Genomic DNA, 111,203 nt, shown 5'->3' with positions numbered 1-111,203 from the left:
CCAACCTTCTTCTGCGCGAACCGGATCTGCCCGCCGGCGGTACGGTCCTTCATCTGCCGCGCCCGAGGTTTGGCGCCCCAGCCAATGCCGCTAACCTCAAGCGTGCCGAAGGCGCCCTCCCATCGGAACGTGCCTGCATGGATGCCGCCTTCGAGCGTGACGATCCGCTCGCCGGCCTTGAGGTCGATGATGGGCGAATAGCCGCAGAACCGGCCTGGCCCGTTCAATTCGCCCGCGATCGCAGGCGCAGCGGCAATCGCCACCAAGCCGATCGCGAGGGGAAGAAGCGCAGGCCGCACCCCCGTCATCCCATGGTCGGGATGACGAAGGCGTTGGCCGCGTCGCCGACGCCGCCGTCGGGCCAGCGCTGGGTGACGGTCTTCACCTTGGTCCAGAAGCGGACGCCTTCCATGCCGTGTTGGTTGATGTCCCCGAACGCCGAGCGCTTCCAGCCGCCGAAGCTGTGGTAGGCGACCGGCACCGGGATCGGCACGTTGATGCCGACCATGCCGACATTCACGCGGGCCGCGAATTCGCGCGCGGCATGGCCGTTGCGGGTGAAGATCGCGACGCCGTTGCCGTACTGGTGCTCGCTCGGCAGGCGCAGCGCGGTCTCGAAATCGGGGGCGCGGACGATCTGGAGGACCGGGCCGAAGATCTCCTCCTGATAGCTCTTCATCGCCGGCGTCACCCGGTCGAACAGCGATGGGCCGATGAAGAAGCCGTTCTCGTGCCCCTGGAGCGAAAAGCCGCGGCCGTCGACCACCAGCTCGGCGCCTTCGTCGACGCCGGTCTGGATCCAGTTCTCGACGCGCCCCTTGTGCGCGGCGTTGACCACCGGGCCGTACTGCGCCTCCGCATCGGTGGAGACGCCGACCCGCAGCGCCTCGATCGCCGGGATCAGCTTTTCGCGGAGCGCATCGGCGGTCTTGTCGCCGACCGGCACTACCACGGGGAGCGCCATGCACCGCTCGCCCGCCGAGCCGAACGCCGCGCCGGAGAGGTCCGCGACGACCTGGTCAAGATCGGCGTCGGGCATGACGATGCCGTGGTTCTTGGCGCCGCCCATCGCCTGGACGCGCTTCCCCGCCTCGACGCCGCGGCGATAGACATAATGGGCGATGTCGGACGAACCGACGAAGCTCACCGCGGAGATCGCGGGATGATCGAGGATCGCGTCGACCATCTCCTTGTCGCCCTGCACCACCTGCAGGATGCCCTCGGGCGCACCGGCGTCCAGCATCAGCTCGGCGAGGCGGACCGGTACCGAGGGGTCGCGCTCGGAGGGCTTCAAAATGAAGGCATTGCCGCAGGCGATCGCCACCCCGAACATCCACATCGGGATCATCGCCGGGAAGTTGAACGGGGTGATCCCCGCGCCGATGCCGAGCGGCATCCGCATCGAATAGACGTCGATGCCGGGGCCGGCGCCCTGGGTATATTCGCCCTTGAGCGCGTGGGGGATGCCGCAGGCGAACTCGATCACCTCGAGCCCGCGCTGGATGTCGCCCTTCGCGTCGGCGATCACCTTGCCGTGCTCGGACGAGAGCAGGTGCGCGAGTGCGTCCATGTTCGCCTCGACCAGCTCCTTGAAGCGGAACATCACGCGGGCGCGGCGCTGCGGGTTGGTCGCGGCCCAGCCGGGCTGCGCAGCCATCGCGGCGGCGACCGCGCGGTCGAGATCGGCAGCGGTGCCGAGCGCCACCTGCGCCTGCACGGCGCCGCTATTGGGGTCGAAAACGTCCGACCGGCGGCCCGCGCCGCCGCCGGAATGGCCGACGATCACATGATCGATAACACGCATCATACTCTCCTGCGGATCGGCTGGACGCCGACTCATGCCTTGTAATTAAGTTGCGCAATGACACAGCGCATCCGGGATGTCACCCCGGGCGATGGGGAGGGCTTTCTCCCATCAACATCGTCATCCCGGCGGAAGCCGGGATCCATTTGCCAGGACGGCGCGGCGCCATCCCCTACGTAGAGGCGAATGGATCCTGGCTTTCGCCGGGATGACGACGGAGAGCGCTTGGCAGCTTCCCCGACCGATGGTCTTTGGTGTACTAGGCGCCTGCAACAGGTGCAGGAGAGACCCATGCCGCCGATCAGCCCCTGGTCGCACACGCGCCGCGAAGGCTATGCCGACGACATCGATTTCGAGATCAAGGGCCAGGAGCTCCAGTTCGTCGAGATCGAGCTCGATCCCGGCGAAAGCGCGGTGGCCGAGGCCGGCGCGATGGTGTGGAAGGATGCCGCCATCACCATGCAGACCGTGTTCGGCGACGGCAGCAACCAGGGCGGCGGCTTCATGGACAAGCTGCTCGGCGCGGGCAAAAGGCTGGTCACCGGCGAGGGGCTGTTCACCACCGTCTTCACCCACCAGGGTAGCGGCAAGGCGCGCGTCTCCTTCGCTTCGCCGGTGCCCGGCGCGATCGTGCCGCTGCGGCTGGCCGATATCGGGGGCACGCTGATCTGCCAGAAGGACGCCTTCCTCGCGGCCGCCAAGGGCGTGCAGATGGGCATCGCCTTCCAGCGCCGGGTGATGACCGGGCTGTTCGGCGGCGAGGGCTTCATCATGCAGCGGCTCGACGGCGACGGCTGGGTGTTCGTCCAGATGGGCGGCGCGATCGTCGAGCGCGAGCTGGCGCCGGGCGAGGAACTCCATGTCGATACCGGTTGTCTTGCCGCGCTGACGCCGTCGGTGGATTTCGATCTCGTCTCGGTCGGGGGCGTGCGCAGCATGGTCTTCGGCGGTGAGGGCGTGTTCTTCGCGCGGCTGCGCGGGCCCGGCAAGGTGTGGATCCAGTCGCTGCCCTTCGCGCGGCTGGCCGGCCGCATGCTCGCGGCGGCCAATGGCGGCGGGCAGAATCGCGGCGAGGGTTCGGTGCTGGGAGGCCTGGGCGACTTCATCGGCGGCAATCGCTGAGATGGCCGACACGCCCGTGCTGACCACCGTGCGGCTGCGCCTGCGGCCGCGGACGGTGGACGATGCCGAGGCGCTGTTCCCCAGCCTCTCCGACCCCGAGCTGATGACCTGGTGGAGCCACGCGCCCCACGAGACCGTCGAGCAGACCCGGGCCAGCCTCTCGCGCGGCGATCCGGCCTGGCGTGTCTGGGCGATCACGCTTGCCGGCGACGATACCGCGATCGGCTATGTCGCGGTGGGCGAGAAGCGGCCCGCGGTCAGCGAGATCGGCTATCTGCTCGCCCGGTCGCATTGGGGGCAGGGGATCGCCGAGGAGGCGATCGGTGCGGTGCTAGACCAGCTATTCCTCGCCGAAGGGCATCGGCGGGTTTTTGCGGACACGGACCCGGACAATGTGTATTCGCGCCGGCTGCTCGAACGGCTGGGCTTCCGGCTGGAAGGGGTGCTGCGCGCCGAATGGGAGACCCATATCGGCGTCCGAGACACCACGCTCTACGGGCTGCTGAAGGAAGACTGGACATGCCGACCCCGCCGAACCTGAACGATCCTGCCGAGCGCGCCGCCTACAAGGCGGAGCTGAAGCAGATCGCGCGGCCGCTGCGGATGGGCGCGGTGTGGCTGGCGGTGCTCGGCGCACTGCTCGCGGCGCTGCGGGCGAAGGTGTGGCCGCTGCCGATCGCGGTGCCCGCGGCGGTGCTGGGGCTGGCCTTCTTTCTGATGGTGCTCGGCGTCACCGTGCGGGTGAAGTATCACCAGCGGCGGATGCGCGGCGACCTATAGATAGCGCATCCACCAGGCGGCGCTCCGACGCTTGCGGTCACCGAAGGCGCGGGTGGCAAACCAGCACGGTAGCGCGACCGCAGCCGCCAACAGCCAGAGCCCGGCGACGTTGGGCACGCTCACCGGCCCCGGCACACCCAGCGCCCAGCCGGCCGTCAGGTTGAGAGCGCGCAGCAGGTATAGGTGGAAGAGGTAGAAGAATAGCGGCGCGGCGCCCAGCACGGCGAGCAGCCGCGCCGCCCGCTCGGGCAGATGCTCGAAGGCCGCCAGCACGATCAGCCCGACTCCCAGCGTTGCCAGCAGAAAATCGGCCGAGGGCGGATATTTGGTGAGGTTGACGAACTGAAGCGCGGTGCCGAGCGCGTCCCTGCCCGCCTGCCACAAATGGAGATCGCCATAGACGTTGGTCGCGCGCAGCAGGACGAACAGCGCCAGCGCGGCGAGGCCCGCCGCCACCAGCTTTCGCTGTCGCGTGCCAGCGTGCACCCCGCGCGCGAACCACGGTCCCAGCGTATAGCCGAGCACGATCACCCCGATCCAAGGCAGCAGCGGATAGCTGATCCGCAGGCGTCCGCCCCACGGCAGGTCGAAGATCGTGCGCTCGTGCAACACCGCCCAGAGCGCGCGACCGGGTTCCGACGTCACGTGCACGCCATCGAGCAGATTGTGCCCCAGCACGATCGCCAGTCCTAGCGCAATCAGCGTAGGGCGGGGCAGGTGGACCAGTGCCGCCAGCGCGAGCATCGACAGCCCGATCACCCAGATCACCTGCAGGTAGAGCATCGGCGGTGTGAGATCGAAACCCCAGGCAAAGTTGACCAGGGTCAGTTCCAGCACGATCAGGAACAGTCCGCGCTTCCACAGAAAGTCGGACGCCGCCGCGGCGCCACCCCGCGACTGCGCATAGAGCCATGCCGCCAGTCCGGTGAGGAAGACGAACACCGGCGCACAGAAATGCGCGGTGAGGCGGGTGAGGAACAGCGCGGTCGGCGTTTCCGGGCCGAGCGGATCAGCGACCGGCACGGTGGAATAGAAGCACTCGCGGGTGTGATCGACCAGCATCAGCAGCATCACCAGCCCGCGCAGCGCGTCGATCGAGCGGATGCGGGGAGGCGCGGATACGGCCAGGGCAACGGTCGACGAAAGCTGGAGCATGCGCAGGACAAATGATACAATGTTACGTCATCGACAACCCTTTTTGTGGGTCGTCCGTCCTTCCCGGCACGGCCGCGCCTGCTCAGCGTGCCGGAGCGGCCAGCTCGGCGGCCTTGCTCACCAGCCCGGCGAAGCGGCTCTGCTCGACATCCTGTGCGGTGTCGTTCCAGCTGGCGGAAAGCACGTACCAGCCGCTGTCCTTGCCCTGCAGCAGCAGGGTCATCGCGACCACCCCCGGCTCGGACCCGCCCTTGTATCCGACGTAATTCCATTTGCCCGCGGCAAGCGGCGGCATGCCGGCGTTCTTCGCCAGCACGGCGCGCGCGTCGGCGCCGTTCGGCCCTTCGGTGTTGCGGCGGATCCAGTCCATCACCCGGACCAGGTCGTTGGGCGTCTCGAACCATTCGAGCCTGTCGATCGACAGCGGCTTGCCGGCGGAGAACAGCGCGCCGTTCACCTGGCTGAGCGGCGTCGCGGCCACCGCGCCCGCGAGCAGCGCGCGGCGCCCGGCTTCGTTTGCGGCAAGGTAGCGGTCGCGCAAGGCCGGGATGGTCTTCAGCTTGAAGACCTCGCCGGTGCCGAGAAACGGCCGGTTGCGCGCCGGATCGGCGATGCCGAGGACCGGCAGCATCGCTTCCACCTTCGCGCGTCCCAGCGTCTTGAGCAGAATGTCGGTCGCGCTGTTGTCGCTGATCGAGATCATCTGCGTCGCGAGTTCGCGCAAGGGCACCTTGGTTCCAGCGGGCTTGGCCGTATACCCGCCGCCGGGCAGTTCGCTGCCGTCGAGCGTGACCAGCTCGTCCCACGTGCGTTCGCCGGCGTTGGTCGCGCGGATCAGCTCGGCGAGGATCACCAGCTTGAATTCGGAGCCGATCGCGAAGACCTGGTTGGCATTGTGCTGGCGGAGCAACTGCGGCGCGCCGTCGCCCAGTCGGGCCAGCACATAGCCGGTGCGGCCGTGCAACCCCTTCAGCGCCGCCTCGACGGCGTCGAGGCTCGTCGCGCGCGCGGACAGACCCTGCACCCTCAGGCCGGTGATGCGGTGGTCGCCTGCCGGATCGACGGAGATCGCCATGGTGGCGATCGCATCGCGATACTCGACCGTCAGCGTGCCGCTCCACGGCGTCTTTGCGTCGAGTTTCTGCAGGGCCGCATAGGGGCCCGCGGCGGCTGCGATCTGCTGAAGGACCGCATCGAACTTGGCCTTGGGCAGCTGCGCGCGGAAGGCGTCCGAGAAGGCGCCCTCATAGTCGCCCTTTCCTTGCAGCAGGTCAGGCAGCTGGTTGACACGGTCGCGAAATTCCTTGGCCGCCTGCACGGGGGCAGCGACGGGAGCAGGGGGTGCGGTCTGTGCCAGGCAGGGCGTGGCGCAGGCAAGCAGCGGCGCGAGAACGGCGATGGCACGCATCGAAATGGTCTCCCCCTGTGTTAGGAGGATGGTACACACAGGCTCGCTGGGCGCAAGCCTGCGAAGATGTTCAGGCGTCGATCACCTCTTCGTCGAGCCGCGCCGCATTTTCCTGGATGAACGCGAAGCGGTGCGCGGGATTGTTGCCCATCAGCCGATCGACCAGATCCTTCACGCCTGCGCGCTCCTCATATTCCTGCGGAAGCGTTACGCGCAGCATGCCCCGCGTCTTGGGATCCATGGTGGTTTCCTTGAGCTGGTTCGGGTTCATCTCGCCGAGCCCCTTGAACCGGCTGACCTCGACCTTCTTGCCCTTGAACGCCGTCTTCTCGATCTCGATGCGGTGCGCGTCGTCGCGGGCGTAGAGGCTCTTGGAGCCCACGGTCAGGCGGTAGAGCGGCGGCTGGGCGAGGTAGAGATGCCCCTTGCGCACCAGGTCCGGCATTTCCTGGAAGAAGAAAGTCATCAAGAGCGTCGCGATGTGCGCGCCGTCGACGTCTGCGTCGGTCATGATGATGATGCGCTCGTAGCGCAGCTGCGTCGCGTCGCAGTCCTTGCGGGTGCCGCAGCCCAGCGCCTGGATCAGGTCGGCGATTTCCTGGTTGGCGAGGATCTTGGCCGAGGTGGCGCTGGCGACGTTGAGGATCTTGCCGCGGATCGGCAGGATCGCCTGGGTCTTGCGGTCGCGCGCCTGCTTGGCCGAGCCGCCGGCCGAATCGCCCTCGACGATGAACAGCTCGGTGCCCTCGGGGCTGTCGGCCGAACAGTCGGTCAGCTTGCCGGGCAGGCGCAGCTTGCGCCCTGACGTGGCCGACTTGCGCTTGACCTCGCGCTCCTGCTTGCGGCGCAGGCGATCGTCCATCCGCTCTAGCACATAGCCGAGCAGCGCCTTGCCGCGATCCATATTGTCGGTGAGATAATGGTCGAAATGGTCGCGCACCGCCTTTTCGACGAGCGCGGTCGCCTCGGGGCTGGTCAGGCGGTCCTTGGTCTGGCTCTGGAACTGCGGCTCGCGGATGAAAACCGAGAGCATCACCTCGGAGCCCGTCACCACGTCGTCCGGATTGAGGTCCTTGGCCTTCTTGTTGCCGACCAGATCGGCGAAGCTGCGGAGACTCCGCACCAGCGCCTGGCGCAGGCCCTGCTCGTGCGTGCCGCCATCGGGCGTCGGGATGGTGTTGCAGTACCAGCTATAGCTGCCGTCGCTCCACAGCGGCCAGGCGACCGCCCATTCGACGCGGCCCTGCGAATCGGGGAATTCCTGGGTGCCCGCGAAGAAGTCGGCGGTGGCGCATTCACGCGTGCCTACCTGCTCCTTCAGGTGATCGGCAAGGCCGCCGGGGAACTGGAACACGGCCTCGGCGGGCGTGTCGTCGGTGATCAGCGACGGATCGCACTTCCAGCGGATCTCGACGCCGGCGAACAGATAGGCCTTGGAGCGGGCGAGCTTGTACAGCCGCGCCGGCTTGAACAGCATCTCGCCGAAGATCTCGGGATCGGGGGTGAAGGCGACACTCGTACCGCGCCGGTTGGGCGTGCCGCCGATCTTCTCCAGCGGGCCCAGCGTCTGGCCCTGGCTGAAGCGCTGGCGATAGAGCTGCTTGTCGCGCGCGACCTCGACGACCGTGTCCACCGACAGCGCGTTGACCACCGAGATGCCGACGCCGTGGAGGCCGCCCGAAGTGGCATAAGCCTTGCCCGAGAATTTGCCGCCCGAGTGGAGCATCGAGAGAATCACCTCGAGCGCCGACTTGTCCGGGAAGCGCGGGTGCGGATCGACCGGCATGCCGCGGCCATTGTCGACGATGGTGATGCGGTTGGGCGCGGCGAGCGTTACCTCGATGCGGTTGGCGTGGCCGGCGACCGCCTCGTCCATCGCATTGTCGAGGATTTCTGCGGCGAGGTGGTGGAGCGCTCGCTCGTCGGTGCCGCCGATATACATGCCCGGCCGGCGCCGTACCGGCTCGAGCCCCTCGAGCACCTCGATCGACGAGGCGTCATAGGTGCCGGCGGGGACGGAGGGCGCAGCGAAGAGGTCTTCGGACATGCGGAACGTATAGGGGGTGCGGGGGTATGGGCGCAAGCGGCGCGCGGCGTGCGTGCTCTGATGGTCGCAATGCCGTCGTCCCGGCTTTCGCCGGGCGCGGCATTGCGATCAGGAGCCTCAGCCCGGCTTGCGGGCAGGGCTGGCAGGACCGGCAACGGCCGGCGCGGCCTGCGCGGATGCCGGCGCCGCGACTGGCTTTGCCGCGCTCTTGCGCGCCAGCGCCATGCTGAGCGACGCCGCGCCCTTGGGCGACATCGCCGCAAGGATCGCCGCGGTGGAAGCCGGGCGCATCCGCTGCGCCACCTTCATCTGCACTTCCATGTCGAGCTGCTCGAACACCGCCGCAGCCTTGGCCGGCTTCATCGCCTGATAGATGCGCGCGAGCTCGTCGAACTGGGCTTCGGCGGGCGAGGGGCTGCCGGGGGCACCCGGCGCACCAGCGGCGTCCTTCTGCTGTGCCTCGACGCTCGCTGCCAGCCGCTGCTCGGCAGCCTTGGCCGCCTGCTCGCGCAGGTCGAGCGCGCGCTGGCGCTTTGCGGCATCCTGATCGCGCGCGCTCAGGTCGCGCTCGATCGAATTGCCCAGCCGGGTTTTGTTGGTGCCGTCCTGATCGCCGGTGGCGATGCTGGCGGCATTGGCCACCGCGGCGATCGCGGAGGCCGCCGCCATCAGCAGCAGCAGGGAAGGACGCGCCATCACGCGGCCTCACGCGTTGCGGGCGTTTCGTCGGCCGGGGCTTCTTCATCCGCTGCCTCGGCCGCGGCTTCCTCCTCGGCCACGCGCAGGGCATTGGCGAGGCTCACCGCGGAGACGATGCGCTCGCAGGCGCTGTCCGCGATGCCGATCATGTCGGAGAGCTCGTCGCGCAGGTCGCGGGCCTGCTCCACCAGCCGCGCATGGCGCGCGCAATCGGTGCCCAGCGTCGCCTTCATGTCCGAAAGCACGGCGCGGGCCTGCACGGTCGCATGGTCCAGGGCCTTCACCACGTCGGTAAGGGCGCCGTCCTTCACGGTGCGCAGGCTGCGCATCATGCGCATGCTCTGCACGAGCACCGCGACGCACAGGATGATCGTCAGCACATTGGCGAAAAGCGCGATACTCATGATACTTTCTTCCTCGTGCGGGAAACGTCGTTGACCAGGCGCACGGCGACGCGGCCGCTGCGCTGGCCGATCTGGGCCTGGGCGAGCTTGATGTCGCCGCACGCCATGTCGAGTGCGTCGTCGGGGCTCTTGTCGAAGGCGATGGTCTGGCCGACCTGCAGCTCCTCCAGGTCGGAAAGCGGCAGCGCCTTTTCGCCGAGCAGCACGTTGACGGTCACGTTGGTCTTGCGGATCTCGGAGGCCATATGCGCCTCCCAGATGCTGTCGCGACCGCTCTTTTCACCCATGAAGCGCTGGAGCAGCTTGTGGCGCACCGGCTCCAGCGTGGCATAAGGGAACACCAGCGTGATGCAGCCGCCGCGACCGTCCATGTCGACGCGGAAGGTCGCGATGGCGCAGATGTTCGAGGTGGCGGCGATCGCGGCGAAGCGCGGGTTGGTCTCGATACGCTCCAGCTTCATGTTCACCGGCTCGATCGGCTCGAACGCGTCGGCGAAATCGCGCAGCGCGGTTTCCAGCACGCGCGAGACCAGCGAGGTCTCGATCGGGGTGAAGCCGCGGCCGTCGATCACCGTCGGCGTGTTGCTGCCGCGGCCGCCGAGCAGCGCGTCCACCACCGAATAGATCAGGCCGGATTCCACCGTGATCAGCCCGTAGCTTTCCCATTCCGCGATCTTGAAAACGCCGACCATCGCGGGCAGCAGCACGCGGTTCATGAACTCGCCGAAGCGCGCCGAGGTCACTTCCTCCAGGCTCACGTCGATCGCGTCCGAGGTCATGTTGCGCATCGAGCTGGCGAAGCTGCGGACCACGCGGTCGCACACCACTTCCAGCATCGGCAGCCGTTCGTGGCTGATGACCTTCGATTCCAGAACGGCGCGCAGGCCCTTCTTCTTCAGAACCGGTTCGCTGCCGCCGAACAGGGCGTCGATGTCCGCCTGGTCGAAGCGGATATCGTCGCCGCCCATTGGCGCGGCGGGGGGATCCGGAAGGTCGAAATCGTCTAGATCGATCATTGCTGGATCAGGTCCTGAATGAGAACTTCCTTGACCATGCCGGGGCCGAGCACGCGGGTGGCGCGGACCATCAGCTCTTCCTTCAGCCGGAACACTGCCGCCGAACCGCCGAGATCCTCGGGACGCAGCTCGCGCAGGAAGGGTTGATAGGCGTCGAGCACGACCGGCAGCTTGTCCTTCAGCGCCTCGGCAGTGGTCTTCGTGCCGGGCACCAGCATCAGGTGCAGCTTCAGGAAGCGCGGCGCACCGTCGGGCGAGCGCAGGTTCACCGAGACGGTGGGCACGTCGACAAACTTGCCCTTGCCTTCGCCTTCCTTGCCGCCTTCGCCTTCCTTGGCATCGCCTTCGCCATGCCCTTCGTCCGCGGCGGCGGCTTCCTCGCCATGCGCCTCGGTCTTGGCCGCGCTCTTGCCGCCCATGAAGAAGGCGGCACCGCCGCCGCCCAGCGTCAGCGCGGCCACGGTGGCGGCGCCGATGATGATCAGCTTCTTCTTCTTGTTGGGCGCCGGGGCCTCCTGCGCGCTTTTATCCTCGACGATCTCGGCCGACATAATAACCCTGGACCTTCCGATTTATCGGCCGCGGCGTCCGCACGTCCGATTTCCCTCTATTATAGAACCGTCACCCGGCAATTTCTGCCTAGTGACCATTTTTCGAAGGACGGTCCGGTGGACATCTCCTCTTATGTGCTCCTCAGCCAGGAGCAGGCGCTGCGGCGCCGGATGGACGTGGTGGCGAACAACATCGCCAACATGAATACGGTGGGGTTCAAGCGCGAGCAGCCGGTGTTCCGCGAATATGTGGAACAGACCGACGGCGCAGTGAAGGCCGCCGAGAAAACCTCGTTCGTGCTCGATTACGGCGCGGTCCACGATGCCTCGAACGGCGCGTTCCAGCCGACCGGCAATCCGCTCGACGTGATGATCGACGGGCCGGGCTATCTGGCGGTGCAGGCCGGCGACGGCACCACCGCCTATACGCGCGCGGGCTATGTGAAGGTGCTGGAGAGCGGCGAGCTCGCCACCTCGGGCGGCCAGGTGATCCTGGGCGAGGGCGGCAAGCCGATCAAGGTGCCGCCGGAGGAAGCCGGCAAGGTCAACGTCCATCCCGACGGCACGGTGATGGGCGAGAACGGCCCGCTCGGCCGCATCGCGGTGACGGTGTTCGACAGCGAGGCGGTGGTCGATCCGCGCGGCAACGACATGTTCACCGCCACCGGCGGCCGCGAACTGCCGGCGGCGCAGACCAAGCTGGTGAGCGGCGGCGTCGAGGGATCGAACGTCAACGCGATCGTCGAGACGACCGACATGATGCAGATCCTGCGCGCCTATCAGACCAGCCAGAGCCTCTCCAACTCGATGTCGGACCTGCGCAAGAGCGCGATCGAAAAGCTCGGCCGCGTCAGCTGAATTTCACGAAGGGATAAACTCCATGCGTACGCTTTCCATCGCCGCGACCGGCATGCTGGCCCAGCAGACCAATGTCGACGTGATCTCGAACAATATCGCCAACATGAACACCACCGCGTTCAAGAAGCAGCGCGCCGAGTTCCAGGACCTGCTCTACCAGCAGGTCTCGCGCCCCGGCTCGTCGACCGGCGGCGACACCAAGGTGCCGGCCGGCATCCAGATCGGCTCGGGCGTGAAGACCGGCGGCGTCTATCGCATCAACCAGCAGGGCTCGCTGCAGCAGACCGACAATCCGTACGACATGGCGGTGACGGGCAAGGGCTATTTCCAGGTGACGATGCCCGACGGCACCACCGCCTATACCCGTGACGGCTCGTTCCAGATCTCGGACCAGGGCGAACTGGTGACGCAGGACGGCTATCCGGTGCAGCCGGGCATCACCGTGCCGCAGGGCGCGCTCGACGTCAGCATCTCGAAGACCGGCCTGGTCGAAGTGACGGTCGCCGGCAACACCCAGCCGCAGCAGCTCGGCCAGCTCCAGCTTGCCACCTTCATGAACGAGAACGGCCTCGAAGCGAAGGGCGGCAACCTGTTCCTCGAGACCGCCGCCTCGGGCCAGCCGACCGTCGGTTCGCCGGGCGATACCGGCATCGGCACGCTGACCCAGGGCTTCATCGAAGGCTCGAACGTCAACCCGGTCTCCGAAATCACCTCGCTGATCACGGCGCAGCGCGCCTATGAAATGAACAGCCGCGTGCTCAAGACGGCCGACGAAATGCTGGCGACGACCAGCCAGCTGCGCTGATGTCCGCGCTGCTGGGCCTGTTGCTGCGCGTGGCGGTGCCTGCCGAGGACGTGCCGGTGGCGGTGGTCCAGCACCCGGTCGCGCGCGGCGAGCGGATCGAGATGGGCGACCTCTCGATCGAAACCCGCCCGGTGGCGAGCGCGCGCGGCGCGCTCCGCCCCGAAGACGCCGTGGGAATGGACGCGTCGCGCGCGCTCGCCCCCGGCACGCTGCTCCGCAGCGGCGACGTGATGAAGCCGCAGCTGGTGAAGCGCGGCGAGCCGGTGACGGCCAAGATCGTCTCCGGCTCCATGGTCATCACCGCCGCCGGCCGCGCGCTGGGCGGCGGCGCCCAAGGCGATCCCGTGCGGATCGTCGTCACTGCCACCAACCGCACGCTCGACGGAATCGTCGACGGTTCGGGCTCGGTGCGGATCTCCACTCCCTGAGGGATAGGTACATGCGTAAGATCATTCTCGCGCTGGCGCTCGGCGCCACGCTCTCGGGCTGCGGTGCAGTCGGCCGGCTGAAGGCGGTGGGCAAGGCGCCCAAGCTCTCGACGATGGATCCGGTAGAGGCGCCCGATGTCGAGCCTTCGCTCGCGTCGCCGCTCGATCGCTCCAACCGGGTGCGGCCCGAGCAGCCGGCAAATGCGCCGACCGCCTCGCTGTTCCGTACCGGCGCCGGCGCCTTCTTCCGCGACCAGCGCGCGGGGCGGGTGGGCGACATTTTGACGATCAAGATCGCGATCGCCGACAAGGCCGATATCGGCAACAATACCTCGCGTACGCGCGGCGGCACCGAGACCAGCGGCATTTCCAGCCTGCTGGGCCTGCAGACGCCGATCAAGAAGCTGACCGGCACCGATCCGTCCAAGCTGGTGGATACCAATTCGGGCTCCAAATATTCGGGCGGCGGCACCACCGTGCGATCGGAGACGATCAACATGACGATGGCCGCCATCGTCACCCAGGTGCTGCCCAACGGCAATCTGATGATCCGCGGCCGGCAGGAAGTGCGGGTGAACTTCGAGATGCGCGAGTTGATCGTCACCGGCATCATCCGGCCGGAGGACATCGCCCGCGACAATTCCATCCAGCACAGCCAGATCGCCGAGGCGCGCGTCATCTATGGCGGCAAGGGCCAGCTGACCGATGCGCAGCAGGCGCGCTGGGGCCAGCAGATCTACGACGCCTTGTTCCCGTTCTGACGCCTGATCCCAGGTCAAGACACAAGAAAGGGCTCGCCGGAAAACCTGGCGGGCCCTTTTCGCATTTACCGAATATTTATCTTAATCTTCCGGTAACCATCAAAATTTTCAGGAGAATTTTGGTCGGTTCGATTTTCTTCCCACAATGGACGTGCAGGGCATTCACGCCCAGTCGAGGGTTGGCGGTTCCGACCCGGGTCGCAGAAGCGGCTCTACTTCCAAGAAGGAAATCACCATGGCATTTTCGGTTAACACGAACGTCGGCGCAATGGCGGCTCTCCAGAGCCTGACCTCGACCCAGAAGGACCTGGCCACCACCCAGAGCCGCATCAACACCGGCCTGTCGGTGTCCTCGACCAAGGACGACTCGGCTTCGTACACGATCGCACAGGGCCTCCGTGGCGACCTGGGCGGCCTGAAGGCGGTTTCGTCGTCGCTCAGCCGCGCGAAGAGCGTGACTGACGTCGCCGTTGCCGGCGCCGAGCAGATCTCCGACATCGTCAACCAGATGCGCTCGAAGGCCACGCAGGCTGCCGACGATGGTATCGACACCGCGTATCGCGACGCCCTGAACAAGGACTTCACCGCGCTGCGTGACCAGATCACCACGATCGTCAACGCGTCGGACTTCAACGGCACGAACCTGCTCAAGACTTCGGGTGGTCAGGTGACCGCGCTGCAGTCGCTGCAGGATTCGAACACCAGCACCACCGCGTGGAACCCCGACTCGCTCACCGTGGCGAACCAGGGTCTCGACCTCGGCGGTTCGGTCGTGACGATTGCTTCGACCGGTCAGATCAACACGCAGGCAGCTGCGCAGTCGATGATCGACACGATCAAGACCACGTCGGACAACCTGAAGACCTCGCTCAGCACGCTCGGCGCCGCTTCGCGCAAGATCGATGCTCAGCAGACCTTCACCAGCAAGCTGTCGGACGTGATCGACGGCGGCATCGGCAACCTCGTCGACGCCGATCTGGCGAAGGAATCGGCTCGCCTGCAGGCTCTGCAGGTCAAGCAGCAGCTCGGTGTTCAGGCTCTGTCGATCGCCAACCAGGCGCCGCAGACGATCACTTCGCTGTTCCGCTAATAGCCCAAGGCCCCAACCCTGGGGGGCCGAAGGCTTGCGGGGGCCGGGATGGTACGCCATCCCGGCCCTCTTTTTTTGCCCGCGTTCATCGCGGGTAATATGGTTTCCGCTTCTATAATGGTTGGAAACTGGGAGATCGGCGTTGTTTCCGAGGATTCGCGAGATTACCGATGCCTTTGGCGGGCGCCTGCGCGTCAGCGTCGAAGAGCATCCCTCGGGCGCGCTGATCGTCGTCGAACGTCCCGATCTGGGCGGGCGGCCGCGCATCCTGCTCGATGGCTACGGCGTGGACGTGCTCGCCGGCTACATCATGTCGGCGCGGCTCTCGGTGCCGCAGGGGCTGCCCGACGAGCATGTCGACGGCATGTTCGCGACGCGCTTCCGGCTGGAGCTCGATCCCAGCGCCGCACTGGTGCTCAGCCAGGAAGGCGCTGCCAGCCTCGAGATCGCCGCGCCCTTCTGGGACCGTCTCTATGCCGAGCTATGCATCGTCGCCGCGCATGCGCGCGAGCTGACCCGCCGCGCCGAGGCGCGCATCCACTGATCCAGCGCCGGTCGCGCGCCCGCTGCGGCGGGCGATCGCAACGTGCCGAACAGCTGTCACCCCCGTGCAGGCGGGGACCCATTGGCGCTGAGAGTGCGGCTTTTCCGCCAAACGTCCAGGTGAATGGATTACCGCCTTCGCGGGAAGGACCGTCGCTCTTGCAGCGCTGCTGGCGTTCCTCTGTTTACGCGCTTGTCTGCGAGCCGCGCGTCGCGCGCACCCGCACCGCGCCCCTGTCATTCCGCGCTCGCAGCGTCAGGGACAAGGACCAGGTCGTCACGGCACAACCAGGGGGCGAGGGCGCTGCGTGCGCCTGCCCGCGCCTGCAGGCCTGCAGCGTCGCAAGCGGTTGGCGTGGTAGGGCGTGCGCGCGGTTCTAGACCGTGGCGGCGCCGGAACCCTGCCTTGGGTCCTGCGGCGAGGCGGACGCGGATGCTGCGGGAGGGGAGGGACGCGATGCCCTCAACATGCGAGCGGCAGGCCAGTTGGGGGGAACTGGCCTGCCGCTATGCCGAGCGGGGGGTGCTCGGCAAATATTGAAGCGCGAGGATCGTGAGGGGATCGGAACGTCCTCGCTGCTTCTGTTTTCGTTATATCGCAGAATCGGACGGGAGAGAAACGAATCCCGCGCTAATCAGCTACAGGATTTGTACTTAAGCTTCTCTCCCTAGGCGATGCTACGGAGAGCAAAGGTTACTTTGCGATCTTCAAGATCATGCTGGTGGGGTATTGGGCGCCATTGATGGATACCACAGGAGATCCATTGAGCATCTGGACGTCATCGACCTTGCCCATGGCAGTTGCGGTGGTGCTGATCTTCGCGCCGGCAGCGGTCGTGCCGGCAAGCGTCAGCTGATACAGGCCGTCGGTATATTTGGTACCGCTCTTGGTGCTGCCGTCCCAGCTGAACTGGCCCGAAGTGCCCTTCACGTCGAGGTCGAAGGTCTCGATCGTCTTGCCCTTGGCATCGGTGATCGTCGCCTTCAGCGTGTCGATCGGATTGGTCGAATCCCACTGCCACTGCGCCGGGGCGGTGGCGCTGAGGCCGGCCTTGTCCGAGCTCAGCTGTACCGGCTGGCCGATCATCGCGGTGCTCGACGTCAGCGAGCTCATGTTGAGGCTCGACAGGATCGAATTCAGCGTCTTGTTCTGGGTGATCGACTGTTCGACCTGCGAATATTGGACCAGCTGCTGGGTGTATTGCGAGCTGTCCATCGGGTTGGTCGGATCCTGGTTCTGCAGCTGCGTGGTCAGCAGCTTGAGGAACAGGTTGTAGTCCGCGGTCAGCTTGGTCGACGATTCGGTGGTGGCCGATTGCCCGGCGGTGGCGGAAGAGACGAGAGTCATGGCGCTACTCCTGAGCGTTAGGCGATGAGGTCGACCTGGCCGTCGCCGCGGATCGGGCGATAGGCCGCGGTCTGGGCGTCGGGTTCGTCGTGGAACTGCTGGTTGCCGCCGCGCGACTGCTGCTGCGAGGCCTGCTGGCCGTTGCCGCCGCCGCCCGTGCCGCCGTCGCGGCTTTCGAAGCGGAAGCTGCTGGCATCGCTGCGGATACCCGCCTGATCGAGCGCGCGGCCGAGATCGGGGGCTTCCTGGCGAAGCAGTTCGAGCGTGTGCTGGCTTTCGGCGCGCATCGTCGCCTGGACGCGGCCCTTGTCGTCGAAGGCGAGGGTGACTTCGACGCGACCGAGTTCGGACGGGTTCATGCGGACGCGCAGCATGTCTTCGCCGGCATCCACCTTGCGGGCGATCTCGACGCCGAGGCTGCGGCCCAGCTCACCCGCGCGCGCGTTGAGCACCGGCTCCGCGGCCGGCGCGGCGGGTGCCGCGCTCGCAGCCGGGGCAACGTGGCCCGAAGCGGTGGGGAAGGGAGCGGCGCCACCATGGCGCGTGTCGGCGGCGGCAAGCTGCTGCCCGAAATTCTGCTGGCCATGATCGCCGGCGCTGCCGCCATCGGTGCCGCCGCCGCCATGCGGACGAGGTCCGACCGCATCGGCGAGGTCGGCCAGCTTGTCGTTGGTGGTCTGCGCAGGCGCGGCGTCGTTGCCCGCCATGGCATCTGCCTTGGCGTAGCGCGGCCCGGTCACGCCGCTGGTCTTGCTCTGCGCTGCCGGCTGCTGGGCAGCGGCAGGCTGGGCGGCGGGCGGCTGCTGCTGCAGCTGCGCGACGGGCACGGCAACGGGCTGAACGACCACCGGGGTGGTCGCTTCCGGCGCGGCCAGCGGGGCGCCCGCGGGATCGAGGCCGTTCTTGTCGCCGCCGGTGCCGCGCGCGGGCTTGGCGACCTTGACTGCCACCATCGGGCGCGCGGGCCCGGCATCTTCGGTGGGCTTGGGTGCGGCCGCGTCCAGCAGCTCGGCGAGCGCATCTGCGGTCTCCGGCTTTGCGTCCGCGGCCGTCGGCTTCGGCTTGGAAGCGGCGATCTCCGACTGTACCGGTTCGCTCGGCGTCGTCACCGTATCATCAGTCTTGCCGCGCGCATCGGCGAGCGCCTTGGCGATGGCATCGGCGAGCGGGTTGCCGCCGGTCGCGACGGGCGGGGTGCTGGCACTCGGCGCGGCGGTGGCGAGCAGCTGGGTCATGCCGACCTGCGGCTTGTCGCCGGGCAGCGCGTTCGCATCGGGGGTACCCGGCAGCAGCGGTGCGCCGGTCTGCGCGCCGAGCAGTCCCGTCGTGCCCGCACCTGCGAAGACCAGGCCCTGGCCCGCCCAGCCGCTCACGCCACCGGTTCCGACTCCGCCCAGCAGGCCGGCAAAGCCGCTGCCGCCGGCCGCATTCGCAGCGCCCTCCTGGCTGACGGGGGCGGCGAAGGGGGAGCCGATGTTCGTGACGTTCATGCAGTCGCCTCTTGCACGGCCGGAAAGAGGCCGTTCCAAACCATTATAGGACGATCGTGGAGACGATCGTTGCGGATCAGCCAATTACGCCGAGCGCACGGATGCGGGCGCGGGCGTGGATCTCGTTCTGCGACAGCACCACCGTTGCGGGCCGCACGCGCTCGATGATCGAGCGGACGAACGGGCGGATCGAAGGGCTGGTGAGCAGGCAGGGAATCTCGCCGTCCTGCGCCAGCCGGTCATAGGTCTCGCGCACCGCGCCGATGAACTGCTGGAGCGCCGACGGGGCCATCGCCAGCTGGCGGTCGTCGCCCGCGCCGAGGATGCTGTCCGCGAACGCCTGGTCCCAATCCGCCGAGAGGGTGACCACCGGGATCGCGTCGCCGCGCGCCTGCGAGGCGCTGATCTGGCGGGCCAGGCGGCTGCGGACATGCTCGGTGATGGTGGTCAGGTTGCTGGTGAGCGGCGCCGATTCCGCGATGCCTTCGAGGATCGTCGGGATGTCGCGGATCGAGATCTGCTCGGCGAGCAGGTTCTGCAGGATGCGCTGGACGCTCGACACCGAGACCTTGGACGGGATGATGTCCGCCACCAGCTTTTCCGATTCCTTGTGGACTTCGGTCAGCAGCTTCTGCGTCTCGGTGTAGGAGAGCAGATCGGCGATGTTTTCCTTCACCAGCTCGGTGAGGTGCGTGGCGATGATCGTGCCGCAATCGACCACGGTGAGGCCGCGGAAGCCGGCTTCGTCGCGCAGCTCGCGATCGATCCACAGCGCGGGCAGACCGAACACGGGTTCCTTGGTGACTTCGCCGGGCAGGCCGACCGAACCGCCGCCCGGATTGATCAGCAGCAGCTTCTCCAGCCGGATGTCGCCGCGGGCCGCCTCGGTCTCCTTGATCGAGATGACATATTCGTTGGGCTTGAGGCCCATATTGTCGATGATCCGGACCGAGGGCAGCACGAAGCCGTACTCGGTCGCCATCTGGCGGCGCAGCGCGCGGACCTGGTCGTCGAGACGCGGTTCGCGGGTATCGTCGTTGATCATCGGCAGCAGGGCATAGCCGATCTCGATGCGCACCGCGTCGATCGCCAGCGTCTCGGAGATCGGCTGCTCGACCGCCTGCGAGTGCGCGACCTCCTGTGCTGCCTGGATGCGCTCGCGCGCGGCCTTGGCGGTGGAGCGGCGCGACATCTCCCAGGCCACCCAGCCCGACAGCGCCGAGAAGGCGGCGAAGGGGATGAAGGGCAGGCCGGGCATCAGCGCCAGCGCACCCATCAGGAACGACACCATGCCGAACGCCTTGGGGTAGCGGCCGAGCTGGTCGCCGAGCGCCGCGCCGGTCTTGCCGGCAACGCCGCCCTTGGAGACGAGCAGGCCCGCCGCGGTCGAGACGATCAGCGCCGGGATCTGGCTGACCAGGCCGTCGCCGGCGGTGAGCACGGTATAGGTGCGGAACGCCTCGCCGATCGGCACGCCGTGCTCGATCACGCCGATTCCGAGACCGACGACGATGTTGATCGCGGTGATCAGCAGGCCCGCGACGGCATCGCCCTTCACGAACTTGGAGGCACCGTCCATCGCGCCGTAGAAGCCGCTTTCGGCCTCCACTTCGGCGCGGCGGGCCTTGGCCTGCTCCTCGTTGATCATGCCGGCCGAGAGATCGGCGTCGATCGCCATCTGCTTGCCGGGCATCGAATCGAGGCTGAAGCGCGCGGCGACTTCGGCGATACGGCCGGCGCCCTTGGTGATGACGACGAAGTTGATCACCACCAGGATCATGAAGATGGTGAGACCGATGATGGTCTCGCCGCCCATCAGGAACTCGCCGAAGGCGCCGATCACGCCGCCGGCGGCATCGGGGCCCTCATGACCATGGCCGAGGATCAGGCGGGTGGAGGCGAGGTTGAGGCCCAGCCGCAGCATCGTCGCGATCAGCAGGATGGTCGGGAAGGCGCTGAGCTCCAGCGGCTTCTCGATGAACAGCGCCGTCATCAGGATCATCACCGAGACGGTGATCGACAGGGCGAGCCCCATGTCGAGCATCCAGCCCGGCATCGGCAGGATCAGCATCGCGATGATCGCGATGACGCCGCCGGCGAGCGCCATGTCGCGGTTGGCGCCGATGCGGTCGAAGAACTTCAGGACGGCGGGAGGCATGGGCTGCTACCGGAAACTGGAGGTCAGGGCGCGGGCGAGACGGCGATGCCGGCGTCGATGAAGCTGCGCAGCTTGTTGCGCATCGTGCGGACCGAGATGCCGAGGATGTTCGAGGCCGAGGTGCGGTTGCCGTGGCAGCGCTCCAGCGTCTGCAGGATCAGCTCGCGCTCCACCTCCTCGACCGTGCGGCCGACCAGGCTGTTGATGTCCAAGGGGTTGGTCTCTGTGTTGAGCTCGGCGAGCGGCGTGCCGTCGGCGCGCACCAGGTCGCCCGGCATGATCGCGGCGCCGCGGCCGAGCAGGATGGCGCGGTGCACCGTCTCGTCCAGCTCGCGGATGTTGCCCGGCCAGACATAGCGCTGGAGCAGCGCCAGCGCCTCGTCGGTGAAGGCGCGCGGCGGCAGGCCATCGACTTCGGCGTGGCGCTTGGCGAAATAGCGGGCGAGGGCGATGATGTCCTCGCCGCGGGCGCGCAGGGGCGGCACCTCGACGCGCACCAGCCCCAGCCGCACCAGCAGGTCGGCGCGGAAGGTGCCGCTTTCGACCAGCGCGTCGAGGTTGAGGCTCGACGTGGCGATCAGTCGGCCGTGAAAGGGAATGGTCTCGTGGCCCGCCAGGCGGCGGAACTGCTGCTTCTGCAGCACGTCGTGCAGCTTGGCCTGCAGTGCGGGCGACAGCATGCCGACCTCGCGGAGCAGCACCGTGCCGTGCCCAGCCTTTTCCAGCCGGCCGATGCGGCGGGCGACGGCGCCCGGGAAGGCGCCCGCCTCGTGGCCGAACAGTTCGGATTCGATCACGTCGGGGGCGACGCCGGCGCATTCGGCGACCAGCATCGGCTGCGGGCGGCCCGAAGCATCGTGCACCGCGCGCGCCATCATCTCCTTGCCGCTGCCCTTCTCGCCGGTGATCAGCACCGGGGCTGCGCTCGGCGCCACACCGGCGGCGAGCGACAGCGCGCGGGCGAGCGCGGGGTGGCCGCCGATCCAGGCCGGGGCCTTGCGCTCGACCACCGAGGCGATGGCGGCGGCGATCAGCTCGCGCTGCGGGGGGAGGGGGACGTAATCGCGCGCACCGGCGCGGATCGCCGCCACCGCGCGCTCGGCCGGGGCGTCGATGCCGCAGGCGAGTACCGCGATGGTGAAGCGCTCGGCGCGGATGCTCGCCATGAAGGCGGTGATGTCCGCCTCGACGTCGATCATCACCAGATCGGCACCGCCCTGGCGCAGCTCGACCAGCCCGTCGCCGGGCGTGTCGGCCATCGCCACTTCGGCGCCGGCGCTGCGGGCGAGCTCGGCGGCGAGACGGAACTCGCTGCCGGGCGCGCCGATCAGGAGCATGCGGATCGGGTTTGCCATCAGCGATCGGGCCGCACGATTTCTGTGAGCGTCACGCCCAGCGCGTTGTCGATCAGGACGACTTCGCCGCGGGCGATCAGCCGGTCATTGACGAAGATGTCGACCGGTTCGCCGACGCGGCGGTCGAGTTCGAGCACGGTGCCCGAGCTGAGCGCGAGCAGATCGCCGATCGGCATCCGCGCGCGGCCGAGCACCGCCTGCACCTTGACCGGCACGTCGTGCACGGCTTCGAGGCCGGCGCTGCCGCCATGGGCCTCGGGCGTGCTGCCCGGCAGTTCGAAATCCTGGAAATCGGGGGCGGGGGCGGGCTGGGGCTCGCTGCCGTCCGACGGGATGATGTCGTGGGGATCGATCGTCATCTGCTAAAATCCTATGCGTTCATCCACTGGCGGATCACCGAGGCGGCCTCGGGCGGGCTGGCCGCGATGGCCGATCCGATCCGCTTGAGGGCGGAGAGCTTGATCCGCCCATCCACCTGGGCGAGGGCGATTTCCTGATCGAGCAGCGCGGTCTCGCTGACCTGCATCTGCTCGAGCTTCTGGAGCGCTTCGGGGTCGCCGTCCGCGGCGAGGGCGGTCAGCGCCCGCATTTCTTCGGACTGCTGCTGTGCCTCCAGCTGGGTCATCTCCGGCTCGATCGGCAGCGGCTCGGGCTTCGGCTTGAGCATGCGCAGGGCGAGCAGGCCGACACCGGCGATCAGCGCGAGCTGCAGGAAGGTCCAGATCCGGTCCATCGGCAGCTTGGAGAAGAGGCTCTCCTTGCCTTCGTCCACCGGCACCGCCGAGAAGGGCATGCTCTCGACGACGACGCTGTCGCCGCGCTGGGTATCGATGCCGACGGCATTCTCGACCAGGCGCTGCAGGCGCTGGATCTGATCGGCGGGCAGCCCCTTCGGACCGCCATCGACCATCACCGCGACGGTGAGGCGGGTGACCTTGCCCGGCGAGCGCAGCGTCACCGTGCGGGTCGAGCTATTGGAATAGGTGGTGTCTTCCGAGGTCTGGTTGCTCGCCGACTGACGCGAGCTGCCCGGCGCACCCGGATTGGCCTTGGCGTCGGGCATCTGGTTGGCGACCGAGGCGGTCTGCGGCCCCGCGTCGCTTTCCTTGTTCTGGTCGCCGGTCTCGACGCTCACCTGGCGGGCGACGACCTGCTTGTCCGGATCATAGACGTTCGATTCCTCGCGCGTCTGGTCGCGGTCGATCTGGGCGGAGACTTCCGCGCGGACCTTGCCTTCGCCGACGATCGGCTGGAGCAGCGCCTCGATCTCGTCGCGCAGCTTGCCCTCGACCGCCTGCTGGCGCTCGTCGGCATCGCCGGCGGCGGCGGTGTCCGGATCGCCCGCACGGGCGAGCAGCGCGCCGGTCTGGTCGACCACCGAGACGGCGTCGGGCGAAAGCTCGGGGACCGAGGAGGAGACGAGGTAGCGGATCGCCGCGACCTGCTCCGAACCGATATGGCCCTTGGTCTTGATGGTGACGGCGGCGGTCGCCTTGCGGCTCTCATTGGCGAACATCGCGCGCTCGGGCATCACGATATGGACGCGCGCGGCGGTGACGCTCTGGATCGTCTGGATCGACTTGGAGAGCTCGCCTTCCACGGCGCGAGTCTCGTTCATCTTGGCGCGGCTGGCGGAAACGCCGAAGGGCTGCTCCTCGTCGAGTACCTCATAGCCGATCTTGCCGCCCAGCTTCTCGCCGGCCATGCTCATGCGCAGTTCGGCGAGCTTGTCCTCGGGCGCCATGATCGCGGTGCCGTCGGCGGAGAGCGTGTACGGCACGTTCTGCGCCTTCAGCTTCTCGGTGATCGTCGAGGCGGCTGCCGGATCCAGGTCCGTGTAGAGATAGCCCATGTTCGACTTGGAGCTGCTCATCGCCACGAAGGTCAGCGCCGCGAGCAGGGCGAAAGCCACGCCCCCCATCATCGCGAGCCGCTTGGTGCCGAGTTGCGCCACCAGATTCTTGATCGCTTCCAAAGCCGCCCCATGCAGTAGCTACGGGGCGCGGAATGCCCCTTGTTAATGGTCTTATAGGAGGCGGGCGGAACGGCAGTTTCTGCCGGGTGGGAATTTTTTGCCTAGCAGTCGCTCGACCTACGCGAAGCTACGGAAGCACGGTTGCGTGCGCCGGCGGCTGCGGCCAAGGGCATCGCCAACGGATGGAGACGACATGCAGGTAAACAGGCGGCACTTCGCGGCAGGGCTGGCGACGCTGGTGCTCGGCGCCCCCCTCGCGCGGGCGGCGGACGACGCGGGCGGGGCGCTGAGCCTGACCTATGACGATGGGCTGCCCTCGCATCTCGACGTGGCGGCGCCCGCGCTGGAGCGGCGGGGCCTGCACGGCACCTTCTACGTCACCTGGGACAATATCGTCGACCGCGTCGCCGACTGGGAGAAGATGCCGGCGCGTGGGCACGAGCTCGGCGCGCATACCATGCACCACCCTTGCAACATCGGTCCGCTCACCGCCGAGGCCTTTGCCGAGAAGGAGTTCCGCCCGCTGGAAGCCTGGCTGGACAAGGTGGCCGGACCCGAGCGGCCGCGCGACTTCGCCTATCCGTGCGATGTCACCGATCTGGGCCCCGGCACCGCCAATGCCGAGCGCGCCCGCTACGAGGCGCTGCTCAAGCGGCTGGGACTCGACAGCGCGCGGAACAGCGAGGGGCCGCCCAACCCGGCGGCCTGGGTGCGGCGCCACCCGTATCGGCTGCAGGCACTGGCGGTCGGCTATGACGCGCAGCCGCTCGACGTGTTCAACTATCTCCAGCTGGCGCGGCACGAGCGGCGCTGGGCGATCCTGGTGTTCCACCAGGTCGGCGCCGGGCCGGAAAGCGACGGGGCGGTGACCGCGGCACAGCAAGAGGCGCTGCTCGACATGGTGCTGGCGAGCGGGCTCGCGGTGCGCACCGTAGGGGAGCAGATGCGGCGTCTCGCTTCGGGCTGACCCGCGCCCGACGCTTGCGCATCCGAAACCAGCGATAGGCGTTTGACGGCCGATGAACGGCCGCTCCAGCGCAGGTTCAGCCTGGAACGGGCAGAAGCTGCGTCAAGGGGGCGGGAAGTGAGGAGCTGTCATGTCCGATCTGTGGAAACGCCCCGCCATGCTGTCGGCGAGCATGCTCGCCATCGCGCTGGCCGCCTGCAGCCCGGGAAATCCGGCACAGCAGGCGGATAGCAACGCGTCGATGGGCAACATGGCCGATGCGCTGCCGGCGCTGCCCGCGGCGGTGCCGCTGCAGGCCGGCGCCGCGACGTCGCTCGCCACCGCCCCGTCGGCCGAGGCGCTGCCCGCGACACGGCGAGTGCGCGTGGCGCAGGTCGCGCGGCGCAGCGACGCTTATGCCTATCTCGATCGCGCCCAGGGTGTTGCCGATGCGATCGGCGATGCGCCGCCCGACTATGCCTATGACGACGGCCGCGTCTCGCCCTGGGTGTGGCAGACCAGCGTCGGCGACCGGCGCTATGCGGAGCCGGTCGATGGCGGCTATCGCTATTATTATTACCAGGCCGGGGCGGACCAGCCCTATCTCGTCCGCGACCCCGACTATAGCTATGCCTATTCGGGCGACGATCTCGTCGCGGTGTACGACGCGGGCGGCGACCTGCTGCCGGCCAACGACTATTACGGCCGCGCCGACACCGCGTCCCGCTATTATGATCGCGCGGAATATCTCTACCGGCTGTCGGCGCAGCGCGAGCATCGCGGGGTGGTCGCAGCCAACTGGGCGGCGCGGCGCGCGGAGATCGCCGCCGCCAACGCGCAATGGGCCGAGGCGCAGGCGCGCCAGGCCGAATGGCAGGCCTATCGCCAGGCACATGCCGCGCAGGAACAGGCCGTCTGGCAGCAGGAGCGCCAGCGCCGCGCCTCTGCCGCCCAGCGCTTCGCCGCGTGGCAGAGCCAGGGCTTCCGCACCCCGGCGCCGCAGCCGGTCGCCTATGTGCCGCCCGCGCCGCCGCCGCAGCGCGGCTGGATGCCCAACTGGTTCGGCGGCGATCGCCAGGCCGAGGCACGGCGCCAGCAGCAGATCCGCGCCCAGCAGATTGCCCAGCAGCAGGCGGCACAACGCCAGGCCCAGCAGATGGCGGCGCAGCGCCAGGCGCAGGCGCAGGCCCAGCAGCGGCTTGCCTTCCAGCAACAGGCGCAGCAGCGCGCGAACCTCCAGGCGCAGCAGCAGCGGCTCGCCGAACAGCAGGCCCGGCAGCGCCAGGTGCAGCAGCAGCTCGCCCAGCAGCAGGCCCGCCAGCGCGTCGCGCAGGCCCAGGCGCAGCAGGCTGCCCAGCAGCGGGTGCGTCAGCAGGCGGCCGAGCAGCAGCGCGTCCGGCAGGCAGCGGCGCAGCGCACGCAACAGCAACAGCTGGCCCAGCAACGCGCGCGTGAAGCGGCGGCGGAGCGCCAGCGTCAGGCCCAGCAAGCTCAGCAGCGCAACCGCGTGCAGATGGCGCAACGTCAACAGGCCCAGCAGCAGGCACAGCAGCGCGCCCGTCAGCAGGCAGCCCAGCGCGAACTGGCGCAGCGACAGGCGCAGACACGTGCCCGCCAGCAGCAGGCAGCACGCGCGCAGGCCGAGCAGCGCCAGCAGGCCCAGGCGCGGCAGCAGGCCCAGGCTCGCGTGCAGATGGCGCAGCAGCAGCGCGCAGAAGCCGCGGCGCGGGCCGAACAGGCGCGGCCGCATCCGCAGCAGCCGCCCCGTCCTGCCCGGCCGGAACGGCCGCGCGATCCGCACCAGAGCTGATCGCGCGCGGGGAGGGGCCGCCGCTTGGCGGCCCCGCGCCGGTCAGGCCTCGACGTTCAGTTCGTCGAGCGCCCGCGGCTCGTGCATCGGGCAGCCGTTGAACCGACCGCGATAGTCGGCGGAAAACTTATAGGGCTCCTTCCGCGCCCGGTTGACGCCGCCGAGCGGCTGGTGCGCGGCGAGGCCGTGCCAGGGCGCGAAGGACAGCCGGTCCTCAATCCGATCGCTTTCGCCATAGATCCAGCCCGTCTGCGGCTCCACGTGCAGCGTCGCGACGGTGCGATAGGGGCTCTCGTCCTCGTCCCAGACGACCGAGGCATCCTCGACCGGCATTTTCTCGAGATCGGTGCACAGCTGCACGCGCAGCTCCCAGGTGCCGCCCTGCTCGACGAGCAATTCGTTCACGGCCTCGCGGATCGCATCGGGGCGGCCGGTGGCGTTGATCGTCTCGTCGGCGAAGTCCTTGATGCCGGATACCGGCACCAGCTGGAACTTGGCGATGTACGCGCCATAGCGGTAGGGCGTCTGGCTGTAATAGGTGGCACCCAGCGGATGCACCGGCTTGGCACCGCCCAGGCTGTTCAGCAGCGCCGACTTGCCGCCGACCGCCTCGATCGCCGCCTCGAAGCTGCGCAGCACCGCCGATAGCAGCTTCTTGGCGCCCTCGGCCTTGTCCGTGGTGCCGGCGAGCAGCTTGAGGTTGCCGAGGAACTTCTTGGCGTCCGGCGCGGCGAAGGCGGGGGCGTTGACCATCACGAAGTCCTGCGTCGTGTCGCCCTCGCTGCCCGGCAGCCGCGCGCCTTCGACGCCGAGCACCTTCAATGCCACGCCGCGGGGTAGGCGGATCGAGTCATCCAGGATGTCGCCGGCATTGGTCGAGAAGCGCAGGATCGCTTCGTGGCGGCCCGGCGTCGCGAACAGGCCCTGGGCGAGTTCGGGCGGCAGATTGTCGGCAATCGTGAAGGTGCCGCGCGCGATGCCATGGCCCTTGGCGTGCACCGAGCGGACCGCGTGCTGATAGTCCTCGGACGTGGTGTCGAGGATCTTCTGGAACTGTTCCTTGAGCCGGGCGACGGTCTCCGCCTCGTCGGGCTGGGGCTGTTCGACGGAGGGCGAATAACGGACGGGCTGCGACATGGCTGGTTTCCTTCGAAGGTTCGAAGGAGCTCAACCGTCATTCCGATTTGCCGTTCCGTCGAGGCCCGCTCAGTGGAGCAGCAGGCTCTCCAGCTCGGCGGTGATCGCCTCGCGGCGCGCTTGCGCGTTGAGTGCGAGGCCGCCTTCGTCCCAATTGATCAGCGCATCGCCCATCGCCAGCGTGGCGTCGGGGGCGACGGTGAGGCTCAGCTTGCGGCGATCCTTGGACTGCCGGTCGGCGATCTTGGCTTCGATATCGTCGACCAGATCGGGGTGGACGCGCACCTGCAGCTCGGTGCCGCGGGCCACCTGGCCCAGCACGCGGCCGATCGCCGCGTCGATCGCGTCGCCGGGGGCGCGCTCGATCGCGCGGGCGGCGATATGGTCGGCGGCGGCGAGCGCGACTTCGGTCGCCTCGCTGGTCACCCGCTCGGTGATTTCGGTGAACTGGGCGTCGATCACCTCGATGCCGGCGTGCAGCGCGTCGACCGCGCTGAGCAGCGCCACTTCGCGCTCGGCGCGCGCCTGGGCGAGTCCGGCCTCGAAACCTTCGGCGCGGGCGCGATCGATCACCGCCTGCTGGTCGGCCTTGAGCAGCGCCAGCTCGGCGCGCAGCGCGGCCAGCTCGATCAGCGCGTCCTCGTCGACCAGCTTCTTGTCCGGCACGGGTGCCGAAAACACGCGGTCGAAGGCGAAACGTTCGACATGGATGCTCATGCTGCCATGCTCCTCAGATAATCATCGCGTCGTCGGACTTGGGATCGACCAGCAGGATCTCGCCGCGATCGGCAAGGTCCTTGGCCAGCCGGACGAGGCTCGACTGGGCCTCTTCGCAATCGCGCGCGCGCACCGGGCCCATACCCGCCATGTCCTCGCGCATCAGCTTGGCGGCGCGCTCGGTCATCGCGTTGAAGAACATCGTCTTCAGCTGCTCCGGCGCACCCTTCAGCGCCAGCGCCATCTCGCGCTTGTCGGCATTGCGGACGATCGACGCGATTGCCGGCGGCAGCAGGTTGGCGAGATCCTCGAAGGTGAACATCAGCGCGCGGATGCGTTCGGCGCTTTCCGGCGCCTTGGCGTCGAGCGCGGTAAGCATCGCTTCCTCGGTCGAGCGGTCGAGCGAGTTGAACAGCTCGGCCATGCTCTCGTGCGGATCGCGCTTCTGCGAGCGGGAGAGGTTGGTCATGAACTCGGTCTTCAGCGTCTGCTCGACCTGGTTGATGACTTCCTTCTGCACCGTGTCCATCCGCAGCATGCGCATGATCACGTCCACCGCGAACTCGCGCGGCAGCTCTGCCAGCACGCGCGCGGCATGATCGGGGCGCAGCTTGGAAAGGATGACGGCGACGGTCTGCGGATATTCCTGCTTGAGCGCGCCGGCCAGCACGGTCTCGGAGACGTTGGACAGCTTGTCCCACATCGTCCGGCCCGAGGGACCACGGATATCCTCCATGATCTCCTTCACTTTGTCGTTCGGCAGGATGCCGGCGAGCAGGCGCTCGGTGGTCTCGTAGCTGCCGTGGAGCGAGGCCATGCTCGCCACTTCGCCGGTGAACTGGACAAGCAGATATTCGACCACGACGCTGGGAATGCGGCCCAGGCTGGAAATGGTCGAGGAAAGCTCCTTGATCTCGTCGGTGGAGAGCTGGTCCCAGATCGGGGCGCCATGTTCCTTGCCGAGCGCGAGCATCAGCGCGGCCGCACGCTGCGGGCCGGTGAATTTCTTCAGTTCGGGCGGTTCACCCACCGTGGCGACAGAAGCCATGCTCATCCCTGCAGAAAATGGTCCGCGCGCACCCGCAAGGCCGCGCTCTCCTCTATTATAGAAGTAAATGGGGAAGGGACGGATCGATTCATGGTTAATTTATCGGCAAATCTCATCGGTCTGAGTTTGCTCACCGGGCAGAACTCGTTCTCGACCAGCGCCATGCCGACCTTCGAAAGCAAGGACGTGCGGACGGCCAAGGCGCTGTTCAACACCACCCCGACCGCCCCGCCCTGGAAAGACAAGGACGGCACGGCGACCTCGTCCCAGCTCACCTCGATCCTGGCGATGCGCACGCTGATCCAGCCGGCGACCAGCGACAGCAACGGCAGCCTTTTGCCGGACGACGTGAAGACCACCTTCACCGCGTTTAAATCCCTCGACAAGCTGCGCGTGCTCGCCGAAGCCGCAGCCGACAAGACAACCTCGGATGCACAGCGCGCGCAATATCAAAAGGCGTTTGCGAAGGGCTTGACCGACCTGCAAAATTATCTGGTCTCTTCGCCTTCGGACAAGGTCAATCTCGCATTCGGCAAGACGACGTCAACGGTGAAGACCGGCGATCTCACCGCTACCAACCCGTACGAAACGTCGGGGAAGGGGCTGGTGAAAAAGGCGTCCGATCCGCTGCCCGGCCTGACCGGCAATGAACAGTTCGTCGTCAGCATCAAGCGCGGCACGCAGTCCCAGAGCTTCACGGTCGACCTGTCGACCGGCCCCCAGCCGCCGACGATCAATTCGGTTGCGCAATCGCTGAATGCGCAGATCAGCTCCGTGCTTCGCTACAAGGACGATGGCACGGTCCTCACCGACGCCAAGGGCGAGCCGGTCAGCAAATGGAATGCCCGTTTTGAACCGGAAATGACGGACGGCATGTGGCACCTCAACCTCGCGACGCCCGATGGCGTCGAGCAGGTGAGCCTAGAGCAGGTGGGCGCCAAGGACTCGCTGGTGGTGACCACCGGTCAGACGCCGCTCGACTCGCCGACAGCGACCCAGGTGTTTCGCCTGAACGATCCCACGGGCGAAAACAGCAAGGTGACGATGGGCACGATCCAGGCGCTGGATCGCCAGGCTACCGAGCAGAATGTCGCGGCGGGCAAAACGACCAATGTTTCCACGGCGGTGGAAGGGCCGGACGGCAAACTCAAGATCGAGACCACCAAGGTCAGCGAAGTCTATGCCAGCACCACGGCGGCGGCGAGCGTCACCGATGCGCAGGGCTTCACCTATGTGGTCGGCACCACCAAGGGCGATCTCGGCGCCAACCTCTCTACCGGTGACGACAATCTGTTTCTCACCAAGATGGACAGCGCCGGCAAGGTGGTGTGGCAGCGCAATCTGGGTGCCAATGGCGCAGCGACGGGCGCCTCGGTCTCGCTGGGGCAGGACGGCAGCGTGGTCGTCGCCGGCACGGTGACCGGCAGCTTCAACGGCGTCACCGCCGACGGCGATATGGCCGTCGCCAAATATGCCGCCAATGGCGACGAGCAGTTCTCCACCTTGGTCGTGTCGAAGGGCGCCGATAGCGCGCGGGCGGTCACCGTCGGCGCCGACGGATCGGTCTTCGTCGCCGGTCGCACCGCAAACAAGGACGGCGGCGACGCCATGGTGGTTCGGATCGATTCCAAGGGCAAGATCGCGGACCGGCGCACCATCGACGGCGGCGGCAGCGACACCATCAACAGCCTGGCGGTCGACAAGGACGGCAATGTGCTGGCGCTGGTATCCAGCCAGGGCGTGGCGAGCGTGATGAAGCTGCAGGCGACGTCGCTGTCGACCACGCTGGCCAGCATCAACCTGGGCGCGGCCGATGCACGCGCCCTGGCGGTGGCGGCGGACGGCAGCGTCGCCGTGGGTGGCGCAACCAGCACCGCGATCGCCGGTAGCCAGTCGAATGCGATCAGCGGCAGCCGCGACGGATTTGTCACGCGCATCGACGCGGGCCTCTCCAGCGCCACCACGACCTATGTCGGCACCGGCGAGGACGACCAGATCGACAGCGTCGCCTTCATGGGTGACAAGATCTATGCCGGCGGCCGCACCACCGGCGACCTGGGCGCGAAACGGCGGGGCCCCGTCGATGGGTTCGTCGCCCAGATCGACACCGCGACCGGCGCCGTCGGCACCACCACCCAGTTCGGCCAGATCCAGACGCGGACCGAGCCGGTGCGCGTGACCGCCGATCTGGGCGGCAGCAACGCGCTGGCGGCAATCGGCTTCAATCGCGGCGTGTTGAACTCCACGGTCTCGGACAAGGTCACGACCCAGACGACGCTGCGTGTCGGCGACTATTTCTCGATCAAGGCGGACAATCTGGCGGTTCGCCGCGTGACGATCGAGAAGGACGACACGCTCAAGACCATCGCAGACCGCATCCAGGGAATGATCGGCGCATCCAAGGGTACGGTGAGCACCAGCAAGGTGGATGGCCAACAGTCCTTGCGCATCACGATGAAGCAGGGCCACGAGATGGAGCTGATCGCCGGCAGCGGGGAGAACGATGCCCTTTCCAAACTCGGCCTGGAGCCGCAGCGGATCGCCAGCCAGGCGGCCGTGGTGGGCACCGCGCCCAAGGTGAAACCCGGCGGCAATTACGGGCTCGAGCTCACCGAATCGCTGACGCTCGCCTCGGTCGACAATGCCAAAGTGGCGCTGGGTAAGATCAAAGACGCGATTTCGATGACGCAGACCGCGTATCGCTCTCTATATTGGGACGACAGCAAGGCCGCGTTCGTCGACGGCAGCAAGACGAGCGGCGGCAGCAAGAAAGGCGCCTCCACCGCGGTCGAGCAGGCCCAGCTGAAAAACTATCAAGCCGCGCTGTCGCGCCTTTCCGCCGGCACCCCCCTGACCCTGGGATTCTGAACCATGTCCGAGATGCCTACCATCTTCTCCGCCATCCAGATGCGGATGCAGAACCTGTCGCAGCGCCAGCAGGTGATCGCGCAGAACCTCGCAAACAGCGAAACGCCAGGCTACAAGTCGCGCGACGTGTCCGAGCCCAATTTCGGTGACCTGCTCCAGGGCGCCGGCGGCATCAGCATCGCCAAGCCACGCGTCGAGCTGACCGGCACGATGAAGAATCTGGGCGCCGTGCAGCCGATGGGCAGCGGGGTGGTGTTCGACAAGGACGTGACCGAGACGAAGCCCGACGGCAACAACGTGACGCTGGAAGACCAGCTGCTCAAGATGGGCAAGGTGCAGGCCGATTTCAGCGCGATGACCAATATCTACCGCAAGCAGATGGTGCTGATGAAGACCGCGCTGGGCAAGGCGGGCGGCTGAGCCCGCCTGCGCCTGGCAGGAACGACAAAAAGGGCCGCGAGCGGGTGCTCGCGGCCCTTTCCGTTTTCAAACGCCGTGGCGTTGCGATCAGGCGATCGCGACGCGCGGGGTACGGCGGCGACGCAGCGCGCCACCCGCCATGCCGAAGCCGGCGATCATCAGGCCCCACGCGGCCGGTTCCGGAACCGCTGCGAAGTCCAGCTGCGCGCTGTAGCCATAGTCCTTGGTCTTCGGGTTCTTCATCACCACCGTCAGCAGCTGCGGCGTGTTCGACGGCGTCACCGCGAAGGTGTAGGTGTCGCCCTTGGTGATGCCGGTCAGCTTGACGCCACCGAACTCGAGGCTGATCAGGTCGAGATAGGTCGACGAGATGGTCACGTTCAGCGTGCCCGGCGCGTTGAGCGTCAGCGCGAACGACTGGGTTGCGGTCGACTTCTTTGCGACCTTGACGTTGTTCCAGCCACCGCCGAAGCCGTCGAAGCTGCAAACGGCTGCAGCCGAATCGACGCAAACGACCGTGGTCGCCTGCGCAGTGCCTGCCATGGTAAGAGCGCCAGCCGCCGTGGCAGCCGCGATCATCAGAGTCTTGAGCTTGTTCATCCACACCTCCCTAAAGCATACACAGCCGCTGGGAGCTGCCCGATCTGTTCAGGCAGGAACCCTCTTCTTCCCATACGCGCTGTCCTTTTCTTTATAAACGAACGCGCGGAATTTGCCACTGTATAGTTAAGGAGAAATACACCATTATAAAAGCGAGATAAATCAGAGGCCTAACGTGCCTTGCTGACGTGTTTCACCGATTTTCCCGCTCGAAATGGCACAGAAACATTCCGCGGCGCAGCGTGGATCCCGAAGCAGGACGAATCAAAAAAATACCTTCACAAACGTGCATTTACAGAAATGGGTGCAGGCGCATCCATGCCATAGAGCCCGCCACAGGCGCTATAGGTCGTGCTGCGGCTGCCGGTAAGACGCTGCGCCTCCGACGCAATCGCTGCCATCATCTCCGCAGACAATTCGATCTGACGCGAAAGTATCCGCGAGTTGACGACCGATGCGTCGCGCAGTGCACGGCTTGCCTCGGACAATTTCTCGCGCGCTTCCGGTTCCAGCGTCTCCAGCCAGTCTTCCGGATTTTCGCGCTTCAGTCGCGCGACTTCCGCTTCGATGCGGCCGGCGAGCCGCAACTTGGCATCGGCGATCTCGCCGAGCTCACGGATATAGGGCGTGCGAGCCAAACGTTCGCTCTCCTCCTCCATCAAAGCGGTGAGGGAGAGCATCGCATCGACGAGCTGCGTGATCATTTCTGTCCTTGCTGAAGCTTGAGGATCTGGTCGAGGACGGCTGGCGCGAGGCCGATTCCGCCGCGGCGCGCCATGGCGGCGCCGAGCTTCTCGGCAAGCATGCCGCGGAAGATCTCTTCGCCGTTACCACCACTAAACTGTTCGTCTTGTTGAACACTTTGCATCATGAGCTGGGTCATCTGGCCCAGAAACACGCTTTCGAACTCTTGCGCCGTCTTGGCGTTCTTCGCGTCCACCTTGGGCAGCGGCTTGGCCGGCGTGGTCGCCCCGGCAAGGGCCGCCGGGGGCAGGGGAGACGTGTCGTTCATCACTGCACCTCGATTTCAGCCTGGAGCGCGCCGGCCGTCTTGATCGCCTGCAGAATGGTGATCAGGTCGCGCGGCGATACGCCGAGCGTGTTGAGCCCGCTCACCAGCGCCTTGAGCGACGACCCGTTGATCACCGCCAGGCTGGCGCCGTTGCCGTCGTTCACCTGCACCTGGGTGCGCGGCACCACCGTGGTCTGCCCCTGCGAGAAGGGACCCGGCTGCGAGACCTGCGGCGTCTCGGTGACCGAGATGGTCAGGCCGCCCTGCGCGATCGCGACCGGCGTGATCCGCACGTCGCTGTTCATCACCACCGTGCCCGAGGCTTCGTTGATCACCACCTTGGCGACCTGGTCGACCTTGACCTCGAGGTCGCCGATCTGGGTGACGAGATCGATCACCGATCCGGCGAACTGGCCGGTCGGGCGCAACTCCACCGTCGCCGGGTCGAGCATCTGCGCAGCGCCGGGGTAGCGACCGTTGATCGCGCGGGCGATGCGGTCGGCGGTGGAGAAATCCGGGTTCTTCAGCGCGAGCTTGAGGCTGTTGGCCGAGCGGAGCTGGTAGGGCACCTCGCGCTCGACGATCGCCCCGCCGGCGATCCGCGCCGAGGTGGTGACGCCGCGGCTGACATTCGCCGCCGCACCCTGCGCCTTGAAGCCGGAAACCGCGACCGGACCCTGGGCCACGGCATAGATCTCGCCGTCGAGCGCGCGCAGCGACGAGGCGATCAGCGTGCCGCCCTGCAGGCTGGTCGCGTCGCCGAGCGCGGAGACCTGTACGTCGATCCGCGAACCGGCGCGCGAGAAGGGGGGCATGGTCGCGGTGATCGAGACGGCGGCGACATTCTGCGTGCGCATCTGCGTGCCGCGGATGTTAACGCCCATCCGCTCGAGCATCGACTGCATCGATTCCTCGGTGAAGGGGGCATTGCGGATGCGGTCGCCGGTGCCGGCGAGGCCGACCACGAGGCCATAGCCAACCAGCTGGTTTTCGCGGACATTCTCGACGTCGACGATGTCCTTGATCCGGGTCTGGGCCATCGCCTGGGGCGCGCCGAAACAGGCCAGCGCGAGCGCCAGGAACGATGCGGAGAGACGATACATAAACCTCTCGGGCCAAGTGGAAAATTAACGCTACTCGTCTTATAGGAAGAGGAGAGCCAAGACGGCTCGCGAGGACCTGATTTCGTGCGTATCGACAGCCTGTCACCGATGATGGCGCGCAACCTGCTGGCGGCGTTGCCCAAGTCTGTGCCCAGCCTGGCGAGCCGCATGGAGGATCAGGTCGCTACGGCGCCGCATCCTCCGCAACCCGTACCGGGTACGGTGGCGGCCACCAGCGTGCAGATGCTGGTCGCGATCGCCGCCAACAATCCCGTCGCCGAACGCCGCCGCAAGCAGGCGCGCGACGTGGAGCGCGGCATCGATGCGCTCGACCGGCTGCACAAGGAACTGGTGGCGGGGACGCCCAACGTCGCGCGCCTGCGCGAAATCGTCCAATGGTCCGAGACGGTGCCGACCCCGGCCGAGCCCCAGCTGGCAGCGCTGATGCGGGAAATCGACGTGCGGGTGCGCGTCGAGCTGGCGAAGCTCGACATCCAGGTCTGAGCCTCCGGGGCTGCGGGTGCCGCGGCGCTTCGTGCTATAGTTGCTGCAGTGCAGTATTGCGCCCCAACCCATTTGCATCACGACCTGTTCGCCGGACGAACTGCTTGGATAAACCGCGATTGTCGGTTAAAGAGTGGTTAACAAAAGAGGGGATCGGTCATGAAGGCTTTTACGCGAATCTTTGCGTTCTTCTCTCTGTGTCTGGCGCCCGTCGCGGCGCATGCCGGGCCTAGCTATTCGGGACTCTACGTCTTCGGGGACAGTCTGGTGGATTCGGGCAACGCCTATCTCGCGACCGGCGGGGCGGTGCCCAGTCCCCGCGATGGCTATGCCGGGGGCCGCTTCTCCAACGGCTTCAACTTCGCCGACTATCTCAGCCTGTCGATCACCGGCCATGGGGCGACGCCGGTCTATGCCGGGGGACTCAACATGGCGTTCGGCGGCGCCACGGCACAGCAGGTGTCGGGCGAGCGCAGCCCCAGTTTCCTTTCCCAGATCGGGTTGTACTGGGACAAGGTGGGCACGCCGATCGACAGCAACGCGCTGGTATTGCTCACCTTCGGCGGGAATGACGTGCGCGACACGCTCGCTGCCGATGGTCCGGTGAGCTTCGGATCGGCACTGAGCGACTTCAGCGACGGCGTGGGCGCGCTCTACGGTCTCGGCGCGCGCCATTTCCTGATCGTCGGTTCGCCGGATATCGGCCTGTTGCCGCGCTCGGTGGCGGACGCGGGCGGCATTCCCGGTCGTCTCGACGCGTTGACCGCGCGCTCGCAGCAGATCAGCCAGGCGTTGCGGGCGACGGCCCAAGGCATCGGCAGCCAGCCCGGCGTCACCGCCGAGTTCTTCGACCTGTTCGCCGTCGAGCACGCCCTGCTCGCGTCGCCGGCCTCGTTCGGCTTGCCGACGACGCTGGATACGACGTCGCCGTGCCAGATCCTCAACGGAGGATCGCCGCAGCGCGCGAATTGCAGCAACGCGCTCTACTTCGACGCAATCCACCCGACCACCCAGGTCCACCTCGCGATCGCCAATGCGATGGCGCGCCAGCTGGGCATCAGCGCGGTGCCCGAAAGCCAGACCTGGATCCTGCTGATCGTGGGAGTCGCCGGTGTGGGTGGCGCGCTTCGGCGCCGGCGGGCGGCGGTCGTCTTGGCGTGAGGGAAGGGGCTGCCGCGCTCAGCGCGGCGGCTGTGCCTCGTTCAGCCAGGCGGAAAGTTCGGCATAGGGAATCATCTCGATGAAGGCCACCCCGGCGGAATCGTCTTCGGCCCACCGTACCGTGCAGCTGCGCGGGCTCAGGCCGGGGACGACCAGCGTCATCACCCGGTCGAGATCGGGCTGGTTCGAAAGCCGCACCCGGGCGCCGCTCTGCGAGATATTCTCCATCGTCACCGTGTGCGACACGCCGTTGCAGACCAGCCGGGCACTGCTGGCAACCGCGAACCGGGGCGCGCGCGGCACGGCGCGGCGCAGGCGCGCGGCCGGCGAGCTGCCCTTGGCAGCGGCGAGCACCTCCTCGACATCGATCGCTTCGTGAAACTGCACCCCGGCACGCCCTGCGCTCACCCACATGATCGTGCCCTCGAGCACGGGGCCGCCGCGCAGTTCGACGACGATGCGGTCGCCTTCGCGCAGGGGGAAGGGGCTTTCCAGCATCATGCCGGTGGCGGAGATGTTGCGGACGCGGCAAAGCTGTTCGCCCGCGCCGGCGCAGATCAGCTTGCCCACCATCAGCGTCGTCACCGTGCGCGGGGCACGCGCGGCCCAGGGGCCGGGCTCGCTGCTGTTGTGATCAAACTGATGTTCGGCTGCGCCCACGGCGTCTTTCTCCCCGTTCGACTGCACATCGGCAGTCCCTATGCATATTATAGGATGAACGGACGTTCAGCTTCGCTTCGGTAGTCGTACGAATGTCGGGGGCGCGTCTCAGGCCGGATTTGCGTTGGTGACCGCGATCTTGCGCACGACCTTGGGACCGAAGGCTTCGGTGGCCGAGGCGTCGACGAGTTTCCGGAAGCCTTCGAGATCGGGCAGCATGCCGTCGGGACCCGCTGCCATCGGCGTGCGATAGGTGCGCATGTTGATGGCGTGAAGCAGCAGCGGCATGCGCTGGGTGACGAACTCGGCCTTGGTTTCGTCCACCTGGAGCTGCACTTCCATCGCGGCATAGCCCGCCAGATGTCCGTCGGCGAAGACCAGCGGCACCAGCACCTTGCCGGTCGGCACGAACTTGGCGGGTTCTTCCTTTTCTTCGGCCTTGGCTTCCTGCTTGGGCGCGCCGATGCCGAGCATCTTCACCATCGCATAGGCGGTGCCCCCGCCGGCGGCGAGGCCGGCGATCAGCGCGACGATGAGGAACAGCAGTTTCTTCACGATGCGCCCTTCAGAACTTGAAGCTGGAGTCGCTCGGCAGCGCCGAGGTCTGGCCCTTGAGGACGATGCTGATGCGGCGGTTCTCGGCGCGGTTGGGCTGGTCCGGATAGACCGGCTGGGTGGCACCCATTGCGACGACTTCAGCGAAGCGATCGGGCGTCACGCCGCCGGCGACGAGCGCCGAGCGGGCGGCAAGCGCGCGTTCGCCGGAGAGCGCCCAGTTGGCGTCGCTCTGCCCGCCGGCGCCATCGGTATGGCCCTCGATCGCGATCTGCGCGCCGACCGTGGCGATCTTCTTCGCCAGCTTGGTCAGCAGCGTGCGCGCATAGGGGTTGAGCTCGGCGGTGTTCGACTTGAACATCGGCTGCTGGTCGGTGTCCATCAGCGTGATGCGCAGGCCCTGCCGGTCCTGCTGGACGTCGACATTCTTCTTGCCCTGCGACTGCGGCGTCGCTTCCAGCGCCACCATCAGTTCGGAGGCCATGACGCGCATCGTCGCGGGTACGTCGGCGGTGCCGCCGCGCGCCGAACCGGCGGTGGTCACCTCAAAGGTCGGCTGGCCCTTGGCGGCGCTGGGATCGGCCTCGGAGCGGCGGGTCGGGCCGCCGGCGCCGGGCGCGGAGTTGGTGACGGGGGTCGACGGGCCGCTATCGGCCACGGTTGGCGAGAAATATTTGGCGAGGCCCTTCAGCCGGTCCTTGTCCGGATTGGCGAGCAGCCACAGCAGCATGAAGAAGGCCATCATCGCGGTCACGAAGTCGGCATAGGCCACCTTCCACGCGCCGCCGTGATGGCCGCCCGCGACCTTCTTGACCTTCTTGACGATGATCGGCCGAACGTCCCCCCCGCGGGCCATGTTACTGTCCCTTCAGCGCGTTGCGCAGGCGTTCCTGGACCGCGCCGAGGCGGACATGGCTGATCGCCGAGAGCGAATCCTCGCCGCCCGCGATCCGCTCCAGCAGGTTCACGCACTCGTCGGCGTGCTGGATCAGATAGTCGAACGCCTGGAGCTGTTCGAGATAATTGGCGGCGAAATGCTCGTCGCAGACCAGCACCTCGGCCAGGCCTTCGAGCTTCTTGCTGATTTCGCGGATCTCGCCGGCCATCACGCTGTGCAGCACGCCCGCGAACGGGTCGTAGCCGGGCAGAGCCTGGGGGTGGGACGGTTCCGACATGGGCAGACACGACATCAGAAAAGCTCCAATTCTCCGTCGGGGGCGGCAACAGGCAGGGGGGCGACCGGACGTTCCTGGACACGCTCCGCTACCTTGGTGCAGCGGCTCTTGCCCTCGTGCGGCAGGAACTCGACCTTGCGGGCGAGCGTGCCGCCGAGATCGCAATGCGCGATCGTGATGCCTTCGGTCTCCATGAACCGGCGGGCAAAGGCGGCGTTCGATGCGCCGATGCCCCCCAGGCCGGAGATGATATTGGCGCCACCGTACAGGTGGGCCTGCAGCCGCGGGCGCAGCGCGCCCTTGGCCATCATGCTGTTGATCAGCAGTTCCATCGCATGCACGCCGTACCGTGCCATGTCCGAATTCGAGACCTTGTGGTCTGCTCCCGGCTCGCCGAGCAGGAAGTGGTTCATGCCTCCAACCTTGGCGACCGGGTCGTAGAGGCATGCGGCCACGCAGCTCCCGAGCAGGGTCGAAATCATGACATGGGGCTCCGCGATGACCGCGTTCTCGCCCTGTACGATGGAAACTCTGCGCATATCAGGTCAGCTCGCCGAAAACGCGTTCGATCTTTTCCTTCAGCGCTGCCGGCGCGAAAGGCTTGACGACATAGTTGTTCACGCCCAGCGCCGCCGCCTTCTGCACGACCTCGCGGTCGGACGAACCGGTGAGCATGATGAACACGGTCTTGCCGATCACCGGATCGGCGCGAACCGCCTCCAGGAACTGCAGCCCGTCCATCTCGGGCATGTTGTAGTCGGAGATGACGAGGTGAACGCGGTCGGTCTTGATCGACGAGAGCGCTTCCGGCGCGCTCGCCTTGTCGCGGACGTCCTTGAACCCCAGGTCCTGCAGCGCACGACGGATCATCGCCCGCATACTGGTCTGATCATCAACGACCATCACCTTGATTTGTGATGCAGCGGGCATTGTTATGCGCTCCCAACCTTAACCGTTTCTCGACAAGCTTTCAGGATGGCCTCCGGCATCGCCGACAGGCCGACCTCCTTCTCCACCGCACCCGCTTCCTTGGCGGCACGGGGCATGCCCCACACCACGCAGGTCTCTTTGGTCTGGCCAAGCGTGCGGGCACCGGCCCGACGCATTTCCAGCAGTCCCTGCGCGCCGTCGCTGCCCATCCCCGTGAGGATGACGCCGACGGCACCGGCACCCAGTTTGGAGACCGAGCGGAACAGCACGTCCACCGAGGGACGATGGCCGGTGACCGGATTGCCGGGGATCAGCTTGATCCGGCCATTGGCACCGCCCTGGAGTTCCATGTGTCGTTCGCCTCCAGGAGCAATATAGACGGTTCCCGGGGTTACCTGTGCGCCATCCGTAGCTTCCACTACGTTGACCCGGCACTCGGCGTTCAGGCGCTGCGCGAAGCTGCGCGTGAAGGTCGCCGGCATGTGCTGGACGATCAGGATCGGCGGCGAATCTTCCGGCAGCGCCGGCAGCAGCGAGAACAACGCTTCCACGCCGCCCGTCGACGAGCCGATCGCGATCAGCTGGGCCGCGGCGCCGCCGCCGCCGCCCGAGGCGACGCTCGGCTGGGCGGGCAGGCGCTGCGGGCCGGCGCGGGCGACCGAGCGGGCTGCGCTCTTCACCTTCTCGCACAGCAGGCCGGCGTCGCGCTCGATGTCTTCGGGCGTGCCGCTCGGCTTGGTGACATAGTCGACCGCGCCGAGGCGCAGCGCCTCGATCGTCACTTCCGCGCCGCGGGCGGTGAGGGTGGAGCACATCACCACCGGCATCGGCCGGAGGCGCATGATGCGCTCGAGGAACGACAGGCCGTCCATCCCGGGCATTTCGACGTCGAGCGTCAGCACGTCGGGATTGAGCGCCTTGATCATGTCGCGGGCCGCGAACGGCTCCGGCGCCATGCCGACCACTTCGATCTCGGGGTCGGCCGAGAGCATGCGCTTCAGCGTCGCGCGCATCGATGCGCTGTCGTCGACGATGAGCGTGCGGACTGGTTTCATGCCCATTACTCCGGCTTCTGGTAAATAGTGTGCCCGCACGAGCGCATCTTGCTCGCGGCCGGGCCGATCAGCCGTTCCGAATGACCGATATACAGGAAGCTCCCCCGGGCGAGCTGCTCGACGAAGCGATGCTCCAGCTCTTCCTTCGCGGGATCTCCGAAATAGATCATGACGTTACGGCAGAAAATCACATCATAGGCGGCCTTGAGGGGCCAGGGCTCGAAAAGGTTCAATACTTTCGCGGTGACCATCTGCCGGGCTTCCTCGGCCATCACGAAGCCGCCTTGCGTCGGCTTCATCCAGGTCGAGCGATACGGCTCCGGAACACCCGCCGCGACATTCTCCGCATAAACCCCGCGCTGCACCGACTCGACCACATGCGGGGCGATGTCGGTGGCGAGCAGCCGGACGTCGGCGTTGCGCAACCACGAGGCGCTGCTGCGGCTGGGGCCCAGCAGGCACATCGCGATCGTATAGACCTCCTCGCCCGACGAGCAGCCCGCCGACCAGATCCGGATCGGACCCTGTTTCCGCTGGAGCGTGGGGATCACGGTCTCGCGGAAATGGTCGAAATGGTGCGGCTCGCGGAAGAAGTGCGTGTGGTTGGTGGTGAGTGCCACCACCATCGCATGGCGTTCCTCCGCATCGCTGTGCACCAGGTCGACATAGTCGCAGAAGCGGTTCAGGCCGAACTTGCGCAGCCGGCGCGCGAGGCGCGACTGGACGAGGGTGGTCTTCGCCTCGCTGAGCGAGATGCGGGCATCGTCGTACATGATCGCGGCGATGGCCTGGAAATCGCGCGGCGTAAGCTCCGCGTTCTGGCCTGGTGCCATCGCGTTACCGGCGCCGGCGGACGCCGTGGTGGCGCCCCCGGCGGCGCTCATGCTGCGAGATCCAGATGCTTGGTCAGGCTGAGCGCGTTGAGATCGAGCAGCAGGACCATGCTGCCATTCTCGTCACGCGTCCCGTCCTTCGCGCGGGTGGCGATGCGCACCAGCCCTGCGATCACGCTTTCCTCCAGCGCGGTCTCGACGGCCGGTGCCGGCTGGATCTCGCCCACGTTGATGCCCACGATGTCGTTGACTTCGTCGACGAGGAAGCCCGCCTGCTTGCCCATGATGTTCACGACCAGGATGCACGAGCGGGCGTGCAGCTGGCTCGGTTCCCAGCCCAGGCGTTCGGCCAGGCCGACCACCGGGATCACGTTGCCGCGCAGGTTGGTCACGCCCTTGATGAAGCTGGGCACGTTGGGAAGCGGCGTCGGCTCGTCCCATTCGCGGATTTCGATGAGCGCGCTCATGTCGATCCCGAAGATCTGCTTGGCCAGCGAGAAGGTTACGATCTTGCGATCATTGGCGGTGTCGGGGGTGCTCATGCTGCCAGTCCTTTGGGCGTGAAACGGGTAGGCGAGGAAACCAGCGCCTCGATGTCGAGGATGAGAGCGATCGAGCCGTCGCCCAGGATGGTCGCGCCACCCAGGCCGCGGATCGGATGCAGGTTCTGATCCAGGCTCTTGATCACCACTTCGCGGCGGTCATCGATGGTGTCGACGACGAGACCGACCTTGCCGGAGCTTTCGCTCTCGACGATCACCACCAGCGAGTCCTCGATGGCGCGATCGTCGTTCAGGCCGAAGATCTCCGTCGCACGCTTCACCGGCAGATACTCGCCACGCATGTCGATCACTTCGTGGTCGGGCGCGGTGCGCTTCACCTGGCCGGGCTCGGGCTGGATCGTCTCCAGCACGTGCGTCAGCGGCAGGACGAAGCGCTGGCCGGCGAGCCGCACGATCATGCCGTCCAGAATGGCCAGCGTGAGCGGCAGGATCATCGTGAAGGTCGTGCCTTCACCCGGCACCGAGTGGATCTCGACGCGGCCGCCCAAGGCTTCCACGTTCGATCGCACTACGTCCATGCCGACGCCGCGACCCGAGATGTTCGAGATCTTCTCCGCCGTGGAGAAGCCCGGCGCGCAGATCAGCTGGTCGATTTCCTCGTTCGTCAGCACCGCATCGGCGCTGATGATGCCCTTTTCGACGGCCTTGGCGCGGACGCGTTCGCGGTTGATGCCGCGGCCATTGTCCGCGACGCGAACGAAGATCCGGGCGCCCTTCTGCTCGGCCGACAGCTTGATCGTGCCGGCCGGGTCCTTGCCCGCCGCGATCCGCTCCTCGGCGCTTTCCAGGCCATGGTCCGCGGCGTTGCGGATCATGTGGGTCAGCGGATCGCCGATCTTCTCGATCACGCCCTTGTCGACTTCGGTCGTTTCACCGATCGTCTCGAGGTTGATCTGCTTGCCGGTTTCCACCGAAAGATCGCGAAGCATGCGCGGCACGCGGCTGAAGGCCTGGCGGATCGGCTGGGCGCGCAGCGACATGACGTTGTCCTGGATCTGCCGGGTGAGGCGCGCCAGTTCGGGCAGTTCGACGCGCTGGCGATCGGCCGGCGACAGCCGGTCGGCCAGGATCGAGTTGCGGATCACCAGCTCGCCGACCAGGTTGAGCAGCAGGTCGAGCTTGACCAGGTCCACGCGGATGGTCTGCGCGGCTTCGTTGACCGGCTTGGCCGGACCACCGCCACCACCAGCACCGCCGCCGCCACCGGGGCCACCGGGGCCACCGGGCGTGCCGCCGCCGCCGGCCGGCGGGGTCGCCGCCGCGGCAGGGGCAGGGGCGGCTTCAGGCGCCGCCGCCACGGGTGCAGGTGCCGGAGCGGGTGCCGGGGCCGGAGCCGCCGGGGCAGGGCCCAGATCCATGAAGTCGTCGACCGTCGCGGTCACCGGCACGAACGGGATCTCGTCGCCGTCCATCTCGGTTTCGCCCGAGCCTTCGGGCAGGACCACGTCTTCGCTGTCGCGCTTGATCTCGATCACCGAGTCCGGCGCCACGAAATCGAAGCAGTCGGAAAGGTCGCTCTCCGGCAGCTCGGCCGGTGCCTGCATCACCCAGGTGACGTAGCTGTCTTCCGGATCGATCTCGCGCAGCGTCGGCAGCGTGCTGAGGTCGACCGAGACGACACGCGCACCCAGGCCCTCAAGCTCGCGCACCGTCAGCAGCGGCTCGCCGGCATTGGCGAGCGCGGCGCGCGACGGCTTGAAGCGCACGGTCCAGCCGCCGGATTCATCCGGGCCGTCCAGATCGTCGAGCGACACGCCCACCGGGCGGAAGCCGAACTCGTCTTCCTCTTCCTCCATCGCCGGCGCAGGCGCGGGGGCGGGGGCGGGGGCTGCCGCGGCAGGCGCGGCCGCAGCCGGCGCATCGCCATCCGGCACGCCCTTGTTGGCGAGCACCTGCTCGAGCGCGCTCAGCGCGGCCCCGTCGTTCGGCCGGGACGCATTGCCCTTCGCGGCCTCGACATGGTCCGACAGCACGTCGAACGAGCTCAGCATCACCCGGATCACGCCGGGCGTGGGGACGATCTTCCCGGCACGCACTTCGTCGAGCACGTTCTCGAACTTGTGCGCGAAGGCGGTCAGGTCCGAATGGCCGAAGGCGCCGGCACCACCCTTGATCGAGTGGATCGCGCGGAACACGCCGGCAATGGTTTCGCCGGACAGATCGCCCGACTGCATCGCCGACAGCCCTTCTTCAGCCGTCGTGAGGCCTTCAGTGCACTCTTCGAAGAAGATTGCCTGGATATCGTCGAATTCGTCGCTCACGGGCAGACGCGGCGGATCGCCGCTCCCAGCTTGGTGGCCTCGAAGGGCTTGGTGATCCAGCCGGTGGCGCCGGCGGAGCGGGCGCGCTGCTTCTTCTCGTCCGAGAATTCGGTCGAGAGCACCAGGATCGGCACGCCCTTGAATTCGGGAACCTGGCGCACGGCCTCGATCAGCTCGAACCCGTCCATCTTCGGCATGTTGATGTCGGTGATGAGCAGGTCGGGCTTGACCTCGTGCATGCGCTCCAGGCCATGCTGCCCGTCGTTCGCGCTCTCGATGCGAAAGCCCTGCGCGGTCAGCGACGTCTTGAGCAGCATGCGCATGCTCGCGGAGTCATCGACGGTAAGGATCAGCTTGGTCACAGAAGTTCTCCGGTATCAATGCCGACCGCCGCTGCGAGCTGGCAACGGTTCACACGATCGGTGAAGGCAGTGCTGGGGTTGAGGATGGTGAAGGCCTTGCCGAGCTTTTCGGCTTCGGCCTTGGCCGCGACGAGCAGCTGCAGCACCGCCTGGCCGACGCTCTCGACCTGCGAGGCATCGATCTCGACCGGGCCGTCGCCGTCGACCGCCTGGATGAGGCGGGTTTGAAGATCCGCGGCCGTCACGGTGGTTCCGTGCGCGGGGAGCGCGAGCGCGTTGTCCGCGCCGGCCTCAAGCGGTGGCAGGGGAAAGTCCATTTTTGGCCTCGTCGAGAGCGGTTTCGAGTTGCTGGAAGCTCGGCGCGTACGCGGAGGGCGTCATGCGACGGGCGATTTCGATCGCGACCTGCACCGGCTGGTTCTGGGCATAGGCAACGATGGCGGTCTTCACGATGGTGAAGGGCTTGGAGTCGGCTTCGATCGTCTCGAGCAGCTTGCCGGCGAGCGGCGCCACCACGCAGTAGGACAGAAGCACGCCGAGGAAGGTACCGACGAGCGCGCCGCCGATCATCGCGCCCAGGATCTCGGTCGGCTGATCGATCGAGCCCATGGTCTTGATGACGCCGAGCACCGCCGCGACGATGCCGATGGCGGGCAGGCCGTCGGCCATCAGCTGCAACGAGTGCTGCGGATGGGTTTCCTCGTGGTGGTGCTTCTCGATGTCCGCTTCCATCGCGGATTCCAGCTGGTGCGGATCCTCGAAGTTGACGGTCATCATCCGCAGATAATCGCAGAGGAACTCGATCAGGTGATGGTCCTTCAGCAGCCGCGGATACGGCTTGAAGAGATCGCTCTCCTCCGGCTTGTCCAGGTGCGGTTCGATGCCGGTGGCGCCGCTCTTCTTGAACAGCGTCAGCAGCGTGAACATCAGCGTCAGCAGGTCGGTATAGTCGCTGGCCTTCCAGCGCCCGCCCTTGAACGCACGCATGATGCCGGCGCCGGCCTTCTTCACCGTCGGCATCGAGTTGCCGACGATGAAGGCGCCGATCGCCGCACCGCCGATTGCCATCAGCTCGTGCGGCAGCGCGTGCGCGATGATCTCGAACTTGCCGCCCGACATCATGAAGCTGCCGAACACGCAACCGAGAATGATGACGAAACCAACCGCGTTCAGCATGATGAGCCCAAAATCTTTCCCTGGATCTTTCCAGAATTATAGGATGGTTTCCGACCGAATGGGGGGTTCTGGGAAACTGCTTAGGCGGAAAGGCGATCGCGCTCGCGATCCTGCCATTCGATGACCTTCAGGTAGTTGCGCAGGCGGTTCTGCTCGAGCGATGCGAGCAGGGCGTTGTCGTGCCACGGGAACACCACGTCGGTGACGGCTTCGGCCCAAGGCGCGGTGGCGTCGAAGAGCACGCCCATGCCGAAAACGGCCGGCACATGCGCATAGGCGAGTTTCTGGCCGCCCGTGCGCGCCTCCTCCAGGAAGTCTTCGATCGCGGTCAGCACGCCGTTGCGCGGGCCGCCTTCGTGCAGGGCGAGCCCGAACTGACCCTCGCCGCGGAATCCTTCGCCTTCCGGCAGCAGATCGGACTGGCCGAGTGTGCAGCCGCGTTCCATGCTATAGGCATGGCGGTACTCCGCGGGGATGCGCTCCGGCGCATAATACATGTCGCGACGGGCCGCCGGCCAGCTGACATCGTGCAACAGCGCGAGCAGCGGGCGGCCGTCGCGCTGCGACAGCTCGTTCACGAGCCGCAACTCGTTGAAAACCGTGTAGTAGTTGTGATCGCCGTCGATCACCCACGCGTCGATGTTCGACAGTGTCGGGATCGCCTCCAGGCTCGGCAGCGCCACGTGTCGGACTTCCGGCGTCTGGTCGACCCAGTCGAGGAAGGCCTGCTTGGGCGCCGGATCGATGCTGGTGAGCGAACCGCCGACGACCCGCGTATAGGCGGCGAGATGCTGGCTCGTTCCGCCGAACTCGGCACCGACCTCGGCGATGTTCCGCACGCCGGCAGCTTGGAGCGTGCCGAGGATGATGTCCCAGAATTCGGTCATCGAATGGATCAGAAGGTTCGTCATGCGTTTGCAACCTGTATGTTCGAGAGAGAGGGGGAGGCCGATGCTGGGACTGCCTGCCGTTTGGCGATGGGACGGAACACCAGTGCCAGCATCATCGGCCGGTCGTCGGCGCGCGGTGGTGGCGGCACCATCATGAAGGCGAATTCGTCGGCACAGTGGAACAGGTTGGGTGCCACCTGCTGCATGCCCTCCAGCGAAGGCTGCGCCTCAATCTCGTCGAGCCCCGGCCGCTGCACCTCCGAGAGGAACCGTTCGACCGGCATGAACACTGCGCTTTCCACCTGCACCCAATCGAACAGCTGGCCGAACTGCACGCCCACCGAGAAGCGGCAGTCGTTGATCGGGATCGGCGCCAGATAATATCCGTCATGCGTCGGTGTGGCGGTGACGTTTCCGGTCGAGACGTTGGTGCCGTCGGCAACGATCAGCGGGAGCGAGATCGAGCTGTCCACGAAATCGGCATATTTGAACGGCAGGCCGAACCGCTTCTGCGCCAGCAGGGCGAGCTTCACGGGCATGCCTTCGCCGTTCAGCTCGGCCGGCAGATACATCCGCTCGGAGCCTTTCATGTAGAACAGCCCGCGCTGGCGCAGCCCGCGCCGCGCGATCGCCGGATCGAACAGCGCGACCGTGTCGTCGACGCCTTCGTTGATGTCGTGCTCGAACTCGGCGAGCACCGCCAGTTCGTGCTTCAGCGGCAGATACATCAGGCGGCCGAGCACCGCGGCCGCCGCGTGGCGCCAAAGCGGCAACTCGTCGATCGCGGTGCCGCGCAGTCGGGCGGCAGCCTGCTCACGCTCGAAGCGCAGCGTCCCTTCCTGGATGCGCTCGCGGGTAGCGCTCTGGCGGCCCTTGATGCTGTTGGCCTTGCGGATCGGCGTGCCGTCGGCCTCGAAATCGACGGTCGAGCCTTGCGCCGCGGTGCAGATCTGCTCCAGCACCGCCACGTTGGCGGCGAAAGCCTCCAGCATGTGGCAGTCGTAATCGGCTTCGCTGATCAACCCCTTCTTGTCGTGGCCAGTGCTGAACTGCTCGCGCAGCAGCAGGTAGCGGCCGGCGACGTGCACGCCGAGGCGATCGCGCAGCAGCGAATCCACCGCATTCTGCACCGAGCCGTTATAGCCGAGATCGACCAGCATCAGCGTGTCGCCCGGCTGCGGATCGACGGCGCTGCGGACATGCGCGATCATCCGGTCGGCGAAGCCCTGGCCTGCCTTGATGATCTGCTTCACCCGCTGCGGCTTGCGCACTTCAGTGATGAAGGTCGCCAGGCGCGTCCGGTCCTTGGGCAGGCTGTTCAGCAAAAGCTTTGCCTCGTGCTTCGGCAGCAGCAGCTGATGGGCGATCTTTTCCGGCGTGGAGCCGATGTCGAACTGCACGTACCGCTCGATCGCTTCCGCGTCGGTGAGCGATGCCGCGACCGCGGTGAAGCGGCTGATCTCGACGGCATGGCCGGGCTGGCCGGGCTGCGCCACCTGATGGATCCGCATCGGGAGCAGGCCGTCGCGCATCATGAACAGCCAGTGCACGGTGCCGCCGCGCTCGGCCTGCAGTGCCGTTGCCTCCTGCTGGAGCCAGCGCTCATAGGCATGAAACACCGGGCCCATCACCGAAAAGCCGAGTGCTTCCGCCGGATCGTCGACCTGCGGCTCGCCCAGGGCGAGCGCGGCGCGGTGCGGCTGCTGCGCGGCGATCGTGTCCGGCAGGCGCGCGTGCAGCAACCCGCTGACCGCGGATTCGAGGCGCAGCCGCTGCTCGGTCGCCTCGGCGAATTGCTTGAGGTGCAGCGTCTGCACGCCGAACGGCGCGACGCCGCCGACGTCCGCACCCTTATTGTCGCCGATGTGGAGGATCGTCTCGGGCGCACATCTCAGTGCCTTGAGCACGTCACCATACAGCCCCTCGGCCTTCGACTTGTGATAGGTCGACGAACAGAAGACGCGCTGGATCATGTCCGCGACCTCGGTTCCGGCGGCGCGCGCGATGAGCTCGCGCAGTTGCTTCGGGTCGAGATAGGTGTCCGATACGATGATCACGCCGATGCCGCGGCGATTCGCTTCGCGGATCAGGTCGACGGTGGGCTGAAAGGCAAAGCAGTGCCGCGCCTCGGCGTCCAACTCGTGCGCGACGGCGGCAGCGATTTCCGCCTTGCGCGCATTCGGATACATCTCGCGATAGATCTGCTCGATCGTCACTTCCTTGTGACGATGCCGAACGAGGGCGGCGGTGCGGGCACGTGATTCAGCCCATTGCCGCTGCAGCACGGTCATGCCCGGCAGCGCGCCGAAGATGTCGACCGGCGCGTGGCTGTCGCGCCAGAGCAGCGTATCGAAGCAGTCGAGCGAGAGCAGCTTGACGTTGGCGCGCCCGTCGAGCGCGGACGGCAAAGCATGCGGAAGGATGAAGTCGGTCACGGCACTGTCCCTGGAAAGCGCCCGCACCGAGGGGACGCAGGAATCTTATAGGAAGAGGACGGACCAACCCGGCAAAATCTTCCTACAATGGCGGCAGGAGCAAAGGAGCGACAATGACGATCAATGCTTATCAGGCTGCCCGGAGCCGGGCCGAGACGCCGCGTGCTGCGGAACTGCGGCTGATGCGCGAGATCACCGGGGAAATGCTGACGGCGCACGAAGCCGGCCTGAAGGGCGCGCTGTTGATGCCGTCGCTGTATCGCAATCGCGAAATGTGGACCGCGTTCATGACCGATTGCGGCGCCCGCGGGAACACCCTGCCGGTGGACCTGCGCGCGAAGATCATCTCGCTGGGTCTCTGGGTGGACCGCTTCACCAGCGACGTGGTCGCCGGGCGCGAATCGATCATCGAGCTGATCCAGGTGAACCGCACGATCATGGAGGGCCTGGGCTTCCAAGACCGCGCGCCGGTGCCGCAGGCGACTGCCGCCGCCGCCTGATCCCACGTCGCACCGCAATCAAGAAAAAGGCCTCGGGGTGCTTCCCCGGGGCCTTTTTTCGTCGCTGGACCTGACCGGGCGAGGAGGCGAGCCCCGCGGCAGCCCAGTCCATCGTGATTCTACGGAAGGCGGGAAACGCTCGCCGCGGCAACCAACGACTGGCCCACGGGATCATCGCTGAGGTTACCGGGATGGACATGTCCGCTCGGCGCCCTGCGAGCCCTTCTGTTGCGAAGGGGATGCACCCATGATGCCGGGAGCGTTGGGTGCCGGCAGCGAAAGCGAAGGAAACCCGGCGCATAGCAGCAGCCGCCCCGCGTGCATCCGCTACGCGCTCAGCTGGCCGGAGCACACAGGCTTCGGCTCCTGCAGCGGGGGAGCCGGCAGAAAACAAAATGGGCGCCGCGGCATGGCCGGGCGCCCATTTTTCAGGTGCGAGGGAGGGGCAGGCGATCAGAACGAGGTCCAATCGTCTGCGCCGGCCGATGCGGTGGCCATCGGGGTCGCCATCGGCTTGACCGGTGAGACATAGCCGTTGCCGCCCGACGGCTTGGTCTTGCTTCTAGTCCGCGCCGGGGTCGACGCCCCGCCACGCGCGGGCGCGCGCGTACCGGCGGCGGCGTTGCCGATGTTGAAGCGTTCGGCCTGATCGGCCAGCGATGCCACCTCGGAAGTGAGGTTGCGGGCGGCGGCCGAGGTTTCCTCCACCATCGCCGCGTTCTGCTGGGTCGACTGGTCCATCGTGCCGATCGTATCCGAGATTTCGGAGATCGCCGAGGACTGCGCCTGATTGTCGCTCGCGATCCTGCCGAGCAGCTGGTGCACCTCGCCGACGTCGCTCGAGATGTTGGACAGCGCGCCGTCCACCTTCTCGACCATGCCGACGGCGGTGACGATATCCGCCTGGGTCGCGGTGAGCTGATCGCGGGCGCGGCCGGCTTCTTCCTCGGCGCGCATCGCGAGCGCCGAGACGAGGTCGGCGACGACCGCGAAGCCGCGACCGGCTTCGCCGGCACGCCCAGCCTCAACGGCGGCGTTCATCGCAAGAACCCGCGTCTGGAAGGCGATCTTGTCGAGGCCTTCGATCACGCTGTCGATGCCCTTGGCGCTTTCGGAGACGCGGGTCATCGCCTGCACCGCTTCGTCGGCGGTGCTGCGGCCCGACGAGACGACGCTGATCGCCTGGTCGGCGCGCTGCACCGTGCTGCTGGCCGCGGTAGCCGTCGCCTTCAGCCGCTGGTCCATCTGGGTGACGGCGGCGGCGGTTTGCTCGAGCGCGGCGGCATTGGCTTCGGTGCGGCGGGCGAGGTCTTCGCTCGCCTGGGCGATTTCGCTCGAACCCGTGCGGATGCGCTGGGTCGAAGCGGTCACCGATCCGATCAGTTCGCGCAGCGACGAAAGCGCCTCGTTCAGGTTCGCCTTGAGTTCGGCATAGGCGGCGGGGAAGTCCGCGGTAACGTCGGCGGTCAAGTCGCCCTGCGCGACGCGCACCAGGCTTTCGCGGACGGTGTTGGTCACCATCTGCTGCTCGGCTGCGGCGCGCGCATCGATCTGGGCGCGCTCCTGCGCGGAGAGGCGGAACTGTTCGACGGCGCGGGCGATCTCACCCAGTTCGTCGCCGCGGCCCAGGCTGGGCACCGAGGCGGAACCGCCTTCGGCCAGCGTCTTGGTGACGTGGGCGAGCGCGGCCATCGGCTGGGCGATGGTGCGGTTGATCACCAGCCACACCACGCCGAGTGCCGCGATCGAGATCATCGACAGCCCGATCGTCAGGATCAGCGCGGTGAATGCCGAGGAGTTGCCGCGGGCATTGGCTTCCTCGGAGGCCTTGCGCAGCGCATCGAGAATCTTCTGCGCCTGATCGAGCGCGTCGTGCGAGCGTTCCTTGCCTTCGCCCTTGATCAGCTTCAGCCCGCGTTCCTTGTCGACGACGTCCGCCTCGAAGATGCGGCGGTTGGTTTCGTCGAGCTGGCCCTTGATCGTCGTCATCCGCGCGATGTCGCTGGCCATGGAGGGATCTGCGACGGCGGCGAAAGCCTTGAGATCCTTGTCCAGTTCTTCGGAGGCGGTATCGAGGCGCTTCTGCAGCTTGGCGCGCTCCTCATCGGTCAGCGCGTTGTAATGGCTGTAGACGATGATCCGCATCTCTTTGATGTCGCTGATCACGTCGCTCATGTTCGACATGCCGGCGACGCTCACTTCGACATGCTTGCGGGCGATGCTGGTGAGGTCGCGATTGGAGACCCACCCGTTGATCGCGAGGCCGACCAGCAGCAGGCCGAGAAAACTGAAGGCTGCCAGCATCTTTTTGGTGAGAGGCCAATCGTCGAGAAATGCGAACATGTAGCGTTCCATCCGCAGGCTCCGAACGTCCGTCGAAGCGATTAGGGCGCCGCGAATGCGACGTGCTCCCTATTATAGGCGGGTTTTTCCATGCTCCGGTCTGTGGCGATTACGGATGGACGGCCCGCTACTTCCGGAAAACTCCTGGTACGCACTCGCGCCCGGCAGGGACCGCAGGGTTCCATTCTATAAGTGCAACAAATGAGGGGCGGCAGGAGCGCGCAAGTGTACGGCATTCGGAATAGCGAAAATTGTTGGCGGAGCATCGGCTTCGCGCTGCTTCTCGTGTCGGGTGCCGCGCATGCGCAGACCAAGCCGTCCGCTCCGGCGCCCAAGTCCGCGCCCGCAGGTCCCAAATTGAGCATCGAGGGCAGCGTCCGCGCGCGCATGGAAGGCATTGACGGCCAGTTCCGCCCCAAGGTCGACAACAGCATCGCCTTCGCGTCGCTGCGCACCCTGGTCGCCGCCAAGCTCGACTGGGGCGACCTGAATGTCACCGGCGAGTTGCTCGATGCTCGCGGCTATGGCGAGGGGCATAACAGCTCGGTCAAGGCCAGCGACGTCAACACGGTCGAGCCGCTCCAGGCGTTCGTCAGCTACAAGCTGCACAATGTCCTCGGCAAGAAGGACAGCCTGACCGCGCTGGCCGGCCGCTTCACCATGACCTTCGGTGCCCAGCGACTGATCGCGCGCGCCGACTTCGGCAACACCTTCCCGTCCTATCTGGGCGGTCGCGTGGAATATCGGACCAAGAAGAAGGACGAGTTGGTCCTGTTTTGGACCCATCCCATCGACGCGCTGCCCAGCACGTTGGACGGGATCTACGACAACAAGGTCGAGCTCGATCACGTCAACACCGGCACCGTGTTCTACGGCGCCGACGGCAACCTCGCCGATATCGGCCATAAGCTGAGCGTGGGCGGCTATGTCTATCGCCTCGCCGAGCAGGATCGCCCGGGGTATCAGACCCGGGATCGCCGACTGGTGACCTTTGGTCTTCGCCTCCGTCGCGCACCCGCCAAGGGCAAGTTCGACATCGAAGGCGAAGCCGCGCTCCAGCGGGGCGAGGCGCGTGTCACCAACGCGGTGACGGATCGCAAGGGCCTGCCGGTCCGCGCCGGTTTCGTTCACATCGAAAGCGGCTACACGATCGCCAAGAAGTGGACGCCGCGCATCTCCGGCTTCTTCGACTATGCGAGCGGCGACGGCGCCAACCCCGCCTATGGCCGATTCGATTCGCTGTATGGCGCCCGGCGCGCCGATTACGGCCCCGCGTCGCTGTTCGGTCCGGTCGGGCTGGCGAACCTCGTCTCGCCGGGCATCCGCATCGAGGTCAAGCCCTCCAAGCGGCTGGATCTGATGGGGGCGGTACGCGGCCTGTGGCTTGCCGACCGCACCGACACCTTCGCCTTCACCAGCGTGCGCGACAAGACGGGCGCCTCGGGCCGCCACGCCGGCACGGAAATGGAAGTGCGCGTACGCCGTTCGCTGATTCCCGATCGCCTGCGTGCCGAGATCGGTGCCGCCTATCTCGCCAAGGGCCGCTTCCTCACCAGCGCCCCGAACGCCCCGCACAGCGGCGATGCGCGCTATGGCTATGCCGATCTGGTGTTCAAGTTCTGAACGCGGTACGACCGGACCAAAGCGATACCTGTGGCTATCTGCCACAATCCGGAATATGGTCGGAAACGAACGCGTAACAAAGGCTTATGGCGATGGTGCTCAACATGCTGGTGATCCTGATGGTCCGCGAAGCCAGCCTGCGCAGCCTGCTCGCCGCGCGACTGGCGCTCTCCGGAATCGACGTGGTGAGCATGGAGCAGGTGGACGCGGGCCGTATCACGCGGCTGGGCGGCACCGCGCCGGTGCTGGTTGCCGATGCCGCGGCCACCGAGGAGCATCCCGGCGGTCTTGCCGCGCTGGCAGCCGATCCGCTGTGGCACCGGCTGATCATCCTGGGGGGTGATAAGGCGGTGACCGCGCCGCATCTGCACCATGTCACCGCCGAGGAACCCGCCGCCGCGATCGCCGCACTGCTGCGTGATGGCGGGGCGGTGCACTAGAGCGAGATCCTATGATCTCGCTCTAAGTCACCCCTTGGGGAACAACCCCGCCGCGAAGGCGATCCGCAGCGCTTCGGACAGGCTGCGAACTTCCAGCTTCTCCATCAGATTGGCACGATAGATCTCCACCGTGCGGGGGCTGATGTCGAGCTCATAGGCGATGATCTTGTTGGATCGCCCTTCGATCAGCCCCTTCAGCACGTCGGTCTCGCGCGGGGAGAGCTTGGCGATCTTGGCTTCGGCGGTCGCGGTGCGCGCGGCGGCCTCGCCATCCTCTTCCAGCTTGGAGAAGGCCTGATCGATCACCTTGAGCAGGAATTCGGCCTCATAGGGCTTTTCGATGAAGTCGAGCGCGCCGGCCTTCATCGCCTGCACCGCCAAGCCGACATTTCCCTGCCCGGTGAGAACGATCGGCACGAATTTCGGCGAGCGATCGAGCTTGAGCAGCACGTCGAGCCCGCTCGAGCCCGGCATGTGGAAATCGAGCAGCACCACGCCCGGATCGAGCTCGGCCTCCTGCTCCAGAAACGCATCGCCCGAGCGATAGCCGCGCACGATCAGGTCCGGGCGGACCGAGAGCAGACTGTGCAGCGACGCACGGACGGCATCGTCGTCATCGACGATGTAGATCGTTCGGGTCATTATTCTTCACCTTCTTCGATACCGGGCAAGGTAAAGCGGAACGACGCGCCACTCCCCGGCGCGTTTTCCGCACTCAGCGTCCCCCCATGGCCTTCGATAATGCGTTTGCTGATCGAAAGTCCAATACCCATTCCGCCTGCACCTCCCTTTGTCGTGCTGAACCGCGAAAAAAGAGTTTCCAAGACATGTTCGGGGAGGCCTGGTCCACTATCCGTAACTGTGATCGCTATCATCTGGTCGGGCAGCTTCTCGGACGTGATCGTGATCTGTCGATCATCGGGCTCAACAAGCTTTAATGCCTGCACGGCATTGCGCAACAGGTTAACCAGAACTTGCTGCACCTGGATGCGGTCGGCCAGGATGAAGCGCGCGGCAGGGTCGAGATGAAAGCTCACCCGCAGATTGAAATGGCCGGTGCCGACCAGCACGAGTTCCACCGCGTCGCGCACCGTTCGCTCCACAGACTCCACCCGCATCTCCACTTCGCCGCGGGCGACGAAGGCGCGCAGCCGGCGGATGATCTCGCCGGCGCGCTGGGTCTGTTCGGAGCCCATGCGCAGCAGATCGGTGACGCGGGGACCGCCTTCTCCGCGCTCGATCAGCATGCGCGCGGCGGCGAGGAAATTGGCGGTGGCGCTCAGTGGCTGGTTGAGCTCGTGCGCGAGGTCCGCGGCCATTTCGCTCATGGCGCTCTGGCGGGAGACGTGTGCGATCTCGTTGTTGAGTTCGCTGAGCCGCTGCTCGGTGGCGACCCGCTCGGTCAGGTCGCGGACGAACACCGTGATCAGCAGATGGCCGTCGCTGCGCGCGGCCCCGGCGCGCATCTCGGCGGGGAAGCGGCGCCCGTCGGCGGTCTGCGCGGTCCCGACGAGCACTTCGCCCACCAGGCCTTCGCCGGTCTGGACGAAGCGGTGCAGCACTTCCTGGTCGGTCTCTACCTCGTCGGCGGGAATGAGCATGGTAAAGTCGCGGCCGACCACTTCCGAGGCGCGATACCCCCAGAGCTCCTCCGCGGCCGCGCTGAACTGGAGGATCGATCCGTCGCCGGAGAGTACGATCATCGCATCGGGCACCGTCTCCAGCACCGTGCGCAGCTGCGCCTCGCGCCGGCGAAGGGCGGCTTCGTGCTCGTCGCGCTCGGTGATGTCGAGCGCCGCGCCGACGACGCGGATGAGGTCGCCGGCGGAATTGTAGAAGCAGCGTGCCGAGCCCTCCAGCGTCCGCTCGGTGCCCTTGCAGCCGGTGAGGCGATAGCGGAAGGCAAAGCGTTCCGCGCGCTCGGCAACGGCCTCGATCACGGTCGCCCTGAGGCTCTCCAGGTCGTCCGGGTCGATCAGTTGCTTCCAGGATTCGAAGCTGGAGAGCGATCCCAGCGGCAGCCCCAGCCGTTGCTCGGTGCCCGGCGACCAGTTGATGTGATCGCTGCCGACGTCCCAGTCGAAGATGCCGAGTTCGTGCGCGGCGGTCGCCTGGGCGAGCCGTTCCTCGCTCGCCCGCAGCGCGCGGAGCGCCGAGACGCGCTCGGAGATGTCGAGGATGCTGTGGACGACGATCGCGCCGCGGGTGGGCGTGGCGGAGCGCAGCAGCCGCTCGATGACGTGGAGCTGGCTGCCGTCCTTGCGCTGCTCGATCAGCTCCTGCGCGCCGTCGGCATCGGGCAGGGCATAGCTGCTGTTCCAGTTGGGGCATTGGGCGCGGAGCAGCATGTAGAGATTTTCGCCCAGCGCCTCGGCCTCGGTCCAGCCATAGAGCTGCTGGCAGCCGAGCGACCAGTGGATGATGCGGCCCCGCGCATCGGTCATCACCACCGTCGCACCGTCGAGCGCAAGGCTCAGTTCGGCGCGGGCGACCTGCTCGCGTCCGACACGGTTTACCGCCCAATAGGCGATCAGGCCGATCGCCAGGATGTTGAACACGCCCAGCACCAGGTGGCTGGTGATCGGCTCGCCTTGGGTGCCCCGTTCCAGCAGCAGCTCGATCGTGGCGGGCAGGGCGGGCAGCAGGATCGCGCCGGCTACCACCGTCTTGATCGCGACCGGGTCGGATCGCTCGATCCGGCTGGATCGCTGCGAATCCACGCGCCAGTGCCCGAGCAGGATGGCGGCAGTCAGCGACAGCGCCATGATCGTGCCCGGCACCGAGGCCCGGAGTCCGAGATTCACCGACGACGGATCGTCGGACAGCATCATGCCGGTCGCCGACGCCAGCGCCAGCGCCAGCGGGGCTATTGCCACCAGCGGCGCCACTTCGCGCAGCAGCCGCCATTTGCTGCGCGAGGCAAAGGCCGCGATCGGCAGCATCAGCAGGAAGACGATGGCGTTCACGCCGGGGCGACCGGCATGCTGCAGCCCCAGCGCCATCACGCGATCGGCGAAGATCAGTTGGCCTAGGTCGATCCATGGCTCCAGGACGGGCTGCAGGGTACCGATCACGCCCACCGCCATCGCCGCAAGGTAGAAGGACAGGGCGAGGCGCGGCCGGCGCGCATGATCGGTCAGCACGCCCAGTGCGACGAAGATATAGCCGATCGCGGCCGCCGGCCACATCGGATAGGCGCGGGGCAGGAAGCGGTGCAGGATCGGAATGCCGAGCGCCCAGCCTGCCAGCGTGGCGAGACCACACAATAACGCGATGCCGGCCAGGATGATGGCCGTCGGGACGTTCATGGACGGCCCGCTACGGCTTGCCGCGTGTCTATCTATTCTTCCAACGTGCAAACCACCTGCCCCTGCACAGGTCGAAGCCGAGGCCACGATGTGCTCAGCATCGGTTAATTTTACATGAAAAGCCATAGGGAGATGCACGGAATTCCCTCGATTCCGGCATCTGTTTCCTGGAGGTGCTTGCCAAAACCCGTGGGCAGGGCAATCAATTAGACGGGGACCATCACAAGAACATCAGGGAGTCACGCTTGATCCGAAGCTTCGCCATGGCGGCCGTCTGCGTCGCCCTCACCGCCTGCGGGGGAAGTGGCGGCAAGCCCGCCAGCGCCTCCTCCACGCCCGCGCAAAAGGGGCCGGGCCTCGGCAAGGGGTATAGCCACGATCCCTATCCCTCCACCTATCGCCGCTATCCCGGCGTGCCGACGCTGCTGACCAACGTCACCATCCTCGATGGCGAGGGCGGCCGGATCGACAAGGGGGCGGTGCTGTTCCGCGACGGCAAGATCGTCGCAGTCGGCCAGAGCCTCACCGCCGAGCCGGGCGTGACGGTGATCGACGGGCAGGGCAAGTACGTGACGCCGGGCGTGATCGACATCCACAGCCATCTCGGCGACTATCCCTCGCCCGGCGTCGACGCGCTGTCCGACGGCAATGAGGCGACCTCGCCGGTCACCGCCGATGTCTGGGCCGAGCACAGCGTGTGGCCGCAGGATCCGGGCTTCAGCCGCGCGCTGGCCAATGGCGGCGTGACGACGCTGCAGATCCTGCCGGGCTCGGCCAACCTGTTCGGCGGCCGCTCGGTGGTGCTCAAGAACGTCTATGCCCGCACCATGCAGGGCATGAAGTTCCCCGGCGCGCCCTATGGCCTGAAGATGGCGTGCGGCGAGAATCCCAAGCGCGTCTATGGTAGCCGCGGCCGCGAGCCTTCCACCCGGATGGGCAACATCGCCGTTGATCGCCAGACCTGGGCAAAGGCGGTGGAATACAAGCGCCGCTGGGACAAGTATGAGAAGGACGGCGGCGAGGCACCGGGCAGGGACATCGCGATGGACACGCTGCGCGGCGTGCTCGAAGGCGAGATCCGCGTGCAGAACCACTGCTACCGCGCCGACGAAATGGCCAATGTCATGGATATGGCCAAGGAGTTCGGCTACCACGTCTCGGCGTTCCACCACGCGGTCGAAGCCTACAAGATCGCCGATCTGCTGAAGGCGAACGCCACCTGCGCCGCCGTCTGGGCCGACTGGTACGGCTTCAAGATGGAATCCTACGACGCGGTGCCCGAGAACCTCGCCATCCTCGAGAAGGAAGGCGCCTGCGGGATGATCCATTCGGACGACGCCAACGGCATCCAGCGGCTTAACCAGGAAGTCGCCAAGGCGCGCGCATCGGCGATCCGCGCCGGTTTCGACGTGTCCGAAGCGACGGCGTGGAAGTGGCTGTCGATCAACCCGGCGATCGCGCTGGGCATCTCCGACCAGACCGGCAGCCTGCGCGCGGGCAAGATGGCGGACGTGGTGCTGTGGAACGGCAATCCGTTCAGCGTCTACACCCGGCCGGAAATGGTCTGGGTCGACGGGGCGCTGCTTTATGACGCCAAGGATCCCAAGCGCCGTCCGGTTTCCGATTTCGAGCTCGGCCAGCCGGGCGAGGGGGATGTGAAGTGAGCAAGACCCTGTTTCTCGCCGCGGCGGCCTGTGTGGCGCTCGCGGCGCCTGCGATGGCGCAGGATGTGGCGATCACCAATGCCAAGCTGGTGATCGGCGACGGTTCGGCCCCCGTCGAGGGCGGCACGGTGGTGGTGCGCGGCGGCAAGGTCGTCGCGGCGGGCCGCGGCGTGGCCGTACCCGCCGGTGTCGCGGTGGTCGATGCCGGCGGGCGCTATGTGACGCCGGGCATCTTCGCGGGCTTCACGCGCATGGGCATCGTCGAGGTCGACGGCGTCGGCGTGACCAACGACACGGCCGCCGGCAGCTCGCCGTTCAACGCCGCGCTCGACGTGACGCCCGCGGTCAACCCGCGCGCGACGCCGATCGCGATCAACCGGGCCGACGGTGTCACCCGCGCCGTGGTCGCACCGGACGTCAGCAAGGGATCGATCTTCGCCGGCCAGGGCGCGGTGATCGATACCCGCAGCGATCTCCACGCCGTCGCCCGTCCGCGCGCCTTCCAGTTCATGGAATATGGGGAAAGCGGCGGCCGCGTTGCCGGGGGCAGCCGCCCCGCGGCGATCGCGATGCTCCGCAACGCAATGCTGGAAGCGCGCGACTATGCCCGTAATCCCGCGAGCTTTGCCGATCGCGGCAAGGACGCGCTGCTCACCCGCGCCGATGCCGAGGCGCTGGCGGCGGTGGTGCAGGGCAAGGTGCCGCTGCTCGTCCATGTCGAGCGCGCGTCGGACATATTGGTGCTGCTCCAGCTCAAGCGCGAGACGCCGGGGCTGAAGCTGGTGCTGGTCGGCGCCACTGAGGGCTGGACCGTGGCAAAGGAGATCGCCGCGGCCGGTGTGCCGGTGCTCGCCAATGCGCTCAACGATCTGCCGGCGAGCTTCGAGCAGCTGGCGGCCACGCAGTCGAACATCGGCCGGATGCAGGCGGCGGGCGTGCTGGTCGGGGTGGGCACGATCAACGACGACGAGGCGCGCCAGGCACGGCTGGAGAAGCAGTTCGCCGGCAACCTGGTGGCCCTCACCCGCGTGCCCGGTGCCACCGGGCTGAGCTGGGATGCGGCGTTCGCGGCGATCAGCTCCAAGCCCGCCGAGGCGATGGGCATGGGCGAGGCCTATGGCTCGCTCAAGGCTGGCCGCGCCGGTGACGTGGTGGTTTGGGACGGCGATCCGCTGGAAATCGGCAGCATGCCGGTGAAGCTGTATGTCGACGGGATCGAGCAGTCGCTCACCACTCGCCAGACCCGGCTGCGCGATCGCTACTGGAAGCCGGAGGAAGGCGCATTGCCCAAGGCGTATCAGCACTGACGGCAGACGTTCGATACGGAACCTTCACGATCGCAAAATCTTGGGCGATCAGGTGGAACGGGCCCGGCGCAGCGGAAAGCGCGCGCCGGGCGATCAGGAGTGGCAGACGATGATGAAACAGATCCTTCTCCCCGCGCTGGCGGTGCTGGCGCTGGCGGGCTGCAACAAGGGCGGCGAGGCGGTCGGCAACGCCGCGGCCGACAATGCCGCCGAGGCGAACGCGGTGGTCGAGAACGGCGCGGTCGGCAACAACGTCGCCGCGCAGGTGATCGCGATGAACGACGCGCAGCGCAACGTCGTGTTCATCCGCGCGATCATGGATGCCGGGCTGAAATGCGACCATGTCGAAAGCTCGCAGCGCCTGGACGACCAGGACGGGAGCCCGATGTGGCGCGCCAATTGCAGCGGCGGCGTCGCCCACATGGTCACCATCACGCCCGACGGCACCGCCAAGATCGTCAGCCGCACCGATCGGTGAGGCGGTAAGGTCCTTGCGCGGGCAATAAAAAGGGGAGGCCGCAAGGCCTCCCCTTTTCCGTTCGGCAGCTTCCGGCCTCAGAGGCCGACGACGCCGCCGTCATTCTTGGTGATCACCACCACCGCCGAGCGCGGGCGGACGGTCGCCGCGACGGTTCCGCCGGCCTGGCTGTCCGGCCAGTGGCTGGTCGGCTGTGCGGGGTTGGTGGCGCCTTCGCCCGGATGCTGGATGCCGACGAACAGCGTGCGGCCGTCCGGCGTCGAATCCACGCCGGTGATCTCGCATTCGACCGGGCCGACGAGGAAGCGGCGCAGATTCGCCCCCGGCGGCGCACCGATGCGGGTCGCCTGGGTGGCGGTCGCGCCGTTCGAGCCGGTGTTGGTGATCGTCCGCGCGCCGCCGTCGCCCACCGTGCCCGGCTGGGCGGCGAGCATCATGCAGTTGGTCACGTCGGTGTAGGCGCCGTCGTCGGTCTGCAGCCACATCAGCGGCTTGCCCTGGCCGCCGGCGTGGCTCGAGCGTGCGAACGCCATGCCGTCGGGACTGGAGAAGTCGTTGCTGTCGTCGAGTGACGAGAGGTTGATGTTGGTCTTGTCCAGGTCGGCGCCCGCACCGAAGGCATAAATGTCCCAGGTGAAGCTGGTCGCCTCGGTGCCCGTTTCCTTCATCCGGATCACATGGCCGTTCGGGTTGCCGTAATTGGCGGTCTGCGCGGTGCCGTACGGATCGTTATAGTGGCGCGGATTGGCCGCGTCGGTGCCGTTCAGCGGGCGGCCGGCCGCGTTGTTGTTGGTCAGCGTGACGTAGATCTCGCCGGTAACCGGGTTGACTGCGGTCCACTCCGGACGATCCATCGGCGTCGCGCCCACCGCGTCCGCGGCAAGGCGGGCGTTGATCAGCACGTCGGCCTGATCGGCGAAGGCATAGGCGGCGTTGCTGCCGTCGATGCCGTTCTGGCCGAACACCAGCGGCAGCCAGGTGCCGGTGCCGTCGGCGGCGAACTTGGCGACGTAGAGCGTGCCGGCGTCCAGATACTTGTCGCCCATCGCCAGGCGGTCGGTGGCGGTGGCATCGGCTGCGACCCACGCGGTCGCTGACACGAACTTGTAGATATATTCGCGGCGGGAGTCGTCGCCCATGTACCAGGCCGGCTTCTTGCCGGCGACGAACGCGCCGGGCCAGCAGCCTTCATGGCCGAGACGGCCGAGTGCGGTGCGCTTGCGCGGCGTGGAGGTCGGCGCATAGGGATCGATCTCGACGACCCAGCCGAACTGGTTGGGCTCGTTGCGGAAGTCGTCGGTCGCGGTGCCGGTGCCGGCACGCGCGTCCCAGCGGCGGAACAGCGTGTTGGCAGCGTCGGCAGCAACGACCGTCGACCAGCCATAGCTGCCCGTGTTGCTGGTCACGCCGTAGCGGCTGAGCGCGGTCACTTCCTTGGCGCTGCGATTGGCGCCGTCGCCGCTGCGACGGAAATAGCCGGCCCAATTTTCTTCGCAGGTGATCGCGGTGCCCCAGGGCGTGGTGCCGTTGGCGCAGTTGTTGATCGTGCCTCGACCCGCCACGCCGGTCGGCGAATAGACGGTCTTGAGCAGGTTCGAGCCCTTGGCCGGGCCGTTGAACACCATCGGCGTCGCCGGCGTGATGCGGCGGTTGTAGCGCGAATCCTGCTTCACGCTCCAGGCGCGGCCGGTGCCCTCGCTGAGTTCGGTGACCGACACGCCGTGGCAGTCGATTTCCTTCTGCGCTTCGGCTTCGGGGCGGACGCCGCCGGAGCTGGTCGCACCGGCGACGTGCAGATATTGCTGATTGATGTTCTCGTGGTTCTGCACGAGCAGGCCGCGGGTCGAGCTGGTCGCGTCGCGTGCGGTGCCGTCGGCGCTGAGGCCGTACCAGTAGAGCGCGTCGCCATGATCGCCGATGCGCTGGGCAAAGTTGGTGTCGGTCCCGTCATTCTTGTAGGCCGGCACGCCCGCGGCAATCGGATCGCCGGTGCGGTTGATCACGCCGACGGTGTAACCGGCGGGCACGGTGACCACGTCCAGCTTGTTCTTGGCGACCGCCGTGAAGCCCAGCGCCGGCGGGTTTACCGTGACGGTGGTCGAGGAGACGGCGGTCTTGCCGCCCGCATCTGCCGCGGCGAACTGGAAGGTCAGCGTGGTCGCAGCGGTGACGGCGGGGGCGAGGAAGGTCGCGGTGTTGGTGTCCGCTCCGGTCAGCGTCACGGTCGGGCCGCTGGTCTGCGTCCACGAGACCGCGCCGACGCTCTTGTCGTCGGTCGCGGTGCCGGTGAGGGTCACGACGCGCCCGGCGCTGGTCGTCGCGGCCGCGCCGGCGCTGACCGTGGGGGCCGCGTCCTTGTTGAAATCGTTGCTGTCGCACGCCGCAAGCAGCGAGCCGCCCATCGTCGCGGCGACGATCGCGCTCGAGCCGCGCAGCAGCGTCCGGCGCGAATAGCGCTGGTCGGCGAGTTCGTTCAGCGTTACGGCGTCGCTGCGATTGGTGTCCACGTCGCCGTCGCTATAGCCGAACGGCGACTCGATCAGGTCGGTCATTGGGGTCCCCTCTGTTGGCCGGGCGTGCAGATCCCGGTTCGTGCCCGCCCATGGGGATCGCGTGTGAAACGGTGATGCCTTTTGCGTGACGGATCGACGGCGCCACGGCGGCGTTCATGTGACACTTGCCACGGCGGCATCCCGAGCTAAGCGCAGCCGCATGACCATGGACGCCAGGAATAGCGATCCTTCGCTGCCACCGAGCCTTGCCGCGCGGTTGGGCGCCTGGGTACGCGCCTCGCGTCGCGGGCGGCGAGGCGCGGATCCGGAGTCGCCGAAGCTGACGAGTCCCCGCTGGGTGACGCCTGCCCTGGCGATGCTGATCGTGGCGGGGCCGCTCGCCACAATGCTGGGTGCCGGCCTCCTGTCCGGCGCCAGCGAGCGGGCGACGAGGCGGATGGCAGCAACGCTCGAGCCGCGCCATCTGCGCGCGCAGCAGCGCGAGGCGGCACGCGCGACCTTGTCCGCTGCGATACTGCGGCCCGGTCCCGCCGCGTTGCTGGACCGGGTTGCGGCGGCCTTGCCCGCGGATGCCGCGCTGATCCGTGCCGAGCGCAGCGCGGACGGTGCGCTGGCGCTGGAGGTATCGGTCAGTGATCCCGATGCGCTGCGCAGCGCACTGCGCCGGGCGCCGGGCCTGTCCGGGCTGCGCGACGTTCGGCAGCAGGAAGGCGAGGGGCGAACGCTGGTGCTGCTGCGGCAGGTGGCGCGATGAGCCGGCGGCCGATCCTCTGGGGCGTGCTGATCGGGCTGCTGCTGGCCGCGCTGCTCGCGCCGTGGACCGGCGCGGCGCTCGGGCGGCTCGCCAAGGCGCGGGCGGCGCGGGCTTCCGCAGTAGCGGCCCTGGCCGCGCCGGCGTCGGACTCCGCTGTTCTCCAGCCCGACCTTGCCTTCCCGCGCGCGGAAGCGATCGGCGCGATCCGCGGTCGCGTCGAGCGGCTGGCACATGGCGGCGGGGTGCTGGTGGAAGCGCTTGCGCCGGCCGCCCAGCCGGCGCCGCTGGTGATGGTGGAGTTGCGCGTCTCGGGGCCGGAAAAGGCGGTGCTCGCGCTGGCCGACGCGATCGAGCGGGAGCGGCCGCTGCTGCGTTTCCACAGCTGGCGCGTCGAGGCGGTGGCGGGGGGCGGGGTGCGTCTCAGCGGCGTGCTGGTGGGGGCGGTACGATGATCCCGCGCCCGCAGCTTCTCGCGCTGAGCGCAGCGGCGCTGGCGGCCGCCGCGCTGCCGGTCGCGCTGTTGCAGCCAGGCACCACGTCACCCAGCCGGAAGCCGCGCGTGCTGCCGCCGCTAGTGGCAGCCGCCGAGCCGCCGCTTACCCATGTCTTCGACCGCCCGCTGTTCACTGCGCCCTCGGGCGAGGGCGAGGCGCTACCGGCCGACGCGCCGCAACTGACGGGGATCGTCGGCAGGCTGGGCAGCGATGCGGTGGCGCTGGTCCGCACGGCGCAGGGGACCAGCCGCAGCCTTGCGATCGGCGACAGCGTCGATGGCTGGCGGCTGGAATCGCTGGCGATCGATGCAGCGCTGTTCAGCCGGGGCGGGCAGCGGGCGCGGGTGCCGCTGCCTGCCGCCGATCCCGAGCCGGCGGCTCAGTAGATCCCGTCGATCTCCACCTTCAGCCGGGCGGGCGGGGGGGCGAGCAGCAGGCTGTTGCGCTTGGCATTGTCCGCCTCGTCGGCGCGCAGCCGCGCATAGCGGTCCTTCGCCGCGGCGCTCGCATCGGCGCCGTCGCGGAGGATCGTGGGCTTGAGGAAGATGAACAGCGTGCGCTTCTGGTGCTGCTCCTTGCGCCCCTTGAACAGCTCGCCGATCAGCGGGATGTTGCCGAGCACCGGCACCTGCTGGCGCACGTCCTGATAGTCGTCGCTGGTCAGGCCACCGAGCACGATCGTCGAGCCGTTGTCGGCCAGGACCGTGGTGTTGATCGCGCGCTTGTTGGTGATCAGGTCGCTCGCCCGCGACACGGTGGTGCTGGCGATCGACGACGCTTCCTGGTTGACCTGCAGTCGGATCGTGTCGCCGGCGTTGATGCGGGGGAGGACCCGCAGGGTGATGCCCACGTCCTTGCGCTCGATCGTGTTGTAGGGCGTCGCAGCGCTCGAATTGGTGAGGATCGAGCCGGTGACGAACGGCACGTTCTGGCCGGCGATGAACTCGCCCGCGACATTGTCGAGCACGGTGATCTGCGGCGTCGACAGCAGGTTAGCGCGGCTGGAGGTGCCGAGCGCCTGGAGCAGCACCGAGAAATTGTCGCCGATCTTGAAGTTGCCGGTCAGCCCGCTCGCACCGGTGCCGAGCAGCGAGCCCGCGGGTACGCCCAGTGCCGTGAGCACCGCGCCGAGCGAGGCGCCGCCGGAATCGAACGAGGTGCCGGCACCGGTCACCCGATCGAGCACGGCGCCGCTGGTGCCGATCTGCACCGCCAGCTGTTCGGCATCGTCGCCCGTGATCTCGGCGATCGCGGCTTCGATCAGCACCTGCGGGCGGCGCACGTCGAGGTCGCGGACGAGCGGCTCGATCGAGGCGATCGCGCTGGGCGCGCCGCGCACCACGATCGCGTTGAGTTCAGGCGCGGGCTGCACCGTAAGGTCCGGAGTCGCGAAGCCCTTGGGCGTCTGCGGCGTGGTCGACTGCATCATCGGCGTGGTGGTGCCGGTGGCCGCCTGCACGCCGGTGCCGGTGGGGACCGACGATCCCGGCGTGCCGTTCGACATGCCGGCTGCCGCGCTCGACAGCGCGCTCTGGCTGGCGAGCCGCGCAAAGGGATTGGTGGCGGTGTTCGACAGGCTGTTGGCGACAGGATTGTCGGTGCTGTCGCCCAGGCCCAGCACGCCGCGCAGCACGTCGGTCACCGTCTCGGCATCGGCGTAGTTGAGCCGGAACATGCGGGTGATCGGGGTCGAGCCGCCGGGCAGGTCGAGCGAGGCGACAATGCGGCGCCCTTCTGCCACCGAGGCGGGGGTACCGCGCAGGATCACGGTGTTGCTGCGCTCGTCGGCGGCGACGCGGGTGCCGCCGCCTTGGTCGCCGCCCAGCACATTCTGCACCGCCTGTGCGACCGCAGGCGCGCTGCCATTCTTGAGCGCGATTGCCGCGAAGGTCGCACCGCCGCCGCCGTCCAGCTGGCGGATGATCGATTCGATCCGGCGGACATTGTCGGCATAGTCGGTGATGACGACGGCGTTCGGCGCTGTCAGCGGCTCGACGCTGCCGAAGCTTGCCACCAGCGGCCGGGCGATGCGCGCGGCATCGGCCGAGGGCACGTTGGACAGGCGGACCATCCGCGTCATCAGCTCCTGCCCTGCCGCGCCGCGCGCGGGCAGTCCGCCGTCGCGCACGGCATTGGCGGCGGGCACCACGCGCCAGGCGCGGCCCGAACGCACCGCCGCATAGCCATTGGCACGCAGCACCGACTGGAACAGGTCCCACACCCCGCCCGGCGTCAGCGGGCTCGACGAGGTTACGGTCACCACGCCCTTCACGGCGGGATCGAGGATCAGCGTGCGGCCGGTGATCCGCGAAATCTGGTCGGCGACGTCGGCGATCTCCACCCCGCGCATGTTGATCACCACATCGGCGGCGTCCTGCGGCGCGGCAGCGGTCTGGGCGGCGACCAGCACCGGATCCAGGAGCATCGGCGCAAGCGCGAGGCAGGCGAGGGCGGGACGAATCTTCACGCGGTTTTCTCTCATCTAGCGCAGCGGGACGGTCAGCGTGATCCGCCGTCCGTCGCGCAATATCTGGATCTGGGCCGAGCCGGCGGCCTGCGCGGCGGCGAAGGCGGCGTTGGCCGCCTGGGTATCGGTCATCTGCGTGCCGTTGACCGAGGTGATCACGTCGCCCGGCTGCATGCCCGGCGGCCCGTTGGCACCGATGCGGAAGCCATCGGCAGTCTGGGTGGCCCCCAGTTTCTGCAGTGCGGCGGCGCTGTTGCCCGGCAGTTCGGGCGGCGGCGGGACGCCCGGGCCGGCACCCGGGGGCGGCGCCTCGCCTGCGGGCGCGGCGGCGGCTGCGGCCTGGCGCTGCTCGGGGGAGAGGCTGGGATCGGGGAAGGCGAGGAACTCGCGACGCCCGCCATTGTCGAACAGCACCCGGTCGCGCTGGATCGCGGCGATCGTCGCGCCGTTCACTTGCTGGCCGACGCGGAAGCCCGTGGCGGGCGCCCCGCTCACCGCGATGAATGCGGTCGAGAGCTCGGCCGGGATCGCTGCGACGATGCCCTTCAGTTCTAGCGGCAGCGAGGTCGGCTGCGGCGCATCGACGACCACCGGCTTGCCGAACGGCGCGAGCGCGATGGCGGGCGCCATGTCCGGCGCGACGGCGGGGCCGGTGCGGCCCGAGGGCACGGTGATCGCACCGGTGCCGGCATGGCCCGCGATCCGCCAGGTGAGGCCGGCGAGCGCCACCGCGACCGAGACGACCATCGCGCCGGTCAGCAGGTCGAGCGCGGTGCGGGTCTGGCGCGGGGTGAGGGCGAGGCGGGTCATCCCTTCCGTCCGTCCACGAAGCCGTCGAGCGATGCAAGCGGCGTCTTCTCGGCAAGCGGGAACACGTTGATGCGAACGCGCACGATTTCCGGATCCTGGGTGCTGCGCTTGTCGACCGCGATGCGCCAGCGCTCGCCCAGCATCTCTACCTGGCTGGCACCATCGATGCCGGCTTCGAGCTCGGCGAGCCGGTTCTCCGCCACCCACATCGCGGCGGCGCGGCGCTCGACCCCGCGGGTAGAATCGATATGCGTCTGCACGGTGCGCATCAGCCCCACCGTGGCGATGGCGAGCACCGCCAGCGCCACCAATGCCTCGATCAGCGAAAAGCCGCGCTCGTCGTTCATCGGGGCTTCGTCGGTACGGGCGTCGGGGCAGGGAGCGCGCTGGCGGTCAGCCCGTCGTAGCGCACCAGCCAGCGCTGGCTGCCATTGTCGATCGACGCGGCCATCGGCCTGCCCGATCCGTCGACGCCGAGCACCACCGGCGGGCGGGTGTCGAGCGTCAGGGTGATGCCGCCGGGCAGAGTGTGCGGGGCCAGGGCTCCCTCGGTGCGTGCCGCCATCCGGCCGTTCGCACCGATGGTCGCAAAGCCATAACCGTGCTTCTCGGCGGTGAAGGCGACCAGCCGATCGCCCAGCATCGCGTCGTCGGCCGCGGCCTGCAGACGGGAGGCGAGGCGGCGGGCTTCCGATTCGACGCTCGGCTTGCGGCTCGCGGCGCCGATCCCCAGCGTCACCGCGCCCGCGGCGACGCCGATGATCGCAAGGACGATCAGCATCTCGATCAGCGTCATGCCGGCCTGGGAGGCGCGACGCGCAGCGCTGCCGGCCCCCCCGAGCAGCATCAGCCCTTGCCTTCGATATCGGCGTCGACGCCTTCGCCGCCCGGCTTGCCGTCCTTGCCGAACGAGCGAATGGTGAACCCGCCGCCTTCGGACTTGTACTCGTACGGCTTGCCCCAGGCGTCGAGCGGCGGCGCGGAGAGATAGCCGCCCTGCGCCCAGTTTGCCGGCACCGGCGGGATGGTGGGCTTTTCCACCAGTGCCTTCAGGCCCTGCTCGGTGGTGGGATAGTCGCCATTGTCGAGGCGATACATCTTCAGCGCGCCTTCGATGCTGGAGATGTTGCCCTTGGTGGTGGTCACCCGCGCCTCGTCGGGGCGGTTGATCACATTGGCGGTGATGAGGCCCGCGACCACGGCGATGATCACGAGAACGATGAGCATCTCGATCAGCGTCAGCCCGGCTTCGTGCTCGCCGATCTGGCGGAGCTTGCGCGGGGCGCGCTGCGATGCGATGTCACAAAATGGTTTCAAACTTATGCGCATCCCTGCCTCATGCGTCCCACCCATGAAGCTTCTGTGACACACGGCGCCCGAACGCCGGACCTGCCGCCGCCGCACGCCGGGGGTGTGTGGACGCTGGCGGGCGACCGCCTGATCATAGTCTCCGCCGAGGGACCCGCAACCATCCTCGTGCCGACCGAGCGGGTACGGCTGCTAGCCGTCGACCTGCCGTTGCCGAATCGCGCTCGGCGACTGGCAGCGCTGCCCTTCGCGATCGAGGACCAGGTCGCCGAGCCGATCGAATCGCTCCATCTGGCACTCGGTGCGCGGACCGCGGCGGCCGAGGCGCCCAACCGCTATCTGGTCGGCGTCGTGCGCGCCGAGACGATGGCCGAATGGGTCGCGCTTGCGGAGGCGAACGGCCTGGGCGCTGCGCCGATGGTCCCCGACGTGCTGCTGCTCCCGCGCCCGGTGGAGGGCTGGGCGGTGGAGGTCCGCGACGGGCGCGCGCTGGTGCTGGCGGCGGACGGGACGGGCTTTGCCCTGCCCGCCGCGCTGCTCGGTTCGGCCTGGGAAGCGGCCGGGCGGCCGCGCATCCACCATCTCGGCGAGCCGCTTGGAAGCGATCTTCAGGCGCACGCCACGACACCCGATCTGCGCGACGACGAGGCGCGGGCAGAGGTTGCGGTGGCCGAGCTCGATCTCCGGCAGGGCGCCTTCGCGGCACGGCGGGAAGGCGTGTCGAGCGGCTGGAGACGGCTCGGCTGGATCCTCGGAATCGGCGCGGCGGCGCATGTCGCGATCGCGGGCGGAGATGCGCTAATGCTACGCGTTATCGCAGATCGACGGGCGGCGGAGACCCGCGCGCTGGTCTCGGTGGCAGCGCCGGGCACCGATCTCACCGGCGATCTCAAGGCCAAGGTCACCGACCTGTTGCCGACGGGCGGGGCACGCGCGCCCGATCGCTTCGTGCCGCTGCTGGCGCGGCTGTCGTCTGCGCTCAATCCGCTCGCGGGCAGCATCGCGGTGCGTGCCGTGCGCTATGAAGGCAGCGTGCTGACGATGGAGTGCGACCCCGGTGCGCCCGATCTCGCCGCACGCATCGCCGAGGCGCTGCGGGCCGGCCGCATCCAGGGGCAAGCGACGGCCTCGCCAGACGGCTCGATCCGTATTACGGCGAGCGCGGCATGAGCGATTTTCTCCGCACCCAGCTGCCGACGGTCGACGCCGGCCTGTCCCGCACCGGCATCTGGTGGCAGGCGCGCAGCCCGCGCGAGCGGGCGATGCTCGCCGGCCTCGCGGTCTTCCTCGCCGCAATCGTGCTGGTCTACGGGGTGGTGAAGCCGATTCAGGGCGCCCGGGCAGCCGCGCTGGCCGATATCCGTACCTATGAGACGCTCAACGCCCGCATCCGCGCGGCGGGCTCGCTCAGCTCGGTCAAGCCCCAGCGGCGGACCGGCGCGCCCGAGGTGATCGCCACCCAGTCCGCAGGCGCATTCGGCGTCGCCCTGACTACCGCGCCGATCGCCGGTGGCGTGCGCGCCAGCGTGGCGGATGCGAGCTATGACGCGCTCGTCCATTGGCTGGCGGACGTGACAACGACCAGTGACTTGCGCATCCGCAGCGTCACCCTGCAGCGACTTGGTGTGCCGGGCCATGTCTCCGCCACCGTGGAGCTCGGCCAATGATCCTCGACGTGCCGACCTTGCCCTACAGTTTCGCGCGCCGCCACGGCGTGCTGCTGCGCGAGACGCCGCAGGGGATCGAGTGCGTCCACCGCGCCGATGCGCCGCTCGACGGCTTGCTGGAGGTCCAGCGGCTGGCCCCCGGCGCGCGCTTCGTGAAGCTGGAAGGCGCGGCCTTCGATACCGCGCTGGGCCAGGCCTATGGCGGGGCAGGGGGCGCCGCCGCCGACATCGATCTGGGCGACATGGACCTTGCTGCCCTCGCCGACAGTGCCGCAAGCGTCGACGACCTGCTCGACACCCGCGACGACGCGCCGGTGATCCGCCTGATCAATGCGCTGCTGCTGGAGGCGGTGAAGGAAGGCGCGTCGGACGTGCATGTCGAGACGCAGGAAAAGCGGCTCGTCGTCCGCTTCCGCATCGACGGCGTGCTGCGCGACATGATCGAGCCGCCACGCGCGCTGGCGCCTTTGCTAGTCAGTCGCATCAAGGTGATGGCCAAGCTCGACATCGCCGAGCGGCGCGTGCCGCAGGACGGCCGCGTGACGCTGCGCATCGGCGGGCATGATGTCGACGCCCGCGTCTCCACCATCCCGACCCAGCATGGCGAGCGCGTGGTGCTGCGTCTGCTGGAGAAGGGCTCGCTGAAGCTCGACCTTTCCGGCCTCGGTATGAGCGAGCGTGACCAGGCGGTGTTCGGGCGGCTCCTCGAACGGCCGCACGGCATCCTGCTCGTCACCGGGCCTACGGGCTCGGGCAAGACGACCACGCTCTACACCGCGCTGACCCGATTGAACGATCGCAAGCGCAACGTGATGACGGTCGAGGACCCGATCGAATATGAGCTGCCCGGCGTCGCGCAGACCCAAGTCAATCCGCGCACCGACATGACCTTCGCCCGCGGCCTGCGCGCGATCCTGCGCCAGGACCCCGACGTGATCATGGTCGGCGAGATCCGCGACCAGGAGACCGCACAGGTGGCGGTCCGCTCGGCGATGACCGGGCACTTCGTGCTGTCGACGCTCCACACCAACAGCGCGGTCGGATCGGTGACCCGGCTGATCGACATGGGCGTGGAGCGCTATCTGCTCGCACCGATGGTCGTGGGGCTGTGCGCCCAGCGGCTGGTGCGGCGGCTGTGCCCTGTCTGCCGACGCGAGGATGTGGCGAGCGAAGCGGATTCGCTGCTGCTGGGCGGTGCGCTGCCGGCCGGCTCGCCGGTGTGGCGCGCGGTCGGCTGCGACCAGTGCCATGAGGAGGGCTATCGCGGGCGCGCGGGGCTCTACGAGGTCGTGGCTGTGGACGAGGCGTTCCAGAAGCTGATTCACGACGGCGCCAGCGAGGCGGAGATCGAGCGCCATGCGCGGGCGGACAATCCGAGCCTGCTCGACGACGGTGTGGCGAAGCTCCAGGCCGGGGTGACCACGGTGGAGGAAGTCGCCCGCGTCGTGAGGGACGAGGCGTGAGCTGCCCCCAGATCCTCCCCGGAACGGGGAGGGGGACCATGCGAAGCATGGTGGAGGGGGGCATCCCCACCGGACTCGCTTGTGGAGCCCCCCCTCCACCCCGCGGCTGCGCCGCGCGGTCCCCCTCCCCGTGCCGGGGAGGATTTTAGATGCCCGCCTTCGCCTATCGCGCGGCGGACCGCACCGGTGCCGCCAGGCGCGGCGTGATCGAGGCCTCCAGCCCCGCCGCCGCCCGCGCGCTGCTGCGCGAGCAGGCGCTGCTGCCGCTTTCCGTTGAACCCGCCGCCGAGCGCGGGCGCTCGATCGGCTCCATCACCCTGCCGCGCTTCGGCCGCGGCGGGGTGAGCGCCCGCGCGCTCGCCACCGTCACCCGGCAGATCTCGACGCTGGTCGGCTCGGACATCGCGATCGAGGAGGCGCTGCGCCTCGTCGCCAGCCAGTCCGAACAGCCGGCGGTCAGCTCGCTGCTGCTCGACGTGCGCGGCGCGATCCTCGACGGGCGCAGCTTCGCCGCCGCGCTCGCCCAGCACCCCAAGGCGTTCCCCGAATTCTACCGCGCCTCCGTCGCGGCGGGCGAAGCCTCGGGGCGGCTGACCGACGTGCTCAACCACCTCGCCGAGTTCGTCGAGAACCGCCAGGCCAATGGCCAAAAGCTGCAGCTGGCATTGCTCTACCCGGCGCTGCTGGCGCTGGTGTCGTTCGGGATGATGGTGCTGCTGATGGTCTATGTCGTGCCGGACATCGTGAAGGTGTTCGTCTCGCGCGGGGCCGACCTGCCGCTGCTCACCCGCGCGCTGATCGCGATCAGCGCGTTCCTGCAAGGCTTCGGCCTGTATCTGCTGATCGCGATCGGGCTCGGCATCGTCGGGTTCGGGCGCTGGCTGCGGGTGCCGGCCAACCGCCTGCGCGTCCACCGCTTCTTCGCCGAGCGCCGCCCGTTCCGCCGCTTCAGCCGACAGATGAACGCCGCGCGCTTCGCCGGCAGCCTGGCGACGCTGGTGGGCAGCGCGGTGCCGCTGGTCGAGGCGCTGCACGCCGCCGCGGCGGTGACGCCCAACCATTTCGTCCGGGAAAAGGCGCTGGGCGTGGCGATGCGGGTGCGCGAGGGGATCAGCCTGCGCGCCGCAATGCAGGAGGCGGAGATCTTCCCGTCGATGCTGGTCGCGATCGTCGCCTCGGGCGAAAGCTCGGGCAAGCTCGCGCCCGCGCTCGGCCGCGCCTCGGGCGAGCTGGAGCGCGAGCTGGACGCGCTGGTCTCGACACTCGTTGCCCTTGTCGAGCCGCTGGTGCTGCTGGTGATGGGCGGCCTGGTGCTGCTGATGGTGCTCGCGATCCTGCTGCCGATCATCAACCTCAACAACCTGGTGGGGGTGTAAAAGCCTAAAAAGCCCTCTCCCGCCTGCGGGAGAGAGTTGGGTGAGGGTGCCAGGGGGAAGCTAAGCGAGATGCCGACGATACGTCCGACGAACCCGCATGCTAGGACCCCTCGACGCGAAGCGACCGATGCGGAGCGGGCGCTGCGGGCGCGGGTGCGGAACCGGCAGGTCGATGGGCACAAGATCCGCTTCCAGGCGACGCTGGGTCCGTCTGTGGTGGACTTCCTGTGCGCAGCGAAGGGGCTCGTGATCGAGCTGGATGGCAGCCAGCATGCGGAGGAGCCCGATCGGGCGCGGACGGCTTGGCTGGAGGGGCAGGGGTATCGGGTGATCCGGTTCTGGAACACCGACGTGCTGGGCAATCTCGATGGCGTTCTCGAAGCGATCCGGCTGCAACTGGCCGCCTTGCCCGGCGTGCACGACTCACCCTCACCCAACCCCCTCCCGCAGGCGGGAGAGGGCTAAGTTACATCCGGCCCTGAATCCTTGCCCCGCCGGGCAGGCCTATGAACGGCAGCGCCGCGGCGCCGTCCTTGCTCATGCCGAGGTCCAGCGCGCCGTCCTCGCCCAGCACCGCGTCCAGCAGCACCTGCCGCCGCTGCGTCGCCGGAGTCAGCCGGATCGTCGTGCGCGGGCCGACATGCTCGGCCGTCAGCAGCAGCGCCGGTACCGCGGTTGATCCGCCACCCGCCTTGGGGCGGCAGCTGCCCGGATCGGTGGTCACCTTGCCGTCGAGCATCTGGCTTCCCCCGCGCACCGCGATCTTCGCCATCTCCACCTGCATCACCAGCTGGCAGGTGAAGGGCAGGTCGGGCTGGATCGCCTGGAGCAGGCTGGCATCGGCTGCACCGCTCACATGGTCCAGCACCGTGCGCCCGCCCAGATGCACCAGCGCGCGGCCGCCGAGATCGGTATCCGGCCCGGTCGCCTTCCAGTCGGCCGCCAACCCCAGGCTGGTCAGCGAGCGGAGCGGCGCGAGCTGCCATTCCAGCTTGCTGCCCCCGGCCACCCCCACTTCGCCGTTCCAGATCGTCCCCGCCACGCCGCTGCGCCAGGGCACGTTTCGGACGAGCAGGCTCGCCGGTGCGGTGGCCAGCATCGCCAGCGCATAGGCCCCTATGCCCAAGCCGGCGAAGAGGATAAGACGCCGCCGTGCCTCACTCGCTGAATCCGGAGTTCGCAATGGACCGTCGGTCCCTGCTGCGGCTGTTGCCCTCGGGCCTCGTCCTATCCGCGGCATCGCTATCCTCCAACGCATGGGCGGGCGAGAAGAAGGACAAGCGTCCGATCGCCCTGTTGCTCCCGCTCGACGGACCGAGGGCGGGGCTGGGCCGTAGCATGCAGCAGGCCGCGTTGCTCGCGGAAAACGCGGACTATGTCCTAAGCTTCGATACCGGCGGCACCGCAGAGGGTGCTGCGCGCGCCGCCGCCGAGGCGCTGCGCCGCCATCCGGCGCTGATCCTGGGCCCGCTCACCGCCGCCGAAGTGCCCGCGGTGGGCAGCACGGTGGCGAACCGCGTGCCCGTCATTTCCTTCAGCAACGATTCGGTGCTGCGCCAGCCCGGCGTGTGGATCTTCGGCATCACCGCCGCACAGGTGACCAGCGCGGTGCTCCGCTATGCGCGGACACGCGGCGTGCGATCGGTGGTGATGATCGACGACGGCTCGCCCTGGTGCGCCGCCGCCAGCCTTGCGGCGGGGCGGATGGAGAGTGAGATCGGCCTTTCCCTCCGCGTGCTCCAGGTGAAGCCGGGCCAGCCTTTACCCCAAGCCGGCGACGCCCCCGATGCGGTGCTGCTGCCGGGGAGCGGCGAGGGCGTGCTCGCCGCCGCGCGCGCGCTGAAGGGCAGCGGCGTGCAGTTGCTCGGCACGCTGCAGGGCCTCGACAACCGGCCGGACGCGCTGGAGGCGCTCGACGGCACCTGGCTGGCCTGCCCCGATCCGGGCGCGTTTGCCACCTTCGCCCAGGCCTTTGCCGCCAAGAACGGCGGTGATCCGGGCACGATCACCGCGCTCGCCTATGACGCGGCCGGCGTCGCCAACAAGCTGCGCGAGGCCAATGCGCTGAACATGAACGGGTTGGTCGACGCCAAGGGCTTCCATGGCGTCACCGGCCCGGTGCGCTTCCGCACCGACGGATCGGTGGCGCGCGACTTCGCGATCGTGGTCGCCTCGCGCGACGGCTATGCCAGCGTCGCGGTGAGTTCGGGATCGTGACCAGGCAGCCCGAAGCCGGCGAGTCCGGCTTCACGCTGATCGAATTGATGATCTCGCTGGGGCTGTTCGCGCTGATCGCGGTGGCCGGGCTGGCGCTGGTCGACGGCATCCTGCGGGTGAACGGGCGCACCGAGGCGCGGCTGGATCGGCTCGCAGCGCTCCAGCGGACGATGTTCGTGCTGACCAGCGATCTCGACCAGGTGGCGAGCGGGACGATCGAGGGGCGGGGCGACCAGCTCTCCTTCGTGCGCAGCGCGCCCGGCACCGGCGGCACGGCGACGACCGTGCGCTATGCAGTGGCGGCCGGTACGCTGGTCCGCGCCGCCCCCGCGCCGCAACTGCTGCTGCCGGGCGTGGTCACCGCGCGGTGGCGCTTCTGGGACGGCGCCTGGATCGATCGCTGGCCGGTCGACGACAGCAAGGAGGCAAAGGCCCGCTGGCCGCGCGCGATTGCGCTCGACGTGCAGGCTGCCGGCCCGGGCGGCACGCCGGTGGCGCTCCACCGGGTGGTGACGCTGCCGCTGCGCGCGCAGGAGCCGCAGCCGCAATGAGCCCTTCGCGCCCAATCCGCGACGACGAGCGCGGCATGATCCTGGTCAATGTCCTGATGTTCGTCGCCATCGCCAGCGGCCTGGTGCTGCTGATGATCGACCGCGAGGAACTGGCGCTTGACCGAGGTTTGCGCATGCGCGAGGCGGCGCGGGCGCAGGCGATCGTGCGCGGCGGCGAGCTCTCCGCGCTGGTCGCACTCCGCCGAGACGGCGAGACGGCGGGCGATGTGGACCATGCCCGCGAACCCTGGGCCAAGCTCGCCGCCACTGCCGCCCCGATCGAGGGCGGGACCTTTGATCTCGCGATCGGCGATGCCGAGGGGCGCTTCAACATCAACTCGGTCCGCAGCGGCGAGGCGGGCGCGGTGGTGCTCCTCCAGGACATCGCCAACGAGATCGACATGCCGCCTGAGCAGGTAGTGGCGGCGATCCAATATGTCCGCCTGCAAGGGCCGGTGACCGACCTGCGGCCGCTGCGCCTCGCCGGGCTCGATCCCAAGGTGGCGGACCGGCTGGAGAAGGTGGTGACCGCGCTGCCCGGCATCACCACGATCAACCTCAACGCCGCCGAGCCCGAGCTGATGCAGATGCTGTTCAAGGATCCGCTGATTGCCAGCCGATTGCTGCAGGTGCGCGCGCGGCAGGGCTTCCTGACGCTCAAGGATCTCGACGACCAGCATGCGACTTTGCCCTGGGGCACCTCGTTCAAGTCGAGCAGCTTCTGGGTGCGCACCCGCGCGACGATCGGCGGCACCGCGCAGCAGGAGGCGACGCTCATCCAGCGCCGCCGGACCAAGGACGGCAAGCTGGAGACGGTGCCGGTCGAGCGCTGGCGCAATGCCGCGGTGCCGCCGGGCGTCCCCGCTTTCGGCACCGGGCGTTGAGATTGCCCGGCTTTTCTGGTCTGATCGCAGCGATGATGCGAGTACGCTCCCCGTGGTGCTGATGCGATGGTTCGGTCGCGGCGAGATCCGCCGCTGGCGCGACCTGCACGTCGCGATGGCGCGCGCGGTGCTGCAGCAGGCGGCGGCAGACCTCGTCGAGAGCTTCGATGCGGATCTCTCCCAGGCCGATTGGCGCGACGGACTGATCGAGCAGACCCGCTTCGTCGCTACCCGCATCGCCCCCGTGGTGCGGCAGGTCGCCGATCCGCTCGCCCGGCGGGTTATCGAGGAGGCCGATCGCGCGCTGGCGCCGATCGCCTTTCATCATCTCCAATGGCAGCCGTTGCCGGTCGACGTCAACCTGATGCGCGACATGATGGAGGAGCTGGGCGACTGGGCGGCGGCGGGCGGCGCCGCGCTCACCGGGCTCGTGCGCGGCGCTGCGACGGGCTTGCCGATCGCCGGCGGGCTGGGGCGGGTCGGTCCGACAAGCGACTGGATGCGGCTGCGCGCCGAGGCGCGGTTGCGCGCCAAGGTCCACGCCTATGTCCATGCCACGGTGGTGCAGGGCCCCAAGGGGCGGCCGGCGCTGCTCGAGCATGTCGTCGCGCTGCTGCAGGAAACCGCGCGGCATGCGCAGCCGCTATGACCCTCAGGCGATGATCCCGGTTACCGTTGCCCGGAGTAACGTCGCGGCATCCTGCGGGGCGAGCCGCACCTGCAATCCTCGTTGCCCGCCATTTATAAAGACATAGGGTTCGCTGACAGCGGTTTCCTCGATCACCGCGGGCAGCGCTTTCATCTGCCCGAACGGGCTGATGCCGCCCACCTTGTAGCCGGAGAGCCGTTCGGCGTCCGCCGGCTTCATCATCTCGGCCGATTTGCCGCCGATCGCCGCCGCCAGCTTCTTCATCGCCACCTGCCGGTCCGAGGGCAGGATGGCCAGCACCGGCTTGCCGTCCACCTTAGCCATCAGCGTCTTGAGCACGCGGGCGGGCGGCTCGCCCAGCGCCTCGGCCGCTTGGAGCCCGATCGCGTCCGCGTCGGGATCATAGGCATAGCTGTGCACGGTGAAGTCGATCTTCGCCGTTTCGAGCATCCGCGTGGCGCGGGTGGCCTTGGACATGGTGCTGCTCCCCGATATCCGCGCCGGTGCCACGCGGCCGACCTACGTGCAAGCCCTGGGGCATGATGAAGTCCTTGTTAACGCTTGCCGCCTAGCGTGCTCTCAGGTTGGGCAAAGATGGGCGGAGGTGGGCATGGGTCTGCTCGGGATCGCATTGTTCGCAGCGGTTGCGGGAAGCACGCCGGCAGCGGCGCCGCGCGTCGCGATCATCGACAGCGGCGTGGCGGAAACGCCCGAGCTCCACGGCAAGCTGATCGCCGAATACGACATGGCGGGCGGCGACCGCCCGGCCTTCCGCCCGCGCTACGACCATGGCACGATGGTCGCCACCATCCTCAGCCGCGCGGCGTCGGGCGAAGTGGCGATCGTGTCGCTGCGGATCGACGATCCCGCCGGCTGCCGCCCGGGCGCCAATCCGCCGTGCCAGCCGAGCGCCGCGCCGATCGTCGCCGCGATCCGCAAGGCGATCGCGCTCAAGGTGGATGCGATCAACATCTCGCTGGCGCTGGCCGACGATCCGGCGATCACCGCCGCCGTGCACGACGCGGCATCGGCGGGGATCGTAGTGGTGCTGGCGGCCGGCAACAACGGCCTGCCGCACCCCGGCAACCTCGCCATGGCGCGGCAGGGCTTCCCCAATGCGGTGCTGGTCGGTGCGCTCGATGCGGCGGGCCAGCCCTGGACCGGCACCAACCGGCCCGAGCCCCAGGCGCAGGGCTATCTCTATGTCTGGCAGCGCGGGGTCGACGTGCCGACCACGCTGGCGGACGGGCGCGCGGTGACCGGCACCGGTACCTCCTTCGCCGCACCGATCGAGACCGCGCGCCGGATCGCGCACCGCCGCCGCACCGCCTGAAGCCTGGCTGAAATTTTCGGAAACATAGCCGTTATTGCGGAACTTTGAGGATCGGGTATGGTTCCGGCCCAGGAGAGGCTGGAACGTAAACATGCGCCGGGTCTGTCCTCGGCACGGTTAAACCGTGGCGGGAACATGCAATAATGGAAAAACAAGTATGTGGATAAGTTTGCTTGCCGCGATGCTGGTAGCAGCACCGCAAGCCGGAGAGGGTGTCGAGGGCCGCTGGAAGACCCAGACGCGCAATGCGATCGTTGAGATCCAGCGCTGCGGTCCGTCGATCTGCGGGCGGATTCTCACCTCGGATGCGCTGCGCACCAATCCCGATCTGCGCGATACCAGGAACTCGAACGCGCAGCTTCGCAATCGGCCGCTGAAGGGGATGCAGATCCTGAGCGGCTTCACCGCCGATGGCGGCAATTGGAGCGGCGGCAAGATCTACAATGCCGAGGACGGCAAGACCTACACCGCCGACATCACCCTGGCCGGTGCCGACCAGCTCAAGCTGCGCGGCTGTGTGTTCAAGCCCTTCTGCCGTACCCAGACCTGGACCCGGGTTCGCTGACGCGGCGCCACGGCGCCGTTCCCGAATCCCAGTAGCGTGAGAAAAACCATGAAGAAACTGCACCTCCTCCTCACCGCCGGCACCACGCTGGCGGCCAGCGCCGGCTTTGCCGGTGCCGCCCATGCCCAGGCCTTCTATCTGCAGGAACAGTCGGCGCGCGGTGCCGGCCGGGCCTTTTCCGGCGAAGTGGCCGATACCGGCGCCGCGTCGCTGTGGTGGAACCCCGCCGCGATCGCCGATGCCGAGCGCATCGAAGTGAACCTCAACGCCGCGGCGATCCTGCCGCGCGGCGAAGTGGTCGACACCGGCACGCTGATCCGCCGCCCGGGCAGCACGGCCTTCACGCCGATCGGCGGCGAGAGCACCAGCCGCAACCCCATCAACAACGGCGTGCTGCCCTCGGGTGCCGTCGCGGTACCGCTCGGCCACCGCATCGCCCTCGGCCTGGCGGTGACCTCGCCCTACAGCTTCACCACCGATTATTCGTCGAGCAGCTGGGCGCGCTACAGCGCCGACCGCACCCGGCTGCGCACCGTCGACATCCAGCCCTCGATCGCCGTGTCGGTGACGGACTGGCTGCGTGTCGGCGCCGCGGCGAATGTCGAATATACCGATGCCAGCCTCAGCAACGCATTGCCCAACGTGGCTGCCAGCCTGCCGGACGGCCGCCAGGAACTGAAGGGCGACGGCTGGGATGTGGGCTGGAGCGCCGGCTTCCAGATGCACAGCGAACGGGTGACCGCGGGCTTCAGCTACAAGTCCGCCATCCGCCACAAGCTCAAGGGCGACCTGACGGTGAGTGGGCTGGTCGGCCCGCTGCAGACCGGCAACCTCGCGCTGTCGGACGTGCGCGCCGACTTCTACACCCCCGCCCAGCAGATCGCCGGCCTGCGCTGGCGCGCCACCGACAAGCTGACGCTCAACGGCCAGGTGGTGCACTATAACTGGGACAAGTTCGACGCGATCCGCCTCGGCGCGCCGCTGAACCAGGCGATCCCGGAGAATTATCGCGAGAGCTGGAGCTATGCCGGCGGCGTCGACTACATGGTCTCGCCGGCGCTGACGCTGCGCGCGGGTGTCCAGCGGGCGACCACGCCGACCCAGAACGGCCAGCGCGACGCGCGCGTGCCCGATGCCAATCGCTGGAACTTCGGCGCAGGCGGTTCCTATGCGGTGACGCAGAACATCGTGCTCGATGCCGCGGCCAACTATGTCGACTTCGCCAATGCGCCGATCGACAAGGCGACGATCGCGGCGGGTTCGACGATCCTGACCCAGGGCCAACTGCGCAATGCGCGCGCGTTCGTCTTCTCGCTGGGCGGCCGCGTCCAGTTCTGACGACCGCTATCAGGATAGCGATTATGACGCCGTCGGCCCATGGGTCGGCGGCGTTTCACTTTCTAGCCCCTCCTCCTTGGAGGAGGGGTTGGGGTGGAGGGATTCCAGAACGAAGGTTGGTCTCGGTGCGACACAGCCCCCACCCCAACCCCGCATCAGGTGACCAGCGCCCCGCGCTGTTCAGGCGCTGCCGGGGGCAGCGCCGACCTGATGCGCCTGAAGGGGAGGGGCTTAATGGAAGGACTATCCCCCGAGCCCGCGAACACCTATCCCGAGCGACCCGTATCGTTACCAGCTCTTAAGGATGTTCCCGTGACCGACCTCGAGTCCCCCGATCGCCTGACCGAGGCCCGGACCGCGCTCGCCGAGGCGATGGCGCTGCACGAGCAGGGGGATCTGGAGGCGGCCGAGCGGCGCTATAGCGCTGCACTCGCGCATGGCTATCGCGCGGTAGAGATCCTGCCGCTGCTCGCGGGGCTGCTCGGCCGGCTCTCGCGACCTGAGGATGCGCTGGTCGCCTGGGACGAACTGCTTGCGATCGAACCCGATCACGCCGTCGCCTTGCACGAGAAGGGCCTGACGCTCCACTGGCTGGGCCGCAGCGACGAAGCCATCGCGCCGCTGGAGCGCGCCTGTGCGCTCGATCCGGTAAACCCGACCGCGCTCGGCAACCTTGCCGTGGTGCTGGCGGATGTCGGCCGCAATCTGGAGGCGTTGCAGCTTTTCCGCCGGGCGCTCGCGCTCCAGCCGGACAATTTGCACCTGCAGCACCAGGTCCGCAGGCTCGGCTCTGGGGCGGTGCCCTTCTGGCACATCCCGATGATGAACGACGTGCCGCGCAACGATGCGTTCGAGGCGGCGATCAAGGCGGCGATCGCCGTAGCCGGGCCGGGCGCGCGGGTGCTCGACATCGGCGCAGGCAGCGGGCTGCTGTCGTTGATGGCGGCGCGGGCAGGGGCGCGCAGGGTCGTCGCCTGCGAGATGGAGCCGCTAATCGCCGAGATGGCGCAGTCTATCGTCGCGCAGAACGGCTATGCCGACCGCATCACCGTTCATGCGAAGCCTTCGACCGAACTCGCCGTTGGTGCCGAGCTGGATGGACCGGCGGACATCCTGGTCTCGGAAATCCTGTCGAGCGACCTGCTGACCGAGAAGGTGCTCGATACCTTCGAGGACGCGCATCGCCGCCTGCTTGCACCCGACGCGATCGTCATCCCGCGGGCGGCGACGGCGGTGGGTTGCCTCGTCGCCAGCGATAACCTCGCCGACTATGCCTTTGTCGGCGACGTGTCGGGGTTCGACCTCTCCGCCTTCACTGCCTTTGCGCCGCAGCGCCTGCCGATCCACGGCACGATGACCGGCTGGCAGCGATTGTCCGACGACCTGGAACTGGTGCGGCTGGACCTCACCCAGAAGAAGCATGACGCGACGCTCGCGCGGCTGCGCATTCCGGTGACCGCCAGCGGCCGGGCGATCGGCATCGTCCAGTGGATGCACATCGATCTGTGGGACGGCGTGACCTTCGACAACCATCCGGACGGCTATGACGACGGCGGCTGGCTGCAGGTGCTGCACAGCTTCCCAGCGCCGATCGACGTCACGGCAGGCGAGGCGCTCGACATCGCCGTTGGCCATGACCGGATCACGCTGATCCTGATGCCGATCGAGAGCGGCTGAGGCGCGGGGCCCCGCGTTTCAGCTGAAGGAGAGAAAAGGGGCAGCGGGCGACCCGAAGGTCACCCGCTATATCCCAAATGCAAGTAATGGTCGGGGAGAGAGGATTCGAACCTCCGGCCCCTGCCTCCCGAAGACAGTGCTCTACCAGGCTGAGCTACTCCCCGACGGAGTCCGGTCTACGATGCTTTCGGGAGCAGACCGGCTTGAGCTTGGAGGCGCGCCTATAAGGGTGGGTTGGCCGAGCCGTCAAGCGGTTCGTTGCAGCAAAAGGACGAACCCGCGCTTTTTTTCCGCATCGCACCGATTGGGCCCCTCGACCGCCCTCCGGCCCGTCGATAAGCCTCACCCCCCATGTCGCCGATCGAAGCCGTCGCCACCCTGCTGGGGCTCGCCAATGTCGCGCTGGTCGTGCGGCGGAGCCTGTGGAACTATCCCTTCGCGCTGGCGATGGTGACGCTCTACGCCTGGATCTTCCTCCAGGCGCGGCTGTACAGCGACGCGCTGCTCCAGGGCTTCTACTTTGTCGTCAACGGATATGGTTGGTGGAACTGGCGCCAAGCCAAGGCGGAGGCTGGCGAGGTCCCGGTCGTGCGGCTGCCGAACCGCGCGCGGCTCGGCTGGGCGACGGGCGCCGCGCTCGCCGCGCTCGGCTGGGGCGCGCTGATGCACCGGCTCACCGATGCGGCCTATCCCTGGTGGGATGGGACGATCGCGGTGCTGAGCATCGTCGCGCAGATTCTCCAGTCGCGCCGCGCCTGGGAGTGCTGGCCGCTATGGATCACGGTGGACCTGCTCGCCATCCCACTGTTCCTGGTGAAAGGCCTGCATCTGACTGCAGGTCTGTATTGCCTTTTCCTCGCGCTTTCGGTGTGGGGAGCGATCGACTGGACCAAAGCCCGCACATGATTCCCCGTACCATCTGCCTCCACGGCCCCGAAAGCACGGGCAAGACCACCGTCGCCGCGCGGCTGGCCGAGGCGCTGGGCGGCACCGTGCTCGACGAATATGGCCGCGAATATGCCGAGGCGCGCGGCACCGATTTCACGATGCGCGACCTGGTCGAGATCGCCAAGACGCACGACGCCGGCACGCAGATGATGCTGGAGACGGCCCCGCCGCCGCTGATCCTCGACACCGATCCGTTGATGACCGCGGTGTGGGCGGACATGCTGTTCGGCACCCGCGATCCCTGGTTCGACGCTTGGGCCGGCACGGCGGACGTCTATCTGCTGTTCGACATCGACCTGCCTTGGGTGGCGGACGGCACAAGGCTGTTCGGCACCCGCGAACTGCGGCAGCGCTTCTTCGATCTCTCACGCGCCGAACTGGAGCGGCGCGGCGTTCGCTGGGCGCTGGTGCAGGGGGAAGGGGAGGCACGCACCGCCGCCGCGCTCGCCGCGATCGAGGCTTTTGGGCAACAGGTCTGAGGAACCGGCAACGGCCGGAATTCCGTCACAGGAAGTTCACAATCCAAGCCTAGCGCCGCCCCCGACGGCAACGGGGAACTACGGATCAAGTCGTTAGGACAGCCGGCGAAAGGCCGGGCTGCGTTCTCGCGCGCCGTCCATACAGAAGACCAAGATATCCATTCGGGGAAAACCAATGCTGAATCTCGCGCGCGACAAGCGCAGCCTGCTGATCGGCGCCGCCCTTGGCGCGCTGTTCACCGCCGACGCCGCCTTCGCCCAGGATACGCAGGGCAATGACGGCCTGAGCGAAATCGTCGTCACTGCCGAGCGTCGCCCGGAAAACCAGCAGGACGTGCCGCTCTCGGTCGCGGTATTGCCGGCGTCGCAGGCGCGCGACTATACCGCCGGCGGCGACGACACGCTGCTCGCGCTCTCGGGCAAGGTGCCGGGCCTGTACGTCGAATCCTCGACCGGCCGCATCTTCCCTCGCTTCTATATTCGCGGTCTGGGCAACGTCGATTTCTACCTTGGCGCGTCGCAGCCGGTCTCGATCATCCAGGACGACATCGTCCTTGAGCACGTCGTGATGAAGTCGAACCCGGTGTTCGACGTGAACCAGATCGAAGTGCTGCGCGGTCCCCAGGGCTCGCTGTTCGGTCGCAACACCACCGCCGGCATCATCAAGTTCGATTCGATCCGCCCCTCGCAGCAGTTCGAGGGCCGCGGCACCGCCAGCTATGGCAGCTATAACAGCGTCAACGTCGATGCGGGCGTCGGCGGTCCGATCATTCAGGACAAGCTCGCCTTCCGCGTTTCGGGACTCTACCAGCACCGCGACGATTATATCGACAACAGCTATACCGGCCCGAGCGCCGACGGCACGCGCGTCGGCCGCAAGGATGCCGCCGGCGGCTTCAACGAGAAGGACGTGCGCCTGCAGCTGCTCGCCACGCCGAGCGAGACGCTGTCGATCCTCGCCTCGGGCCATGCCCGCTGGTATGACGGCACCGCGACGGTGTTCCGCCGCGGCGCGCTGAACCTGGGCTCGAACAAGATCCACGGCGCCGACTTCACCAGCGCGCGTTGGGACGAGGGCGCCGACAACCCGCAGAACTACAAGACCGCTGGCGGCTCGGTGCACATCAACTGGGATCTGGGCGGCGTGACGCTGACCTCGATCACCGGCTACGAGACGCTGTCGGGCTATAGCCGCGGCGACACCGATGGCGGTGCGGCGGCCGATTTCGGCAATGCCGGCTTCGGCGAGTCGATGGGCCGGGTGAAGGGCCTCGACCAGTGGACCGAGGAGTTCCGCGTCGCCAGCAACGGCAACCGCCCGCTCAAGTGGCAGGTCGGCGCGATGTATTTCGACGCGCGCGACATCACCGATTTCTACCAGCGCGCCTATTTCCTCAGCGGCACCGCGAACAACCCGAACAACTGGGTGCGGCTGCACAACATGAACACCAGCTGGGCGGTGTTCGGCCAGGCGAGCTATGCGGTTACGCCGAAGCTGACGATCACCGCGGGTGGCCGCGTGACCGAGGACACCAAGACCACGGACCTGCTGAAGACGGCAAATACCATCGCGAATGCGGTCACCTATACCGGCCGACGCCATGTCCGCCTCTCGGACACGCAGCCGAGCTGGGACCTGAGCGCGCGCTACGAGATCAACCCCGATCTCAGCGTCTATGCCCGCGTCGCCAAGGGCTTCCGTGGGCCGACCATCCAGGGCCGTTCGGCGGTGTTCAACTCGGACTTCACCACCGCGACGTCGGAGAAGATCCTGTCGTGGGAAGCGGGTCTGAAGAGCCAGATCGGCCGCACGCTGCGCTTCAACCTGTCCGGCTTCTACTACACGGTCGACGACATTCAGCTGAACGGCAACGACCTGAACGGCAACGGCGTGCTGCTCAATGCGCACAAGGCCAAGGCCTATGGCATGGAAGCCGATCTCGACTGGAAGCCGGTGCGCAACCTCTCGATCCAGGCGGGCCTCAGCCTGCTGCACAGCGAGATCGACGACAAGAACCTCGAGGCGCAGGTCTGCGCGTTCGGCGGCGCGGTGACCTGCACCGTACTCGATCCGCTGCGCAAGCAGGGCTCGCTGTTCCTGGCCAAGATCGACGGCAACCCGCTGCCGAACGCGCCGGAATACAACCTCAGCCTCAACGCGCGGTACGACGTGCCGCTCGCCAATAGCGGCCGGGTGTTCGTCTCGACCGACTGGAACCTGCAGGGCTACACGAACTTCGTGCTCTACGAGACCAAGGAGTTCACCGCGAACGGCAACTTCGAAGGGGGCCTGAAGATCGGCTATGCCGCGCCGGACGACGCCTGGGAGATCGCGGGCTTCGTGCGCAACCTCACCAACGAGATGAACCTCAAGGGCGTGATCGAGAACTACCGCGCCGCCGTGCTCAACGAGCCGCGCGTGTTCGGTGTCTCGCTGAGCGGCAAGTTCAAGTAAGCGGGTAGGCCGGAGGCCCTCTCCCGTTCGGGGAGGGCCTCCGCCTTCGTGTCGGGGAGACCGCAGTCCAAAACCTCCGTCATTCCCGCGAAGGCGGGAATCCATTGCCCTGTGCGCTGGGGGCAGGAACCGTGGCCTCAGTGCGAATGGATCCCCGCCTTCGCGGGGATGACGACGGGGGTAGCCGAGCGCGGTGGTGCTTCTCCCGGACGGGACGCCAACAGAAAAGGGCCGCCGCGGGGTCTCCGCGACGGCCCTTTTTCTTTTACCAGCGCCCGATCAGTTCGACGGAGCAAGCTTGGTGTTCAGCACCCAGCCGACATTGTCGTTCTCGTCGGCGACTTCCCACCACAGGCCGTCCTTCTTGCCGGTGGGATAGAGGATCGCGCCGACGGGCACCGTGCGGATCACCTTGCCGGTCGCGGCAGGCAGGGTGCGCATCGCTACCGGCGCCTGGGCGGTGAAAGTCTTGGTCGGCGCCGCCTGTGCGGTGCCGGCATCACCCGGCTGGACCAGGCCGAGCTCGTTGACCATCTTCGAATAGGCATCGATGAAGGCGAGCGTCACGATGCGGCCGATATCGGTATTGTCATAGCCGCCGCCGACCGCGCCCAGGCCGCCGCCGATGAAGCCGACGCCGCCGCCGGCGCCCCAGCTGACGCTGTTCTTCGAGGCATAGCCTTCCTGCGTCGAGATCGTCTCGGTGGTGCGGACGTTGGTCAGCGAGAGGACGGTGTTCGCTTCCATCTTACGCGACTTGATCCCGCCCAGGATGCCGCCGATCGGGCCGCCGATGATGCCGCCGGCCGCACCGGCCACGCCGCTGCCGCTTGCGTTGCGGTTGGACGCCTGCACCTCGGCGACGAGGACGTAGTCGGCCGCCTTGATCTGGCCCTGGCCGACATTGGCGCCGCGCTGGTGGCCGAGATCGCCGCCGATGTTGCGCTCGAGCTGCGCCGCCTGCAGGCCCGAGCCGCGATCGACAAGGTTGAAGCAGCCCGAACGCTGCACCAGTACCTTGAGCAGCTTCTGCGGCGGCGCCAGCGAATATTGCGTCCAGCCGCGGGGATCGTCGCCGTCGACGATCGAGAGCGTGCCCAGCTTGCGTGCGCAATGCGGCACGTCCTGCATCGCCTGTTCCTGCGTGCGCTGGGTCTTGGTCGGCTTGCTCTGGGCGAGCGCGGGGACCGCGCCCACGCACAACGCCATCGCCCCGGCGGCGCCGAGCAACTGCTTCATCATGATACTAAAACCTCCCTGTACAACCAGGCGGCCCGAAGTGGGAAAAGACCGCCCCCCGGCCGCGTCCGTAACAGAATGGATCGCCCCGGCCTAGCGACACCGTACAATCGGGTACTTTGGCTTTTCTCACCAAGCTGCTAACGCGCGCGGAATCATGGCAACCGACATCACCAAGATCCGCAACTTCTCGATCATCGCGCATATCGACCACGGCAAGTCCACGCTCGCCGATCGATTGATCCAGCGCACCGGCGGCCTGGCCGACCGCGAAATGTCCGAGCAGGTCCTCGACAACATGGACATCGAGAAGGAGCGCGGGATCACCATCAAGGCGCAGACCGTGCGCCTGGAATGGAAGGGCCATGTCCTCAACCTGATGGACACCCCCGGTCACGTCGACTTCGCCTATGAGGTGAGCCGCAGCCTCGCCGCCTGCGAGGGCGCGCTGCTCGTCGTGGACGCGGCGCAAGGCGTGGAAGCGCAGACGCTGGCGAATGTCTACCAGTCGATCGAGCACGACCACGAGATCATTCCCGTGATCAACAAGATCGACCTGCCCTCGGCCGAGCCCGAGAAGGTCCGCGCCGAGATCGAGGACGTGATCGGCCTCGATGCCTCCAACGCCGTCCTCGCCAGCGCCAAGAGCGGCATCGGCATCGACGAGATCCTCGACGCGATCGTCGAGCGCATCCCGTCGCCCAAGGGTGATCCCAACGCCCCGCTCAAGGCGATGCTGGTCGACAGCTGGTACGACCCCTATCTCGGCGTCGTAATCCTCGTCCGGGTGATCGACGGCTCGATCAAGAAGGGCCAGCAGGTCAAGTTCATGCAGACCGGCACGACCCATCTGGTCGACCGCGTCGGCGCCTTCCGCCCCAAGATCGAGCAGCTGCCCGACCTCGGCCCCGGTGAGATCGGCTTCATCACCGCCCAGATCAAGGAAGTGGCCCAGGCCCGCGTCGGCGACACGCTGACCGACGCCAAGAAGCCCGCCGCCGAGCCGCTGCCGGGCTTCAAGGAAGTCCAGCCGGTGGTGTTCTGCGGCCTGTTCCCGGTCGACGCGGCGGACTTCGAGAAGCTGCGCGAGAGCATCTCCAAGCTGCGCCTCAACGACGCGTCGTTCAGCTTCGAGATGGAAACCTCGGCCGCGCTCGGCTTCGGCTTTCGCTGCGGCTTCCTCGGCCTGTTGCACCTGGAGATCATCCAGGAGCGGCTGATGCGCGAGTATGATCTCGACCTCATCACCACCGCGCCGAGCGTGGTCTACAAGATGAAGCTCACCAAGTCGGCCGGCGAGGCCGAGGGCAAGGAGATCGAGCTCCACAACCCCGCCGACATGCCCGATCCCAACCGGATCGAGGAGATCCAGGAGCCCTGGATCCAGGCGGTGATCTACATGCCCGACGAATATCTGGGGCCGATCCTCAAGCTCTGCCAGGATCGCCGCGGCATCCAGAAGAACCTCACCTATGTCGGCGGCCGCGCCCAGCTGACCTATGAGCTGCCGCTCAACGAAGTGGTGTTCGACTTCTACGATCGCCTTAAGTCGATCAGCCGCGGCTATGCGAGCTTCGACTATGAGCAGATCGGCTACCGCGCCGGCGACCTCGTCAAGATGGGCATCCTGGTCAACAATGAGCCGGTCGACGCGCTGAGCATGATCGTCCACCGCTCGACCGCCGAGAGCCGTGGCCGCGGCATGTGCGAGCGCCTGAAGGACCTGATCCCGCGCCACCTGTTCAAGATCCCGATCCAGGCGGCGATCGGCGGCAAGGTGATCGCGCGCGAGACCATCGCCGCGATGCGCAAGGACGTGACCGCGAAATGCTATGGCGGCGACGCCTCGCGCAAGCGGAAGCTGCTGGACAAGCAGAAGGAAGGCAAGAAGCGGATGCGCGAGTACGGCAGCGTGCAGATCCCGCAGGAAGCCTTCATCGCGGCACTGCGGATGGGCGAGGAGTAACCCGCCTCACGCCGCCGGGGACGGCGGGGGCGGGAGCCTGCCTTGGCTGCGCTGCGTCGCCCGCACGATCGTGGCGGATCCCAGCACTGCGCTGGCGACGATGGCGGCCACGGCGAGCAGTCCGCCGGTGGTGATACTTGCCTCCAACGAGACGGACTTGCCGATGCGGAGCGTGGCATGCGCGCCCGAAGGCGCGGGGGCGAGCAGGGCGGGCGGGGCAGCGCTGGTCATGCCGCCTTGTACGCGTTGGGCGGGGATTCGTCTCCGTCGCGCGGGCGATTGAGATTACCGAGCGCCGCGAACAGCAGGTGCGGCACCGCCACCACCGACAGCAGCTGGAAGGCGAGCGCCGGATCGATGCCATGGGCAAGATCGACGAAGCGGGGGCTGAACAGCGCCCAGCCGGCACAGGCGAGCAGCGCCAGCAGCGCGGCGGAAAGGCCCGGATGGAGTTGCGCCGTGCAGTGCGCGCCGAATTCGTCGAGGATCGCGATGATGTGGCGGCGCGAATGGAGCAGCGCGAAATAGGTAGGGAAGGCGAGGGTCGGCGGCGCGGTCGCGAGCAGTAGCAGCGCGGCGGCTTGGGCGGCGGCCCAGCGGCGTGATCCGCCCTGCCAAGCCGCCGCGATCGCCACCGCCGCCACCAGCAGCGCGACCGGCGCGACCAGGGTGACCAGCGCGACGGCGAGCCGGCCGGTCGCCGGATCGGTCATCGCCGCGAACAGCGCCGCTACGGCTGCCCGCTGCCCCAGCACCGCCGCGGCGATCGGCGCCAGACCCGCGGCCGTGCGTAGCAGCCGGTCGCGCGGCAGCTCCCAATCCTCGGAAAAATGCCAGGCAGCCAGCGCGAGAAAGGCCAGCATTGCCGCCAGCGGCGCGGCCCACCAGGCGAGCGCCATCGCGGCGGCAGCGGCGACATAGCATGCGAGAAACAACGCCAGCGCGCCGCCGCGCATCCGCCAGCGCTGCCGGGCGGCCAGCAGGTCGTGCCCGCCATGCGGCAGGCCACCGGCGAGCATTAGCAGCATGCCGGCCTGAGTGGCCAGCGGACCGCCCAAATCCATCCCTGCGCCAACGGCGATGGCGAGGGCGATCGCCGCCAGCCAGAAAAGCCCGGGCACCGCCCGGTCCTGCGCGAGGGCGCGGGGCCGAACGGTGCCGTGGAGGGCCGGGTCCAGGGCGGGTGTGCCGGCGGGCGTCACGGATCAGGCCGCGTGCGGCGTGCCGTGCCCTTCCACCTCGGACTTGCGCTGGGCGATCGCGAAGATCAGCAGGCCGACGCCCGCCTTCGCCACCAGGTCGGCGATGGTGTAGCCGATCTGGATCACCGTCTGCGCCTCGGGGCCGGTGATCTGCGCATAGGGCGCCATATAGACGATCGGGTAGAAGCCCCAGGATGCGAAGGTCAGCAGCCGTGCCTGCTTGACCAGGCCGCGCACCGCTTCCGGCTGGCGATCGATCGACTTGCCCAGGCCGCTGAACAGTTCCCAGACGATATAGACGAACGGAATCGCCGAGAGCGTGCCCCACAGCGCGCGGGTGGGAATGTCGGCGGCGATCTCGCCCGGATAGCCGAGCACGATCATCAGCGCGGCGGCGAGGCCGAGCCGCCAGCCCTTCTGCACGGTTTCCTCGCGGGAGAGGCGCATCACCAGCACCAATTCGATCAGCAGCAAGGGAACGGTGAGCAGCCAGTCGACATAGCGATAGGCGTCGTTGAACGCGATGCCGGTCGCGGTGACGACGCCGTTCTGATAATGATAGGCCGATTCCCAGCTCTCGAAGATCCGGAAGTAATGATAGGCCGCGATTGCCGTGACCAGTCCGGAGATCGTTACCGCGTTCTTGTAGGCGGAGGACACCTGGGATCGCCCGAACCACAGGTAAATGGTCGCCGCCGCCATCGTTGCGAAGGTAAACGAGAAGGCGTTGTAGATCAGCGAGTACTGAAATGGGGATACGATTGCGGTCTCCATCAGGTGCTCTCCTTTGGACGAATGCTAACGCCGCGCGAGTCGTTGTGACACGTCGTCTAGCAGGCATTCTTGTTGACGCCGGAATGGCGCTGGCTGTTGCGGCTAAGGACAGTTGATGTACCAAGACGCCGCGCAACAGATTGCGCAGCGTGACGGTACAACTTCTGCAATACCCATACCACTACTAAATCGTTTCTAGGGTAGATCGATACGTACCTAGGGGAGGGGTGGGATTATCTTGCGGTGCAGCATCTTCGGCGCTTGCAACGCACGCGCTGTCCCATCCTGACGCGAATCCGGTTGCCGCGGCGTAGAACCGTTTTGCATGTCGAACGTTATGGAGCCGAACCTAAGGGAACCGAATGTGATCGTAGCAACCTCGCCCTGCCGCATCGTGCCGCGCCCCAGGGGATCGCATCGGGGTGCGATCCTGCGGGCGGCGGCGGTGCTGGGAATCGGCACGGTGTCTGCGCTTCCGGCCGCCGCGCAGGGCTATGCCGCCAAGCAGCTCGGCGACTGGACAATCGCCGCCAGCAAGGACGGATCGGGCTGTTTCATCAGCCGCAGCTTCGACCAGCCCGGCAGCACCACGCTGCTGCTCGGCATGGATCGCGACGGCAGCAACCATTTCTCCGTACTCAACGAGAATTGGTCGATCCGCCCGCAGGACCGGCTGAAGCTGACGTTCCGCCTCACCCAGGGCGGCTATCCCAATCACCAGGCGATCGGCATCGTCGCGGACGGCAAGCAGGGCTTCGTCGCGGCGTTCGATCCGAAGTTTCCGACCTCCTTCGCCGGATCCAAGGCGCTGCACATCGATCGCGGCACCACGCCGGTGGCACGGCTGCCGCTGGACGGCAGCGGCGCGGCGGTGGCGGAACTCCAGCGCTGCGTCGCAGCCCAGCACGGTCCCGCCAAGGCGGCGGCGAGCGACGACGGGATTCCCCGCGATCCCTTCGCCGAGCGCCCCAAGCCGAGGCGCAAGCGGTGACGCGGGAACGATTCGCCCCGTCTCCGGCTCCGTCCGACGGACATCCGGCACAGCCGGACCGAATCGGGATTGTTGCGGGCCCGTTGCTCCGGCTTGGTGAAGCGGCCTTAAGTTTTCTTAACGAGTGAAAGGTGTGTTTATGCGTACTGGTATGAAGTTTGCTCCGGTTGCCATGCTGATGATCGGCGCGGTGGGTCTGAGCGGTTGCGCCACCAAGAAGTATGTCCGCGAGCAGATCGCCCCGGTGAGCCAGCGCGTCGATGCGCTCGAGACGCGCCTCCAGGAGACCGACGGCACCGCCAAGCAGGCGCTGTCGCAGGCCCAGGCCGCTGCCGGCCAGGCCCAGCAGAACGGCCAGCGCCTCGACCAGCTGAACGGCCGTGTCGACACGCTCGACCAGCAGACCCAGCAGCTCTCGCAGCAGGTCCAGCAGCAGAACGCCAAGCCGCGCAAGCGCGCCCGCAACTAAGCGGCGCCTGCCGTACCGGCCTTCGGGCCGCGTGATCCGGGTGGCCGCGCTTCGGGGCGGCCACCCTTTTTATTGAGCGAAGACATCGATGATCCAAGGATTGCTCGCGCTGGCCGGGCTGGCGCTGCTCGTCCCCCCCGCCGCCGCTGTTCCCCTCCAGGATGCCAAGCCCAAGGCCGCCGCCCCCAAAAAGGCCACGCCCAAGAAGGGCAGGCATGCGCCCGCCAAGCCAAAGGCTGCGGCGGCCAAGCCCGACGCGCCCAAGCTTCAGCCTTCGGCCGAGACGCTGCGCGTGCACGACTGGGTGTCTTCGGCTGGTGACAATCACGGGCTGCCCTATCTGATCGTCGACAAGCCCCATGCCGCGCTGTTCCTCTACGACGCTCACGGCAAGCAACTTGCGGCAGTGCCGGTGCTGATCGGCATCGCGCCCGGCGACGATGCGACGCCGGGGATCGGCGCCAAGCAGCTCTCCGAGATCGGTCCCGCCGAGAAGACCACGCCCGCCGGGCGGTATCTCGCCAAGTTCGGCCTTGCGGTCGGCAAGGAGCGGGTGCTGTGGGTGGATTATTATACTTCGGTAGCGCTGCACCCGGTGCCGACTGGGGCGGCGGCGCGCAAGGAGAAGCGCCGCGAACGGCTCGCCTCGCCGACCCCCGACGACAACCGCATCACCTTCGGCTGCATCAACGTGCCGTCCACCTTCTACGCCAAGCTGCTGAGCCCGATGTACAAGGGCAAGGGCGGCTATGTGTATGTGCTGCCCGACAGCAAGCCGATCGAGGACGTGTTTCCCGCACTCCACGTCCAGTCGGTCGCCGCCCGCTGAGGCGCAAGAAAACGCCCGGCCGCTGAGGAGCGACCGGGCGAGGCGGTTCTTCGGGGGGCGAAGACCTAGAAGTTGAAGCGCACCGAGGCAGCGAGCGTGCGGCCCTGCACCGATCGCGCCCAGCCGATGCCGGTGGTGGGCATGCTTGCCTGGTTGATGTCCAGGAAGCCCTTGGCGTTGAACAGGTTGGTGCCAGTCAGCGCGACGTCGATCGCCTTGGTGGGGTGCACGATCACGAAGCCGCCGACGGTGGTGAAGCCCGGCATCTTCAGCTGGTTGATGTCCTGCGAGTAGCTGCTGGTGATCGCCACCACGCTGGTGCCGACGGTGACGTATTTCAGGTCGACCTGCGGGGTTGCCTGCAGCGTCCAGGCCGGCTGGTGGCGCGGTTCCTTGTCGGTCAGGGTCGGGTCGAAAAAGTCCTTGGTGATCTTCGCCTTGGTGTAGGTCGCGCCCGCCGTCATGCTGAACGGACCGCGGCGGATGCCGCCTTCCAGCTCCACGCCATAGGTGCGGTACTTGCGATAGGTCTGCGTCGCCAGGCCGTTGAGCTGGTTGTGGTCGTCGGCATTGGCAAGGAAGGCGGTGGCGTTGAAGGTGAAGCCGTTCTTGCGGAACTTCAGGCCGCCTTCGAGCTGCTTCACGGCGTCATAGGCCTGGCGTGCTTCCACCAGCTTGCCGGTGGCGTTGTCGAGCGCGCTGGTGAACAGGATCTTGTCCGCGTTGACGCGGCCGCCGCGGCTGTAGCGGGCGAAGAAGGCAAGCGGCTCGGCAGCGCGGTAGTTTACGCCGACCGAATAGCTGAAATAGCGGAAGTCGTAATTGACCGGTGCCGGATTGCCGAGCGGCAGCGCCGAAACTCTGGTTTCGGCCGCGCTCAGCTTGCCGTCGCCGTTCATGTCGTAGCTGATCGTGCCGTTGCGCCCGCCGCCGAGATCGGCGCCCACCATGGAACCGCGGGCATGGCCGGTATCGTAGCGCAGGCTGCCGCCGATCGCGAGCTTGCCGACATGATAGTTCACCGAGCCATAGGGCGCCAGGAAGCTGTACTCCATGTCGAACGCGCGGCGCAGCTTGGGGCCGTTGCGGCTATAGGCATAGACGCCGTCCTGGGTCTGCGCGACGCCTGCGGCGTTGGTGAGGTTGACCAGCGCGCTGCGGCCGCCCCCGGCGACGTCGGTCACCATCGAGATCTGCAGCGCGTCGACCGCCACGCTCTGGCTGGCGACATACAGGCCCGCGGTGGTGGTCAGGTCGCCCGCACCGACCTTCCACACACGAGTGGCGCGGAAGTCGTTGGCGAAATGGTCGCCGTTCTTCAGCCGGTAGACATTGGCGAAATAGTTGGCGAGGAGCCCGTTGCCGTTCGCATTCACCGGCACCGCCTTGCCGGCGTTCGGCCCGTTGAAATAGGTGGCCGTGGCCCCCGCGCCGGCGAGCGAAGCGGCGAGCGTCGCGACCGGTGCAACCGTGCTGGGAAAGGCGCGCAGGAAATCGCCCGAGTTCTTCGAGAAGCGCGCGCGGTCGGTGAAGGTCCAGCCCGCGGCATCGAACTGCGCCTCGAACCCGATCGACTTGGACTCGACGCTCTGGCCCCGCTTGATCGCGAAGGCCGCCGGCTGGTTCTGCCCGTCCAGCGTCAGCAGCGTCGGCACGTTCGGCGAGTACATCGAACCCTTGAGGATATCGAAGCCCGGAACGTTGCCGATCACCGGCTTGTCGTTGGTGCCGGTCAGCGTCACCGGGTAGGTGGCATAGCTCGGCGCGCGGTCCTGGAGCAGGCTGCCGTAGAGCCGGACATAGCCGTTCGCGAATTCCTTGGTGACGTTCAGCTTGACCTGGCCGCCGTTGAACGAGGTCATGCCGGTCGCGCGCGGGCCCTCGCCGACGCGGTAGAAGCCGCCGACATGGAAGCGGATCGTCTTGCTGAGATGCGCGCCGTAATCGAGGTCGACGCGCTTTGAATCATAGTCGAGCCCGGTCGATACCTGGATGGAGCCGCCCTCGACGTCGCCGGTCTTGGACAGCAGGTTGATCAGGCCGCCGGGCGAGTTGGATGCGAAGGTGGAGGCCGAGCCGCCGCGGATCGTCTCGATCTGCGCGATGTTGAAATCGGCGCGGAAGAAGCTGTCGCCCGCGATGTTGAACAGGTCGTTGAACTCGACGACGGGCAGGCCGTCCTCTTCGAGCAGCACGTACTTCGAGCCGCCCGAGCCGATCGGCAGGCCGCGCACGGTGTAGTTGTTGTTGCCCTCGCTGACGCCGTTCTCGACGCGGATGCCCGGCATCGTGCGCAGGATGTCGGCGAGCCCGACGGGGCCCAGCTTCTGCGCCTCCGTGCCTTTGAGCGAGCTGGTGGAGGTGGCGCTGTCCAGGCGATCGCGGCCCTTGGCGACGCCGGTGGAGAAGACCTCCTTCTCGGCGGCGGGTTGCGATTCCTGAGGCTTGGCCGCGCGATCCGGCGTCGCCTTGGTCTGTGCCAACGCCTGCGTGGAAACCGAGGTCGTTGCGATTAGCGTCAACAGCAGCGCTGAAATCTTCACCGGTGCACCCTTTATTCGTTACGAATGCGATCCCTCTTGCTGCTCTTATAGGTGGCGCTGATGCCCTAATGATTGCACCAAGGTGCAGTTTGGCGTGCAGTTGCCGCAATGTAGGTATTTTACCGGAGCTGGCAGGCGGGCGCTCTTCCGTCCTTTTGACTTTGCTTCGTGCAAGCAAAATCCTTGCGGTATTTGTTCTTGCGACGCGCTGCGGAGAAAGGCGTCGACGAAGGCTATGCTTTGCTGCTGTTCGGCGCGGCGCCCACCCTATGTCGCGCCACCGGCGCAAGCCATTTTACCGTTTTCTAAGCCGCCTCTGCCATGGTCCGCCCCCTCCGCCGTTTCCGGCGAAGCAGCATTCGGGGAGAGTATCATGCAGCGCCTGCCGCTGATCGCGCCGCAGCCGCCGCGGTTGAGCCTGAGGACCGACGCGCTCCGCGCCATCGAGGCGCGGGGTACCTATTCGAACGGCGGGCCGGTGGTGCGCGGGTTCGAGGCGGCGGCGACGGCGCGGCTGTTCGGCGGGCGGGGCGCGTGCCTCGCGGTCGCCAATGCGACGATCGGGCTGATGCTGGCGATCCGCCATGCGGCGGGGCCGCGTGCCGGGAGCGATGCGCTGGCGCTGGTGCCCGCCTTCACCTTCGCGGCGACCGCGCAGGCGGTGCAATGGGCCGGGCTGACGCCGGTGTTGTGCGACATCGACCCCGAGGACTGGACGATGCGTACCGATGCCGAAGCGGCGGCGTTCGACCGCTATGGCGATCGCATCGCGGTGGTGGTGCCTTATGCCACTTTCGGCGGGAGCCTCGATCTGGCGCGCTACCGTGCCTATCACGACCGGGGCATCGGCGTGGTGGTGGATGCCGCAGCCTCGCTGGGCACGATCGACGCGGACGGGCACCAGTTCGGCACGGGCGCGCCGTTTCCCGTCGTCTACTCGATGCATGCCACCAAGGTCTTTGCCACGGCCGAGGGCGGGCTGATCCACAGCGGCGACGCCGCGCTGATCAAGACGCTGCGGCGGATGACCAATTTCGGCTTCGACGGCGGTCGCTCGGCCGAGGGGCCCGGGCTCAATGCCAAGCTGCCCGAGGTGCTGGGCGTGCTCGCCACAGCGAAGCTGGAGGAACTGGAGGGCATCGCCGCGCATCGTGCCGCGCTCGACCGCGTCTATCGCGAGCGGCTCGGTGGCTTCGCCGATGCGCATGGCTTCCAGTTCCAGGCATTGCGCGGCGCCCGCCCGGCGCTTCAATTCCAGTCGCTGCTGCTGCCGCGCGCCTTTGCCGGGCATCGCGCAGGCATCATCGCCGCGCTGGCCGAGCAGGGGATCGGCGCCGGCCACTATTTCAGCCCGCATCTCGGCGAGCAGCCCTGGTTCCGCAGCAGCTGCGTGATCGATCGCGCGCTGCCGGTCGCCGACGAGATCGCCGGGCGCATCCTCTCGCTGCCCGTCACCGACGGGATGATCGAAGCCGATGTCGACACGGTCTGCACCGCGCTGATCGGCGCCTGCCGCACCGCCGGGCTCGACGGGCTGCGGGTCGAGCGGCGCGGGCGGACGGTGCATTCGGCGCTGATCGTCGGCGGCGGCCCGGCGGGCACGGCGCTGCTCACCGCCGCGACCAAAGGCGACCAGCTGGTGACCTTGGCCGAAACGGGCCTCGCGATCGTCGAGCGCGATGCGGTGCTCGGGCGGGGCGAGATCGGCAGCTATGCGATCACCTCGGACAGCACCGCCGAGACCTTCCTCACCGCGGTGAAGGACAATGTGCACGGCGACATCGCCGCGCTGACCGAGCATCACGCGGGCCGCGAGGTGGCGCTCTATGCCGGGCGGCTGGGCGTGCCGCTGGCGCGCTCGACCCCGCTGCTGGAGGCGACCGGCGCACGGCTCGGCACGCTGGTGGCGCAGCATGGCGGCGTGGTCGCGACGCGCTCGGAGGTGGTGGAAGCGCGCCGCACCCCCCAAGGCGACTGGGCGGCGCGGGTGCGCAACCTGCTCACCGGCGACGAGCGGGTGATGCGCGCGGCGAACCTGGTGATCGCCACCGGCGGTTACCAGGACCGCGCGCACGTCGCCGCCGAGCTGATCGCGGGCGCACCGATCGGTGACCTGGCCGGCGACCGGCTGGTGCTGGGCGACGACTTCCTGCGGCTCGGCGGCCTCGATCGGCTGCGCGCGCGGCTGGTGGGGGTGCGCGCGCCGCGCATCGCCATCGTCGGCGGGTCGACCAGCGCGATGGCCGCCGCGGTGCTGCTGCTCAAGGCGAGCCCGGCGCTGCCCTTGGGGGCGGGGGCGCTGCGACTCTACCATCGCCGGCCGCTGCGGCCCTTCTATCGCTCGGCCGAGGAGGCGCATGCGGACGGCTTCACCGATTTCGGCCCGGACGATATCTGCCCCTTGAGCGGCTTCGTCTATCGACTTGCCGGCTTCCGGTTGGAAGCGCGCGAGTTGGTGCTGCGGATGCTGGGGGTCGGCGGCCGTGCGCCCGATCCGCGTATGGCGCTGTGCCGGCTGACCGGCGAGAACGACGCAGCGATGCGAGCAGAGCTGGAAGCGGCGGACGTGGTGATCGGCGCGCTCGGCTACCGCCCGCGTGCGCTGCCGCTCTACGATGTCGAGGGCGCGCGGATTGCGCTGATGGCGGACCATCCCGGCCGGCCGCGGCTGGTTGACCAGCAATGCCGCGTGCTCGATGCCGAGGGACGGGTGCTGCCCGGCGTCTATGGCCTGGGGCTCGCCTCGGGCCATGTCCCCGACGGGCCGCTCGGCGGCGAGGCCAGCTTCAGCGGCAAGGCCAATGGCCTGTGGCTGTGGCAGAACGATATCGGCCGGATGATCGTCGACCAGATCCTCGCCGATCGGACGCGCGCGGCGGCATGAGCGACACGCCCACCCTGTCGGTGGTGATGGCGACCTATAACGGCGCTGCGCTGCTGCCCGAGACGCTGGCCAGCCTGCAGGCGCAGACGTTCCCCGACTGGGAACTGGTCGCGGTGGATGATGGCTCGCGCGACGACACCGTGGCGGTGCTGCGGGGGCGGGGGGATCCGCGCATCCGGGTAATCGAGAGCGCGGTAAACGGCGGCCCGGTGGTGGCGCGCAACCGGGCCTTTGCCGCGGCGCGCGGGCGCTATATTGCCGGGCTGGACCAGGACGATCTCTGCCTGCCCGAGCGCTTCGCCCGGCAGGTCGCCTGGCTCGACGCGCATCCCAAGACCGTGCTGGTCAGCACCGCCACCGATTGCCTGGTCGACGGGCAGGTGCGGGCGGGGCAGTGGGTGCGGCCGCTGACCCCCGGGCTGATCGACTGGCTGATGCTGGTGCAGAACCCCCTGGTCTGGTCCTCAGTGCTGTTCCGCGCCGAGGCGGCCCGGCGGCTGGACATCTTCGAGCGGCCCGAATGCCGCTATGTCGAGGATTTCGACCTCTACCACCGGCTGCGCGCCTTCGGTCGGATCGACCAGATCGATACGGTGCTCACCCTCTACCGCCAGCATGCCGGCGGTGCCTCGCAGGTGTTCAACGGCACGATGACCGCGCATGCCGAGGCGCTGCTCCGCGCACGGCATCAGGCGATGCTGGGCCAGGGCGCGCCGGAGATTGCCGGGCTGCTGGTACGCTATGTGATGGCCAGGACGCCGGTCGGTGACAGGGTGCTGCTGCGTCGGCTGTTCGACGGCATCGCAGTCCTCCGCGCGCATTTCGGAGAGCAGGGCCATGATGCGGCCACCCTGGCGCGGGTAGATCGGGAGATTTCGCGGCTTTGGTGGCGGCTGTGCCGCACGGCGGTGCGCTCGGGCCGGCTGCCGCTGCGCCATGCGCTTGCCGCGCGTCCGGCGGTGGCGGCGCTGGAGGATGCCCGGCCCGTCGACCTCGCGGCAAGCGGGCTGATCGGCGCCGTCCGCGCGTTAAGACAGCATCGGGTATAAGCGCCGGTTTGCTTGACAGGCTGTCGCCGAGCCGCGAACCGGATCCCATCGCTTCGCCGGAGGTTTCGCGTCCATGCCCGTTTCGCCGACCCCGACTCGCCGCTGGCTGCTCGCCGCGCTCGCCGCAACGCTTGCCGTGCCCGCCCAGGCTGCGCCCCGCCCGCCGCTGGTGCTCGCTGCCGCCAGCCTGCAGGAGTCGATGAACGCGGCGGCCGATGCCTGGGCGCGGCTGGGGCATGCGCGGCCGGTGCTGTCCTTCGCCGCCTCCTCGGCGCTTGCCCGGCAGATCCAGTCGGGAGCACCGGCAGACCTGTTCGTCTCGGCCGACGAGCCCTGGATGGACGCGGTTGACAAGGGCGGGAAGCTGGCCCCCGGCACCCGCGTCGCGTTCCTCGGCAATCGCCTGGTCCTCGCCGGCGCGGCAGCGGACCGGCGCACCGTTCCGCTCGACCGCGCCGGGCCGCTGCTCGCCGCGATCGGGCAGGCGCGGCTGGCGATGGCCGATCCCGACGCCGTGCCCGCCGGGCTCTACGGTAAGGCGGCGCTGCAGAAGATCGGCGCGTGGGACCGGCTGGCCCCACAAGTGGTGCGCGCCGAGAATGTCCGCGCCGCGCTGGCGCTGGTCGAGCGCGGCGCCGCGCCGTTCGGCATCGTCTATGCCACCGACGCGCGCGCTTCCGCCAAGGTGCGGATCGCCGGTATCTTCCCGGCGGCGAACCAGCCGCCGATCCGCTATCCGGTCGCGCGGCTGAAGACCGCCGCCAGCCCCGATGCCGAGCCGTTCCGCCGCTTCCTGATCAGCGCCCGCGGCAAGGCGATCTTCGCGCGCTACGGCTTCACCCCGCTATGAGCCTGGCCTGGTGCTGAGCGCCGAGGAATGGGGCATCGTCCTGCTCTCGCTCAAGGTGGGAGGCGTGGCGGTGCTGGCGGTGCTGCCGCTGGCGTTCGCGCTGGCCTGGCTGCTCGCGCGCGTGCGCTTTCCCGGCAAGCTGCTGCTCGACGCGCTGGTCCATCTGCCGCTGGTGGTGCCGCCGGTGGTGACCGGCTGGATGCTGCTGCTCGCCTTCGCGCCGGCAGGGCCGATCGGGGGGCTGCTCGAGCGCTGGTTCGGCACCACCGTCCTGTTCCGCTGGAGCGGCGCGGCGATCGCGGCGGGCGTGATGGCGCTGCCGCTGATGGTGCGCGCGATCCGGCTTTCGCTGGAGGCGGTCGACCAGCGACTGGAGCAGGCGGCGCGCAGCCTCGGCGCGGGGCCGGTGCGGACCTTCGCCACCGTCACGCTGCCGCTGGCGCTGCCGGGCGTGCTGGCGGGGCTGGTGCTTGGCTTCGCCCGCGCGCTGGGCGAGTTCGGCGCGACCATTTCCTTCGTCTCCAACGTGCCCGGCGAAACCGAAACGCTGCCGCTCGCCATCTATTCGGCGTTGCAGGTGCCGGGCGGCGAGGGGCAGGTGCTGCGACTGGCGGCGGTGTCGATCGCGATCGCCTTCGTCGCGCTGCTGGGCTCCGAGCTGGTTGCGCGGCGGACGGGCAGGGGCACCCATGTCCTTTGACATCGACGTGCGCCGCACGCTGGGCGAGACCGAGATCGCCTGCCGCGTGGAGCCGGGCGCCGGGGTGACGGTGCTGTTCGGCCCCTCGGGCGCGGGCAAGTCGAGCGTGCTCAATATGGTCGCCGGGCTGCTTCGCCCCGATGCCGGGCATATCCGGGTGGGCGAGCGCACCCTGTTCGATGCGGCCGCAGGGGTGGACCTCAAGCCCGAGGCGCGGCGGGCGGGCTATGTGTTCCAGGAGCCGCGGCTGTTCCCGCACCTGCGCGCGCGGGCGAACCTGCTCTATGGCTGGCGGAAGGGAGCGGCGGTGGATGTGGACCGCGTGATCGACCTGCTCGGCATCGCGCACCTGCTCGATCGCTGGCCGCGCACGCTCTCGGGCGGCGAGGCCAAGCGGGTGGCGATCGGCCGTGCGCTGCTGACGGATCCGGCGTTCCTGCTGCTCGACGAGCCGCTCGCCTCGCTCGACCGCGCCCGGCGGGAGGAGATCCTCGCACTGCTCGAGCGGCTGCGCGACGGCATCGGCCTGCCGATCCTCCTCGTCACCCACGACCGTGCCGAGGCCGAGCGGCTGGGAGATCGGATCGTGGCGTTCGGGGACTAGAGAGCGGCGCTCAGCCGATCGCGTTCATGCGCACGGCACGGGTGAGCTGATGGGGCCGATAGGGCTTCGCGAGGAAGACTGCGCCCATCTCGTCGTCCTTGAGCACCGATGGATCGTCTCCGGAGGAGATGATCACATGCACCAGCGGATCGGTCGCGCGAATCTCGGCGGCAAGCTGCAATCCGTCGAGCGAGCCGGGCATGTGCAGGTCCGTCAGCAGGACATCGATATCGTGCCTGGCTGCCAGTGCCAGCGCTTCCGATGTGTCGGACGCCTCCAGAACATGGAAGCCTTCCTCTTTGAGCAGGGAGGCTGCCAGTATTCGGATGTAATCCTCATCATCGACGATAAGGATGGTCGAGGAGAAGTCGTGTCCCATCTTCGCTCCCTTTGCACGCGAGACTGAAATGGAGAGGTGGTCGTTCCACAACCTAAGTTTACTTGACGCGTATTAACCACGTCTTGTCTGGAACTGCCGTTGTCGAACGCTCCTAACGCTTAGTTGCTCCACGGCATGGTCTTAGTACCTAATTGTCCAACCGGTTCGAATTCGGCAGAAGGTGGCTACCGGGACAGTCTCTCAGACGAGCCGGGTCGCAACGGCGCCGGAGCATCCCCCCCCACCAGTTCCGCGCGGCACAAGGAAGAGCCCGCCTTTCCCCTCGGCGGGCTCTTCAGGCCATCGCACAGGGGCCGGTTGGATCGCAGCGATGCAGCGCTACTATTTCCACGTGCACGACGGTGGCGGCACGCTCCTCGATCCCGAGGGCACCAACCTCCAGGACGACGACGCGGCGCTGCGGACCGCAATCGGGTTCGTCCGCTCGCTTCTCTGCGAGGATCTCACCAGCGGTCTTCTCGATCTGCGTGGGCGCATCGAAGTGGTGCGGTCGAGCGGCGAGCTTCTGCGCGTTCTCCCGTTCGCGGATTGCATCTGCGTGCTGTCTGGCCGGGCCTGAATTTGCGCGTGGGGGCGTTTCCCCCAAGCATAGGTTCGCGAGAACCAATCCAGCCCGGCAATTCATCAGGGCAACTAGCGATACGTCAAGACGTTGATGTGCTGGAGGCATTTATGACCAGCTTCGAAGAAGCCACGGTTCTCGTCGTCGAAGACGAGACCTTTGTGCGCATGATTGCTGCAGACGCGCTCGCCGAAAGCGGCTTTCAGGTTCTTGAGGCGCCCGATGCCACGGAGGCGCTCGCGCTTCTGGAGAAGCATGAAGTTGCGGTGGTATTCACCGACATCAACATGCCGGGGCCGATCGACGGGCTCGAGCTGGCGGATATCGTCTCCACCCGGTTTCCGCGCGTGAAGGTGATTGTCACCTCGGGCAAGCAATGGCTGGAGCCGGAAGAGCTGCCCGACGACAGCCTCTTCCTGCCCAAGCCCTACCGGCCGACGCAACTGGCCAAGCTTGTCGGGCAGCAGGCGGGGCGCCTCGCCTAGAGACGGCTGCGCTTGGGCCGTGCTGCCGATTGAAGGTTCGGCCTACGATCTTACACCCAAGCCTCCTCGCTGATTGCCGAGACGCTGGCGACGGGCAGCGCATAGGTGGGGCCCGAACCTCGCGCGGGCGAGGCAGCCCCGCCGCCTTCAATGCGGAATTGGGCCGCCTGCTCCACCAACTGGCCGATCTCGGCCATCAGGTTGCGCGCGGCGGCCGAGGTTTCCTCCACCATCGCCGCGTTCTGCTGGGTGGAGTTGTCCATCACCCGGATCGTCTCGCTCAGCCGCGAGATCGATTCGGACTGCACCCGGTTGTCCGCCGCGACCTGGCCGAGCAGCTTGTGCACCGACTGGGCATTCTCGGAGATCGAGCTGAACGCGCCGTCGACATCCTCGACCGCCGCGACCGCCGTGCCGATCTCGACCTGGGTGACGGTCAGTTGGTCGCGGGCGCGGCCGGCTTCCTCCTCGGCGCGCATGGCGAGCGCGGAGACGAGGTCGGCGACCACGGCGAAGCCACGGCCCGCCTCGCCGGCGCGGCCTGCCTCGACCGCGGCGTTCATCGCGAGCACGCGCGTCTGGAAGGCGATCTTGTCGAGCCCCTCGATCACCGCGTCGATGCCCTTGGCGCTTTCCGACACGCGGCTCATCGCGGTCACCGCGTTGCTGACGCGCGAGCGGCCGGTGCTCACCGCCTCAATCGTCTGGTCGGCGCGACCCACCGTCTCGCTGGCGGCGCGGACCGAGGTGCGCAGGCGCTCGTCGATCTGGCTGATCTCGGCGGTGGTCGTCTCGAGGCTCGCGGCATTGGCTTCGGTGCGGCGGGCGAGGTCTTCCGATGCTGCGGTGATCTCGGTCGAGGCGCGGCGCAGCGAGCCGGCGCCGGTGTGCACCGATCCGATCAGGTCCCGCAGGCTGTCTACCGCGCGGTTGAAGTCCTGCTTCAGGCGGGCGAAGGGGCCTTGCAGGTCGGCGTCGACATGCGTCGTCAGATCGCCGCCCGCCAGCTTCTGCAGGCCGGAGCCGACCGTCTCCACGATCAGTTCGGTGGTCGCCTGCTTCTCGGCATTGGCTGCTTCGACCTGCTGGTTAAACTGCGCGATCGCGCGGGCGAGGGCGCCGAGTTCATCCTGGCGATCGGTTTCGGGCAGCGGGGTGCCGGGCTCGGTCACCAGCTTCTCCACCGTATCGGACAGAGCGATCAGCGGGCCTACCAGGCGGCTGTTGGCAAGGCGCGCGGCATAGAGCGCTCCGCCGATTGCGGCCAGCAGCGTGGCGACCAGCAACCCGGTGGTGATCCAACCGAGAGTCGCGCCGCCCTTGGCCGTGCCGTCGGAATAATGTTCGATGGCATCCGACGCCGCCGCCATCGACTCTTCGAGAACCGAGAACTGCTCGAAGAAGGAGGGCAGCAGGCGCTTGGCCGCGGCTGGATCGCCCGCCGCGGCATCGGCGATCTGCTGGGCGGCGTTCGCATAGCCGACCATCGGGTCGCCGACCTTGGCGGCGGCGGCCTCGATCGCGGCATCCCCCTTGAACGCGACGTCCTCCGCAATGCGCTTGCGCAGCGTGCCGAGATGCTCCTCGAGATCCTTGCGCGCATCCTCCATCTTGATCCCGATGCCGGGCTCGCTGGAGGCGAGGATGGCGAGCACGTCGCTGCGCACCGCGTCGTGCATCATGTCCGCTTCCATATGGTTGCGGAGCAGCGCCGAGGCCGAAGCCTGCGTGTCCAGCGCCGAGCTCAGCAGCCAGGACGAAACGATCCCGGTGCCTCCGCAGAGCAGGAAAAGCAGGATGATAGCGATCGTTAGCTTGCGGGTTGAATACGCGATCGACTGCACGATGTGGCTCCAGGCATTTGGTGCATCCGCAACGGACAGCATCCTCTCAAGGAAAATTATAGACAAGATTCGATAAAGCACAGTTGTTCATCCTAAAACACTGGTCGAGGGGTGATGGGAAGCTTGGTAATGAAGCGGTTTCTGTTCGCCCTGCTGCTCGGATGTACATCGCCGACCTACGTACTTGCCCAGAGGGCAGTAGACGTGCACTTGGTGGAGACGATCGATGTCGCCAGCGTCGCGCGTGGCGGCGACCGTGACCGGACCTATGTGCTCGACGATATCGACCTCACCGCCGATGCGGATCTGGCGCGACTGGTCGGCTGGCGCGGCGCCCAGGCGCATGTCCATGTGATGAGCACGATGGGCGGCCGTCCCAACGATGCGGCGGGCACGCTGCAGGGCGTCGACAATATCGAAGTGGCAAGCCACCATCTCCGGCTGTTCGAAGCCTGGGTGGAGCAGCGCCTCGGGCAGCACGGCACGGTGCGCGCAGGCGCCTATGATCTCAACAGCGAGTTCTACGCCAACGGCGCCGCCGGGCTGCTGATTTCGCCCTCGTTCGGCGCGGGGTCCGAACTCGCCGCCTCGGGTCCGAACGGCCCGTCGATCTTTCCGTCCACCGCGCTGACGGTGCGGGTGGAGCATCGCTTCGATCATCTCGCTTATGTCCGCGCGGCGGTGCTCAACGGCGCGGCCGGCTGCCTGGGAGACCCGCACGGCATCGACTTCAGCTTCCGCCACGGCCTGCTGCTGATCGGCGAGGCGGGGGTGGAGCGGCCCGGCCTCAAGATCGCCGGCGGCTATTGGCGCTACACCAAGCGGCACGACGACTATACCGAGGTCGATGCCGACGGCATGCCGCTCCAGCATGTCGACCATGGCGGCTATGCCATCGCCGAGCTGCAGCTGGCAGGCGGGGAAGGCAGGCGATCGCTCACCGCCTTCGGCCGCGCGGGCATGTCGGGCGGCGCCGCGACGCCGTTCCAGGGCGGCTGGCAGGCCGGGCTCCTGGTCGAGCGGCTCGTCGCCGGCCGCCCGGACTCGCAGGTCTCCTTCGGCATGAGCCGGGGCGTGACCACGCCGGGATACCGCGCGATGCTGCTCGACGAGGGCACGCGGCCCTCACGGGCGGAGACCACCTTCGAGCTGACCTACTCGGACCGGCTCACCAAATGGCTGACCGTCCAGCCGGATCTCCAGTTCATCACCGATCGCGGCGGCGTGGAAAAGGCGCGCGGGGTGGCGGTGGGCACGTTGCGGCTGACGATCGCGCTCTGATCGCCGCCGCAACGCCGCCCCGCGCCTCACGCACGGGCGAGCCGCTGTCGCCGCCGGCGCACCAGGCCGCCGATCCCCGCGAAGCCGAGCAGCAGCATCCCCCAGCTGGCCGGCTCCGGCACGGCGCTGTTGGTGTCGAACCGGATCGGGGTCTGGGTGAGGTCGACCATGGTCGGGCCGGTCACGTCGAAGGTCAGCCCGGTCACGAAAACAGTGGGATTGGTCGGGTCGAGCCCCAGCACAGCATTGATCCCGGCGATGCGGAAGCCGGACACGCCGCCCGCCGCGCTGAAATCGACGAGGAACGGGTTGCCATAGGCGCCGACATGCGTCGCATAGGGATGCACCAGGTCGTCGTGCAGGTAAACGGTATAGCCATCGGGATCGCCGAGATCGGGGAACAGCGCGCTGAGGATGATCGGGCTGCCGAACGACGTGCTGAAGTCATATCCCACGGCCACCACCGGGTCGACAAAGACGCGCTGATTCTGCTGGACCTGGAACTGGAAGCCGAAGCCCGGCCCGCCATTGCCGTTGGTGACGTTGCTGGGCAGCAGGGGCGTGGCCGGGCTGCTGTCGTCGGCGAGCACCGCGCCGCTGCGGATGAAGAATTTGAACACGCCCGCTTCGCCGCCGAGCGCGTTCTTGATGTTGGTGAAGTTCAGCGCGCCGGTGGACGAGAAGGAGCCCGGCAGCGAATAGAAATGGCTGCCGTCGCCGGCATCGAACCCGGCCTGTGCGGGTGTACCGCCCAGGCCGCCCGCCCCGCCGCTCGCGTCGCCGGTGGTCCATTCGAGCCGATTGTAGCGAAACTCGATGTCGAAATCGCCGGGGCTGGTCGCGCCGGCCAGCGTCATCTGGAAACTGTTCAGCTTGTCGCCGTGCTCGCCGAAATAGCCCACATTGTTCCAGGTCACGGTGAAGCTGTTGGGCGATTGCGAGCCGAGATAGACGGCGCCGCACCCGCTGCAGCGGGTGTCCACGTCCGCCCAGAAGGGCGCGATCAGTGGCGCTGCGGCATGCCCGTCGAACGGCACCGGCGTGAAGCTGGAGAGCCCCTGGCCGAAGCTGACATTGCCGTTGTTGTTGACGAAGAAGGATCGGCCCGAATAGCCGAAGAAGTTGATGAGGACGGGGCTGTTCTGCACCGCGCTGAAATTGTCATCATTGGGCTGCAGGACGAGATTGCCATAGCCTGCGGGGCCGCCCATGCCCCCGCGCAGCGTCGCCGCACTCGCCGATGTGGCCACGACGAGCGCCAGCGTGCTCGCCATGGCCGTTGCCATGTTCCGCATGATCCTCTCCCGCCCCCCTGTTGTTCCATTATGGGTAGCAAGGCCGGCGACCTCTGTTGATCCCCATGGCGGCGCAACTGGCTCCGTCCCGGACAGGGTCGCCGCCATGGGGCATGTCGCGCCGTTCGCTTCGGAAAAGAGGGGCAGGGCGCGGCCGCGAAGATGCCGCCGCGCGCAGGTGGATCGACTTCGAACCTTTCCGGTGCAGCCATCGACAAAGAAAAAGCCGCCGCCCGGCATCCCGGACGGCGGCCTTATTCGTGTCACGCTCGGTCAGGCGGTACGCCCCCGAACGGGGCGGATCACTCCGCCTCGTTCAGATACTCGCCGGCATCCGCATCGGTGCCGTGGCCCGAGGGCGCCACCTGCGCCAGGGGGTCATCCCCGGTGCCGCCGGCATCCCGTGCGCTGCGCGCCAGTTCGGCCGCATGCTCTTCCGCCGCGCTCGCCGGAGCGATGAGCGAGGCTTCCTGCATCTTGCGCTGGGCGACGCGCAGCGCCGCATCGCGCGAGGAGGCGGCGACGCGCAGGCGACCCATGCCCGCACCGGTACCGGCGGGGATCAGGCGGCCGACGATCACATTCTCCTTCAGGCCGAGCAGCGTGTCCTTCTTGCCCTGCACCGCGGCTTCGGTGAGCACGCGGGTGGTCTCCTGGAACGACGCGGCCGAGATGAAGCTGCGGGTCTGCAGCGACGCCTTGGTGATGCCGAGCAGGATCGGCTTGCCCATCGCGGGCTGCTGGCCCGGCTGGAGCTTCTCGTTATGCTCGTCCATCTCGTCGCGATCGACCTGTTCGCCCGCCAGCAGCGTGGTGTCGCCGCCGTCGGTGATCTCGACCTTCTGCAGCATCTGGCGAACGATCACCTCGATGTGCTTGTCGTTGATCAACACGCCCTGCAGCCGGTAGACTTCCTGGATTTCATTGACGAGGTAGCTTGCCAGCGCCTCGACACCACGAATGGCCAGGATGTCATGCGGCGCCGGGTTGCCATCGAGAATGTGGTCGCCTTTCTCGATCATGTCGCCTTCCTGAAGATGGAAGGGCTTGCCCTTCGGGATCAGGTATTCGACCGGCTCGATGCCATCCTCGTGCGGTTCGATGATGATGCGGCGCTTGTTCTTGTAGTCGCGGCCGAACCGGATCGTGCCGTCGATCTCCGCGATGATGGCGTTGTCCTTCGGACGACGCGCTTCGAAGAGTTCGGCGACACGCGGCAGACCGCCCGTGATGTCCTTGGTCTTCGCGCTTTCCATCGGAATACGCGAAAGAACGTCACCGGCGCGCACCTTCGAGCCCGGCTCGACGGAAAGGATCGCGTCCACCGAGAGGAGGTAGCGAGCGTCCGTGCCACGCTGAAGCTTGGCGATGGTCCCGTCCTCCTTCCGGATGACGAGCGCAGGCTTCAGGTCCGATCCGCGCGGGTTCGCACGCCAGTCGATAACCTGACGCTTGGTGATACCGGTCGACTCGTCGGCCTGTTCCGAAACCGAGAGACCTTCGACAAGGTCCTCGAACTCCACAACACCGTCCATTTCGGTCAGAACCGGGCGGGTATAGGGGTCCCACTCGGCGATACGCTGGCCGCGACGCACCTGATCGCCATC

General features: G+C 67.7%; 108 protein-coding genes, 1 tRNA gene and 1 pseudogene (1 of these 110 running past the window's edge). 52 read left to right on the top strand and 58 right to left on the bottom strand.

What is annotated here, in order from left to right; genetic code table 11:
• Both QZ670_RS18860 and QZ670_RS18855 read right to left on the bottom strand, forming a co-directional pair.
• Positions 1 to 263: the 5' portion of a hypothetical protein gene (locus tag QZ670_RS18860; RefSeq protein WP_294258650.1), read on the bottom strand. Its footprint begins 175 nt before the window's first position; only the first 263 of its 438 coding nucleotides appear in the window; it begins with the start codon at positions 261 to 263; its stop codon lies beyond the left edge, outside the window.
• Positions 264 to 304: 41 nt separating this feature from the next.
• Positions 305 to 1,804: a CoA-acylating methylmalonate-semialdehyde dehydrogenase gene (locus QZ670_RS18855; RefSeq protein ID WP_294258446.1), complete on the bottom strand. Its 1,500-nt coding sequence runs from the start codon at positions 1,802 to 1,804 to the stop codon at positions 305 to 307.
• Positions 1,805 to 2,095: 291 nt separating this feature from the next.
• Here QZ670_RS18855 and QZ670_RS18850 point away from each other — a divergent pair, with 291 nt between their 5' ends.
• From QZ670_RS18850 to QZ670_RS18840, 3 genes are read left to right on the top strand one after another with little or no spacing between them, the layout of a single operon-like run.
• On the top strand, positions 2,096 to 2,926 hold the full coding sequence (locus tag QZ670_RS18850) for a TIGR00266 family protein (protein ID WP_294258444.1): 831 nt from the start codon (positions 2,096 to 2,098) through the stop codon (positions 2,924 to 2,926).
• A gap of 1 nt (position 2,927) precedes the next feature.
• Complete coding sequence (locus QZ670_RS18845; protein ID WP_294258442.1) at positions 2,928 to 3,467, top strand: GNAT family protein; 540 nt, start codon at positions 2,928 to 2,930, stop codon at positions 3,465 to 3,467.
• A complete protein-coding gene (locus QZ670_RS18840) occupies positions 3,446 to 3,706 on the top strand; it encodes a hypothetical protein (RefSeq protein WP_294258440.1) in 261 nt (86 codons plus the stop codon). The genes QZ670_RS18845 and QZ670_RS18840 overlap by 22 nt, the downstream gene beginning before the upstream one ends.
• Here the strand turns inward: QZ670_RS18840 and QZ670_RS18835 are convergent.
• The 7 genes from QZ670_RS18835 to QZ670_RS18805 form a co-directional block, all read right to left on the bottom strand.
• Positions 3,701 to 4,861 carry a heparan-alpha-glucosaminide N-acetyltransferase domain-containing protein gene (locus QZ670_RS18835; RefSeq protein WP_294258438.1) on the bottom strand — a complete coding sequence of 387 codons (1,161 nt, stop codon included), beginning with the start codon at positions 4,859 to 4,861 and terminating at the stop codon, positions 3,701 to 3,703. The genes QZ670_RS18840 and QZ670_RS18835 overlap by 6 nt on opposite strands.
• Before the next feature lie 82 nt (positions 4,862 to 4,943).
• On the bottom strand, positions 4,944 to 6,269 hold the full coding sequence (locus tag QZ670_RS18830; RefSeq protein ID WP_294258436.1) for a serine hydrolase: 1,326 nt from the start codon (positions 6,267 to 6,269) through the stop codon (positions 4,944 to 4,946).
• Positions 6,270 to 6,339: 70 nt separating this feature from the next.
• Positions 6,340 to 8,316 carry a DNA topoisomerase IV subunit B gene (gene parE / locus QZ670_RS18825; protein ID WP_294258433.1) on the bottom strand — a complete coding sequence of 659 codons (1,977 nt, stop codon included), beginning with the start codon at positions 8,314 to 8,316 and terminating at the stop codon, positions 6,340 to 6,342.
• A gap of 117 nt (positions 8,317 to 8,433) precedes the next feature.
• The gene (locus tag QZ670_RS18820) at positions 8,434 to 9,012 is read right to left on the bottom strand and encodes a hypothetical protein (protein ID WP_294258432.1); all 579 of its coding nucleotides are present in this window, start codon (positions 9,010 to 9,012) and stop codon (positions 8,434 to 8,436) included.
• Complete coding sequence (locus QZ670_RS18815) at positions 9,012 to 9,419, bottom strand: DUF6468 domain-containing protein (protein WP_294258430.1); 408 nt, start codon at positions 9,417 to 9,419, stop codon at positions 9,012 to 9,014. Before QZ670_RS18815 ends, QZ670_RS18820 begins: the two co-directional genes overlap by 1 nt.
• A complete protein-coding gene (gene fliM / locus QZ670_RS18810) occupies positions 9,416 to 10,435 on the bottom strand; it encodes a flagellar motor switch protein FliM (protein WP_294258428.1) in 1,020 nt (339 codons plus the stop codon). The genes QZ670_RS18815 and fliM overlap by 4 nt, the downstream gene beginning before the upstream one ends.
• Positions 10,432 to 10,986 (bottom strand): flagellar basal body-associated FliL family protein, encoded by a 555-nt coding sequence (locus QZ670_RS18805; RefSeq protein WP_294258426.1) that lies wholly within the window; start codon positions 10,984 to 10,986, stop codon positions 10,432 to 10,434. The genes fliM and QZ670_RS18805 overlap by 4 nt, the downstream gene beginning before the upstream one ends.
• 117 nt (positions 10,987 to 11,103) lie before the next feature.
• Between QZ670_RS18805 and QZ670_RS18800 the strand changes: the two genes are divergently transcribed.
• From QZ670_RS18800 to QZ670_RS18775, 6 genes are all read left to right on the top strand, one after another.
• Positions 11,104 to 11,844, top strand: coding sequence for a flagellar hook-basal body complex protein (locus tag QZ670_RS18800; RefSeq protein ID WP_294258423.1), 741 nt, complete (start codon positions 11,104 to 11,106; stop codon positions 11,842 to 11,844).
• Between the two features lie 22 nt (positions 11,845 to 11,866).
• Positions 11,867 to 12,649 (top strand): flagellar basal-body rod protein FlgG, encoded by a 783-nt coding sequence (gene flgG, locus QZ670_RS18795; protein ID WP_294258420.1) that lies wholly within the window; start codon positions 11,867 to 11,869, stop codon positions 12,647 to 12,649.
• The gene (gene flgA / locus QZ670_RS18790) at positions 12,649 to 13,077 is read left to right on the top strand and encodes a flagellar basal body P-ring formation chaperone FlgA (protein WP_294258418.1); all 429 of its coding nucleotides are present in this window, start codon (positions 12,649 to 12,651) and stop codon (positions 13,075 to 13,077) included. Before flgG ends, flgA begins: the two co-directional genes overlap by 1 nt.
• An 11-nt stretch (positions 13,078 to 13,088) precedes the next feature.
• Complete coding sequence (flgH, locus tag QZ670_RS18785; protein ID WP_294258416.1) at positions 13,089 to 13,838, top strand: flagellar basal body L-ring protein FlgH; 750 nt, start codon at positions 13,089 to 13,091, stop codon at positions 13,836 to 13,838.
• Between the two features lie 235 nt (positions 13,839 to 14,073).
• On the top strand, positions 14,074 to 14,928 hold the full coding sequence (locus tag QZ670_RS18780; protein WP_294258413.1) for a flagellin: 855 nt from the start codon (positions 14,074 to 14,076) through the stop codon (positions 14,926 to 14,928).
• Positions 14,929 to 15,070: 142 nt separating this feature from the next.
• Positions 15,071 to 15,472: a hypothetical protein gene (locus QZ670_RS18775; protein WP_121078589.1), complete on the top strand. Its 402-nt coding sequence runs from the start codon at positions 15,071 to 15,073 to the stop codon at positions 15,470 to 15,472.
• 693 nt (positions 15,473 to 16,165) lie between these two features.
• On the opposite strand, the gene QZ670_RS18770 is transcribed toward QZ670_RS18775, so the two are convergent.
• The 6 genes from QZ670_RS18770 to fliF form a co-directional block, all read right to left on the bottom strand.
• A complete protein-coding gene (locus tag QZ670_RS18770; RefSeq protein WP_294258411.1) occupies positions 16,166 to 16,819 on the bottom strand; it encodes a flagellar hook capping FlgD N-terminal domain-containing protein in 654 nt (217 codons plus the stop codon).
• 17 nt (positions 16,820 to 16,836) lie between these two features.
• Positions 16,837 to 18,309, bottom strand: a complete 1,473-nt coding sequence (locus QZ670_RS18765; RefSeq protein WP_294258408.1) for a flagellar hook-length control protein FliK — start codon at positions 18,307 to 18,309, stop codon at positions 16,837 to 16,839.
• A 76-nt stretch (positions 18,310 to 18,385) separates the two neighbouring features.
• Positions 18,386 to 20,467 (bottom strand): flagellar biosynthesis protein FlhA, encoded by a 2,082-nt coding sequence (flhA, locus tag QZ670_RS18760; RefSeq protein ID WP_294258405.1) that lies wholly within the window; start codon positions 20,465 to 20,467, stop codon positions 18,386 to 18,388.
• Positions 20,468 to 20,490: 23 nt separating this feature from the next.
• On the bottom strand, positions 20,491 to 21,822 hold the full coding sequence (locus tag QZ670_RS18755) for a sigma-54 dependent transcriptional regulator (protein ID WP_294258403.1): 1,332 nt from the start codon (positions 21,820 to 21,822) through the stop codon (positions 20,491 to 20,493).
• Entirely contained in the window at positions 21,822 to 22,181 is a 360-nt protein-coding gene (gene fliN / locus QZ670_RS18750) for a flagellar motor switch protein FliN (protein WP_294258402.1), read from the bottom strand. The genes QZ670_RS18755 and fliN overlap by 1 nt, the downstream gene beginning before the upstream one ends.
• 11 nt (positions 22,182 to 22,192) lie before the next feature.
• Positions 22,193 to 23,797, bottom strand: a complete 1,605-nt coding sequence (gene fliF, locus QZ670_RS18745) for a flagellar basal-body MS-ring/collar protein FliF (protein ID WP_294258400.1) — start codon at positions 23,795 to 23,797, stop codon at positions 22,193 to 22,195.
• A 193-nt stretch (positions 23,798 to 23,990) separates the two neighbouring features.
• Here fliF and QZ670_RS18740 point away from each other — a divergent pair, with 193 nt between their 5' ends.
• Positions 23,991 to 24,764, top strand: coding sequence for a polysaccharide deacetylase family protein (locus tag QZ670_RS18740; RefSeq protein ID WP_294258397.1), 774 nt, complete (start codon positions 23,991 to 23,993; stop codon positions 24,762 to 24,764).
• Between the two features lie 130 nt (positions 24,765 to 24,894).
• Positions 24,895 to 26,553 (top strand): hypothetical protein, encoded by a 1,659-nt coding sequence (locus QZ670_RS18735; RefSeq protein ID WP_294258394.1) that lies wholly within the window; start codon positions 24,895 to 24,897, stop codon positions 26,551 to 26,553.
• A 42-nt stretch (positions 26,554 to 26,595) separates the two neighbouring features.
• Here QZ670_RS18735 and QZ670_RS18730 read toward each other — a convergent pair whose 3' ends face one another.
• The 3 genes from QZ670_RS18730 to fliG all read right to left on the bottom strand — a co-directional run bounded on the left by QZ670_RS18730 (position 26,596) and on the right by fliG (position 29,455).
• Positions 26,596 to 27,690 carry a catalase family protein gene (locus QZ670_RS18730; RefSeq protein WP_294258392.1) on the bottom strand — a complete coding sequence of 365 codons (1,095 nt, stop codon included), beginning with the start codon at positions 27,688 to 27,690 and terminating at the stop codon, positions 26,596 to 26,598.
• A gap of 69 nt (positions 27,691 to 27,759) precedes the next feature.
• Entirely contained in the window at positions 27,760 to 28,407 is a 648-nt protein-coding gene (locus tag QZ670_RS18725; RefSeq protein ID WP_294258391.1) for a FliH/SctL family protein, read from the bottom strand.
• 13 nt (positions 28,408 to 28,420) lie between these two features.
• Complete coding sequence (gene fliG / locus QZ670_RS18720; RefSeq protein ID WP_294258390.1) at positions 28,421 to 29,455, bottom strand: flagellar motor switch protein FliG; 1,035 nt, start codon at positions 29,453 to 29,455, stop codon at positions 28,421 to 28,423.
• Between the two features lie 162 nt (positions 29,456 to 29,617).
• Here fliG and QZ670_RS18715 point away from each other — a divergent pair, with 162 nt between their 5' ends.
• Together QZ670_RS18715 and QZ670_RS18710 are read left to right on the top strand one after the other, a co-directional pair.
• On the top strand, positions 29,618 to 32,323 hold the full coding sequence (locus tag QZ670_RS18715) for a hypothetical protein (RefSeq protein ID WP_294258388.1): 2,706 nt from the start codon (positions 29,618 to 29,620) through the stop codon (positions 32,321 to 32,323).
• 3 nt (positions 32,324 to 32,326) lie between these two features.
• Positions 32,327 to 32,743, top strand: a complete 417-nt coding sequence (locus QZ670_RS18710; RefSeq protein ID WP_294258387.1) for a flagellar basal body protein — start codon at positions 32,327 to 32,329, stop codon at positions 32,741 to 32,743.
• Positions 32,744 to 32,830: 87 nt separating this feature from the next.
• Here QZ670_RS18710 and QZ670_RS18705 read toward each other — a convergent pair whose 3' ends face one another.
• The 4 genes from QZ670_RS18705 to QZ670_RS18690 all read right to left on the bottom strand — a co-directional run bounded on the left by QZ670_RS18705 (position 32,831) and on the right by QZ670_RS18690 (position 35,458).
• Positions 32,831 to 33,343 carry a PEPxxWA-CTERM sorting domain-containing protein gene (locus tag QZ670_RS18705; protein WP_294258385.1) on the bottom strand — a complete coding sequence of 171 codons (513 nt, stop codon included), beginning with the start codon at positions 33,341 to 33,343 and terminating at the stop codon, positions 32,831 to 32,833.
• A 278-nt stretch (positions 33,344 to 33,621) separates the two neighbouring features.
• Positions 33,622 to 34,047 carry a flagellar protein FlgN gene (locus QZ670_RS18700; RefSeq protein ID WP_121078562.1) on the bottom strand — a complete coding sequence of 142 codons (426 nt, stop codon included), beginning with the start codon at positions 34,045 to 34,047 and terminating at the stop codon, positions 33,622 to 33,624.
• Positions 34,044 to 34,355: a rod-binding protein gene (locus tag QZ670_RS18695; RefSeq protein ID WP_294258380.1), complete on the bottom strand. Its 312-nt coding sequence runs from the start codon at positions 34,353 to 34,355 to the stop codon at positions 34,044 to 34,046. Before QZ670_RS18695 ends, QZ670_RS18700 begins: the two co-directional genes overlap by 4 nt.
• Positions 34,355 to 35,458 (bottom strand): flagellar basal body P-ring protein FlgI, encoded by a 1,104-nt coding sequence (locus QZ670_RS18690; RefSeq protein ID WP_294258378.1) that lies wholly within the window; start codon positions 35,456 to 35,458, stop codon positions 34,355 to 34,357. Before QZ670_RS18690 ends, QZ670_RS18695 begins: the two co-directional genes overlap by 1 nt.
• 84 nt (positions 35,459 to 35,542) lie before the next feature.
• On the opposite strand from QZ670_RS18690, the gene QZ670_RS18685 reads away from it, so the two are divergent.
• Together QZ670_RS18685 and QZ670_RS18680 are read left to right on the top strand one after the other, a co-directional pair.
• Positions 35,543 to 35,962 carry a flagellar assembly protein FliX gene (locus QZ670_RS18685; protein WP_294258375.1) on the top strand — a complete coding sequence of 140 codons (420 nt, stop codon included), beginning with the start codon at positions 35,543 to 35,545 and terminating at the stop codon, positions 35,960 to 35,962.
• A gap of 159 nt (positions 35,963 to 36,121) precedes the next feature.
• Positions 36,122 to 37,123, top strand: coding sequence for an SGNH/GDSL hydrolase family protein (locus QZ670_RS18680; RefSeq protein WP_294258372.1), 1,002 nt, complete (start codon positions 36,122 to 36,124; stop codon positions 37,121 to 37,123).
• 18 nt (positions 37,124 to 37,141) lie between these two features.
• On the opposite strand, the gene QZ670_RS18675 is transcribed toward QZ670_RS18680, so the two are convergent.
• The 15 genes from QZ670_RS18675 to QZ670_RS18605 all read right to left on the bottom strand — a co-directional run bounded on the left by QZ670_RS18675 (position 37,142) and on the right by QZ670_RS18605 (position 50,018).
• A complete protein-coding gene (locus tag QZ670_RS18675) occupies positions 37,142 to 37,783 on the bottom strand; it encodes a PilZ domain-containing protein (RefSeq protein WP_294258369.1) in 642 nt (213 codons plus the stop codon).
• A gap of 108 nt (positions 37,784 to 37,891) precedes the next feature.
• The gene (locus tag QZ670_RS18670; protein ID WP_294258367.1) at positions 37,892 to 38,338 is read right to left on the bottom strand and encodes a hypothetical protein; all 447 of its coding nucleotides are present in this window, start codon (positions 38,336 to 38,338) and stop codon (positions 37,892 to 37,894) included.
• A 10-nt stretch (positions 38,339 to 38,348) separates the two neighbouring features.
• Positions 38,349 to 39,194: a flagellar motor protein MotB gene (locus QZ670_RS18665; protein ID WP_294258365.1), complete on the bottom strand. Its 846-nt coding sequence runs from the start codon at positions 39,192 to 39,194 to the stop codon at positions 38,349 to 38,351.
• 1 nt (position 39,195) lies between these two features.
• Positions 39,196 to 39,528, bottom strand: a complete 333-nt coding sequence (locus QZ670_RS18660) for a hypothetical protein (protein WP_093297753.1) — start codon at positions 39,526 to 39,528, stop codon at positions 39,196 to 39,198.
• A complete protein-coding gene (locus QZ670_RS18655; protein ID WP_121078544.1) occupies positions 39,528 to 40,052 on the bottom strand; it encodes a chemotaxis protein CheD in 525 nt (174 codons plus the stop codon). Before QZ670_RS18655 ends, QZ670_RS18660 begins: the two co-directional genes overlap by 1 nt.
• A gap of 1 nt (position 40,053) precedes the next feature.
• On the bottom strand, positions 40,054 to 40,443 hold the full coding sequence (locus tag QZ670_RS18650; protein WP_294258352.1) for a response regulator: 390 nt from the start codon (positions 40,441 to 40,443) through the stop codon (positions 40,054 to 40,056).
• Positions 40,444 to 40,445: 2 nt separating this feature from the next.
• Positions 40,446 to 41,498 (bottom strand): chemotaxis response regulator protein-glutamate methylesterase, encoded by a 1,053-nt coding sequence (locus QZ670_RS18645; protein ID WP_294258350.1) that lies wholly within the window; start codon positions 41,496 to 41,498, stop codon positions 40,446 to 40,448.
• Between the two features lie 5 nt (positions 41,499 to 41,503).
• Positions 41,504 to 42,382, bottom strand: coding sequence for a protein-glutamate O-methyltransferase CheR (locus tag QZ670_RS18640; RefSeq protein WP_294258348.1), 879 nt, complete (start codon positions 42,380 to 42,382; stop codon positions 41,504 to 41,506).
• Positions 42,379 to 42,873: a chemotaxis protein CheW gene (locus QZ670_RS18635; RefSeq protein ID WP_093297749.1), complete on the bottom strand. Its 495-nt coding sequence runs from the start codon at positions 42,871 to 42,873 to the stop codon at positions 42,379 to 42,381. The genes QZ670_RS18640 and QZ670_RS18635 overlap by 4 nt, the downstream gene beginning before the upstream one ends.
• Positions 42,870 to 45,155 carry a chemotaxis protein CheA gene (locus QZ670_RS18630; RefSeq protein ID WP_294258337.1) on the bottom strand — a complete coding sequence of 762 codons (2,286 nt, stop codon included), beginning with the start codon at positions 45,153 to 45,155 and terminating at the stop codon, positions 42,870 to 42,872. The genes QZ670_RS18635 and QZ670_RS18630 overlap by 4 nt, the downstream gene beginning before the upstream one ends.
• On the bottom strand, positions 45,152 to 45,517 hold the full coding sequence (locus QZ670_RS18625) for a response regulator (protein ID WP_121078538.1): 366 nt from the start codon (positions 45,515 to 45,517) through the stop codon (positions 45,152 to 45,154). The genes QZ670_RS18630 and QZ670_RS18625 overlap by 4 nt, the downstream gene beginning before the upstream one ends.
• Complete coding sequence (locus tag QZ670_RS18620; RefSeq protein WP_294258330.1) at positions 45,514 to 45,834, bottom strand: STAS domain-containing protein; 321 nt, start codon at positions 45,832 to 45,834, stop codon at positions 45,514 to 45,516. Before QZ670_RS18620 ends, QZ670_RS18625 begins: the two co-directional genes overlap by 4 nt.
• Positions 45,809 to 46,693 carry a flagellar motor stator protein MotA gene (gene motA, locus QZ670_RS18615; protein WP_294258325.1) on the bottom strand — a complete coding sequence of 295 codons (885 nt, stop codon included), beginning with the start codon at positions 46,691 to 46,693 and terminating at the stop codon, positions 45,809 to 45,811. Before motA ends, QZ670_RS18620 begins: the two co-directional genes overlap by 26 nt.
• An 80-nt stretch (positions 46,694 to 46,773) precedes the next feature.
• Positions 46,774 to 47,604 (bottom strand): class I SAM-dependent methyltransferase, encoded by an 831-nt coding sequence (locus QZ670_RS18610; RefSeq protein ID WP_294258321.1) that lies wholly within the window; start codon positions 47,602 to 47,604, stop codon positions 46,774 to 46,776.
• Positions 47,601 to 50,018, bottom strand: coding sequence for an HAD family hydrolase (locus QZ670_RS18605; RefSeq protein WP_294258320.1), 2,418 nt, complete (start codon positions 50,016 to 50,018; stop codon positions 47,601 to 47,603). Before QZ670_RS18605 ends, QZ670_RS18610 begins: the two co-directional genes overlap by 4 nt.
• A gap of 113 nt (positions 50,019 to 50,131) precedes the next feature.
• On the opposite strand from QZ670_RS18605, the gene QZ670_RS18600 reads away from it, so the two are divergent.
• Positions 50,132 to 50,518: a flagellar biosynthesis regulator FlaF gene (locus QZ670_RS18600; RefSeq protein ID WP_294258317.1), complete on the top strand. Its 387-nt coding sequence runs from the start codon at positions 50,132 to 50,134 to the stop codon at positions 50,516 to 50,518.
• Positions 50,519 to 50,971: 453 nt separating this feature from the next.
• Here QZ670_RS18600 and QZ670_RS18595 read toward each other — a convergent pair whose 3' ends face one another.
• Positions 50,972 to 52,822 carry a methyl-accepting chemotaxis protein gene (locus QZ670_RS18595; RefSeq protein WP_294258314.1) on the bottom strand — a complete coding sequence of 617 codons (1,851 nt, stop codon included), beginning with the start codon at positions 52,820 to 52,822 and terminating at the stop codon, positions 50,972 to 50,974.
• 264 nt (positions 52,823 to 53,086) lie between these two features.
• Between QZ670_RS18595 and QZ670_RS18590 the strand changes: the two genes are divergently transcribed.
• Positions 53,087 to 54,484: an alginate export family protein gene (locus QZ670_RS18590; protein WP_294258313.1), complete on the top strand. Its 1,398-nt coding sequence runs from the start codon at positions 53,087 to 53,089 to the stop codon at positions 54,482 to 54,484.
• A 92-nt stretch (positions 54,485 to 54,576) separates the two neighbouring features.
• Positions 54,577 to 54,924, top strand: coding sequence for a hypothetical protein (locus tag QZ670_RS18585; protein ID WP_294258311.1), 348 nt, complete (start codon positions 54,577 to 54,579; stop codon positions 54,922 to 54,924).
• Between the two features lie 27 nt (positions 54,925 to 54,951).
• Here QZ670_RS18585 and QZ670_RS18580 read toward each other — a convergent pair whose 3' ends face one another.
• Both QZ670_RS18580 and QZ670_RS18575 read right to left on the bottom strand, forming a co-directional pair.
• Positions 54,952 to 55,566 (bottom strand): response regulator, encoded by a 615-nt coding sequence (locus tag QZ670_RS18580; RefSeq protein ID WP_294258307.1) that lies wholly within the window; start codon positions 55,564 to 55,566, stop codon positions 54,952 to 54,954.
• Positions 55,566 to 58,232: a PAS domain S-box protein gene (locus QZ670_RS18575; protein ID WP_294258306.1), complete on the bottom strand. Its 2,667-nt coding sequence runs from the start codon at positions 58,230 to 58,232 to the stop codon at positions 55,566 to 55,568. The genes QZ670_RS18580 and QZ670_RS18575 overlap by 1 nt, the downstream gene beginning before the upstream one ends.
• A 263-nt stretch (positions 58,233 to 58,495) precedes the next feature.
• On the opposite strand from QZ670_RS18575, the gene QZ670_RS18570 reads away from it, so the two are divergent.
• The 3 genes from QZ670_RS18570 to QZ670_RS18560 all read left to right on the top strand — a co-directional run bounded on the left by QZ670_RS18570 (position 58,496) and on the right by QZ670_RS18560 (position 61,681).
• Positions 58,496 to 59,896, top strand: a complete 1,401-nt coding sequence (locus QZ670_RS18570; RefSeq protein ID WP_294258648.1) for an amidohydrolase — start codon at positions 58,496 to 58,498, stop codon at positions 59,894 to 59,896.
• Positions 59,893 to 61,203 carry an amidohydrolase family protein gene (locus QZ670_RS18565; protein WP_294258305.1) on the top strand — a complete coding sequence of 437 codons (1,311 nt, stop codon included), beginning with the start codon at positions 59,893 to 59,895 and terminating at the stop codon, positions 61,201 to 61,203. Before QZ670_RS18570 ends, QZ670_RS18565 begins: the two co-directional genes overlap by 4 nt.
• 109 nt (positions 61,204 to 61,312) lie before the next feature.
• Complete coding sequence (locus QZ670_RS18560) at positions 61,313 to 61,681, top strand: lipoprotein (RefSeq protein ID WP_294258302.1); 369 nt, start codon at positions 61,313 to 61,315, stop codon at positions 61,679 to 61,681.
• A 77-nt stretch (positions 61,682 to 61,758) separates the two neighbouring features.
• On the opposite strand, the gene QZ670_RS18555 is transcribed toward QZ670_RS18560, so the two are convergent.
• Positions 61,759 to 64,233: an alkaline phosphatase PhoX gene (locus QZ670_RS18555; protein WP_294258299.1), complete on the bottom strand. Its 2,475-nt coding sequence runs from the start codon at positions 64,231 to 64,233 to the stop codon at positions 61,759 to 61,761.
• Between the two features lie 160 nt (positions 64,234 to 64,393).
• Here QZ670_RS18555 and QZ670_RS18550 point away from each other — a divergent pair, with 160 nt between their 5' ends.
• Genes QZ670_RS18550 through QZ670_RS18540 form a run of 3 tightly spaced genes read left to right on the top strand, consistent with a single transcriptional unit; the run spans position 64,394 to position 65,828 of the window.
• Positions 64,394 to 64,948 (top strand): hypothetical protein, encoded by a 555-nt coding sequence (locus QZ670_RS18550; RefSeq protein WP_294258296.1) that lies wholly within the window; start codon positions 64,394 to 64,396, stop codon positions 64,946 to 64,948.
• Positions 64,945 to 65,400, top strand: a complete 456-nt coding sequence (locus tag QZ670_RS18545; RefSeq protein ID WP_294258295.1) for a hypothetical protein — start codon at positions 64,945 to 64,947, stop codon at positions 65,398 to 65,400. Before QZ670_RS18550 ends, QZ670_RS18545 begins: the two co-directional genes overlap by 4 nt.
• The gene (locus QZ670_RS18540; protein WP_294258292.1) at positions 65,397 to 65,828 is read left to right on the top strand and encodes a hypothetical protein; all 432 of its coding nucleotides are present in this window, start codon (positions 65,397 to 65,399) and stop codon (positions 65,826 to 65,828) included. The genes QZ670_RS18545 and QZ670_RS18540 overlap by 4 nt, the downstream gene beginning before the upstream one ends.
• Here the strand turns inward: QZ670_RS18540 and gspD are convergent.
• The 5 genes from gspD to gspG are packed head-to-tail and all read right to left on the bottom strand — an operon-like array spanning position 65,822 to position 70,048.
• A complete protein-coding gene (gene gspD / locus QZ670_RS18535; protein WP_294258289.1) occupies positions 65,822 to 67,909 on the bottom strand; it encodes a type II secretion system secretin GspD in 2,088 nt (695 codons plus the stop codon). The genes QZ670_RS18540 and gspD overlap by 7 nt on opposite strands.
• A 15-nt stretch (positions 67,910 to 67,924) precedes the next feature.
• A complete protein-coding gene (locus tag QZ670_RS18530) occupies positions 67,925 to 68,719 on the bottom strand; it encodes a type II secretion system protein N (protein WP_294258287.1) in 795 nt (264 codons plus the stop codon).
• The gene (gene gspI / locus QZ670_RS18525) at positions 68,716 to 69,066 is read right to left on the bottom strand and encodes a type II secretion system minor pseudopilin GspI (protein WP_294258285.1); all 351 of its coding nucleotides are present in this window, start codon (positions 69,064 to 69,066) and stop codon (positions 68,716 to 68,718) included. Before gspI ends, QZ670_RS18530 begins: the two co-directional genes overlap by 4 nt.
• Entirely contained in the window at positions 69,063 to 69,566 is a 504-nt protein-coding gene (locus tag QZ670_RS18520) for a prepilin-type N-terminal cleavage/methylation domain-containing protein (RefSeq protein ID WP_294258283.1), read from the bottom strand. Before QZ670_RS18520 ends, gspI begins: the two co-directional genes overlap by 4 nt.
• Positions 69,566 to 70,048 carry a type II secretion system major pseudopilin GspG gene (gene gspG, locus QZ670_RS18515; RefSeq protein ID WP_294258281.1) on the bottom strand — a complete coding sequence of 161 codons (483 nt, stop codon included), beginning with the start codon at positions 70,046 to 70,048 and terminating at the stop codon, positions 69,566 to 69,568. The genes QZ670_RS18520 and gspG overlap by 1 nt, the downstream gene beginning before the upstream one ends.
• 33 nt (positions 70,049 to 70,081) lie before the next feature.
• On the opposite strand from gspG, the gene gspL reads away from it, so the two are divergent.
• The 5 genes from gspL (at position 70,082) to QZ670_RS18490 (ending at position 74,998) form a co-directional block, all read left to right on the top strand.
• Positions 70,082 to 71,197, top strand: a complete 1,116-nt coding sequence (gene gspL / locus QZ670_RS18510; protein WP_294258278.1) for a type II secretion system protein GspL — start codon at positions 70,082 to 70,084, stop codon at positions 71,195 to 71,197.
• Positions 71,194 to 71,694 (top strand): type II secretion system protein M, encoded by a 501-nt coding sequence (locus QZ670_RS18505; protein WP_294258276.1) that lies wholly within the window; start codon positions 71,194 to 71,196, stop codon positions 71,692 to 71,694. The genes gspL and QZ670_RS18505 overlap by 4 nt, the downstream gene beginning before the upstream one ends.
• On the top strand, positions 71,691 to 73,157 hold the full coding sequence (locus QZ670_RS18500) for an ATPase, T2SS/T4P/T4SS family (protein WP_294258274.1): 1,467 nt from the start codon (positions 71,691 to 71,693) through the stop codon (positions 73,155 to 73,157). The genes QZ670_RS18505 and QZ670_RS18500 overlap by 4 nt, the downstream gene beginning before the upstream one ends.
• A gap of 149 nt (positions 73,158 to 73,306) precedes the next feature.
• Positions 73,307 to 74,533, top strand: a complete 1,227-nt coding sequence (locus QZ670_RS18495) for a type II secretion system F family protein (protein ID WP_294258272.1) — start codon at positions 73,307 to 73,309, stop codon at positions 74,531 to 74,533.
• Between the two features lie 69 nt (positions 74,534 to 74,602).
• Positions 74,603 to 74,998 carry an endonuclease domain-containing protein gene (locus QZ670_RS18490; RefSeq protein WP_294258271.1) on the top strand — a complete coding sequence of 132 codons (396 nt, stop codon included), beginning with the start codon at positions 74,603 to 74,605 and terminating at the stop codon, positions 74,996 to 74,998.
• Between the two features lies 1 nt (position 74,999).
• Here the strand turns inward: QZ670_RS18490 and QZ670_RS18485 are convergent, their stop codons facing one another.
• Positions 75,000 to 75,659, bottom strand: a complete 660-nt coding sequence (locus QZ670_RS18485; RefSeq protein WP_294258269.1) for a hypothetical protein — start codon at positions 75,657 to 75,659, stop codon at positions 75,000 to 75,002.
• A 56-nt stretch (positions 75,660 to 75,715) separates the two neighbouring features.
• On the opposite strand from QZ670_RS18485, the gene QZ670_RS18480 reads away from it, so the two are divergent.
• The 4 genes from QZ670_RS18480 to QZ670_RS18465 all read left to right on the top strand — a co-directional run bounded on the left by QZ670_RS18480 (position 75,716) and on the right by QZ670_RS18465 (position 78,834).
• Positions 75,716 to 76,750, top strand: coding sequence for an ABC transporter substrate-binding protein (locus QZ670_RS18480; RefSeq protein ID WP_294258267.1), 1,035 nt, complete (start codon positions 75,716 to 75,718; stop codon positions 76,748 to 76,750).
• Positions 76,747 to 77,301: a type II secretion system protein GspJ gene (locus tag QZ670_RS18475; protein WP_294258264.1), complete on the top strand. Its 555-nt coding sequence runs from the start codon at positions 76,747 to 76,749 to the stop codon at positions 77,299 to 77,301. Before QZ670_RS18480 ends, QZ670_RS18475 begins: the two co-directional genes overlap by 4 nt.
• A complete protein-coding gene (locus tag QZ670_RS18470; RefSeq protein WP_294258262.1) occupies positions 77,298 to 78,185 on the top strand; it encodes a type II secretion system protein GspK in 888 nt (295 codons plus the stop codon). Before QZ670_RS18475 ends, QZ670_RS18470 begins: the two co-directional genes overlap by 4 nt.
• Positions 78,186 to 78,246: 61 nt before the next feature.
• On the top strand, positions 78,247 to 78,834 hold the full coding sequence (locus QZ670_RS18465; RefSeq protein WP_294258260.1) for a hypothetical protein: 588 nt from the start codon (positions 78,247 to 78,249) through the stop codon (positions 78,832 to 78,834).
• A 3-nt stretch (positions 78,835 to 78,837) separates the two neighbouring features.
• Here QZ670_RS18465 and ybaK read toward each other — a convergent pair whose 3' ends face one another.
• Entirely contained in the window at positions 78,838 to 79,311 is a 474-nt protein-coding gene (gene ybaK / locus QZ670_RS18460; RefSeq protein WP_294258259.1) for a Cys-tRNA(Pro) deacylase, read from the bottom strand.
• Positions 79,312 to 79,444: 133 nt separating this feature from the next.
• Between ybaK and QZ670_RS18455 the strand changes: the two genes are divergently transcribed.
• The 4 genes from QZ670_RS18455 (at position 79,445) to QZ670_RS18440 (ending at position 83,747) form a co-directional block, all read left to right on the top strand.
• A complete protein-coding gene (locus QZ670_RS18455) occupies positions 79,445 to 80,167 on the top strand; it encodes a S8 family serine peptidase (protein WP_294258256.1) in 723 nt (240 codons plus the stop codon).
• Between the two features lie 157 nt (positions 80,168 to 80,324).
• Entirely contained in the window at positions 80,325 to 80,732 is a 408-nt protein-coding gene (locus QZ670_RS18450) for a DUF2147 domain-containing protein (RefSeq protein WP_294258254.1), read from the top strand.
• A gap of 48 nt (positions 80,733 to 80,780) precedes the next feature.
• On the top strand, positions 80,781 to 82,070 hold the full coding sequence (locus tag QZ670_RS18445) for an outer membrane protein transport protein (protein WP_294258252.1): 1,290 nt from the start codon (positions 80,781 to 80,783) through the stop codon (positions 82,068 to 82,070).
• A 312-nt stretch (positions 82,071 to 82,382) separates the two neighbouring features.
• Complete coding sequence (locus QZ670_RS18440; RefSeq protein ID WP_294258249.1) at positions 82,383 to 83,747, top strand: 50S ribosomal protein L11 methyltransferase; 1,365 nt, start codon at positions 82,383 to 82,385, stop codon at positions 83,745 to 83,747.
• Between the two features lie 87 nt (positions 83,748 to 83,834).
• Here QZ670_RS18440 and QZ670_RS18435 read toward each other — a convergent pair.
• A tRNA-Pro gene (locus QZ670_RS18435) sits at positions 83,835 to 83,911 on the bottom strand.
• 187 nt (positions 83,912 to 84,098) lie between these two features.
• Here QZ670_RS18435 and pnuC point away from each other — a divergent pair.
• The 3 genes from pnuC to QZ670_RS18420 all read left to right on the top strand — a co-directional run bounded on the left by pnuC (position 84,099) and on the right by QZ670_RS18420 (position 87,629).
• Complete coding sequence (gene pnuC / locus QZ670_RS18430; protein WP_294258246.1) at positions 84,099 to 84,653, top strand: nicotinamide riboside transporter PnuC; 555 nt, start codon at positions 84,099 to 84,101, stop codon at positions 84,651 to 84,653.
• Entirely contained in the window at positions 84,650 to 85,174 is a 525-nt protein-coding gene (locus QZ670_RS18425; RefSeq protein WP_294258243.1) for an ATP-binding protein, read from the top strand. The genes pnuC and QZ670_RS18425 overlap by 4 nt, the downstream gene beginning before the upstream one ends.
• A gap of 175 nt (positions 85,175 to 85,349) precedes the next feature.
• Positions 85,350 to 87,629: a TonB-dependent receptor gene (locus tag QZ670_RS18420; protein ID WP_294258241.1), complete on the top strand. Its 2,280-nt coding sequence runs from the start codon at positions 85,350 to 85,352 to the stop codon at positions 87,627 to 87,629.
• 279 nt (positions 87,630 to 87,908) lie between these two features.
• On the opposite strand, the gene QZ670_RS18415 is transcribed toward QZ670_RS18420, so the two are convergent.
• Positions 87,909 to 88,871 (bottom strand): CsgG/HfaB family protein, encoded by a 963-nt coding sequence (locus tag QZ670_RS18415; RefSeq protein WP_294258238.1) that lies wholly within the window; start codon positions 88,869 to 88,871, stop codon positions 87,909 to 87,911.
• A gap of 154 nt (positions 88,872 to 89,025) precedes the next feature.
• Between QZ670_RS18415 and lepA the strand changes: the two genes are divergently transcribed.
• Entirely contained in the window at positions 89,026 to 90,834 is a 1,809-nt protein-coding gene (gene lepA / locus QZ670_RS18410; protein ID WP_294258236.1) for a translation elongation factor 4, read from the top strand.
• A 6-nt stretch (positions 90,835 to 90,840) separates the two neighbouring features.
• On the opposite strand, the gene QZ670_RS18405 is transcribed toward lepA, so the two are convergent.
• The 3 genes from QZ670_RS18405 to QZ670_RS18395 form a co-directional block, all read right to left on the bottom strand.
• The gene (locus tag QZ670_RS18405; RefSeq protein ID WP_294258234.1) at positions 90,841 to 91,065 is read right to left on the bottom strand and encodes a hypothetical protein; all 225 of its coding nucleotides are present in this window, start codon (positions 91,063 to 91,065) and stop codon (positions 90,841 to 90,843) included.
• Positions 91,062 to 91,955, bottom strand: a complete 894-nt coding sequence (locus QZ670_RS18400) for a beta-carotene 15,15'-dioxygenase, Brp/Blh family (protein WP_294258231.1) — start codon at positions 91,953 to 91,955, stop codon at positions 91,062 to 91,064. The genes QZ670_RS18405 and QZ670_RS18400 overlap by 4 nt, the downstream gene beginning before the upstream one ends.
• An 84-nt stretch (positions 91,956 to 92,039) precedes the next feature.
• A complete protein-coding gene (locus QZ670_RS18395) occupies positions 92,040 to 92,810 on the bottom strand; it encodes a bacteriorhodopsin-like (protein WP_294258229.1) in 771 nt (256 codons plus the stop codon).
• Positions 92,811 to 93,174: 364 nt separating this feature from the next.
• Between QZ670_RS18395 and QZ670_RS18390 the strand changes: the two genes are divergently transcribed.
• From QZ670_RS18390 to QZ670_RS18380, 3 genes are all read left to right on the top strand, one after another.
• Positions 93,175 to 93,801 (top strand): hypothetical protein, encoded by a 627-nt coding sequence (locus QZ670_RS18390; RefSeq protein ID WP_294258228.1) that lies wholly within the window; start codon positions 93,175 to 93,177, stop codon positions 93,799 to 93,801.
• A gap of 139 nt (positions 93,802 to 93,940) precedes the next feature.
• Positions 93,941 to 94,270: a hypothetical protein gene (locus QZ670_RS18385; RefSeq protein WP_294258225.1), complete on the top strand. Its 330-nt coding sequence runs from the start codon at positions 93,941 to 93,943 to the stop codon at positions 94,268 to 94,270.
• 88 nt (positions 94,271 to 94,358) lie between these two features.
• Positions 94,359 to 95,099 (top strand): hypothetical protein, encoded by a 741-nt coding sequence (locus tag QZ670_RS18380; RefSeq protein ID WP_294258222.1) that lies wholly within the window; start codon positions 94,359 to 94,361, stop codon positions 95,097 to 95,099.
• A 65-nt stretch (positions 95,100 to 95,164) separates the two neighbouring features.
• Here the strand turns inward: QZ670_RS18380 and QZ670_RS18375 are convergent, their stop codons facing one another.
• Positions 95,165 to 97,642, bottom strand: a complete 2,478-nt coding sequence (locus QZ670_RS18375) for a TonB-dependent receptor (protein ID WP_294258220.1) — start codon at positions 97,640 to 97,642, stop codon at positions 95,165 to 95,167.
• A 373-nt stretch (positions 97,643 to 98,015) separates the two neighbouring features.
• Between QZ670_RS18375 and QZ670_RS18370 the strand changes: the two genes are divergently transcribed.
• The 5 genes from QZ670_RS18370 (at position 98,016) to QZ670_RS18350 (ending at position 103,729) form a co-directional block, all read left to right on the top strand.
• Entirely contained in the window at positions 98,016 to 100,526 is a 2,511-nt protein-coding gene (locus tag QZ670_RS18370) for a DegT/DnrJ/EryC1/StrS family aminotransferase (RefSeq protein WP_294258217.1), read from the top strand.
• On the top strand, positions 100,523 to 101,575 hold the full coding sequence (locus QZ670_RS18365; protein WP_294258211.1) for a glycosyltransferase: 1,053 nt from the start codon (positions 100,523 to 100,525) through the stop codon (positions 101,573 to 101,575). The genes QZ670_RS18370 and QZ670_RS18365 overlap by 4 nt, the downstream gene beginning before the upstream one ends.
• 73 nt (positions 101,576 to 101,648) lie before the next feature.
• The gene (modA, locus tag QZ670_RS18360; RefSeq protein WP_294258208.1) at positions 101,649 to 102,425 is read left to right on the top strand and encodes a molybdate ABC transporter substrate-binding protein; all 777 of its coding nucleotides are present in this window, start codon (positions 101,649 to 101,651) and stop codon (positions 102,423 to 102,425) included.
• Positions 102,426 to 102,435: 10 nt separating this feature from the next.
• Entirely contained in the window at positions 102,436 to 103,125 is a 690-nt protein-coding gene (modB, locus tag QZ670_RS18355) for a molybdate ABC transporter permease subunit (protein ID WP_294258207.1), read from the top strand.
• Positions 103,115 to 103,729, top strand: a complete 615-nt coding sequence (locus QZ670_RS18350) for an ATP-binding cassette domain-containing protein (RefSeq protein WP_294258204.1) — start codon at positions 103,115 to 103,117, stop codon at positions 103,727 to 103,729. The genes modB and QZ670_RS18350 overlap by 11 nt, the downstream gene beginning before the upstream one ends.
• Positions 103,730 to 103,739: 10 nt before the next feature.
• Here the strand turns inward: QZ670_RS18350 and QZ670_RS18345 are convergent, their stop codons facing one another.
• Positions 103,740 to 104,108, bottom strand: a complete 369-nt coding sequence (locus QZ670_RS18345) for a response regulator (protein WP_294258202.1) — start codon at positions 104,106 to 104,108, stop codon at positions 103,740 to 103,742.
• Positions 104,109 to 104,439: 331 nt separating this feature from the next.
• Here QZ670_RS18345 and QZ670_RS18340 point away from each other — a divergent pair, with 331 nt between their 5' ends.
• Both QZ670_RS18340 and QZ670_RS18335 read left to right on the top strand, forming a co-directional pair.
• Positions 104,440 to 104,688, top strand: a complete 249-nt coding sequence (locus QZ670_RS18340) for a hypothetical protein (RefSeq protein WP_294258201.1) — start codon at positions 104,440 to 104,442, stop codon at positions 104,686 to 104,688.
• 113 nt (positions 104,689 to 104,801) lie between these two features.
• Positions 104,802 to 105,176, top strand: coding sequence for a response regulator (locus QZ670_RS18335; RefSeq protein WP_294258200.1), 375 nt, complete (start codon positions 104,802 to 104,804; stop codon positions 105,174 to 105,176).
• A 50-nt stretch (positions 105,177 to 105,226) separates the two neighbouring features.
• On the opposite strand, the gene QZ670_RS18330 is transcribed toward QZ670_RS18335, so the two are convergent.
• On the bottom strand, positions 105,227 to 107,020 hold the full coding sequence (locus tag QZ670_RS18330; protein ID WP_365894700.1) for a methyl-accepting chemotaxis protein: 1,794 nt from the start codon (positions 107,018 to 107,020) through the stop codon (positions 105,227 to 105,229).
• A gap of 129 nt (positions 107,021 to 107,149) precedes the next feature.
• Here QZ670_RS18330 and QZ670_RS18325 point away from each other — a divergent pair, with 129 nt between their 5' ends.
• Positions 107,150 to 108,301, top strand: a complete 1,152-nt coding sequence (locus QZ670_RS18325) for a carbohydrate porin (protein WP_294258199.1) — start codon at positions 107,150 to 107,152, stop codon at positions 108,299 to 108,301.
• 26 nt (positions 108,302 to 108,327) lie between these two features.
• Here QZ670_RS18325 and QZ670_RS18320 read toward each other — a convergent pair whose 3' ends face one another.
• Complete coding sequence (locus QZ670_RS18320) at positions 108,328 to 109,587, bottom strand: nidogen-like domain-containing protein (RefSeq protein ID WP_294258197.1); 1,260 nt, start codon at positions 109,585 to 109,587, stop codon at positions 108,328 to 108,330.
• Positions 109,588 to 109,898: 311 nt separating this feature from the next.
• Positions 109,899 to 111,203, bottom strand: a pseudogene (locus QZ670_RS18315) (DNA-directed RNA polymerase subunit beta'); the annotation flags it as partial.

This window comes from uncultured Sphingomonas sp. (genome assembly GCF_913774285.1).
Taxonomy (GTDB): Bacteria; Pseudomonadota; Alphaproteobacteria; order Sphingomonadales; family Sphingomonadaceae; genus Sphingomonas.
This window is presented reverse-complemented; position numbering and strand designations above follow the sequence as displayed.

Excerpts from the sequence above, each read along its gene's own strand:
- QZ670_RS18490 (WP_294258271.1), top strand. The coding sequence starts at position 74,603 with ATGCCGACGATACGTCCGACGAACCCGCATGCTAGGACCCCTCGACGC.
- QZ670_RS18570 (WP_294258648.1), top strand. The coding sequence starts at position 58,496 with ATGGCGGCCGTCTGCGTCGCCCTCACCGCCTGCGGGGGAAGTGGCGGC.
- QZ670_RS18845 (WP_294258442.1), top strand. The coding sequence starts at position 2,928 with ATGGCCGACACGCCCGTGCTGACCACCGTGCGGCTGCGCCTGCGGCCG.
- modA (WP_294258208.1), top strand. The coding sequence starts at position 101,649 with ATGCCCGTTTCGCCGACCCCGACTCGCCGCTGGCTGCTCGCCGCGCTC.
- QZ670_RS18380 (WP_294258222.1), top strand. The coding sequence starts at position 94,359 with ATGATCCAAGGATTGCTCGCGCTGGCCGGGCTGGCGCTGCTCGTCCCC.
- QZ670_RS18780 (WP_294258413.1), top strand. The coding sequence starts at position 14,074 with ATGGCATTTTCGGTTAACACGAACGTCGGCGCAATGGCGGCTCTCCAG.
- QZ670_RS18595 (WP_294258314.1), bottom strand. The coding sequence starts at position 52,822 with ATGCTGGCAGCCTTCAGTTTTCTCGGCCTGCTGCTGGTCGGCCTCGCG.
- flgG (WP_294258420.1), top strand. The coding sequence starts at position 11,867 with ATGCGTACGCTTTCCATCGCCGCGACCGGCATGCTGGCCCAGCAGACC.
- QZ670_RS18480 (WP_294258267.1), top strand. The coding sequence starts at position 75,716 with ATGGACCGTCGGTCCCTGCTGCGGCTGTTGCCCTCGGGCCTCGTCCTA.
- QZ670_RS18320 (WP_294258197.1), bottom strand. The coding sequence starts at position 109,587 with ATGGCAACGGCCATGGCGAGCACGCTGGCGCTCGTCGTGGCCACATCG.
- fliG (WP_294258390.1), bottom strand. The coding sequence starts at position 29,455 with ATGGCTTCTGTCGCCACGGTGGGTGAACCGCCCGAACTGAAGAAATTC.
- QZ670_RS18455 (WP_294258256.1), top strand. The coding sequence starts at position 79,445 with ATGGGTCTGCTCGGGATCGCATTGTTCGCAGCGGTTGCGGGAAGCACG.
- QZ670_RS18850 (WP_294258444.1), top strand. The coding sequence starts at position 2,096 with ATGCCGCCGATCAGCCCCTGGTCGCACACGCGCCGCGAAGGCTATGCC.
- QZ670_RS18700 (WP_121078562.1), bottom strand. The coding sequence starts at position 34,047 with ATGATCACGCAGCTCGTCGATGCGATGCTCTCCCTCACCGCTTTGATG.
- QZ670_RS18540 (WP_294258292.1), top strand. The coding sequence starts at position 65,397 with ATGATCCCGCGCCCGCAGCTTCTCGCGCTGAGCGCAGCGGCGCTGGCG.
- QZ670_RS18805 (WP_294258426.1), bottom strand. The coding sequence starts at position 10,986 with ATGTCGGCCGAGATCGTCGAGGATAAAAGCGCGCAGGAGGCCCCGGCG.
- QZ670_RS18530 (WP_294258287.1), bottom strand. The coding sequence starts at position 68,719 with ATGACCCGCCTCGCCCTCACCCCGCGCCAGACCCGCACCGCGCTCGAC.
- QZ670_RS18395 (WP_294258229.1), bottom strand. The coding sequence starts at position 92,810 with ATGGAGACCGCAATCGTATCCCCATTTCAGTACTCGCTGATCTACAAC.
- QZ670_RS18735 (WP_294258394.1), top strand. The coding sequence starts at position 24,895 with ATGTCCGATCTGTGGAAACGCCCCGCCATGCTGTCGGCGAGCATGCTC.
- QZ670_RS18855 (WP_294258446.1), bottom strand. The coding sequence starts at position 1,804 with ATGCGTGTTATCGATCATGTGATCGTCGGCCATTCCGGCGGCGGCGCG.
- QZ670_RS18345 (WP_294258202.1), bottom strand. The coding sequence starts at position 104,108 with ATGGGACACGACTTCTCCTCGACCATCCTTATCGTCGATGATGAGGAT.
- QZ670_RS18405 (WP_294258234.1), bottom strand. The coding sequence starts at position 91,065 with ATGACCAGCGCTGCCCCGCCCGCCCTGCTCGCCCCCGCGCCTTCGGGC.
- QZ670_RS18710 (WP_294258387.1), top strand. The coding sequence starts at position 32,327 with ATGTCCGAGATGCCTACCATCTTCTCCGCCATCCAGATGCGGATGCAG.
- QZ670_RS18365 (WP_294258211.1), top strand. The coding sequence starts at position 100,523 with ATGAGCGACACGCCCACCCTGTCGGTGGTGATGGCGACCTATAACGGC.
- QZ670_RS18730 (WP_294258392.1), bottom strand. The coding sequence starts at position 27,690 with ATGTCGCAGCCCGTCCGTTATTCGCCCTCCGTCGAACAGCCCCAGCCC.
- QZ670_RS18575 (WP_294258306.1), bottom strand. The coding sequence starts at position 58,232 with ATGAACGTCCCGACGGCCATCATCCTGGCCGGCATCGCGTTATTGTGT.
- QZ670_RS18520 (WP_294258283.1), bottom strand. The coding sequence starts at position 69,566 with ATGCTGCTCGGGGGGGCCGGCAGCGCTGCGCGTCGCGCCTCCCAGGCC.
- QZ670_RS18600 (WP_294258317.1), top strand. The coding sequence starts at position 50,132 with ATGACGATCAATGCTTATCAGGCTGCCCGGAGCCGGGCCGAGACGCCG.
- QZ670_RS18695 (WP_294258380.1), bottom strand. The coding sequence starts at position 34,355 with ATGAACGACACGTCTCCCCTGCCCCCGGCGGCCCTTGCCGGGGCGACC.
- QZ670_RS18465 (WP_294258260.1), top strand. The coding sequence starts at position 78,247 with ATGCGATGGTTCGGTCGCGGCGAGATCCGCCGCTGGCGCGACCTGCAC.
- QZ670_RS18645 (WP_294258350.1), bottom strand. The coding sequence starts at position 41,498 with ATGAAACCAGTCCGCACGCTCATCGTCGACGACAGCGCATCGATGCGC.
- ybaK (WP_294258259.1), bottom strand. The coding sequence starts at position 79,311 with ATGTCCAAGGCCACCCGCGCCACGCGGATGCTCGAAACGGCGAAGATC.
- QZ670_RS18765 (WP_294258408.1), bottom strand. The coding sequence starts at position 18,309 with ATGAACGTCACGAACATCGGCTCCCCCTTCGCCGCCCCCGTCAGCCAG.
- lepA (WP_294258236.1), top strand. The coding sequence starts at position 89,026 with ATGGCAACCGACATCACCAAGATCCGCAACTTCTCGATCATCGCGCAT.
- QZ670_RS18660 (WP_093297753.1), bottom strand. The coding sequence starts at position 39,528 with ATGTCGTGTCTGCCCATGTCGGAACCGTCCCACCCCCAGGCTCTGCCC.
- QZ670_RS18620 (WP_294258330.1), bottom strand. The coding sequence starts at position 45,834 with ATGGACTTTCCCCTGCCACCGCTTGAGGCCGGCGCGGACAACGCGCTC.
- parE (WP_294258433.1), bottom strand. The coding sequence starts at position 8,316 with ATGTCCGAAGACCTCTTCGCTGCGCCCTCCGTCCCCGCCGGCACCTAT.
- QZ670_RS18325 (WP_294258199.1), top strand. The coding sequence starts at position 107,150 with ATGAAGCGGTTTCTGTTCGCCCTGCTGCTCGGATGTACATCGCCGACC.
- QZ670_RS18335 (WP_294258200.1), top strand. The coding sequence starts at position 104,802 with ATGACCAGCTTCGAAGAAGCCACGGTTCTCGTCGTCGAAGACGAGACC.
- QZ670_RS18705 (WP_294258385.1), bottom strand. The coding sequence starts at position 33,343 with ATGAACAAGCTCAAGACTCTGATGATCGCGGCTGCCACGGCGGCTGGC.
- QZ670_RS18655 (WP_121078544.1), bottom strand. The coding sequence starts at position 40,052 with ATGCGCAGAGTTTCCATCGTACAGGGCGAGAACGCGGTCATCGCGGAG.
- QZ670_RS18550 (WP_294258296.1), top strand. The coding sequence starts at position 64,394 with ATGACCATGGACGCCAGGAATAGCGATCCTTCGCTGCCACCGAGCCTT.
- flgA (WP_294258418.1), top strand. The coding sequence starts at position 12,649 with ATGTCCGCGCTGCTGGGCCTGTTGCTGCGCGTGGCGGTGCCTGCCGAG.
- QZ670_RS18680 (WP_294258372.1), top strand. The coding sequence starts at position 36,122 with ATGAAGGCTTTTACGCGAATCTTTGCGTTCTTCTCTCTGTGTCTGGCG.
- QZ670_RS18640 (WP_294258348.1), bottom strand. The coding sequence starts at position 42,382 with ATGAGCGCCGCCGGGGGCGCCACCACGGCGTCCGCCGGCGCCGGTAAC.
- QZ670_RS18715 (WP_294258388.1), top strand. The coding sequence starts at position 29,618 with ATGCCGACCTTCGAAAGCAAGGACGTGCGGACGGCCAAGGCGCTGTTC.
- QZ670_RS18350 (WP_294258204.1), top strand. The coding sequence starts at position 103,115 with ATGTCCTTTGACATCGACGTGCGCCGCACGCTGGGCGAGACCGAGATC.
- QZ670_RS18425 (WP_294258243.1), top strand. The coding sequence starts at position 84,650 with ATGATTCCCCGTACCATCTGCCTCCACGGCCCCGAAAGCACGGGCAAG.
- QZ670_RS18370 (WP_294258217.1), top strand. The coding sequence starts at position 98,016 with ATGCAGCGCCTGCCGCTGATCGCGCCGCAGCCGCCGCGGTTGAGCCTG.
- QZ670_RS18835 (WP_294258438.1), bottom strand. The coding sequence starts at position 4,861 with ATGCTCCAGCTTTCGTCGACCGTTGCCCTGGCCGTATCCGCGCCTCCC.
- QZ670_RS18635 (WP_093297749.1), bottom strand. The coding sequence starts at position 42,873 with ATGAGCACCCCCGACACCGCCAATGATCGCAAGATCGTAACCTTCTCG.
- QZ670_RS18740 (WP_294258397.1), top strand. The coding sequence starts at position 23,991 with ATGCAGGTAAACAGGCGGCACTTCGCGGCAGGGCTGGCGACGCTGGTG.
- flhA (WP_294258405.1), bottom strand. The coding sequence starts at position 20,467 with ATGCCTCCCGCCGTCCTGAAGTTCTTCGACCGCATCGGCGCCAACCGC.
- fliN (WP_294258402.1), bottom strand. The coding sequence starts at position 22,181 with ATGACGATCGATCCCCACGACATCATCCCGTCGGACGGCAGCGAGCCC.
- flgH (WP_294258416.1), top strand. The coding sequence starts at position 13,089 with ATGCGTAAGATCATTCTCGCGCTGGCGCTCGGCGCCACGCTCTCGGGC.
- fliM (WP_294258428.1), bottom strand. The coding sequence starts at position 10,435 with ATGATCGATCTAGACGATTTCGACCTTCCGGATCCCCCCGCCGCGCCA.
- QZ670_RS18420 (WP_294258241.1), top strand. The coding sequence starts at position 85,350 with ATGCTGAATCTCGCGCGCGACAAGCGCAGCCTGCTGATCGGCGCCGCC.
- QZ670_RS18340 (WP_294258201.1), top strand. The coding sequence starts at position 104,440 with ATGCAGCGCTACTATTTCCACGTGCACGACGGTGGCGGCACGCTCCTC.
- QZ670_RS18830 (WP_294258436.1), bottom strand. The coding sequence starts at position 6,269 with ATGCGTGCCATCGCCGTTCTCGCGCCGCTGCTTGCCTGCGCCACGCCC.
- QZ670_RS18560 (WP_294258302.1), top strand. The coding sequence starts at position 61,313 with ATGATGAAACAGATCCTTCTCCCCGCGCTGGCGGTGCTGGCGCTGGCG.
- QZ670_RS18385 (WP_294258225.1), top strand. The coding sequence starts at position 93,941 with ATGCGTACTGGTATGAAGTTTGCTCCGGTTGCCATGCTGATGATCGGC.
- QZ670_RS18840 (WP_294258440.1), top strand. The coding sequence starts at position 3,446 with ATGCCGACCCCGCCGAACCTGAACGATCCTGCCGAGCGCGCCGCCTAC.
- QZ670_RS18415 (WP_294258238.1), bottom strand. The coding sequence starts at position 88,871 with ATGATGAAGCAGTTGCTCGGCGCCGCCGGGGCGATGGCGTTGTGCGTG.
- QZ670_RS18665 (WP_294258365.1), bottom strand. The coding sequence starts at position 39,194 with ATGGCCCGCGGGGGGGACGTTCGGCCGATCATCGTCAAGAAGGTCAAG.
- QZ670_RS18555 (WP_294258299.1), bottom strand. The coding sequence starts at position 64,233 with ATGACCGACCTGATCGAGTCGCCGTTCGGCTATAGCGACGGCGACGTG.
- QZ670_RS18450 (WP_294258254.1), top strand. The coding sequence starts at position 80,325 with ATGTGGATAAGTTTGCTTGCCGCGATGCTGGTAGCAGCACCGCAAGCC.
- QZ670_RS18505 (WP_294258276.1), top strand. The coding sequence starts at position 71,194 with ATGAGCGATTTTCTCCGCACCCAGCTGCCGACGGTCGACGCCGGCCTG.
- QZ670_RS18755 (WP_294258403.1), bottom strand. The coding sequence starts at position 21,822 with ATGGCAAACCCGATCCGCATGCTCCTGATCGGCGCGCCCGGCAGCGAG.
- QZ670_RS18495 (WP_294258272.1), top strand. The coding sequence starts at position 73,307 with ATGCCCGCCTTCGCCTATCGCGCGGCGGACCGCACCGGTGCCGCCAGG.
- QZ670_RS18690 (WP_294258378.1), bottom strand. The coding sequence starts at position 35,458 with ATGTATCGTCTCTCCGCATCGTTCCTGGCGCTCGCGCTGGCCTGTTTC.
- QZ670_RS18770 (WP_294258411.1), bottom strand. The coding sequence starts at position 16,819 with ATGACTCTCGTCTCTTCCGCCACCGCCGGGCAATCGGCCACCACCGAA.
- motA (WP_294258325.1), bottom strand. The coding sequence starts at position 46,693 with ATGCTGAACGCGGTTGGTTTCGTCATCATTCTCGGTTGCGTGTTCGGC.
- QZ670_RS18545 (WP_294258295.1), top strand. The coding sequence starts at position 64,945 with ATGAGCCGGCGGCCGATCCTCTGGGGCGTGCTGATCGGGCTGCTGCTG.
- QZ670_RS18445 (WP_294258252.1), top strand. The coding sequence starts at position 80,781 with ATGAAGAAACTGCACCTCCTCCTCACCGCCGGCACCACGCTGGCGGCC.
- QZ670_RS18470 (WP_294258262.1), top strand. The coding sequence starts at position 77,298 with ATGAGCCCTTCGCGCCCAATCCGCGACGACGAGCGCGGCATGATCCTG.
- QZ670_RS18650 (WP_294258352.1), bottom strand. The coding sequence starts at position 40,443 with ATGCCCGCTGCATCACAAATCAAGGTGATGGTCGTTGATGATCAGACC.
- QZ670_RS18610 (WP_294258321.1), bottom strand. The coding sequence starts at position 47,604 with ATGACGAACCTTCTGATCCATTCGATGACCGAATTCTGGGACATCATC.
- QZ670_RS18580 (WP_294258307.1), bottom strand. The coding sequence starts at position 55,566 with ATGACCCGAACGATCTACATCGTCGATGACGACGATGCCGTCCGTGCG.
- gspG (WP_294258281.1), bottom strand. The coding sequence starts at position 70,048 with ATGCGCATAAGTTTGAAACCATTTTGTGACATCGCATCGCAGCGCGCC.
- QZ670_RS18500 (WP_294258274.1), top strand. The coding sequence starts at position 71,691 with ATGATCCTCGACGTGCCGACCTTGCCCTACAGTTTCGCGCGCCGCCAC.
- pnuC (WP_294258246.1), top strand. The coding sequence starts at position 84,099 with ATGTCGCCGATCGAAGCCGTCGCCACCCTGCTGGGGCTCGCCAATGTC.
- QZ670_RS18815 (WP_294258430.1), bottom strand. The coding sequence starts at position 9,419 with ATGAGTATCGCGCTTTTCGCCAATGTGCTGACGATCATCCTGTGCGTC.
- QZ670_RS18585 (WP_294258311.1), top strand. The coding sequence starts at position 54,577 with ATGGTGCTCAACATGCTGGTGATCCTGATGGTCCGCGAAGCCAGCCTG.
- QZ670_RS18820 (WP_294258432.1), bottom strand. The coding sequence starts at position 9,012 with ATGGCGCGTCCTTCCCTGCTGCTGCTGATGGCGGCGGCCTCCGCGATC.
- QZ670_RS18725 (WP_294258391.1), bottom strand. The coding sequence starts at position 28,407 with ATGAGCATCCATGTCGAACGTTTCGCCTTCGACCGCGTGTTTTCGGCA.
- gspI (WP_294258285.1), bottom strand. The coding sequence starts at position 69,066 with ATGAACGACGAGCGCGGCTTTTCGCTGATCGAGGCATTGGTGGCGCTG.